Annotated in this window: 101 protein-coding genes; 45 read left to right on the forward strand and 56 right to left on the reverse strand. The window is 73.2% G+C overall.

The window, feature by feature from the left end; genetic code table 11:
* Positions 1-156: 156 nt before the first annotated feature.
* Positions 157-1497 (reverse strand): MFS transporter, encoded by a 1341-nt coding sequence (locus ABEA81_RS33275; RefSeq protein WP_345610678.1) that lies wholly within the window; start codon positions 1495-1497, stop codon positions 157-159.
* A gap of 98 nt (positions 1498-1595) precedes the next feature.
* On the reverse strand, positions 1596-2255 hold the full coding sequence (locus ABEA81_RS33280; RefSeq protein ID WP_345610680.1) for a TetR/AcrR family transcriptional regulator: 660 nt from the start codon (positions 2253-2255) through the stop codon (positions 1596-1598).
* Positions 2256-2344: 89 nt separating this feature from the next.
* On the opposite strand from ABEA81_RS33280, the gene ABEA81_RS33285 reads away from it, so the two are divergent.
* From ABEA81_RS33285 to ABEA81_RS33315, 7 genes are all read left to right on the forward strand, one after another.
* Entirely contained in the window at positions 2345-3241 is an 897-nt protein-coding gene (locus ABEA81_RS33285) for a shikimate dehydrogenase (RefSeq protein WP_345610681.1), read from the forward strand.
* A gap of 64 nt (positions 3242-3305) precedes the next feature.
* A complete protein-coding gene (locus ABEA81_RS33290; protein WP_345610682.1) occupies positions 3306-5129 on the forward strand; it encodes a bifunctional sugar phosphate isomerase/epimerase/4-hydroxyphenylpyruvate dioxygenase family protein in 1824 nt (607 codons plus the stop codon).
* Positions 5130-5223: 94 nt separating this feature from the next.
* Entirely contained in the window at positions 5224-6378 is a 1155-nt protein-coding gene (locus tag ABEA81_RS33295; RefSeq protein ID WP_345610684.1) for an ABC transporter substrate-binding protein, read from the forward strand.
* A gap of 74 nt (positions 6379-6452) precedes the next feature.
* On the forward strand, positions 6453-6668 hold the full coding sequence (locus ABEA81_RS33300; protein ID WP_345610685.1) for a DUF3311 domain-containing protein: 216 nt from the start codon (positions 6453-6455) through the stop codon (positions 6666-6668).
* Entirely contained in the window at positions 6665-8125 is a 1461-nt protein-coding gene (locus tag ABEA81_RS33305; protein WP_345610686.1) for a sodium:solute symporter family protein, read from the forward strand. The genes ABEA81_RS33300 and ABEA81_RS33305 overlap by 4 nt, the downstream gene beginning before the upstream one ends.
* Entirely contained in the window at positions 8115-8438 is a 324-nt protein-coding gene (locus ABEA81_RS33310; protein WP_345610688.1) for a TIGR04076 family protein, read from the forward strand. The genes ABEA81_RS33305 and ABEA81_RS33310 overlap by 11 nt, the downstream gene beginning before the upstream one ends.
* Positions 8435-9394 (forward strand): LLM class flavin-dependent oxidoreductase, encoded by a 960-nt coding sequence (locus ABEA81_RS33315; RefSeq protein ID WP_345610690.1) that lies wholly within the window; start codon positions 8435-8437, stop codon positions 9392-9394. Before ABEA81_RS33310 ends, ABEA81_RS33315 begins: the two co-directional genes overlap by 4 nt.
* 1 nt (position 9395) lies before the next feature.
* Here ABEA81_RS33315 and ABEA81_RS33320 read toward each other — a convergent pair whose 3' ends face one another.
* Both ABEA81_RS33320 and ABEA81_RS33325 read right to left on the reverse strand, forming a co-directional pair.
* The gene (locus ABEA81_RS33320; protein ID WP_345610692.1) at positions 9396-10043 is read right to left on the reverse strand and encodes a cytidylate kinase-like family protein; all 648 of its coding nucleotides are present in this window, start codon (positions 10041-10043) and stop codon (positions 9396-9398) included.
* Positions 10044-10137: 94 nt separating this feature from the next.
* Positions 10138-10932 (reverse strand): SDR family NAD(P)-dependent oxidoreductase, encoded by a 795-nt coding sequence (locus ABEA81_RS33325; protein ID WP_345610694.1) that lies wholly within the window; start codon positions 10930-10932, stop codon positions 10138-10140.
* Between the two features lie 130 nt (positions 10933-11062).
* Here ABEA81_RS33325 and ABEA81_RS33330 point away from each other — a divergent pair, with 130 nt between their 5' ends.
* The 6 genes from ABEA81_RS33330 (at position 11063) to ABEA81_RS33355 (ending at position 18409) form a co-directional block, all read left to right on the forward strand.
* Positions 11063-11851 (forward strand): PIG-L deacetylase family protein, encoded by a 789-nt coding sequence (locus ABEA81_RS33330; protein WP_345610695.1) that lies wholly within the window; start codon positions 11063-11065, stop codon positions 11849-11851.
* Positions 11848-12573: an AzlC family ABC transporter permease gene (locus ABEA81_RS33335; protein WP_345610697.1), complete on the forward strand. Its 726-nt coding sequence runs from the start codon at positions 11848-11850 to the stop codon at positions 12571-12573. The genes ABEA81_RS33330 and ABEA81_RS33335 overlap by 4 nt, the downstream gene beginning before the upstream one ends.
* Complete coding sequence (locus ABEA81_RS33340; protein WP_345610698.1) at positions 12566-12880, forward strand: AzlD domain-containing protein; 315 nt, start codon at positions 12566-12568, stop codon at positions 12878-12880. Before ABEA81_RS33335 ends, ABEA81_RS33340 begins: the two co-directional genes overlap by 8 nt.
* 103 nt (positions 12881-12983) lie before the next feature.
* Entirely contained in the window at positions 12984-16109 is a 3126-nt protein-coding gene (locus ABEA81_RS33345; protein WP_345610699.1) for an ATP-binding protein, read from the forward strand.
* Positions 16110-16172: 63 nt separating this feature from the next.
* A complete protein-coding gene (locus ABEA81_RS33350; RefSeq protein WP_425570782.1) occupies positions 16173-17570 on the forward strand; it encodes an FAD-binding oxidoreductase in 1398 nt (465 codons plus the stop codon).
* Positions 17571-17635: 65 nt separating this feature from the next.
* Positions 17636-18409 carry a polysaccharide lyase family 7 protein gene (locus tag ABEA81_RS33355; protein ID WP_345610702.1) on the forward strand — a complete coding sequence of 258 codons (774 nt, stop codon included), beginning with the start codon at positions 17636-17638 and terminating at the stop codon, positions 18407-18409.
* Here the strand turns inward: ABEA81_RS33355 and ABEA81_RS33360 are convergent.
* The 5 genes from ABEA81_RS33360 to ABEA81_RS33380 are packed head-to-tail and all read right to left on the reverse strand — an operon-like array spanning position 18388 to position 22681.
* Positions 18388-19323 carry a hydroxyacid dehydrogenase gene (locus ABEA81_RS33360; protein ID WP_345610704.1) on the reverse strand — a complete coding sequence of 312 codons (936 nt, stop codon included), beginning with the start codon at positions 19321-19323 and terminating at the stop codon, positions 18388-18390. The genes ABEA81_RS33355 and ABEA81_RS33360 overlap by 22 nt on opposite strands.
* A complete protein-coding gene (locus tag ABEA81_RS33365; protein WP_345610706.1) occupies positions 19320-19931 on the reverse strand; it encodes an RraA family protein in 612 nt (203 codons plus the stop codon). Before ABEA81_RS33365 ends, ABEA81_RS33360 begins: the two co-directional genes overlap by 4 nt.
* Positions 19924-20730, reverse strand: coding sequence for a citryl-CoA lyase (locus ABEA81_RS33370; RefSeq protein WP_345610707.1), 807 nt, complete (start codon positions 20728-20730; stop codon positions 19924-19926). Before ABEA81_RS33370 ends, ABEA81_RS33365 begins: the two co-directional genes overlap by 8 nt.
* Positions 20730-21935, reverse strand: coding sequence for a CaiB/BaiF CoA transferase family protein (locus ABEA81_RS33375; RefSeq protein ID WP_345610709.1), 1206 nt, complete (start codon positions 21933-21935; stop codon positions 20730-20732). Before ABEA81_RS33375 ends, ABEA81_RS33370 begins: the two co-directional genes overlap by 1 nt.
* Positions 21932-22681 carry an IclR family transcriptional regulator gene (locus ABEA81_RS33380; RefSeq protein ID WP_345610711.1) on the reverse strand — a complete coding sequence of 250 codons (750 nt, stop codon included), beginning with the start codon at positions 22679-22681 and terminating at the stop codon, positions 21932-21934. Before ABEA81_RS33380 ends, ABEA81_RS33375 begins: the two co-directional genes overlap by 4 nt.
* Positions 22682-22824: 143 nt before the next feature.
* Here ABEA81_RS33380 and ABEA81_RS33385 point away from each other — a divergent pair, with 143 nt between their 5' ends.
* From ABEA81_RS33385 to ABEA81_RS33395, 3 genes are read left to right on the forward strand one after another with little or no spacing between them, the layout of a single operon-like run.
* Entirely contained in the window at positions 22825-23835 is a 1011-nt protein-coding gene (locus tag ABEA81_RS33385; protein WP_345610712.1) for a Bug family tripartite tricarboxylate transporter substrate binding protein, read from the forward strand.
* On the forward strand, positions 23832-24326 hold the full coding sequence (locus tag ABEA81_RS33390) for a tripartite tricarboxylate transporter TctB family protein (protein WP_345610713.1): 495 nt from the start codon (positions 23832-23834) through the stop codon (positions 24324-24326). Before ABEA81_RS33385 ends, ABEA81_RS33390 begins: the two co-directional genes overlap by 4 nt.
* The gene (locus ABEA81_RS33395; protein WP_345610714.1) at positions 24323-25870 is read left to right on the forward strand and encodes a tripartite tricarboxylate transporter permease; all 1548 of its coding nucleotides are present in this window, start codon (positions 24323-24325) and stop codon (positions 25868-25870) included. Before ABEA81_RS33390 ends, ABEA81_RS33395 begins: the two co-directional genes overlap by 4 nt.
* Positions 25871-25874: 4 nt before the next feature.
* Here ABEA81_RS33395 and ABEA81_RS33400 read toward each other — a convergent pair whose 3' ends face one another.
* The 15 genes from ABEA81_RS33400 to ABEA81_RS33470 all read right to left on the reverse strand — a co-directional run bounded on the left by ABEA81_RS33400 (position 25875) and on the right by ABEA81_RS33470 (position 39210).
* On the reverse strand, positions 25875-26678 hold the full coding sequence (locus ABEA81_RS33400; protein ID WP_345610715.1) for a DUF2182 domain-containing protein: 804 nt from the start codon (positions 26676-26678) through the stop codon (positions 25875-25877).
* Positions 26679-27281: a DUF1326 domain-containing protein gene (locus ABEA81_RS33405; RefSeq protein ID WP_345610716.1), complete on the reverse strand. Its 603-nt coding sequence runs from the start codon at positions 27279-27281 to the stop codon at positions 26679-26681.
* 150 nt (positions 27282-27431) lie between these two features.
* Entirely contained in the window at positions 27432-28253 is an 822-nt protein-coding gene (locus ABEA81_RS33410) for an ABC transporter ATP-binding protein (protein WP_345610717.1), read from the reverse strand.
* The gene (locus tag ABEA81_RS33415; RefSeq protein ID WP_345610718.1) at positions 28250-29065 is read right to left on the reverse strand and encodes an ABC transporter ATP-binding protein; all 816 of its coding nucleotides are present in this window, start codon (positions 29063-29065) and stop codon (positions 28250-28252) included. The genes ABEA81_RS33410 and ABEA81_RS33415 overlap by 4 nt, the downstream gene beginning before the upstream one ends.
* Positions 29062-29910, reverse strand: coding sequence for an ABC transporter permease (locus tag ABEA81_RS33420; RefSeq protein ID WP_345610720.1), 849 nt, complete (start codon positions 29908-29910; stop codon positions 29062-29064). Before ABEA81_RS33420 ends, ABEA81_RS33415 begins: the two co-directional genes overlap by 4 nt.
* Positions 29907-30938 carry an ABC transporter permease gene (locus tag ABEA81_RS33425; protein WP_345610721.1) on the reverse strand — a complete coding sequence of 344 codons (1032 nt, stop codon included), beginning with the start codon at positions 30936-30938 and terminating at the stop codon, positions 29907-29909. Before ABEA81_RS33425 ends, ABEA81_RS33420 begins: the two co-directional genes overlap by 4 nt.
* Positions 30931-32523, reverse strand: coding sequence for an ABC transporter substrate-binding protein (locus ABEA81_RS33430; protein WP_345610722.1), 1593 nt, complete (start codon positions 32521-32523; stop codon positions 30931-30933). The genes ABEA81_RS33425 and ABEA81_RS33430 overlap by 8 nt, the downstream gene beginning before the upstream one ends.
* 41 nt (positions 32524-32564) lie before the next feature.
* The gene (locus ABEA81_RS33435) at positions 32565-33491 is read right to left on the reverse strand and encodes an AEC family transporter (protein WP_345610724.1); all 927 of its coding nucleotides are present in this window, start codon (positions 33489-33491) and stop codon (positions 32565-32567) included.
* 72 nt (positions 33492-33563) lie between these two features.
* Positions 33564-34253 (reverse strand): class II aldolase/adducin family protein, encoded by a 690-nt coding sequence (locus tag ABEA81_RS33440; RefSeq protein WP_345610725.1) that lies wholly within the window; start codon positions 34251-34253, stop codon positions 33564-33566.
* Complete coding sequence (locus ABEA81_RS33445) at positions 34250-35539, reverse strand: SLC13 family permease (protein WP_345610727.1); 1290 nt, start codon at positions 35537-35539, stop codon at positions 34250-34252. The genes ABEA81_RS33440 and ABEA81_RS33445 overlap by 4 nt, the downstream gene beginning before the upstream one ends.
* A 57-nt stretch (positions 35540-35596) precedes the next feature.
* On the reverse strand, positions 35597-36367 hold the full coding sequence (locus ABEA81_RS33450; protein WP_345610729.1) for a class II aldolase/adducin family protein: 771 nt from the start codon (positions 36365-36367) through the stop codon (positions 35597-35599).
* Positions 36364-37137, reverse strand: a complete 774-nt coding sequence (gene hcaB, locus ABEA81_RS33455) for a 3-(cis-5,6-dihydroxycyclohexa-1,3-dien-1-yl)propanoate dehydrogenase (RefSeq protein ID WP_345610731.1) — start codon at positions 37135-37137, stop codon at positions 36364-36366. The genes ABEA81_RS33450 and hcaB overlap by 4 nt, the downstream gene beginning before the upstream one ends.
* Positions 37134-37340, reverse strand: a complete 207-nt coding sequence (locus ABEA81_RS33460; protein ID WP_345610732.1) for a hypothetical protein — start codon at positions 37338-37340, stop codon at positions 37134-37136. The genes hcaB and ABEA81_RS33460 overlap by 4 nt, the downstream gene beginning before the upstream one ends.
* Positions 37341-37357: 17 nt before the next feature.
* The gene (locus ABEA81_RS33465; RefSeq protein ID WP_345610734.1) at positions 37358-37882 is read right to left on the reverse strand and encodes a 3-phenylpropionate/cinnamic acid dioxygenase subunit beta; all 525 of its coding nucleotides are present in this window, start codon (positions 37880-37882) and stop codon (positions 37358-37360) included.
* Positions 37879-39210 carry a Rieske 2Fe-2S domain-containing protein gene (locus tag ABEA81_RS33470; RefSeq protein WP_345610735.1) on the reverse strand — a complete coding sequence of 444 codons (1332 nt, stop codon included), beginning with the start codon at positions 39208-39210 and terminating at the stop codon, positions 37879-37881. Before ABEA81_RS33470 ends, ABEA81_RS33465 begins: the two co-directional genes overlap by 4 nt.
* A gap of 122 nt (positions 39211-39332) precedes the next feature.
* On the opposite strand from ABEA81_RS33470, the gene ABEA81_RS33475 reads away from it, so the two are divergent.
* Together ABEA81_RS33475 and ABEA81_RS33480 are read left to right on the forward strand one after the other, a co-directional pair.
* A complete protein-coding gene (locus tag ABEA81_RS33475) occupies positions 39333-40799 on the forward strand; it encodes an aldehyde dehydrogenase family protein (RefSeq protein ID WP_345610737.1) in 1467 nt (488 codons plus the stop codon).
* A complete protein-coding gene (locus ABEA81_RS33480) occupies positions 40792-42456 on the forward strand; it encodes a thiamine pyrophosphate-binding protein (protein ID WP_345610739.1) in 1665 nt (554 codons plus the stop codon). Before ABEA81_RS33475 ends, ABEA81_RS33480 begins: the two co-directional genes overlap by 8 nt.
* On the opposite strand, the gene ABEA81_RS33485 is transcribed toward ABEA81_RS33480, so the two are convergent.
* Positions 42457-43227 (reverse strand): IclR family transcriptional regulator, encoded by a 771-nt coding sequence (locus ABEA81_RS33485; protein ID WP_345610740.1) that lies wholly within the window; start codon positions 43225-43227, stop codon positions 42457-42459.
* Positions 43228-43402: 175 nt separating this feature from the next.
* Between ABEA81_RS33485 and ABEA81_RS33490 the strand changes: the two genes are divergently transcribed.
* From ABEA81_RS33490 to ABEA81_RS33505, 4 genes are all read left to right on the forward strand, one after another.
* Positions 43403-43984 carry an RNA polymerase sigma factor gene (locus ABEA81_RS33490; protein WP_345610741.1) on the forward strand — a complete coding sequence of 194 codons (582 nt, stop codon included), beginning with the start codon at positions 43403-43405 and terminating at the stop codon, positions 43982-43984.
* A 34-nt stretch (positions 43985-44018) separates the two neighbouring features.
* Complete coding sequence (locus ABEA81_RS33495) at positions 44019-44945, forward strand: hypothetical protein (protein WP_345610743.1); 927 nt, start codon at positions 44019-44021, stop codon at positions 44943-44945.
* 182 nt (positions 44946-45127) lie between these two features.
* Positions 45128-45724, forward strand: a complete 597-nt coding sequence (locus ABEA81_RS33500) for an RNA polymerase sigma factor (protein WP_345610744.1) — start codon at positions 45128-45130, stop codon at positions 45722-45724.
* Between the two features lie 34 nt (positions 45725-45758).
* Positions 45759-46613, forward strand: a complete 855-nt coding sequence (locus ABEA81_RS33505; RefSeq protein WP_345610746.1) for a hypothetical protein — start codon at positions 45759-45761, stop codon at positions 46611-46613.
* A 45-nt stretch (positions 46614-46658) separates the two neighbouring features.
* On the opposite strand, the gene ABEA81_RS33510 is transcribed toward ABEA81_RS33505, so the two are convergent.
* Positions 46659-47438 (reverse strand): helix-turn-helix domain-containing protein, encoded by a 780-nt coding sequence (locus ABEA81_RS33510; RefSeq protein ID WP_345610747.1) that lies wholly within the window; start codon positions 47436-47438, stop codon positions 46659-46661.
* Positions 47439-47524: 86 nt separating this feature from the next.
* On the opposite strand from ABEA81_RS33510, the gene ABEA81_RS33515 reads away from it, so the two are divergent.
* Positions 47525-48805, forward strand: coding sequence for an FAD-binding protein (locus ABEA81_RS33515; RefSeq protein WP_345610749.1), 1281 nt, complete (start codon positions 47525-47527; stop codon positions 48803-48805).
* 243 nt (positions 48806-49048) lie between these two features.
* Here ABEA81_RS33515 and ABEA81_RS33520 read toward each other — a convergent pair whose 3' ends face one another.
* From ABEA81_RS33520 to ABEA81_RS33560, 9 genes are read right to left on the reverse strand one after another with little or no spacing between them, the layout of a single operon-like run.
* Complete coding sequence (locus ABEA81_RS33520; protein ID WP_345610751.1) at positions 49049-49516, reverse strand: RidA family protein; 468 nt, start codon at positions 49514-49516, stop codon at positions 49049-49051.
* A complete protein-coding gene (locus tag ABEA81_RS33525) occupies positions 49516-50667 on the reverse strand; it encodes an aminotransferase class V-fold PLP-dependent enzyme (RefSeq protein WP_345610752.1) in 1152 nt (383 codons plus the stop codon). The genes ABEA81_RS33520 and ABEA81_RS33525 overlap by 1 nt, the downstream gene beginning before the upstream one ends.
* A complete protein-coding gene (locus ABEA81_RS33530; RefSeq protein ID WP_345610754.1) occupies positions 50664-51521 on the reverse strand; it encodes an acetylxylan esterase in 858 nt (285 codons plus the stop codon). Before ABEA81_RS33530 ends, ABEA81_RS33525 begins: the two co-directional genes overlap by 4 nt.
* Positions 51518-52432, reverse strand: a complete 915-nt coding sequence (locus tag ABEA81_RS33535; RefSeq protein WP_345610756.1) for an acetylxylan esterase — start codon at positions 52430-52432, stop codon at positions 51518-51520. Before ABEA81_RS33535 ends, ABEA81_RS33530 begins: the two co-directional genes overlap by 4 nt.
* A complete protein-coding gene (locus ABEA81_RS33540; RefSeq protein WP_345610757.1) occupies positions 52429-53550 on the reverse strand; it encodes an ABC transporter ATP-binding protein in 1122 nt (373 codons plus the stop codon). The genes ABEA81_RS33535 and ABEA81_RS33540 overlap by 4 nt, the downstream gene beginning before the upstream one ends.
* A gap of 3 nt (positions 53551-53553) precedes the next feature.
* On the reverse strand, positions 53554-54408 hold the full coding sequence (locus ABEA81_RS33545; RefSeq protein ID WP_345610759.1) for a carbohydrate ABC transporter permease: 855 nt from the start codon (positions 54406-54408) through the stop codon (positions 53554-53556).
* Positions 54405-55349: a carbohydrate ABC transporter permease gene (locus ABEA81_RS33550; RefSeq protein WP_345610761.1), complete on the reverse strand. Its 945-nt coding sequence runs from the start codon at positions 55347-55349 to the stop codon at positions 54405-54407. Before ABEA81_RS33550 ends, ABEA81_RS33545 begins: the two co-directional genes overlap by 4 nt.
* A complete protein-coding gene (locus ABEA81_RS33555) occupies positions 55346-56680 on the reverse strand; it encodes an ABC transporter substrate-binding protein (RefSeq protein ID WP_345610763.1) in 1335 nt (444 codons plus the stop codon). The genes ABEA81_RS33550 and ABEA81_RS33555 overlap by 4 nt, the downstream gene beginning before the upstream one ends.
* On the reverse strand, positions 56677-57987 hold the full coding sequence (locus ABEA81_RS33560; RefSeq protein ID WP_345610764.1) for a hypothetical protein: 1311 nt from the start codon (positions 57985-57987) through the stop codon (positions 56677-56679). Before ABEA81_RS33560 ends, ABEA81_RS33555 begins: the two co-directional genes overlap by 4 nt.
* Positions 57988-58104: 117 nt before the next feature.
* Between ABEA81_RS33560 and ABEA81_RS33565 the strand changes: the two genes are divergently transcribed.
* Positions 58105-59409 carry a glucarate dehydratase family protein gene (locus ABEA81_RS33565; RefSeq protein ID WP_345610765.1) on the forward strand — a complete coding sequence of 435 codons (1305 nt, stop codon included), beginning with the start codon at positions 58105-58107 and terminating at the stop codon, positions 59407-59409.
* Here ABEA81_RS33565 and ABEA81_RS33570 read toward each other — a convergent pair whose 3' ends face one another.
* Positions 59410-60096, reverse strand: coding sequence for an ABC transporter ATP-binding protein (locus ABEA81_RS33570; RefSeq protein ID WP_345610767.1), 687 nt, complete (start codon positions 60094-60096; stop codon positions 59410-59412).
* A 108-nt stretch (positions 60097-60204) separates the two neighbouring features.
* Here ABEA81_RS33570 and ABEA81_RS33575 point away from each other — a divergent pair, with 108 nt between their 5' ends.
* Complete coding sequence (locus ABEA81_RS33575; protein ID WP_345610769.1) at positions 60205-61011, forward strand: SAM-dependent methyltransferase; 807 nt, start codon at positions 60205-60207, stop codon at positions 61009-61011.
* Positions 61012-61027: 16 nt separating this feature from the next.
* On the opposite strand, the gene ABEA81_RS33580 is transcribed toward ABEA81_RS33575, so the two are convergent.
* The 4 genes from ABEA81_RS33580 to ABEA81_RS33595 all read right to left on the reverse strand — a co-directional run bounded on the left by ABEA81_RS33580 (position 61028) and on the right by ABEA81_RS33595 (position 64853).
* Positions 61028-61495: a cupin domain-containing protein gene (locus tag ABEA81_RS33580; protein WP_345610770.1), complete on the reverse strand. Its 468-nt coding sequence runs from the start codon at positions 61493-61495 to the stop codon at positions 61028-61030.
* Between the two features lie 33 nt (positions 61496-61528).
* On the reverse strand, positions 61529-62407 hold the full coding sequence (locus ABEA81_RS33585) for an NAD(P)-dependent oxidoreductase (RefSeq protein WP_345610772.1): 879 nt from the start codon (positions 62405-62407) through the stop codon (positions 61529-61531).
* Between the two features lie 216 nt (positions 62408-62623).
* Positions 62624-64330 (reverse strand): HNH endonuclease signature motif containing protein, encoded by a 1707-nt coding sequence (locus ABEA81_RS33590; RefSeq protein ID WP_345610774.1) that lies wholly within the window; start codon positions 64328-64330, stop codon positions 62624-62626.
* A gap of 64 nt (positions 64331-64394) precedes the next feature.
* A complete protein-coding gene (locus tag ABEA81_RS33595; protein WP_345610775.1) occupies positions 64395-64853 on the reverse strand; it encodes an Lrp/AsnC family transcriptional regulator in 459 nt (152 codons plus the stop codon).
* Between the two features lie 149 nt (positions 64854-65002).
* Between ABEA81_RS33595 and pdhA the strand changes: the two genes are divergently transcribed.
* From pdhA to ABEA81_RS33610, 3 genes are read left to right on the forward strand one after another with little or no spacing between them, the layout of a single operon-like run.
* Positions 65003-66058, forward strand: coding sequence for a pyruvate dehydrogenase (acetyl-transferring) E1 component subunit alpha (pdhA, locus tag ABEA81_RS33600; RefSeq protein WP_425570781.1), 1056 nt, complete (start codon positions 65003-65005; stop codon positions 66056-66058).
* The gene (locus ABEA81_RS33605; protein ID WP_345610777.1) at positions 66055-67035 is read left to right on the forward strand and encodes an alpha-ketoacid dehydrogenase subunit beta; all 981 of its coding nucleotides are present in this window, start codon (positions 66055-66057) and stop codon (positions 67033-67035) included. The genes pdhA and ABEA81_RS33605 overlap by 4 nt, the downstream gene beginning before the upstream one ends.
* Positions 67032-68213 carry a dihydrolipoamide acetyltransferase family protein gene (locus ABEA81_RS33610; RefSeq protein WP_345610778.1) on the forward strand — a complete coding sequence of 394 codons (1182 nt, stop codon included), beginning with the start codon at positions 67032-67034 and terminating at the stop codon, positions 68211-68213. The genes ABEA81_RS33605 and ABEA81_RS33610 overlap by 4 nt, the downstream gene beginning before the upstream one ends.
* Here ABEA81_RS33610 and ABEA81_RS33615 read toward each other — a convergent pair.
* Entirely contained in the window at positions 68210-68428 is a 219-nt protein-coding gene (locus ABEA81_RS33615) for a hypothetical protein (protein ID WP_345610779.1), read from the reverse strand. The two genes, ABEA81_RS33610 and ABEA81_RS33615, sit on opposite strands and share 4 nt — an antisense overlap.
* A 128-nt stretch (positions 68429-68556) precedes the next feature.
* Here ABEA81_RS33615 and ABEA81_RS33620 point away from each other — a divergent pair, with 128 nt between their 5' ends.
* From ABEA81_RS33620 to ABEA81_RS33630, 3 genes are read left to right on the forward strand one after another with little or no spacing between them, the layout of a single operon-like run.
* On the forward strand, positions 68557-68877 hold the full coding sequence (locus tag ABEA81_RS33620; protein ID WP_345610781.1) for a carboxymuconolactone decarboxylase family protein: 321 nt from the start codon (positions 68557-68559) through the stop codon (positions 68875-68877).
* A 24-nt stretch (positions 68878-68901) separates the two neighbouring features.
* Positions 68902-69414 carry a gamma carbonic anhydrase family protein gene (locus ABEA81_RS33625; protein ID WP_345610783.1) on the forward strand — a complete coding sequence of 171 codons (513 nt, stop codon included), beginning with the start codon at positions 68902-68904 and terminating at the stop codon, positions 69412-69414.
* A 41-nt stretch (positions 69415-69455) separates the two neighbouring features.
* Positions 69456-70472 (forward strand): endonuclease/exonuclease/phosphatase family protein, encoded by a 1017-nt coding sequence (locus ABEA81_RS33630; protein WP_345610785.1) that lies wholly within the window; start codon positions 69456-69458, stop codon positions 70470-70472.
* On the opposite strand, the gene ABEA81_RS33635 is transcribed toward ABEA81_RS33630, so the two are convergent.
* Genes ABEA81_RS33635 through kdpF form a run of 6 tightly spaced genes read right to left on the reverse strand, consistent with a single transcriptional unit; the run spans position 70435 to position 78063 of the window.
* Complete coding sequence (locus ABEA81_RS33635) at positions 70435-71109, reverse strand: response regulator (protein WP_345610786.1); 675 nt, start codon at positions 71107-71109, stop codon at positions 70435-70437. The genes ABEA81_RS33630 and ABEA81_RS33635 overlap by 38 nt on opposite strands.
* Positions 71106-73598: a sensor histidine kinase gene (locus tag ABEA81_RS33640; RefSeq protein ID WP_345610788.1), complete on the reverse strand. Its 2493-nt coding sequence runs from the start codon at positions 73596-73598 to the stop codon at positions 71106-71108. Before ABEA81_RS33640 ends, ABEA81_RS33635 begins: the two co-directional genes overlap by 4 nt.
* Before the next feature lie 7 nt (positions 73599-73605).
* Positions 73606-74223 carry a potassium-transporting ATPase subunit C gene (locus tag ABEA81_RS33645; RefSeq protein ID WP_345610789.1) on the reverse strand — a complete coding sequence of 206 codons (618 nt, stop codon included), beginning with the start codon at positions 74221-74223 and terminating at the stop codon, positions 73606-73608.
* 2 nt (positions 74224-74225) lie between these two features.
* A complete protein-coding gene (gene kdpB / locus ABEA81_RS33650; protein ID WP_345610791.1) occupies positions 74226-76313 on the reverse strand; it encodes a potassium-transporting ATPase subunit KdpB in 2088 nt (695 codons plus the stop codon).
* Positions 76310-77974: a potassium-transporting ATPase subunit KdpA gene (kdpA, locus tag ABEA81_RS33655; RefSeq protein ID WP_345610793.1), complete on the reverse strand. Its 1665-nt coding sequence runs from the start codon at positions 77972-77974 to the stop codon at positions 76310-76312. The genes kdpB and kdpA overlap by 4 nt, the downstream gene beginning before the upstream one ends.
* Positions 77974-78063: a K(+)-transporting ATPase subunit F gene (gene kdpF / locus ABEA81_RS33660; protein WP_345610795.1), complete on the reverse strand. Its 90-nt coding sequence runs from the start codon at positions 78061-78063 to the stop codon at positions 77974-77976. Before kdpF ends, kdpA begins: the two co-directional genes overlap by 1 nt.
* Before the next feature lie 386 nt (positions 78064-78449).
* Between kdpF and ABEA81_RS33665 the strand changes: the two genes are divergently transcribed.
* From ABEA81_RS33665 to ABEA81_RS33675, 3 genes are read left to right on the forward strand one after another with little or no spacing between them, the layout of a single operon-like run.
* Complete coding sequence (locus tag ABEA81_RS33665) at positions 78450-79712, forward strand: FAD-dependent oxidoreductase (protein WP_345610797.1); 1263 nt, start codon at positions 78450-78452, stop codon at positions 79710-79712.
* Complete coding sequence (locus tag ABEA81_RS33670) at positions 79709-80794, forward strand: cupin domain-containing protein (protein WP_345610799.1); 1086 nt, start codon at positions 79709-79711, stop codon at positions 80792-80794. The genes ABEA81_RS33665 and ABEA81_RS33670 overlap by 4 nt, the downstream gene beginning before the upstream one ends.
* Positions 80791-81660: a fumarylacetoacetate hydrolase family protein gene (locus ABEA81_RS33675; RefSeq protein WP_345610800.1), complete on the forward strand. Its 870-nt coding sequence runs from the start codon at positions 80791-80793 to the stop codon at positions 81658-81660. Before ABEA81_RS33670 ends, ABEA81_RS33675 begins: the two co-directional genes overlap by 4 nt.
* Here ABEA81_RS33675 and ABEA81_RS33680 read toward each other — a convergent pair.
* Positions 81623-82981 (reverse strand): MFS transporter, encoded by a 1359-nt coding sequence (locus ABEA81_RS33680; protein ID WP_345610802.1) that lies wholly within the window; start codon positions 82979-82981, stop codon positions 81623-81625. The genes ABEA81_RS33675 and ABEA81_RS33680 overlap by 38 nt on opposite strands.
* Before the next feature lie 64 nt (positions 82982-83045).
* Between ABEA81_RS33680 and ABEA81_RS33685 the strand changes: the two genes are divergently transcribed.
* Positions 83046-83804, forward strand: coding sequence for an ArsR/SmtB family transcription factor (locus tag ABEA81_RS33685; RefSeq protein WP_345610804.1), 759 nt, complete (start codon positions 83046-83048; stop codon positions 83802-83804).
* A gap of 4 nt (positions 83805-83808) precedes the next feature.
* Here ABEA81_RS33685 and ABEA81_RS33690 read toward each other — a convergent pair whose 3' ends face one another.
* From ABEA81_RS33690 to ABEA81_RS33700, 3 genes are all read right to left on the reverse strand, one after another.
* Positions 83809-84753: a hypothetical protein gene (locus ABEA81_RS33690; RefSeq protein WP_345610805.1), complete on the reverse strand. Its 945-nt coding sequence runs from the start codon at positions 84751-84753 to the stop codon at positions 83809-83811.
* Positions 84754-84907: 154 nt separating this feature from the next.
* Complete coding sequence (locus tag ABEA81_RS33695; protein ID WP_345610807.1) at positions 84908-85885, reverse strand: cation diffusion facilitator family transporter; 978 nt, start codon at positions 85883-85885, stop codon at positions 84908-84910.
* 65 nt (positions 85886-85950) lie between these two features.
* Entirely contained in the window at positions 85951-86592 is a 642-nt protein-coding gene (locus tag ABEA81_RS33700) for a TetR/AcrR family transcriptional regulator (protein WP_345610808.1), read from the reverse strand.
* 122 nt (positions 86593-86714) lie between these two features.
* Between ABEA81_RS33700 and ABEA81_RS33705 the strand changes: the two genes are divergently transcribed.
* On the forward strand, positions 86715-87050 hold the full coding sequence (locus ABEA81_RS33705; protein WP_345610834.1) for a YciI family protein: 336 nt from the start codon (positions 86715-86717) through the stop codon (positions 87048-87050).
* Positions 87051-87059: 9 nt separating this feature from the next.
* Positions 87060-88244, forward strand: a complete 1185-nt coding sequence (locus ABEA81_RS33710; RefSeq protein WP_345610809.1) for an RNA polymerase sigma factor — start codon at positions 87060-87062, stop codon at positions 88242-88244.
* A 7-nt stretch (positions 88245-88251) separates the two neighbouring features.
* Here ABEA81_RS33710 and ABEA81_RS33715 read toward each other — a convergent pair whose 3' ends face one another.
* Entirely contained in the window at positions 88252-88707 is a 456-nt protein-coding gene (locus ABEA81_RS33715) for a hypothetical protein (protein ID WP_345610811.1), read from the reverse strand.
* A 119-nt stretch (positions 88708-88826) separates the two neighbouring features.
* Between ABEA81_RS33715 and ABEA81_RS33720 the strand changes: the two genes are divergently transcribed.
* From ABEA81_RS33720 to ABEA81_RS33730, 3 genes are all read left to right on the forward strand, one after another.
* Positions 88827-89174, forward strand: a complete 348-nt coding sequence (locus ABEA81_RS33720) for an ArsR/SmtB family transcription factor (RefSeq protein ID WP_345610812.1) — start codon at positions 88827-88829, stop codon at positions 89172-89174.
* Positions 89174-89686 (forward strand): SRPBCC family protein, encoded by a 513-nt coding sequence (locus ABEA81_RS33725; RefSeq protein WP_345610813.1) that lies wholly within the window; start codon positions 89174-89176, stop codon positions 89684-89686. Before ABEA81_RS33720 ends, ABEA81_RS33725 begins: the two co-directional genes overlap by 1 nt.
* Positions 89687-89748: 62 nt before the next feature.
* A complete protein-coding gene (locus ABEA81_RS33730) occupies positions 89749-90630 on the forward strand; it encodes a formylglycine-generating enzyme family protein (protein WP_345610814.1) in 882 nt (293 codons plus the stop codon).
* Positions 90631-90646: 16 nt separating this feature from the next.
* On the opposite strand, the gene ABEA81_RS33735 is transcribed toward ABEA81_RS33730, so the two are convergent.
* The 3 genes from ABEA81_RS33735 to folP all read right to left on the reverse strand — a co-directional run bounded on the left by ABEA81_RS33735 (position 90647) and on the right by folP (position 92789).
* Positions 90647-90928, reverse strand: a complete 282-nt coding sequence (locus ABEA81_RS33735; RefSeq protein WP_345610816.1) for a YggT family protein — start codon at positions 90926-90928, stop codon at positions 90647-90649.
* Between the two features lie 251 nt (positions 90929-91179).
* Entirely contained in the window at positions 91180-91914 is a 735-nt protein-coding gene (locus ABEA81_RS33740; RefSeq protein WP_345610817.1) for a dihydrofolate reductase family protein, read from the reverse strand.
* The gene (gene folP / locus ABEA81_RS33745) at positions 91914-92789 is read right to left on the reverse strand and encodes a dihydropteroate synthase (RefSeq protein ID WP_345610818.1); all 876 of its coding nucleotides are present in this window, start codon (positions 92787-92789) and stop codon (positions 91914-91916) included. The genes ABEA81_RS33740 and folP overlap by 1 nt, the downstream gene beginning before the upstream one ends.
* A 233-nt stretch (positions 92790-93022) precedes the next feature.
* On the opposite strand from folP, the gene ABEA81_RS33750 reads away from it, so the two are divergent.
* From ABEA81_RS33750 to ABEA81_RS33770, 5 genes are all read left to right on the forward strand, one after another.
* Positions 93023-93409 carry an SCO5389 family protein gene (locus ABEA81_RS33750; protein ID WP_345610820.1) on the forward strand — a complete coding sequence of 129 codons (387 nt, stop codon included), beginning with the start codon at positions 93023-93025 and terminating at the stop codon, positions 93407-93409.
* Positions 93410-93489: 80 nt separating this feature from the next.
* Positions 93490-94494, forward strand: coding sequence for a 4-hydroxythreonine-4-phosphate dehydrogenase PdxA (locus ABEA81_RS33755; RefSeq protein WP_345610822.1), 1005 nt, complete (start codon positions 93490-93492; stop codon positions 94492-94494).
* A gap of 113 nt (positions 94495-94607) precedes the next feature.
* Positions 94608-95225: a hypothetical protein gene (locus ABEA81_RS33760; protein WP_345610824.1), complete on the forward strand. Its 618-nt coding sequence runs from the start codon at positions 94608-94610 to the stop codon at positions 95223-95225.
* Between the two features lie 23 nt (positions 95226-95248).
* A complete protein-coding gene (locus tag ABEA81_RS33765) occupies positions 95249-95983 on the forward strand; it encodes a B3/B4 domain-containing protein (RefSeq protein WP_345610826.1) in 735 nt (244 codons plus the stop codon).
* A gap of 30 nt (positions 95984-96013) precedes the next feature.
* Positions 96014-96484, forward strand: coding sequence for a hypothetical protein (locus tag ABEA81_RS33770; RefSeq protein ID WP_345610828.1), 471 nt, complete (start codon positions 96014-96016; stop codon positions 96482-96484).
* Between the two features lie 8 nt (positions 96485-96492).
* On the opposite strand, the gene ABEA81_RS33775 is transcribed toward ABEA81_RS33770, so the two are convergent.
* Positions 96493-97103, reverse strand: a 611-nt coding sequence (locus ABEA81_RS33775) for a glycosyl hydrolase family 65 protein (protein WP_345610831.1), incomplete at its 5' end; no start/stop codon positions are given.

Here is a 97103-nt window from a genome sequence, read left to right on the forward strand (position 1 = left end):
GCTCCCAGCTGTGGCTCTCCGGCCGCTACGACCGGTCCGTCTACGTGCTCTCGACGGACGACGGGCACCTCATCCAGAAGATCGCGGTCGGCAACGGCCCGCACGGGCTCTGCGTCTGGCCGCAGCCGGGGCGGTACTCCCTCGGCCACACCGGGATCACCCGGTAGCGGCCGCCTCCGGGGCCTGCTGCCCCAGCTTCGCCAGCGGCAGGCGGTGGGTCTCCCGCATGGTGAGGGCGGCGATCGTGGCGACGAGCGCGGCACCGGACCCCAGCATCGCCACCGGCACCCAGTCCTCGAGCTTCGGCCCGGCGAGGGCCGCGGCGATCGACGGGGCGAAGCCGCCGAGGGCGAACCCGAACTGCGTTCCGACCGCCACGCCGGACATCCGGACCCCGGTGTCGAACTGCTCGTTCCACAACGCGAACGCGGAGCCGCTGTAGGCGCTGTAGACGATCCCGGACTGCAGGATGCCGAACAGGAAGACCAGCGCGATGCTCTGCTGGCTGATCGCCCAGATGAAGGGCCAGATCAGGATCGCGGGGCCGAGGGAGCCGATGACGTACACCGGCTTGCGGCCGATCCGGTCGGCCAGGATCCCCCACAGCGGGATCGCGCCGAGCGCCACGACGTTGGCGAGGGCCACCATCCACAGCATGCTCGTGCGGGACAGGCCCATGGTGTTGACGCCGTAGGTCAGGGCGTAGATCGAGAAGAGCGTGCTGATCACCGACACGAGCGCCGCGAAGAGGACCTTGAGCACGTCCGGCGTGTAGTTGCGGAACAGCTCCGGCAGCGGCGCCCGGCGCGCCTCGTTGCGCTGCCTCTCCTCGACGAACGCCGGGCTCTCGCCGAGGCTCCGGCGGATCCACAGTCCGACGAGCATCACGATCGCGCTGAGCAGGAACGGGATGCGCCAGCCCCAGCTCAGCAGGGCGTCCTCCGGCAGCGCGCCGACCGGGATGAACACCACCGTGGCGAGGATGTTGCCGCCCTGCGTGCCCGCGAGGGTGAAGCTCGTGTAGTAGGCGCGCCGGTTCTCCGGGGCGTGCTCGAGGCTCGCCCCGCTCGCGCTCGACTGCTCGCCCGCCACCGCGAGGCCCTGCGCCACGCGCAGGACCAGCAGCAGGATCGGGGCGGCGATACCGATCTGTTCGTAGGTCGGCAGGACCCCGATCAGGAACGTCGCCAGACCCATCCCGACCAGCGTGATGACCAGGACGTTCTTGCGGCCGATGGTGTCGCCGAGGTGCCCGAGGACGAACGAGCCGACCGGCCGGGCCACGTAGGCCACGCCGAAGGTGGCGAGCGAGGCGATCGTGGCCGCGGCCGGGTTGCCGGTCGGGAAGAAGATCTTCGGGAAGACCAGCGCGGCGGCCGTGCCGTAGATGAAGAAGTCGTAGTACTCGAGGGCGCTGCCGATCCAGGAGCTGATCGCGGCCTTGCGGGGCGTCTTCACGCCGTGCTGCGTCTTCCCGTGGCCCACGGAGTCGTCCATGTCATCCCCTCTGATGACGTCGGCACGCCGAGCTAATGTACCGGATGGTTAGGTACCAGATGGTGAGTTAGGCCCCGGTCCCTGTCAAGGGAGGGCGGTCAGGCGCGGCCGACGTGCGCGGTCAGGTACTCCAGCACCAGGTCGCCGATCATGCGCCGGTGGTGGTCGGCGAACCGGGGATCGAGCATGTCCCGGCCGAAGATGGCCTGGAAGGTGTGCCGGTTCGCGATGCGGAAGACGCAGAACGAGCTGATGACCATGTGGACGTCGAGCGCGTCGACGTCGGCGCGGAAGAGGCCGGCCGCCCGCCCCCGCTCGAGGATGCGGCCGAGCACGTCGACGGCGGGCATCGCGAGGCTCGACAGCTGGGGCGAGGTCCGCAGGTGCTCGGCGTTGTGGATGTTCTCGATGCTCACCAGGCGGATGAACGCCGGGTGCGAGGCGTGGTGGTCGAGGGTGAGCTCGGCGAGCGCCCGCATCGCGCGCGCCGGGTCGAGGTGCTCGACGTCGAGCCGCTGCTCCAGCGAGCGGATCTGCGCGTACGCGCGCTCCAGCACGGCGACGTACAGCCCCTGCTTGCTGCCGAAGTAGTAGTAGATCATCCGCTTGGTCGTGCGGGTCTTCGCCGTGATCTCGTCGACCCTGGCCCCGGCGAACCCGCGCGCGGCGAACTCCTCGGTGGCGACGTCGAGGATCTCGGCGCGCGTGCGGTCGGCGTCCCGCTGCCGTTCCCGCGCTCCGTCCACCTGCGTCGCCACGCCGCCTCCTCCGATTCCCGCTCCGACACTAGTGCCCCGCGCTCGGTACGAGGTACAACTAACTATCCAGTTCGTCCGTCAGGAGCGCTGTGAGCAGCGACACCGCCGACCTCCTCGTGGGTCTCGTCGGGTCCGGGATCGGGCCCTCCCTGTCACCCGCCCTGCACATGCGCGAGGCGCGTGAGCTCGGCCTGCCATACCGCTACGTCCGGCTCGACCTCGACGCCCTGCGCCTCCCGGCGGAGGGGGTCGGCCACCTGCTCCGGCAGGCGCGCGTGGCGGGGTTCCGCGGGCTCAACGTCACGCACCCCTGCAAGCAGCTCGTGATCCCGCACCTGGACGCGCTCGACCCCGCCGCCGAGGCGATCGGCGCGGTCAACACCGTCGTCTTCGACGACGGCCGGGCGATCGGGCACAACACGGACTGGACCGGGTTCCGGGACGGTCTCCTGGACGGGCTCCCGCACGCCCGGCTCGACCGCGTCGTGCTGATCGGCGCGGGGGGCGCGGGCGCCGCCGCGAGCCACGCGCTGCTGACGATCGGCGCCGGCACGGTCGACGTCCTCGACGCCGACGCCGCGCGCGCATGCCGCCTCGCCACCGCGCTGGCCGGCCGCTTCGGGGCGGGCCGCGCGACGGGCGGTGCCATGGGTGAGCTCCCGGACCGGGCCCGGGCGGCGGACGGGGTGGTGCACGCGACGCCGACGGGCATGTCCGAGCACCCGGGGCTGCCGATCCCGGCGGCGCTCCTGCGCCCCGAGCTGTGGGTGGCCGAGATCGTCTACCGGCCGCTCGACACCGAGCTGCTCCGCGCGGCCCGCGCCGCGGGCTGCCCGACCCTCGACGGCGGCCGCATGGCGGTGCACCAGGCGGCGGAGGCCTTCCGGCTGTTCACCGGCGTCGACGCGGACGTCGGCCGGATGCGCGCGCACCTCACCGAGCTGGTGCGCGGCGAGGCGGGAGAGGGAGGGGACCGTGTCGCCTGAGTCGTCGCCTGAGTCGTCGCCTGAGTCGTCGCCGGGGTCGTCACCGCGGCGCTCGATCGCCACCGTGTGCCTGTCGGGCACGCTCGAGGACAAGGTCGCCGCGGCGGCCGCGGCCGGGTTCGACGGGATCGAGGTGTTCGAGCCCGACCTGATCGCCTCCCCGTGGTCGCCGGCCGAGCTCGCCGCCCGGTGCGCGGGCCTCGGCCTGACCATCGACCTGTACCAGCCCTTCCGCGACCTCGACTCGACCGATCCGGACCGCTTCGCGCGGAACCTCCGCCGGCTGGAGCGCAAGTTCGACGTCATGGCGCAGCTGGGGACGTCGACGGTGCTCGTGTGCTCCTCCGTCTCCCCCGACGCCGTCGACGATCCGGGACGGCTCGCGGAGCAGCTCGCCGTGGCCGCGGACCGGGCCGCCCGCCGCGGGCTGCGGATCGCGTACGAGGCGCTCGCGTGGGGCCGGCAGGTCAGCACGTGGGACGCGTCCTGGGACGCCGTCCGCCGCGCCGACCACCCGGCACTCGGGCTCTGCCTGGACAGCTTCCACGTGCTGTCGCGGGACGGCGACCCCGCCGGGTTCGCCGGCGTGGATCCGGGCAGGATCTTCTTCCTCCAGCTGGCCGACGCCCCGCACCTGCGGATGGACGTCCTGCAGTGGAGCCGCCACCACCGCCTCTTCCCCGGGCAGGGCGCCTTCGACCTCCCCGGCTTCCTCACGCACGTGCTCGACGCCGGGTACGCGGGCCCGCTCTCGCTCGAGGTCTTCAACGACGTGTTCCGGCAGGCCGACCCCGCACGCACGGCCGTCGACGCCATGCGCTCGCTGCTGTGGCTCGAGGAGCGGGCGGCCGCCGGCCGGCCCGACCTCGGCCTGCCGCGACGCCCGGCGGCGCCCCGGCTCACCGGGCACTCGTTCGCCGAGCTGGCCGTCGACGGCGTCTCGGGCCCGCGGGTCGGGGACGTCCTGGCCGGGCTGGGGTTCGCCCACACCGGGCAGCACCGCACCAAGCCGGTCCAGCTCTGGGAGCAGGGGGACGCCCGTGTGCTGGTGAACGCATCGGTCGTCCGGCCCGCGGAGACCGGCGTGGCCGAGGTGGCCGCGCTGGGCCTGGAGAGCGCGGACCCGGCGCGGTCGGCGCAACGCGCAGCGTCGCTGCTCGCGCCGGTGCTCCCCCGCACCCGCGGCGTCGCGGAGGCCGACCTCTCCGCCGTCGCCGCCCCCGACGGCACCCAGGTGTTCTTCACCCGCACCGTCCCCGACGGCTGGCCCGCCGACTTCCTCCCCACCGGTGTGCCCCGCGACGCGGGCGCCGGGATCACCGCGATCGACCACGTCGGGCTCACCCAGCCGTTCGACTCCTTCGACGAGGCGGCGCTGTTCTACCGGGAGGTCCTCGGGCTCGGCCCCGAGGCGCTCACCGAGATCCCCGCCCCGTTCGGCCTGGTCCGCGACCGCGCCGTGACGAACGCCGCGCGCTCGGTACGCCTGACCCTGACCGCCTCGCTGCTGCGCCGGGGGGAGTGGTCCCCCGGCGTCCCGGCTCCCCAGCACGTCGCCTTCCGCACCGGCGACATCGTGGCCACCGCGCACGCGCTGCGGGCGGCGGGCACGCCGCTGCTGGAGGTCCCCGCCAACTACCACGACGACCTCGACGCCCGCTTCGACCTCGACCCGGCCCGGCTCGCCGCGATGCGCGAACTCGGGCTGTTCTACGACGAGGCGGGCGACGGGGCGTACCTGCACCTCTACTCCGGGGTGCTCGGCGGGCGCGTCTTCTTCGAGGTCGTCCAGCGGATCGGCGGCTACGACGGGTACGGGGCGCCGAACGCGCCCGTTCGGATGGCCGCCCACCGCCGGGCCCGCCTCGCGGTGGCCCCGTTCGGCTGAATCCCCGGTCCGACCGGGTGGCCGGTCCGGCCGGGCCGCCGGCCCGCGACGTACGGTCCGCGCGCGGACAGGGTCGGCGGCGGAGGGATCGGCGATGACCACGTTCAGCAGGCGGCAGGTGCTCGGTGCGAGCGCCGCCGCCGTCGGGGCGGCGGCGTTCGGGGTGACAGCGCTGGCGGCGAGCCGCGAGACCGGGAGCGGAACGTCCGGGTCGCCCGCGGGTGTCCCGGAGGAGACGAGGTCCCTCGACCAGCTGTACGCCGCCGCGATGCGGGAGGGCGGCGCGCTCGTCGTGTACGCGGGCGGGGACACGGCGGGGCAGCAGAACGGCACGGAGCAGGCGTTCCGGTCCCGCTTCCCCGGCGTGGGGCTCACGACGGTGGTCGACTACAGCAAGTACCACGACGTCCGCGTCGACAGCCAGATCGCGAACGGCGCCCCGCTGCCGGACGTGGTGCAGCTGCAGACCCTCCACGATTTCCCGAGCTGGAAGGAGGAGGGGCTGCTGCTGCCGTACAAGCCCGCGGGCTTCTCCGCCCTCCACGACGGGTTCAAGGACCCCGACGGCACGTGGCTGGCGATCGCGGTGACCGCTTTCAGCTTCATGTACGACAGCAGGAGCACCGGCACCGCCGCCCCCAGGACGCCACCCGACCTCGTCGACGCCCGGTGGAAGGGGAGGATCGCGTCCTCGTACCCGCAGGACGACGACGCCGTCCTGTTCCTGTACCGGCAGTACGTGCACGAGTACGGGTGGGACTGGGCGGCGCGGCTCGCCACGCAGAACGTCCGGTTCGCCCGCGGGACCCACACGCCGGGCGCCGCCGTCGCCGCGGGGCAGAAGGCGATCGGCATCGGGGGCGCGGCGCCGCACCCGGGGCAGGCCGCCACGACCCGCTGGGTCGCGGGCGACGACATCCCGTTCCTGGGCTGGGGCCAGCGCGCCGCGATCCTCGCCGGTGCCGAGCACCCCGAGGCGGCGAAGCTCTACCTGAACTGGCTGCTCTCCACGGAGGTGCAGCACGGCGCGGCCAACGGCTGGTCCGTGCGCACCGACGTCCCCCCGGCCGACGGGCTGAGGCCGATCTGGGAGTACCCGAACGCCCACGTCGACCACTTCGCGCAGTTCATGGCCGACCGCGCCGAGGTCGAGCGCTGGCGCCAGACCTTCACGCTGTACTTCGGCGAGGTCCAGGGACCCCCGAGCACCGGGTGGCTCGGGATGCAACCGGGTGCGCCGCCCACCTGACGCCGGTGGCGTTCCAGTTGACCTTTAGTGTCGTTCCACCCGTGCAGTCGACAGTGCACACAGGTGGGGAGGCCATGGCTACGTCGCGCGCACACCGCTGGCTGCTCGTCCTGCCGTTCGTCTGGCAGGTCGGCCTCATCCCGGTGGTCAACGACGTCCCGTACGCGCCGTGGCACATCCCCTTCCCCATGCTGTGGCAGATGCTCGGCGTCGTGTTCACCAGCGTGGTGATCGCCGTGGTGTTCCACCTGGACAAGCGTGCGGGCGGCACGGAAGAGGACGCGTCGTGATCCTCGCGATCGCGCTCGTCATCGTCCTGGGCACGGCGGCGGGGGCGCTCGCGTTCGGGCGGCGCGCCACGGCGGACATGACGAGCTGGGCGGTCGGCGGCCGCCGGTTCGGCACGGTCATCTTCTGGTTCATGAACGCGGGCGAGGTGTACACGACCTTCGCCGTGCTCGGGATCTCCGGCTACGCGTGGGCGCTCGGCGCTCCCGCCTACCTCGCGTTCACGAGCGTCTCGCTGAGCTACGCGATCGGCTACTGGCTGATGCCCAAGATCTGGCAGGCGGGGCGGCGGCACGGGTTGATCACCCAGGCCGACTTCTTCGCCACCTGGTACTCCTCGCAGTGGCTCGGCGTGGTCACGGCGGTGGTCGGGATCGCGGCCCTCGTGGTGTACGTCCAGATCCAGCTGGTCAGCCTCAGCCTGGTCGTGCGGCTGACGTTGGGCAGCACGCTGTCCCCCGACCTGGCGGTGGTCATCGGCGCGGTCCTGATGCTGGCGTTCGTGATGCTGGCCGGGCTGCGGTCCGCCGCGTTCTCGGCGGGCGTCAAGGACGTGCTGATGGTGGTCGTGGTGGCGGTGCTGGCGGTCGCCGCAGCCGGCGCGGTGGGAGCGGCATCACCCCTCGACATCTTCCGCATCGCCGAGGAGCAGCACCCCGGGATCGGGAAGCTGCCCGGGCTCGACCCGACCTCCCCGACGACCTCGGTGTGGCTGATGACGTCGGCCCTGAACGTCGCGCTCGGGAACTGGGTGTTCCCCCACCTGTTCCAGGTCTCCTACTCGGCCGCGTCCGCCACGTCGATCCGGCGCAACGCGGTGTGGCAGCCGCTGTACTCGCTCGCCTACTTCTTCATCATCATGCTGGGGTTCGCGGCGCTGATCGCGAACACGCAGCCGGAGGACGGCAACCTCAACGCGGCGCTGCTGCAGTTCGTGGCCGACGAGTTCCCCGCCTGGCTGGTCGGGCTCGTCGCAGGCACGGCGTTCCTGCTGGCCCTCGCGCCCGGTTCGGTGCTGCTGCTCACGTCCGGGTCGCTCTTCGCGCGCAACGTCGTGCGGCCGTTCCGGCCGGGCCTGTCCGACCGGGCCACGCTGCGGGTGTCGCGGGTGTCCATGGTCTGCTTCGCCGCCGTGGCCGTCTGGCTGACGATCGGGCGGCAGGACTCGCTCGTGGACATCCTGCTGTCGGCCTACTCGGCGATCGGGATGCTCGCGCCGGGGGTGTTCCTCGCGTTCCTCTGGCGCCGGACGTCCGCCGTCGCCGTGCTGCTCGGCATCGTCGCCGGTTTCGTGGCCCTGCTCGCGCCGTTCGCGAAGGACTTCTGGGCGGACCGGATGCCGGAATGGGAGCCGGGGCTGATCGCGATGGCCGTCAACCTCGTCGTGGTGGTCGCGGCGAGCGCGGCGTCCCCGCGCCGGGAGTCGCCCGTGGCGGAGGAGGAAGCCGTTGCACGCTGAACCGCTCACCGAGCTCTACGACCTGCGCGTCTCGGTGGAACGCATCGAAGGCCGGTCCGTGTGCGGGATGGCCCCGGGTGACTACTTCGAGCTCGTGAACAGCTCCCAGCTGCGCATCCCGGAAGGCGGGCACTTCTGCGTCTACGCACTGCAGGCCGTGTTGCCGTTGCTGCCGGCCAAGCAGCGCGACCTGCCCGCAGGGGACTGGCTCGAGCGCGACAACCTGGTGTGCTGCCCGGACCCGGACGAACGGCTGATCATGCGGATCGAGCGGACCGGGCGGTGCGTCCTGCCCACCGAGGACCTCACGTGACGCAGCTCGGGCTGGGGTTCCAGAGCGACAAGCGGCCCGGCGACTACGCCCGGCTCGCGGCCGCCGCCGAGGGGTTCGGGTTCGACGTCCTGTCGGTGTTCGGCGACCTGACCTACCAGCCGCCGATCTTCCCGTTGCTGGAGATGGCCGGCGCCACGTCGAGGGTGCGGCTGGGCGCCGCCTGCTGGAACCCGTACACGCAGCACCCGTACGAGATCGCAGGCCAGGTCGCCGCGCTCGACATGGCGTCGCGCGGGCGCGCCTACCTCGGCCTCGCCCGCGGGAGCTGGCTCGCCGAGATCGGCCTCGACCAGCCGAGGCCGCTCGCGCGGCTGCGGGAGGCGGCGGCGTTCATCCGCGCCCTGCTCGCCGGCGAGCCCTACGCGGGTGAGATCTTCCGGCTCGCGCCGGCTGCGCGGTTGAGCTACCGGCCGGAGCGGACCGAGATCCCGCTGCTGGTCGGCACCTGGGGCGCCCGCACGGCGGCGCTCGCCGGGGAGATCGCCGACGAGGTCAAGATCGGCGGCACCGCGAACCCCGCCGTCGTGCGCGTGATGCGCGAGCGGATCGGCTCGCCTGATGTGGGGATCGTCGTCGGCGCGGTGACCGTCGTCGACGAGGACGGCGCCCGGGCGCGCGCACTCGCCCGCACCGAGGTGGCGATGTACCTGGCCGTGGTGGCGGGGCTCGACCCCACCCTGGACGTCCCCGACGACCTGTTGACCGCGGTGAAGGCCCGGCTGGCCGACGGCGACGTGGCCGGTGCGGGCGCGCTCATCCCCCCGGACCTGCTGTCGCTGTTCGCGTTCGCCGGCACGCCGGAGGACGTCGCCGAGCAGGCTCGGGCGTTGATCGACGCCGGGGCCGACCGCGTGGAGTTCGGCACACCGCACGGCGTGACGAACGACCACGGCGTCCACCTGCTGGGCAGCGAGGTCGTGCCGTTGCTGCGGTGAGTCACGCCGGCTCGGCGTGCACCCGCCCGCGCGCCTTCGCCGCCTTGACGATGATCTCGGCGCAGTCCTCCGTGGACATCCGCGTGCTGTCCAGCACGAGGTGGTAGTGCTCCGGGCTGGCGGGATCGGTGCGGTAGAAGTGCCGCACGTAGGCCGTGCGCGCGCTGTCGTTGCGGACCATCGCGTCCCGCGCCTCCCGCTCGCTGACCCCCAGCAGGATCATGGCCTGCCGGACCCTGCGCTCCGGGTCGCCGTCCAGCCGCACGTGCAGCGCCGTGTAGTGGTCGCGCAACACGATCGCGGCCCCCCGGCCGAGGATCACGCCACCGTGCTCCCGGATGCCCTCCCGGATCACGCGCTCGGTGCAGGCGTGGAAGTGGGCATCGGGCAGCAGCGCGCCGGGTGGCGGCGTGACGCCGATCATCCAGTCGGACGAGGCCGGGGCGGCGGCGGTGAGCATGCGCGTCAGCCAGCCCTGGACCTGCTCGTCCCGGGTCAGGGCGTCCTCGAGCGGGATGCCGAGCTCGTTGGCCACGGCCGTGGGTATCGCGCGGTCCAGGAAGGGCACCCCGAGCTTCTCGGCGACCGCCGGACCGATGAACGCGCCTCCGCAACCGTAGCTGGCGGAGATCGTGACGACGTGCCGCATGGCTGGCCCCCGTCCTGAGACCTGGTGCGACAACGTTAGATCAAACGGTGCCGGAAGGCAGTAGCAGGCGTCCCCCACTCGGACGAACCTCGGGTCAGGAGGGGAGGAAACCCTCCGGAGCGCCGGACCGGCGCCCCGCCTCGATGTCCGGCGACAGGTCGCGCTGGTGGGTCGGGGTGATCAGGAGCTCCTCGATCACGGCCCGCTGCGGCAACGACGCGGCGAGCAGCACGGCGGCGGCGACGTCCTCCGGGAGCAGCATGGTGGCGCGCTCCTGCGCCGGCGGGGGCAGCGGGCGGTTGTCCAGGATCGGGGTGTCGACCTCACCGGGCAGGATCGCGGTGGCCCGGACGCCGTCGTTGCGGTACGAGGCGTTGAGGTAGTTCATGAAGTTGACGACGCCCGCCTTCGCCGCGCCGTAGGCCGGGCCGCTGAGCAGGCCGGGCCGCAGCGCGGCGTTCGACGAGACGGTGATGACCGTGCCGGCGCCGCGGTCGAGCATGTCGGGCAGCACGGCACGGGTCAGGGTGAACACGCCGCTCAGGTTGACCCGCAGCACGGCGTCCCAGTCCTCGTCGGACATCCAGCGCGCGTTGCGCACCTTCGATGCCGAGCCGGCCACGTTGACCAGCACGTCCACCGGTCCGACGCGCTCGCGGACGCCGTCGACGAGGGCGGCCACCTGCTCCGGGTCGTCGACGGCTGCGGGCGCGACGTGCGCCGTGCCGCCCGCCTCGGCGATCGTGGCGGCGACCTCCTCGAGCAACCCCCGCCGCCGGCCGACGAGGACAGTGACCGCGCCCTCCGCGGCCAGCGCGACCGCGGTGGCCGTCCCGATACCGCTGCCGGCGCCGGTGACCAGGCAGACCTTGCTCTTCAACGCGCTCATGTTCAGCGAGTATCGCCGGGCGCTCGTCGTTCGCCGGCGGCAGGTCGTGAGGCGAACGCGTCCGGAACGGGCCGTTCCTAGCGTCCTCGCCGTGCGGTCGGCCGACCGCCGGGCCAACGAGGAGTCCGCCATGTCACTCATCCCCTTTCCCCACCGCCCCGTGACCGACGCCGCCCACCTCGGCACGGTGCTCGGCGTCTGGGCCCACCCCGACGACGAGGCGTTCCTGTCCGGCGGCTTGATGGCCGCCGCGCGGGACGCAGGCCGACGCGTGGTGTGCGTGACCGCGACGCTCGGCGAACGCGGCACCACGGACCCGCGGAGGTGGCCGCCCGACCGGCTGGGGCGCGTCCGCCGCCACGAGCTGGACGCGTCGCTGGCCGCGCTCGGTGTCGAGGAGCACCACCTGCTCGGCATCACCGACGGCACCTGCGCCACGCAGCCGCGCGACGCCGTCGTCGATCGGCTCGCCGGCATCATCGACGCCGTCGCGCCCGACACCATCGTCACGTTCGGCCCGGACGGGCTCACCGGCCACGAGGACCACCAGACCGTGTCCGCCTGGACCACGGCGGCCTGCTCCGCCGTCGCCCCGGACACGCGACTGCTCTACGCGACGACGACCGAGGAGTTCGTCGAGGGCTGGGAGCCCGCACGAGAGGCGTTCGACGTGTTCCTCGCGGACGGGTTGCCGTTGCGCACACCCGAGTCGGAGCTCGCGGTGCACCTGCGCCTGGACTCCACCGTCCTCGACCGGAAGGTCGTCGCGTTGCGCGCGCAGGCCACCCAGATGGCCGGGTTGATCGCGGCGGTCGGCGAGGACCGGGTCCGGCAGTGGTGGTCGACCGAGGCGTTCGTCTCCGCCGACTCCACGTCCACCGGCGCCCGTCCGTGGGGCACCTGGCGGGTGGCGGCATGAGCCCGCGTGCGGGCGGACCATCGGTCCGGATCCTCACGGCGCCCTCGCTGCACCGGGGTTCCCGCGACTCGGTCGCCGTGATCGTCGCCTACGTCCCGTTCGGGCTGGCCGTCGGCGCGGCGATGGCCGGCGCCGGCGTGCCGCCGCTCGTCGCGTGGTCGTCCTCGCCGCTCCTGTTCGGTGGCGCCGGGCAGCTGCTGGCCGTCGAACTGCTCGGCGCCGGCGCGAGCACGGCGGTCGTCGTGCTCGCCGCGCTCGTGGTCAACGCGCGGTTCCTGCTCTACAGCGCCGCTCTCGCACCGCACGTCGCCGACTGGCCGCGGCGTGCGCGGTGGGCCGGCTCCTACCTGCTCGCCGACCCGGTCTACGCGCTGGCGGCGGCCCGTTTCGCCGGGCCGGGGGGCGGCGGACGGTCGCAGGACCGGCTCGCCTACTACGTCGGCGTCGGCGTCACCCTGTGGAGCGCGTGGCTGCTGCTCACCGGCCTGGGGATGCTGCTCGCCGGCGTGCTGCCCGCGGGATTCCGGATCGACATGGCCGCTCCGCTGACGTTCCTGCTCCTGCTGCTGCCGATGCTCGGCGGCCGGGCGGCCGTGGTCGCGGCGGTCGCCGGAGGGGTCTCGGCCGCCGCGACGTCCGGGTTGCCGCTGGGTCTGAACGTGCTGGTGGGTGCCGCGTTCGGAGTGGCGGCCGGGACGCTGGCGGGTGGTCGCCGTGCGTGAGCTCGCCGTACTCGTCGTCATCGGCCTGGGCACCTACGCCATGCGGGCGGCCTTCCTGGTCACGGCCAGGCCGGAGCCGCCGGCATCGCTGGCGCGCACACTGCCGTACGTGGGGCCCGCCGTGCTGGCCGCGATCACGCTGCCCGCCCTGCTCGCCCCGCGCGGTGCGGTGACGATCGGCGACACCGTGCCTGCGCTGCTGGCGGCCGCCGTCACCGCGCTCCTGTGGTGGCGCACCCGCAGCCTGCCACTGGCGCTCTTCGCCGGACTCGGCGTGTCCGCTCTCGCCGAGATCGTGCTCCGGTGAGACCCGCTGGGCGCTCGACGGATCGACCCATCTGGCCCTGCCCATCGGCGCCCCGTCCCGGGACGCTGACGCAACGGCGGGAGTGCGCAGGAGGTGAGCGGCGATGGTGCAGGTCACCCTCCTCGGCGAACAGCTGCTCGCCGACGCGGACGGAACGGTCCGGCTGCGGTCCTCGCGCACGGTCGCGCTCATCGCGTTCCTCGTCGCCCACGGCGACGCGCCGCAGACGCGCCAGCGCATCGCCGCCGCGTTCTGGCCGGACTCGTCGGACGAGCAGGCGCTCACCAATCTCCGCCGGGAGCTGCACCACCTGCGCGGGGTGCTCGGTGCCGAACCCGCTCTCGTCGTCACGCCCCGCGACCTGAGCTGGCGCGACAGCCCGAGTTGTGTCGTCGACGTGCGGGCGTTCCGGGCCGAGCGCGCCGCCGCGCTCGCCGCCGATCGGGACGCGTTCCCCGCCCGCGCCGCGGCCGCCGTCGCGCACTACGGCGGCGAGTTCCTGCCCGGCAACGACGACGACTGGGCCCGCGACACGCGCGCCGAGCTGGAGCAGCAGTGCGTGGACCTGCTCGACCGGCTCGTCGCGGCGTACACCGCGATCGGCGCCCCGGCCCGGGCCGCCGACACCGCCCGCCGCCGCATCCAGCTCCGCCGGCTGGAGGAGGTCGGCTACCGCACGCTCATGGAGCTGCAGGGCGACCTGGGCGACCGGGCGGGCGCCGTCGGCACCTACCACCTCTGCGCGTCCGTCCTCGAGCGCGAGCTGGGCATCGAGCCCGACCCGCTCACCCGCGCCACCCTCAACCGCCTGCTGGCGCGGTCCGGTCCTGCTGCCACCGCGTCCCTGGATCCCGAGCCGCCGCCGGCGCGGACGGGACGCGCGGGCGGGGGGCTCGTCGGGCGCACCGCCGAGCTGCGCGTCCTGCGTGAGCGCTGGCGGGCCGCGACGATGGGCAGCCCCGGCCTCGTCCTGGTGCGAGGCGACGCCGGCGTCGGCAAGTCCCGGCTGATGACCGAGCTGGCCGACGAGGCCCGCCGCGCCGGCGCGGTCGTGACGGAGGCGCAGTGCTTCGGGACGTCCGGCAGGCTCGCGCTCGCGCCGGTGGCCGACTGGCTGCGCGCGCCGGCCGTCCGCGCGGCGCTACCGACGCTCGAACCGGTGTGGCGAGCCGAGGTGGAGCGGCTGGTGCCCTCGACGCGGTCCCGCCCCGAGCCGGACCGGCCCGGACCGCGCGCGATGGTCGACGCGTGGCAACGCCACCGGTTCTTCGAGGGACTCGCCCGTGCCCTGCTCGCGGTCGGCCGCCCCGTCCTGCTGACCGTCGACAACCTGCAGTGGTGCGATCAGGAGACGCTGGCGTTCCTCACGTTCTGCCTCGGGCTCGACGCCGACGCACCGGTCCTGGTGGTCGCGACGCTGCGCGACGAGCACGGCGACCACGACCCGGCCATCGGGGCGTGGATGACGCGGATGCGCGCCACGGGCCGGCTCAGCGAGGTGGTGCTCGACCCGTTCGAGATGGCCGAGACCGCCGCGCTCGCCGAGGCCGTCACCGGCCGCCCGCTGTCCGGGGCCGACGCGGCCCTGCTACAGGCGACGACCGGGGGCTTCCCCCTCTACGTCGTCGAGGCCGGCCGCGCGGACGTCGGGCCGGCCCCCGGCGGCAACCTCTCGGCGGTGCTGCGCGGCCGCCTGGCACAGGTCGGCGAGGAGGCGCGCGGCGTGGCCGGGCTCGCCGCCGCGGTCGGCCGCGACTTCACCCTCGACCTGCTCACCGAGGCGGCGGACGTCGCCGCCGACACCGTGGTCCGCGCCGTCGACGAGCTGTGGCGCAGCCGCATCCTGCGCGAGGTCGACGACGGCGTGCTGGTGGGTTACGACTTCTCCCACGACCTGGTCCGCGACGCCGCCTACGCGCAGGTGAGCCCGCCGCGGCGGTGGCTGTTGCACCGGCGGATCGCGCAGGGGCTCGAGCTGCTGCACGCCGACGACACGGACGCCGTGTCCGCTCAGCTCGCCGAGCAGTACGCCCGGGGCGGGCGAGGCGACCGAGCGGTGGCCTACTACCGGCGCGCCGCCGCCGTCGCGTCCCGCATGTTCGCCCACGACGAGTCGATCCGGCTGCACGAGGCCGCGCTGGCGATCGTGCAGGCGATGCCGGCCGGGCGGGACCGCACGTCGCGGGAGCTCGCCCTGCTGCAGTCGCTGGCGGCGCCGCTCACCGCGCGCCGGGGCTACGCCTCTCCCCTGGTCCGGGAGACCCTCGAACGCTCGATCCTCCTGGCCGACTCGCTCGGGCAGCGCGACTCGGTGCTCGACGCGCTCGTCGGGCTGTGGTCCTCCCAGTTCGTGCACGGCGACACCGCGGCCGCTCACCGCACGGCCACCCGGGCGCTCGAGCTGGTGGCGCCGGGATCCCCCCTGCAAGGGCCGGCGCACTTCGCCTTCGCCGGGTCCGCCGTCAGCCTGGGCAGGCCCGCCGAGGCGCTGCAGCACCTCGCGCTCGCCGCCGAGTACGGCGGCACCCACTCGTTGAGCATCGGCACGCGCGCCGACGTCCACGGCCGCGCGTACGCCGCTCACGCCCACTGGCTGCTCGGGCGAACCGAGGAGGCCCGGGCCAGCGCCGCCGACGCCATCGCGTTGGCGCGCACCACCGGCAACGCCTACAGTCTCGCGGTGGCGCTCGCCTACGGCGCCGTCACCCACCAGCTCTGCGGCGACCGGCCCGAGCTGCGGCGCACGGTCGACGAGCTCCGCGAGCTGTGCGAGCGCTACTCGTTCGCCTACTACCGCGAGTGGGCACTCGTCCTCGACGGCTGGAGCCGCGAGGACGGTTCCGGAGCGGCGCTGGTGCAGCGCGGCATCGACGCACTCACCGCCGATGGCGCGTTCGCGCGCATGCCCTACTGGCTCGCGCTCGCGGCGGACCTCGCGAGGCGGGAAGCGCGACCGGACGTCGCGCGCGCGACCCTCGACGCCGCGATCATGGCTGGGTGGGCCCGGGACGACGTCTGGTGGCTGCCCGAGGTGATGCGGATGCGAGCGGCCTACGACCACGGGCAGTCCGCCGTCGCCCGGCTGCGGGACGCGGCCGGACTCGCCGCGGCGCACGGCAGCGTCGCGCTGCTCACCCGGTGCGAGGCCGACCTCGCCGCGTTCGGCGTTCCTCCGCGACCCGACGTCCCCCGGCCGAGGGCGAACGCTGCGCAAACGCTGCCTTCCTAGCGTCGGGACGAGGCACCCCGAGCGGTTCGGGTGCACCGTCCGGAGGGACCCATCCCGATGACCATCACATCCCCCGCCCTGCCGTTCACGGATCTCGCGGTCCTCCTGCGCGGTGAGCTGATCACGCCGGGCGACGAGGCGTACGACGCGGCGCGCGCCGTCTACAACGGCATGATCGACAAGCGGCCGGCCGCCGTCGTCCGCTGCCGCGACGCCGCCGACGTCGTCGCCGCCGTCGCGTTCGGCCGGGCGCACGGGCTGGAGATCGCGGTCCGCGGCGGCGGGCACAACGCGGCCGGGTTCGGCACCTGGGACGGCGCCCTGGTGGTCGACCTGTCGCCCATGCACAGCACCACCGTCGACCCCGAGCGGCACACCGTGCGCGTCGACGCGGGCGCCACGTGGGGTGACGTCGACCACGCCACCGTCGCCTTCGGCATGGCGACGCCGTCGGGCTTCCTGGCGTCCACCGGGGTAGCCGGCCTGACGCTCGGCGGCGGCATCGGCTACCTGTCGCGCCGCTTCGGTCTCACCGTCGACAACCTGCTCGCCGCGGACGTCGTCCTCGCCGACGGCCGCTTCGTCACGGCGAGCGCGACGTCGCATCCGGACCTGTTCTGGGCGCTGCGCGGCGGTGGCGGCAACTTCGGCGTCGTCACCTCCTTCACCTTCCGCTGTCACGACATCGGCGAGCACGGCACCGTCATCGGTGGTCCGGTGCTCTACGACATCGCCGACGCCCCCGAGGTGATGCGCTGGTACCGCGAGCTGGTCCCCGCATTGCCCGAAGAACTGTCGGGATGGCTCGGGCTGATCACGATCCCGCCGGCGCCGCCGTTCCCGGAGGAGCTGTGGGGCCGCAAGGCATGCGCGATCGTCTGGTGCTACACGGGTCCGCACGACCGGGCCGACGAGGTGCTCGACCCCGTGCGCACGTTCGGGTCGCCGCTGGTGGTGGGGCTCGCGCCGATGCCGTTCACGGCGCTGCAGTCCGCGTTCGACCCGCTGTACCCGGCGGGTCTGCAGTGGTACTGGCGCGCCGACTTCTTCCGCGAGATCTCCGACACGGCCATCGACGTGCACCGGGACTTCGGGGACCGGCTGCCGACCGGCCACTCGACGATGCACCTGTACCCCATCGATGGAGCCGCGAGCCGCGTCGCCCCGGACGCCACGGCCTTCGCCTACCGCGACGGCGGCTGGGCGGGCGTCATCGTCGGGGTCGACCCCGATCCCGCGAACTCCGAGCTGATCTCGGGCTGGGCCAAGGACTACTGGGAGCGGCTGCACCCGACGTCGGCCGGCAGCGCCTACCTCAACTTCGTGATGGACGAGGGCGAGGACCGGGTGCGGGCGTCCTACCGCGACAACTACGAGCGCCTGGCCCGGATCAAGCACCGCTACGACCCGGACAACACCTTCCACATCAACCAGAACATCCGGCCGGTCGAACAGACGTGAGGCCACGCGGGCGGGCGTGCCGGTGCCGGCACGCCCGTCCCGGCGTACGCCCTACCCTCGGTTTCATGACCACAGCGAGCCAGCGTGTCCTGATCATCGCGGCGGTCGTCCTCGTGCTGGGTGGCGGACTGGTGTGGCTGCTGACGAGCGTGCTCCGACCGCAGTCGCCGGCCGGTGGTGGTGGCACCAGCGCCGTCGACCTGCAGGGCTGGAAGCTCACGCTCCCCGTCGAGGGCGACAAGGGCAACGCCGAGGAGGTCGAGCCGGCCGCCGTGACCGATCCGTGGCTGACCGCGGGCCCGGACGGCAGCCTCACGTTCTGGGCACCGGCCGCAGGCGCCACCACCAAGAACTCCAAGAGCCCCCGCACCGAGCTCATCAGCCTCACCGACTTCTCCGCCGGCACCGACCAGCGCAGCCTGACCGCGTCGCTCTCGGTGGCCCAGGTGCCGTCCGACTCGAAGGACATCATCATCGGCCAGATCCACGGCTCCGACGACATCAAGTCGGTGCCGTACGTGATGCTCCACTACCGGAACGGGGACATCGAGGCGGAGGTCAAGCAGAAGCAGAAGGGGGACGAGAAGCAGACGTTCCCGCTGCTGTCCGGGGTGCCGCTGAACGAGCGGTTCGACTTCACGATCAGCGACGACGGCAACGGCTCGATGACGCTCAGCGCGACCCACGCCGGCACCACCCAGCAGGCCACCGCCCAGGTGCCCGAGGAGTTCCGCGGGGAGACCGTCCGCTTCCAGGTGGGCGACTACCAGCAGGCCGAGTCGGCCCAGGGCGACGACGACGGCGGCCGCGTCACCTTCTACGCGATCAACGAGCGCTGATCCGGCGGTAGCCCGCGGGCGCAGGCCACCACCGAGTCGGCGGCCTGCAGGCCGACCCGGCGCATCGCCTCGACGGTCTGCCCGCCGCAGTGCGGGGTCAGCGTGACGTCGGCGCGCAGCAGCGGGCTGCCGGCGGCGAGCGGTTCCTCGTCGAACACGTCCAGGCCCGCACCCGAGAGGAGCCCGCGGTCCAGCGCGTCGGCCAGCGCCGCCTCGTCGACCAGGCCGCCCCGTGAGGTGTTCACGAGCACCGCGCCGGGACGCACGCCGGCCAGCGCCCGTGCGTCGATCAACCCGCACGTGGCGGGCAGCAGCGGGACGTGCAGGGAGACGACGTCCGACGCCGCGAGCAGCTCCGGCAGCGGGACCAGCCGGACGTCGAGCTCGCGCGCCGCCCCTGCGTCGGCGGCCGGGTCGGTGGCCAGGACCGTCATGTCGAACGCGGCGGCCATCCGCGCCACCCGGCGGCCGATCTTCCCGAACCCGACCAGGCCCAGCACCTTCCCGTCGAGCTCGAGGCCGACGGCCGCCCGGCGCGCCTCGTCCCAGCGGCCCGCCCGCACGGCGGCGTCGGCGGTCGCGACCCGGCGCACGACGGCGAGGACGAGCGCGAACGCGTGCTCGGCCACCGAGACCGCGTTGGCGTCGGCGGTGACCGTGACGGCGACGCCGCGTTCGCGGGCCGCTGCCAGGTCGACGGTGTCGTACCCGGCCCCGTGGCGGGCGATGATCCGGAGGCGGGGTGCGGCCTCGATCCGCGCCCGGTCCATCCGCGCGCTGCGCAGGAGCACGGCGTCGACGCGCCCGGCCACCTCCTCCCACGGCACCCCGAGCGCGACGTCCCCCACCTCACGCAGCCGCGCGTACGCCGCGTCGTCGATGGGGCGGGGCACCCAGGTCAGCCAGTCCGTCATCGGATCGGCACCGCGTTCGCGGCCCGCTTGGCGACCTCGCCCGCGGCGATCTCCTCGGCGCGGGCCAGCACCCCGGCCGCCCGGTCGCGCGGGACGACGACGACCCCGTCGCGGTCGGCGACGACCGCGTCACCGGGGTGGACCACGACCCCGCCGATCGCCACCGCGTCCAGCAGCTCGAACGGGCCGGTCTTGAACGGGCCCGCGGGCGTCTGCCCGCGGCTGAACACCGGCATGCCGAGCTCCTCGAGCTCGGCGACGTCCCGTGCGGCGCCGTCGATGACGAACCCGGCCAGCCCCCTGGCCTTCGCCTTGATCCCGATCATCTCGCCGATCAGCGCCCTGGTCGTGGCGCCCTGCCCGTCGACCACCAGCACGTCACCCGGCGCCGTCACCTCGAGCGCCTCGTGAACGGCGAGGTTGTCGCCCTCCCGCGTCCACACGGTGAAGGCGGGGCCGGCCAGCGCGGCTCCCGGCCACCGCGCCTGGAGCGAATGGCCGACGCAGCCGCGCCTGCCCATCGCGTCGCTCAGGACCGCGGCGCCGAACCGGGAGAGTCGGGCGACGAGCTCGGGGTCGATCCGGGGGAACGAGGAGATCTCAGCCACCGTGACCCACCCTCCGCTCCGGCTGCCCGGTGTAGGCGGGCAGGCTCGTGCGCGGGATCGGGCCCTTGTTGCGCAGGCCCGACCCGCTCTCCTCCCACGCGTGGGCGAGCGCGCCGACGGACCGGGACAGGACGAACAGGCCCCGCCCCAGCTCGGGCGTGAAGCCGAGCTCGCTGAAGATCACCGCGGTGGCGCCGTCGATGTTCATCGGGATCGGGGCCAGCTGCCGCTCGATCTCCGTCGCCACCCGGTACGCGCGCCCGGCGACGACGCCGTCGGACACCGCCCGCTCGACCGCGGCCATGAGCGGGTCGCGCCGCGGGTCGACCGGGTGGAACCGGTGCCCGAACCCGGGTACGTGGATCCCCCGCGCCTTCAGGTCGGCGAGCGCGGCACGGACCGCGTCAAGCGCGTCATCGGCGTCGATGCGGGCGAGCAGCTCCATCAGCTGCTGCCCGGCCCCGCCGTGGACGTCCCCGAGCACGTTCACGGCGCTCGCCATCGCGTTGTTGATGCCGACGCCGCAGGTGGCGGCCATCCGGGCGATCGCGATCGCGGGCGACTGCGGGCCGTGGTCCACCCCCGCGACGAGCGCCCGTTCGAGCAGCCGAGCCTGCGCGGGCGACGGCAGGTCGCCGCGGAGCAGCAGCCAGACGACCTGGGCGAACGAGGCGTCCTCGATGAGGTCTGCGACCGGGTAGCCGCGGAGGCGGATCACGCCGGGGCTGATGTCGCTGATCGCGGTGGCCCACCAGCGGGACGCCGGGTCCTCGTCGTCCCTGGTGGCCTGTCTCGACATCAGATGACCCCTTCCTCGCGCAGCCGCGCGATCTCGTCGCCCGCACAGCCCAGGCCGGCCAGTACCTCGTCCGTGTGCTCGCCGAGGCGCGGCGGGCGCCGGTCCGGGGCCGACGGCGCACCGTCGACGTGCACCGGGCCGCCGAGCAGGCGCACGGTGCCGTCGTCCGCCGCGGGCGACGGCAGCTCGGCGACCAGTCCTCTCGCCCGCACCTGCTCGTTCGCCAGCGCGTCGGCGACGGAGACGACCGGCGCGGCCGGCACGCCCGACCCGAGCAGCGCCGCGTCCCACTCCTGCGCGGTCCGCTCGCGCAGCGACTTCTCCAGCTCCGCCCGCAGCACATCCCGGTTGAGCTTGCGCAGCTCCCGCGTGCGGAAGCGCGGGTCGTCCACCAGCTCGTCGCGCCCGAGCACCGCGCAGAGCGACTCCCACTGCTCCTGCTTGTTCGCCGCGATGTTGAGGGCGCCGTCGGCCGTGGCGAAGGTGCCCGACGGCGCGGCGGTGCGGTTCTCGTTGGCCATCACCGTGGGCGCCACCCCGGCGACGAGCTGGTCGGAGACGACCCACCCCATGGACGTCATGGCGGTCTCGAGCATGGAGACGTCCAGGAAGGCACCCTCGCCGGTGCGGGCCCTGCGCACGAGCGCGGCGTTCACGGCCATCGCCGCCGCCAGCCCGCCCATGGAGTCGCAGATCGGCGCGCCCACCCGCAGCGGCGCCGTCTCCGGGGTGCCGGTGACGCTCATCAGGCCGGACAGCCCCTGGATGATCTGGTCGTAGGCGGGGCGGGCCCGCATCGGGCCGGTCTGCCCGAACCCGGAGATGGCGCAGTAGACGATGCCGGGGTTGATCGAGCGCAGCGCGTCCCAGCCGAACCCGAGCCGCTCCATCACGCCGGGCCGGAAGTTCTCCAGGACGACGTCGGCGTCCCGCACGAGCCGGGTGAAGATCTCCGCGCCCCTGGGCGCCTTCAGGTCGAGGGTGACGGACCGCTTCGCCGAGTTCTGCGCCAGGAACGACACCCCGAGCAGCTCGTCGCTGAGGTCCGGGTCGGCCCCCAGCCTGCGGGCCAGGTCGCCCCCGCGCGGGTTCTCGACCTTGATGACGTCGGCGCCGAGCAGGGCGAGCTGGTAGCCGGCGTACGGACCGGCGAGCACGTTGGTGAGGTCGAGGACGGTGACGCCGTCCAGCAGCCTTCCGCTCACAGGAGCGCCTCCACGCTGCCGATACCGCGCTCCGAGAGCCGCTCCGCGGCCGCCCGCAGGCTCTCCAGCCCGGCGGCCAGGACGTCGCCGGTGAACCGGGAGCTCGGACCGCTCATGTTCAACGCCGCGATGACGCGCCCGTCCCTCCCCCTGATCGGTGCCGCCACCGCCGCCGCTCCCACCTCACGCTCGCCGTCCGACCGGGCCCAGCCCCGCTCCTCGGCGGCCGCCACCTCGCGCAGCAGCCGTCCCCGCGCCTCCTCGTCGAGGGGCAACCGCTCGACGAGCTGCGGCTTGGCGGTGAGCAGGACCTTGCTCGCCGCACCGGCCCAGAGCGGCATCGGCGCTCCCACCTCGATCACGTTCCGCACGGTGTGCCGGCCCTCGTGCTGGGCGATGGCGATCCGGTTCAGGTCCTGCCGGACGTAGACGCACACGGTCTCGCCGTGCTCGCGCACCAGCCGCGCCATGACGGCGTGCGTCTCCTCGTCGACGCGCCACAGGCCCTCGGCCGCCCGCACCCACGACAGCATCGCGGCCCCGAGCGAGTACTCCCCGTCCCGGACCGCCACGACCACGGAGCGCCGCTGCAGGTCGGCCAGCAGGCGCACGACGGTGGTCTTGGGCAGCCCGGTCTCCTGCACGATCTCGCGGAGCGGCAGCACCGGGGGCCGGCGCGTCAGCAGGTCGAGGATCCCGAACGCCCGCCCCACGCTGCGCACCTGTGGCTCGGCGGCGACTGACATGGCGGGGACGGTAACACGAAAAACCACCTCACGGTTTCGCTGGACCGCAGGATGGTTCGCTGTCTACAGTGTCGCCGCACGTCGCCGCCGCACGTCGCCAACCGCACGTCGCCAGCCGCACGTCACTGACGAAGGAGACAGGTATGACGTCGATCCCCACCCGGCTCACCCGGGCGGCCATCACGCTCGGGCTGGTGATCGCGGCCACGGCATGCAGTCCTCCCGGCTCGCCGGGCACCGGCAGCCAGGACGCGGGCACCTACCCGGCCGGGCCGGTCACCCTCCTGGTGCCGGCGGCCCCGGGTGGCGGGTGGGACTCCACGGCCCGCTCCCTGCAGCAGGTCATCACCGAGGGCCACCTGACGGACCAGCCGGTCGAGGTCGTCAACCGCGAGGGCGGCGGCGGGGCCACCGGGCTCGCCCAGCTCACCGGCCAGGACAGCGGTGACCCGAACACGCTGATGCTCGGCGGGCTCGTCATGGTCGGCGCCCTCGTGCAGGCCGACTCCCCGCTGAAGGTCACCGACGCCACCACCATCGCGACGCTGACCTCGGAGACCGAGGCGTTCGTCGTCCGAAAGGACTCCCCCTTCACCTCCATCAAGCAGGTGGTCGACGAGTACGCGGCCGACCCGTCGTCGGTGATCTTCGGGGGCGGCTCGGCCGGCGGTTCCGACCACATCGCCGCCGGCCTGCTGCTGAAGGCGGCGGGCCAGCAGCCGGCGGGGATGAAGTACGTGGGCTACGCCGGCGGCGGCGAGGCGACCGCGGGCATCCTCTCCGGCGACGTCGAGGTGGGCATCTCGGGCCTCTCGGAGTTCGCCGGCCAGATCGAGTCCGGCGACATGCGGCTGCTGGCCGTCAGCTCGGACAGCGGCGACGTCGCGGGCCGGCCGGCGCCGACGCTCCAGAGCGCCGGGTACGACGTCGACTTCGTCAACTGGCGGGCGCTCTTCGCCCCGCCCGGCATCTCCGACGAGCAGAAGGCGGCGATCACGGACTTCGTGAAGAAGATCCACGACAGCCCGCAGTGGTCGGACATCCTCGCCAAGCGCGGCTGGACCGACGACTTCCGCACCGGCGACGAGGCCGCGCAGTTCGTCGCCGCGCAGTCCGACACGGTCACCGGCACCCTCCAGGAGCTGGGGCTGTGACGAGCCCCGACGTCGAGGAGGGCACCCGGCCCGCGGCGTCATGGGCGCAGCTGGTGTTCGCCGCGGTGATCCTCCTGCTCGGTGTCCTCGTCCTCACCCAGGGCCTGGGCGTCCGCGGTGACCTGAGCCCGCAGGGCCCGCGCTTCTTCCCCACGGCTCTCGGCGTGCTCTGGCTCGTCCTCGGCGTGCTGTACCTGGCGAGCCGGATCCGGGCGGTCGCGAGCGGCACGCCGGACGAGAGCACCGAGCGGCTCGCGCACGTCAAGCGGCTGGCGGTCCTCGCGGTGCTGCTCGTGGCCTACGTGTACGTGCTCTACCCGCTCGGCTACGTCCTCAGCACGGCCCTCTTCTTCGTCGGGGCCGCCGCCGCGCTCGGGTCCGGCCACCACCGGCGGGACGTGGTCGTCGGTGTGCTGCTCAGCCTGGCGGTGTACCTCGTGTTCTCCCGGATGCTCGGGATCTCGCTGCCGCCGGGGGTGCTCCCCCTGTGATCCTCGACGACCTGCTGGGCGGCTTCGTCACCGTCCTGACGCCGGCCAACCTGCTGTTCGCCGCGCTCGGCGTCACCCTCGGCACCCTGGTCGGCGTGCTGCCCGGGATCGGCCCCGCGGTGACGATCGCCCTCCTGCTGCCGGTGACCTTCCGGATGGACGAGCCGGCCGGCGCGTTCATCCTGTTCGCGGGCATCTACTACGGCGCGATGTACGGCGGCTCCACCACGTCGATCCTGCTCAACACCCCGGGCGAGTCGGCGTCCGTCGCGACGGCCATGGAGGGCCACCTCATGGCGAAGGCCGGGCGCGCCCGGCAGGCGCTCGCCACGGCGGCCATCGGCTCCTTCGTCGCCGGCACGATCTCCACCCTGCTGCTCACCGTCGTCGCGGTGCCCCTGGGCAGGCTGGCCAGCACCGTCACCGCCGCGGACTACGCCGCGCTCATGGTGCTCTCGCTGGTCTCCGTCACCGCCCTCGTCGGGCGCTCGATGGTGCGCGGGCTCCTGTCCCTCGCGCTGGGCATGACGATCGGGATCATCGGCCTCGACGCCCTGTCCGGGCAGCCGCGGCTCACGTTCGGCCAGCCCGTGCTCTTCGACGGCATCGACGAGGTCACGCTGATCATCGGCCTGTACGCCATCGGCGAGACGCTCTACGTCCTGGTCAAGGGCCGCACCCGGCCCGGCCGCCTCGCCGAGCTGCCACCACCGGAGAAGGGCAGCATCGGGTGGATGAGCCGCGCCGAATGGCGCCGCTCCTGGGCGCCGTGGCTGCGCGGCGCCTCGTTCGGGTTCCCCTTCGGCGTCCTGCCATCCGGCGGGGCGGAGCTGCCGACGTTCCTCAGCTACAGCTACGAGAAGCGGTACTCGCGCGGCCGGGACGAGTTCGGCAAGGGCGCGATCGAAGGGGTCGCGGGCCCGGAGGCCGCCAACAACGCATCGTTCTCCGGCGTGCTCGTCCCGCTCCTCACCCTCGGGCTCCCGACCTCCGCGACGGCCGCCGTCCTGATCGCGGCCTTCCAGATCTTCAACCTCCAGCCGGGGCCCCAGCTGTTCGACACGTCCAGCGACCTGGTCTGGGCCCTGATCGCCTCGCTCTACATCGGCAACGTCATGCTGCTGGCCCTGAACCTGCCGCTCATCCGCGTGTGGGTGAAGGTCCTGCAGATCCCGCGGCCGGTCCTCTACGCGGGGATCCTCGTCTTCGCCACCCTGGGCGTCTTCTCGGTGTCCGGCAACCCGATCGACATCCTCATCGCCTACGGCATCGGCGCGATCGGGCTGGCCCTGAGGATGTACGGCTTCCCGATCGCCCCGGTGATCCTCGGCGCGATCCTCGGCCCCAACCTGGAGAGCCAGCTCCGCCGCGCCCTCACCGCATCCAACGGCGACTGGTCGGTGTTCGTCACCCGGCCGCTCTCGGCGATCATCCTCGTGCTCGCGCTCGCCGCGTTCCTGCTGCCGCACCTGCCCTGGCTGCTGGCCCGGGCCCGTGGCAGGCGGACCGAGGTCACCCGGCTGGCGGTGGGGGACGAGGACTGACGGCTCAGCTCGTCATCTCCATCTCCGGCTGCTGCACGCCGTCCTGCGGTGCCGTCAAGCCCGGAACCCGTTCGGGAACGAGTGCCACCGCGAGGCCGAGCACCAGCAGTGCGACGGTCACCGTGGTCGTGGCGACCCGGCGCCACGGCAGCAGCTTCTCCGCCGCGATGAAGGCGGCGATCACGACCATCCACGGAATGCTCATGATCCCGAGCGCGAACAACGACGCCATCAACGCCCAGCAGCAGCCGATGCACCAGATCCCGTGGCGGACGCCCATCCGGGCGGCACCCAGCGGACCCGGGCGCCAGTGCTCGAGCAGGAAGCCGAAGGGGCCGCGGCAGTGGCGCAGGCAGACGTCCTTCAGGGGCGTCAGCTGGTACACAGCGGCGGCGACGATCACGCCACCCGCCACGATCGGGCCGGACCGGTCCCAGCTCAGCGCATCGATCTGCACAACCCGTCCCGCCTGGAGGATCGCGAAGCCGACGAGACCGGCGGCGGTCCACGCAGCCAGGTAGCCGGCCAGGAGCAGGCCCGACCCCATCGGCACCCCGGCCTCCCCGCGCTCGCGGCGCGCGGCCTCCAACCGCCGGTACACGAGCACCGTCGGCCAGACCGACGGGAGCATCATCGCGGCCATCATCAGGATCCACATGCCGACGAAGAAGCCGATGGTGCCCGGATCGCCGCCCCCGTGGGTGCCCATCTGCAGCACCACGAGGACCCAGCACACCGCGGCGAGGGCAAGCAGCACCGAGATCGTCGGAAGCCGGCCCGACCGGACCGGGATCCGCGCCGCACGCATCTAGCCGGACCAGGCGAAGGGCGCGGAGAACCCGGACGTGCCTCCCTGGCTCCACTCGAGGCCGAGTACCCCGACCCGCGATCCCCCCTTCGCCACCGTGAGCTCGCTGCCCGCGGGGTGGAAGACGTCGACGAGCCGCGCGGGCGTCCCGCTCTCGACCCCGAACGGGACGACGTCGTCGACCTCCACCTCGAGCGCGTCTCCGGCGGTCAGCCGGTGGTGCCCGTTCCCCTCGTCGAAGTCGATGCGCATCCGCTCCACGCCGAGCACCTCGCCGACCAGCGGCGCGAGCGCCTCCATCGGGCCACCCAGCTCACCGCCGAACACCGCACCCAGCTTCTGGAGCTGCTCGTCGCTGGCCCGTTCGTCCACCACGAGCGCGAGCTTCCAGTTGCCCTCGCTCATCACCTGCGGGGCGTCGGCCACGACGACCACGGTCACGTCACCGACGTCGACGCCCTCGACATCGCCGGAGTCCACGTGGAAGGCGAGCACCGCGTTGCACCGCTCCTTGTCCGCGCCCGCGTCGAGCGAGACGGTGCACGGGCACGGCATGTCGCACGAGCAGTTCTCGAAGTAGCGACCGCGAATGGACCAGGCCATGTCGGCCCCCTCTCGAACGGGGGCAGCAAGTCTGGTCCGGTGATGTTGACCGGTCAACCCGATCGCCGCGCACGATGCGCGGCGCCGCCAGGAGGCCTTGGGCCAGGAGCGGCCCCGACAGCGGCGGAGTTCATCCACTAGAAGGACCGCTCAGCGCAGCACCGGCTCCAGCGGGAACTCCACCCCGTCCACCGGCGGCTCGGGCATCGTCCCGGAGCCGTCGGGCAGGGGCACGGCGGCGAGGAGCGCCTGGGTGTAGGGGTGCCGCGGGTCCTCCCAGATGGTGCGTGCGGGCCCGGACTCGACGATCCGCCCGCGGTACATCACGGCCAGCCGGTCGGCGATCAGCCGCACGACGGTCAGGTCGTGCGAGATGAACAGCAGGCCCGCACCGGCGTCGACGGCGAGGTCGCGCATGAGCGCCGCGATGATCGCCTGGGTCGAGGCGTCGAGCGCCGAGATCGGCTCGTCGCCGATCAGCAGGTCGGGGCGGGCGGCCAGGGCCCTGGCGATCGCGATCCGCTGGCGCTGCCCGCCGGAGAACTCGTGCGGGTAACGGCGGGCCGCCGCGCGGTCCAGCCCGACGCGCTCCAGCCACCACCCCGGCTCGGACCCCTCCGCGCCACGGGCGATGGCCGCGCGCGCGCCGTCACCGATCTGGGTGCCGACCGGCCTGCGCGGGTGCAGCGAGCCGTACGGGTCCTGGAACACCATCTGGATGCGGGTCAGCTCCACCGGGCGGCGCCGCAGCCCGAGTGGCGCGACCGGACGGCCGTCGAACGTCACCGTGCCCGCGGCCGGCCGGACGAGGCCGCAGATCGCGCGCGCCACCGTCGACTTGCCGCACCCCGACTCGCCGACCAGCCCCAGCACCTCGCCCGCGCCCACGGCCAGGTCGATGCCGTCGACGGCGCGCACCGGCGGCCGGCCGCGGTAGACCACCTCCAGGCCGCTGACCTCGAGCAGGGTCACGACTCCTCCAGCGCGCGCACGTCGTCGAGGGAGCGGACGCCACTTGCCGCGCCGGGCAGGCTCGCGAGCAGCGACGCCGTGTAGGGGTGCGCGGGCGCGGTGAACACCTGGTGGCGCTCCCCGTTCTCCACGACCTCGCCGTCGCGCATCACGGCCACCCGGTCGGCCACCGCGCTCATCACGCCGAGGTCGTGCGTCACCAGCAGCACCGCCAGGCCCATCTCGCGGGCCAGGTCGCGCAGCAGGTGCAGCACGCCGGCCTGCACCGTGACGTCGAGCGCTGTGGTCGGCTCGTCGGCGATGAGCACGGACGGGGAGCAGGCCAGCGCGATGGCGATCGCGATGCGCTGGCGCTGCCCGCCGGAGAACTGGTGCGCGAAGCGGCGCAGGGCGTCCGCGGGGTCCGGGATCCGCACCCGTTCGAGCAGCTCGCCGGCGCGGGCGCGGGCCGCCGCCCGGTCGAGCCGCAGGTGGTGGCGCAGGTGGTCGGTGAGCTGCGCACCGATCGACAGCATCGGGTGCAGGCTCGTCGACGGGTCCTGGAACACCATCGCGATCTCGGTGCCGCGCAGACCGCCCAGCTGCCGCGGCGTGAGCCCGAGCAGGTCGCGGCCGCCGTACGTGATCGTGCCCCCGACCCGCGAACGCGCCGGCAGGAGGCCCATCACGGCCAGCCCGGTCATCGTCTTGCCCGAACCCGACTCGCCCGCGAGGCCCTGGATCCGGCCCGCCTCCAGGTCGAGGTCCACGCCGCGCAGGATCTCGGCGTCGCCGATGCGCAGCGTGAGTCCGCTGATCCGGAGGGCGCTCACCGCGTCTCCGCCTTGCCCAGCTCGCCCGCCGTGCGCGGGTCGAGGGCGTCGCGCAGCGCGTCGCCCAGGAAGTTGAACGCCATCACCACGGTCAGGATCGCGAGCCCGGGGAAGACGCCCAGCCACCACGAGTCGAAGTTCTGGATCGCCGTCGCCACCATGGACCCCCACTCCGCGGTGGGCGGTTTCGCGCCCAGCCCGAGGAACGACAGCCCGGCGAGCAGCAGCGTCGCCGTGCCGATGTCCAGGCTGGCGAGGATCAGCACCGGCCCGATGACCATCGGGACGATGTCGGTGCCCAGCGAGCGCAGCGGTGAGAAGCCGAGCAGCCGGTCGGCCAGCACGTAGTCGGCCTCCCGTATCCCGACCACCAGCCCCCGCGTGACGCGCGCGTACGCGGGCCACGACACGACGAGCGCCGCCAGCACCGCGTTGAGAAGGCTCGCGCCCAGCGACGCGGCGACGACCATCGCCAGGATGACGGTCGGGAACGCCATCACGAGGTCGGTCAGGCGCATCACGGTCTCGCCGACCCAGCGCCCGAAGAACCCGGCCGCGAGCCCGAGCACACCGCCGATCACCACGGACAGCCCGACGAGCAGGATCGCCAGTGGCATCGTCACGCGGGCGCCGGCCAGCACGCGGGTGAACACGTCCCGGCCGAGCTCGTCGGTGCCGAACCAGTGGGCGACGCCGGGCGCCTCCAGGCGCGGGAAGTCCTGGACCAACGGGTCGTACGGCCACAGCGCCGGACCCAGCACGGCGATCAGGACCCACACCAGCGCCACCGCAGCACCGGTGACGCCCAGCGGCGTGCGCCAGGCCTGCGGGATGCGGATCCTCATCGCACCCGCACCCGCGGGTCGATCGCCCCGTACAGCAGGTCGACGACCAGGTTGATCACCAGGTAGATGATCCCGACGAGCAGCCCGACGCCCATCACGGCCGGCAGGTCGAGGTGCGAGGCGGCCTGGTAGGCGTAGGACCCGAGCCCGGGCCACGCGAAGATCTCCTCCACCAGCACGGTGCCCGACAGCAGCGCGCCGAACGCCAGGCCGACGACGGTCAGGATCGGCACCATCGCCGCCCGGAGCACGTACCGGAAGAGCACGGTCCGGCCCGGCAGGCCCTTGGCGCGCGCCGACCGCACGTAGTCCTGCTCCAGCACCTCCAGCACGGCGGAGCGCGTGAACCGGGTGAGCAGGCCGACCGTGTAGAGCGTCAGCACCAGCGTGGGCAGCATCAGGTGGGCCAGCGCGTCGCCGAACGTCTCCCACTCCCCGGCCAGCAGGGAATCCAGCGTGTAGAGGCCGGTGACGTGCGGGGGCGCGGTGGTGGCGGGCGCGAGGCGGCCCGAGCCGGGCGCGAGGTCCAACTGGAACGAGAAGACGTAGAACGCGACCAGCGCGAGCCAGAACGTCGGCACCGAGATCCCGACCAGCGACACCACCCTCAGCGCGCTGTCGGCGAGCTGCCCGCGCCGCACGGCCGCGACCACGCCGAACCCGACGCCGATCAGCACCGACAGCACGATCGCCCCGATCGCGATCTCCAGCGTGGCCGGCACCGCCGACTGCAGGTCGGTGAGCACCGGCCGGTGCGTCTGCTGCGACTCCCCGAGATCGCCGCGCACCAGGTTGCCCAGGTAGGTCGCGTACTGGACGGGCAGCGGCCGGTCGAGCCCGTAGTGCGCCCGGTACGCCGCGACGGTCGCCGGGTTCTCCGCCGCGCGCTGCCCGAGGTTGGCCGCGACGGGGTCGCCGGGCACCAGGTTCGTCAGCAGGAACGTCACCAGCGTGACGCCGATGATCAGCAGCGCCGACACTCCGAGCCGCCGCAGCAGGTAACGGGCGAGCGGGCTACCCCTACGCACCACCGGCCGCACCGACGGCCCCGAGGTCCAGCGTCCAGATCGGGTTGTAGGCGGCACCGGTCACCGACTTGGCGGTGACGACGTTCGTGGCCGGCTGGACGAGCGGGATGAACGGCCCGCCCGCGTTCAGGCTGCGCTGGAACTCCTGGTACAGCCGGGCGCGCTCCGCCGGGTCGACGGCCGCGGCGGCGGCCTTCGCGGCCGCATCGATGTCGGGAGCGGCGCTCGCGGGCCAGTTCGCGCGCTTGCCGATCAGCCCGTCGGGGGCGAAGGCCAGGTAGTTGGACGGGTCCGGGAAGTCGGGCCCCCAGTACCAGAGCCCGATCTGCTCCTTGCCGCCCCGGTAGTTGTCCAGCTCGGTGGCGACGGGCGCGGGCGCCAGCTCGACGGTGATGCCCGCCGCGGCGAGCTGCGCCTGCAACCGCTCGGCAAGGGTCTGGAAGCTCAGCCCGAGGAGCGTGAAGTCGCTCGGGTAGGCGAGCTTCGGCGGCGGCCCGCCGACGCCGCTCGCGGCCAGCGCCGCGGTGGCGCCCGCGAGATCCTGCTGCGGGGCATCCTCCGCCGGGAGGGAGCCCGCGATCATCGTGGGGATCATGCCGGCCGGCTGCACCGACCCCGCGCCCGCGACCTGCAGCAGGCCCGCGTAGTCGATGGCCTTCCTCACGGCCGAGACGTACTGCGGGTTGCTCGTCGTGGCGGAGACGTCCGCGCCCTGGTTGAGGAACAGGAAGATCGTGTACGCCGACGCCCCGCTGGTGACGGTCAGCTCGCCCTCGTCGAGCCCCTCCACCTGGTCGCCGGAGAGGTCGAGCGCGACCTGCGAGTCGCCCTTCTGGACGTTCAGCACCTGGGTGGCGGCCTGCACGTTGCGGATCACGATGTTCTCGTAGGCGGGCTTCGCGGGCCCGTTGTACGCGGGGTTCCGCCTGAGCACCGCCTGGCTGGCGACGTCGAGCGACTCGAGCGTGTAGGGCCCGGACCCCGCGGACGTCGTGTTGAGGAACTTCTCGGCGCCGTCCTGGTCGTCGGTGGTGCCACCGTTCGCCGTCACGACCTTCGAGTTGACGACCGACAGCGCCGGGTTGGGCAGGATGAACGGGAGGGCCGCGTTCGGTCCGGCGCTGGTCAGCACCACGGTCGTCTCGTCCTTCTTCGCGACCGTCACGCCGTCGAGCAGGAAGGACGGGTTGCCCTTCATGCCGATCACCCGCTGCAGGGAGAACACCACGTCGTCGGCGGTGACCGGGCTGCCGTCGGAGAACACCCGGCCCGGGGCCAGCGTCAACGTCAGCGTCTTGGCATCGGGGGACAGCTCGTAGGAGGACGCGAGGCCGGGCGCCGGGGTGGCGAGGTCGTCGCCGGTGAACGTCAGCAGCGTCTCGTACATCCCGTGGGTGAGCATCTGCCCGGTGAGCTCGTACTCGCGACCGGGGTCGACGGTCTTCAGGTCGAACGTCGAGTCGATCACCAGCGTCGGTCCGGAGCCCGATCCGCCTCCCGACCCGCCCGACCCGCAGGCCGCCACCGCGAGCACGACCGCCGCCACGGCCGCGATGAGCGCCACGGAACGCCTCGCACCGAACATGTGCACCTCCCCGGTTCGGGCGTATCTTGCCCGGCCCGTCCTCACGCCAGCACGGCGACCACCGCGAACAGGACCGGCACGCTGACCACCGTCGTGCTCAGCGCCGCGTCCCGCCCGAGCACCTCGCCCTGCTCGAACCGCACCGCGTAGCCGAAGACGTTCTGCGCGGTCGGGAGCGCCGCGCAGACCACCACCGCGAGCAACGCGTGCCCCTGCAGCCCGAGCAGCAGGCCGACGAGCAGCGCCAGCACCGGGTGGACGATGCACTTGAGCAGCAGCACGGTGGCCAGCAAGGGCGCGGTGTCCCCCGCCCCCGGTCGCTTCGCGCCGCACAGCGAGATCCCGAACGCGAGCAGCATCCCGGGCACGGCGAGGTCCGAGATCAGTTCGATCGGGGCGATCAGCGGTGCCGGCGGGACCAGCCCCGTCGCCGACACGGCGATCCCCGCGCCCGTGGCGAGCGCGATCGGGTTGCGCAGCGGCGCGCTCACCATTCGCAGGAGCGACGGCCGGGCGCCGTCGGCCCGCTCCGACAGCACCCCGAGCACCGTGGTGAAGAACGGGGTCAGGACCGCCAGCTGGAACACCAGCACCGGGACGGCCTCGGTGACGTTCCCCAGTGCGTAGGTGGCGATCGGCAGCCCGAGGTTCCCCGCGTTCACGTAGCCGCTCGCCATCGCCCCCACTGCGGTCTCCCCCGCCGGCCGGCGGCGCAGCAGCCCGACCGGCAGGTACAGCAGGCACGCCAGCACGCTGGTCACGGCCGTGACGACCAGCCCCTCGGAGAACACGGCCGCCACGTCCGTGCGGGCGAGCGTGCTGAACAGCAGCGCGGGGGACGCGACGAAGAACGCCGCCCGCGACAGCACCTGGGTGGCGGCCGGCCCGAGCACCCCCGCCCGCCCGACGAGGTAGCCGACCGCGACGACGGCCCCGATCACGACGAATGCGTCGACTACCCCGTTCACGCCACAGTCACGTGTGACCAGGTTAGAGCTGTGACGCAGGCCGCATGGCTCCGCAGGGGCGTGCCGAGCGGCTCAGCTGGTCCTCTCCAGCTGCCGCACCAGGTACTCCCACACAGCCGCCACGGCCTTGTCGTGGTAGATGTGCTCCCGCTTGGCCACCGACTCCTCGCGATCCGACCAGGTCGGCCACCCGCCGGCCGTGTGGGTGAGGATCTGCTGCTCGCAGGCGCGTTCGAGCAGCACCGCCGCCACGGTGGCCTCCTCCAGCGTCTCCCCCACCGTGACGATGCCGTGGTTGACGAGGAACATCGCCCGGGCGTCGCCGAGGGTCCCGGCCACCGCGCGGCCCAGTTCGGGGGTGAGGACGAGGTCGGCGGTGGCGGTGAAGCGGGGCACCTCCGGCGGTACGAAGGCGTTGGCGGCGTGGCTGACCGGCCGCAGCGGCTGCCCGGTCGCCGCGAGCGCCACGGCGTGCGGCGGGTGGGTGTGCACGACGGCGCCGACGTCGGGGCGCGCGGCCATGATCTCGGTGTGGATCGGGTACTCGCTGTGGCGCACGCCCACGCCGCCGCGGACGACGCCGTCGGCGTCCACCAGGTGCACCCGCTCCGGCGTGACCTCGCCGAGGCCCCACTCGGCCGACTTGATCCACACGCCCACGCCGCCGGGGTCCCGCACGGAGGCGTGGCCCCAGATCAGGTCGTCGTGCCCGGCGGCCGCGAGGATCCGGGACGCGGTCGCGACGAGCTCCGACGGGCTCATGCGAGCCCGCTCGGCAGGATGAACAGCAGCCAGGTGAACACCGGCGCCGTGACGGCCATGCTCAGCCCCCAGGTCAGCATCGTGCGGAACAGCGCCGGGCGCTCGGCCTCCGGCGCGTTGGCCAGCGTCAGCGCGCCGACCGACGAGAACGGCGTCGAGTCGACCACCGTCGCCGAGATCGCCAACGCTGTGATCATGGCGCTCACCCCTATCTCACCCTGGACGAGGAACGGCACCGCGAGCGGGATGAGCACCCCGAGCAGCCCGGCGCTGGAGGCGAACGCGGAGGTGAACGCCCCCACCACGCAGAGCAGGAACCCGATCAGGAGCGGCGCGCCCAGCCCGGCGATGGCGCCACCGATCGCATCGATGGTGCCCCAGCGCTGCATCGCCCCGACGAGCGTGACGACACCGCAGATCAGCAGGACCACCGACCACACGATCTGCCGGTCGGCCTTCGCGAACCGCTCCGGGAACAGCAGGTGCAGCAGCGCGGCCGCGATCAGCGCCATGAACCCGATCTCGAAGTTGAACACGAGCGCGCCGATCGCCACCGCGACCATGACGACGAGCGTCGTCACCTGGTCGACCCGCAGCGGGGTGCGGGTGGACTCGCGCACGGCCACCCCGCCGCCACTGGTGGGAACCGCGTCCCCCTCGGGCACCTCGACGCCGCGCTCCCGCCACAGCTTCCGCCCGCCGAACAGCAGGAAGATCACGACGGCGAGCACGATGTTGTAGGCGGCGTTGCCGAAGAACAGCCCCGCGGCCGACACCGACAGGCCGTTGTGGGCCAGCGCCTGGCGCACGATCACCGCCAGGCCGTTGAGCGGCGAGAAGTTCCCGAGGCACGAGCCGTGCATCACCATCAGCGCGGACATGCGCCGGTCGATCCCGTAGCGCTCGCCGAGCCGCAGGCACAGCGGCGCGAGCATCGCGACCCCGGCCGGGCCCAGCGCGCCCGCGGTGGTCGGCACCGCCGAGAACACGAAGATCAGCCACGGCACGAGCACCGGACGGTCGCCGAGCAGCCCGACGGCGCGGTCGATGAGCCACTCGATCGTCCCGTTCACGGCCGCGAGGCCGAAGAGGTACGTCACGCCGACGAGCAGGACGAACAGGTCGGGCGGGAACCCCGAGAGCAGCTCCTTCACGCTCTCGCCCGCGACGAGCGTGCCGATCAGGAACGTGGCGATCAGCGCGAGCACGCCGATGCTGACCGGCCGCAGCGTGCCGATGACGAAGACGAGGACGAGGGCCACAACCCCGATGACGTGGATGGACACGGCAGCTCCCCTTCGAGCCTGCGGCGTGCTTTCTCTGCTTTGCGGAAGGACCTTCTTCTATTCACCCGGTCGTGTCAAGTCGTGGCCGGTCGTGTCCGTTTTGTCACCCGGCAGCCGCGCGAGCTCGTGCCGCCACGCCGTGGCGGTGGTGAACGCGGCCCCGAGGTCCGGCAGTTCCGCCATGTCGGCCTCCGGGAGGTCGGCGAGCGTGCCGCCCGCGCTCACGACCCGCAGCGCCAGCCGGGCCAGCCCGTCGACGGCGATGGCCTGCAGCACGGCCCGTTCGACGCCCGCCGCGGCGCTCGTGAGCCCGTGCGCGCGGAGCACGACCACCGGCCGCTCCCCCATCGACTCCACCATCTCCGCCGCGAGCCGCCGGTTCCGGATGAGCACCCCGCGCGGGTGGACTGGCACCCCGCCGGCCGCGAGGCGGGTGCCGGGGATGTCGAACGCGCCGACGATCGGGCGGATCGCGATCCCGGCGAGATCGGCGGCGACGACGTCCGGCGGGTGCGCGTGCACCACGGCGTCGACGTCCGGGCGGCGCCGCAGCACCTCGGTGTGCAGCGGGAGCTCGTTCGGCGGGGCGTACCCGCCGTCGAGCTCGCCCGGCGCGCCGGGCTGCCCGTCGAGGTCGACGAGGCGGACGTCGGCGACGGTGGTGAAGGCGAGGCCACGCTCGGCGGGCCCGCGGCAGCGGACGAGCAGGCGCCGCTCGTCGACGCGCAGGCTGACGTGGCCGAGGATGCCGTCGGACAGGCCCCGGGCGGCGAGCACCCGGCACGCCTGCGCGATCAACATCCGCAGTGGAGCGAGCTCTGCACTCATGCGACCGCGATCCCCCCGTCGGAGTGCACGACGCCGCCGGTGATGGCGCGCGAGCGGTCCGAGGCGAGGAACACGTAGCTCCAGGCGTGGTCGGCCCCGGACAGCGCGACCCGCAGCGGCACCCTGGCGGCCAGCTCGGCCTCCCGGTTCGGGGCCGCGCCCAGGCTGCGGGTGTCGAGGCCGAGGCTGCGCAGGCCGCGCAGGTCGGTGCCCACGGTGCCGCCGGGCGCGACGGCGTTGACCCGGATCCCGGGCGCCAGCTCGTGGGCGAGCGCGGTGACCAGGCCGCGCACCGCGAACTTGGACGACACGTACAGCACCCCGCCCCGGCCCGGGTGGTAGGCCGACGTGGACTCGGTGAGCACGACCGCGCCCCCGCTCTCCCGCAGTGCCGGCAGCGCCGCCTTCACCGCGTGCAGCTGGCTCTTCACGTTCACCGCGAACATCTCGTCGAACGCCTCGTCGAGACCATCGGCGGGGAGCTCGCCGAGGCCCCGGTAGAAGTCGAACACGCCCACGCAGTTGACCAGCACGTCCAGGCCGCCGAACGCCGACACCGCGGCAGCGACCGCTTCCTCGTTGGCGGCGCGCGTGGTCGCGTCGCCGCGGACGACCGGGATCTCCGCCCCGAGCGCGCGGCACTTCGCCTCGTCCCGCTCCAGCGCGGCGACCCGGGCGCCCTCGGCGCGGAACGCGTCGACCACGGCCCGCCCGATGCCGGACCCGGCGCCGACGACGAGCGCCCGGCGCCCGTCCAACCAGCCCGTCACTCGTCCTCCTCCGGGATCAGCGGCCCGTACGGATTGCCGATCATCGCCGAGAACGTCTGCGGGTTCTGCCAGGTCAACGCCTCGGCCTCCAGCGGGCAGAGCGTCACCCACTGCCCGGACTTCGGCGACTCGATGAGCAGCCGCGCGCCGTTGCGGGTCTCGACCCGCGACACCCGCACCTCGGCGAACTCGTTGGCGATCACGATCGCCTCCTGCCCGCTCACAGGAAGATCGCCAGGTTCTGGGTGCGCAGCACCGCGTCGTCCACCAGGATCGTGCGCCGCGCGAGCAGCCAGCCCGCGCCGTCGGGTGCGCGCCGCAGCAGGTCCTCGCGCCCGGCCGAGATCACCGCGGCCTCCCGGACGTCGCCCCGGCTGCGGTAGAGCAGCACCGCCGACTCCACGACGAGGTGGTCGGGATCCTCCGCGGCGAAGGTCCGCACGTTCGCCAGGTGGTGGCGCAGCCGCGACGGCGGGTCCTCGGTCCAGGCGTGCTCGGTGCGGAACCGGGCGACGCGGCGCGACAGCGAGTACTTGTCCTCGTCGAAGTGCGCCATGCCCGGCGAGGTGTCGAACCCGGCGCCGACGGCGGTGGTGACCCGCACCGGCATGACGTAACGGATGTCCTCGGTGAGCAGGTCGAGCCACTCGTCGTAGCGCTGGGCGTCGAGCAGGTAGGCCTCGTCCACGAGCCAGTGGTGGGCATCCTGGTGCCTGACGTCGGAGAACGGGAGCGACCGCCTCATACCTGGACCTCCAGGTGGTCGGCCCACCGGGCTAGCAGGTGGCGCTGGTTGTACTCGCCGTACCCGACGTGGGCCTCCCCCGGGCCGGCGAACTCGTCCGGCCCGAGCGCCGGGGCCACCGGCGTGTCGTCCTCGAGCAGCCCCATCCGGCTGTTCAGCAGGAGCCGCCGGGCCATCGAGCCGGCCGCCGTGCTGGTGAGCGACACCCAGTTCTCGACGTCGTCCTGCTCGAACATCCCGGTGGAGCCGAAGCACATCAGGTACGCCTTGTACGACAGCGCCTTGAACTCGTCGGGGGCCTCGGCGTCGACGGCGAACCAGGACAGCACCTCGGTCTCGTCCGGGCCGATCGGCTGCCAGGTCCGCAGCGAGATGAAGGGCAGGACCTCGTCGGAGTCGGCCACCTTGGGCCAGTTGTGCACCAGGGAGAGGTTCGGGAACACCGAGGCCGCGGAGATCATGAAGCCGTCCCGGCCGATGACGTCGAGCTGAGCCTGCGACCAGCGCTCCTCCATCTTCTCGATCATCACGTCCGGGTAGCCGACGTAGCGCAGCCGCTCCGCGACGGTTCCCGGTGGGAGCTTGTAGGTGGTGCCGCCGCCGTTGCCGGCCCAGTACGTGCAGCCGTCCTTGCGCTTCTCGGCCTTCGGCTCGCGGAAGAGCCCGATCTCCACGACGCTCGTGTGGGTGTGCGGCGTGTGGTACATGTCGCCCGCGAAGTTCTCGGCGCCGATCTTCCAGTTGGCCTTGATCCGCCAGCGCTGCGGCCCGCGCAGCTCGATCCCGCTCTCGGACTGGTCGACGTAGTAGTCGAGGTAGAACGCGAAGTCGCCCAGGTACTCCCGCAGCGGCGGCGCGTCGGGATCCAGGCTCACGAAGATCATCCCGTGGTAGGTGTCCAGCCGCGGGGCCGGCAGCAGCGTCTGCCCCTTGCGGCGGAACCCCTCCTCGCCGCCGTAGGCGTCGCGGTGGAACGGCAGCCCGACCAGCCGGCCGTCGTTGCGGTAGGACCAGCCGTGGTACGGGCAGCGGAAGTGCGACGCGTTGCCCAGCTCCGCCCGGCACACCTGCATCCCCCGGTGCAGGCACATGTTGAACAGCGCCCTGACCACGCCGTCCTCACCGCGCGCCACGATGAACGAGTCCTCCAGGATCCGGCGCACCACGTAGTCGCCCGCCTGCGGGATCTCCGAGGTGTGCCCGACGAACACCCAGGCGCGACCGAAGAGGCGTTCCCGTTCGAGGCGGAAGACCTCCTCGTCGTTGTAGATGTGCGCCGGGATCATCCCCCGCCTGACGTCCGCCAGCACGGAGCCCAGATCGCCCATCGGAGCCCTCCTTCTCTGGGTTGCAGAGCATTGCTCCTCGTTCCAGAATCGCCCTTCACTCCGCCGGATGTCAACGGCTAGCTTCTGACTCGCAGAGAGACGTTCCTATGTGCGGGAGAAGCATGTCGACGACGACGGACGCCGGGGTCGCGGACCGCGAGTGGCACCTCCACGTGGGAGGGGAGCCCCGGGAGGCGACCGGCGGCCGGACCTACGAGGTGGAGTGCCCGGCCACCGAGGCGCCCCTGGCCTCCGCGCCGGACGCGAGCCCCGAGGACGTCGACGCCGCCGTCCGCGCGGCCGCCGACGCCGCGTCGGCGTGGCGCTGGGTCGACGTGCGGGAGCGCGGGCGCCTGCTGCGCCGGTTGGCCGACGCGTTCCGCGCCCACGCCGACGAGCTCGCGCTGCTCGACGCGCTCGACTCGGGCAACCCGGTCACCGCGATGCGCGGCGACGTCGGGTGGGGCGCCGAGGTGCTGGAGCTCTTCGCCGACTACGCCTCGCACCTCGGCGGGAGCACGATCCCGGCCTCGGTGGAGAACCTGCACTTCACCCGGCGGGTCCCGTTCGGCGTGGTGGCCCGGATCGTGCCGTTCAACCACCCGGCCATGTTCGCCGCGGCGAAGGTGGCCGCGCCGCTGATGGCGGGGAACGCGGTGGTGCTCAAGCCGTCGGACATCACCCCGCTCTCCGCGCTCCGGTTCGCCGAGATCGCCGCCGACGTCCTGCCGCCCGGCGTGCTGTCGGTGATCACCGGCAACGGACCCGCCGCGTCGAGCGCGCTCGTGCGCCACCCGCTCGTCCGCCGGATCGGTTTCATCGGCAGCGACCGGGTGGGCCGGATCATCCAGCGCGACGCCGCCGAGGTCGGCGTCAAGGAGGTCAGCCTGGAGCTCGGCGGCAAGAACGCGCTGATCGTCTGCCCCGACGCCGACCTGGACGCGGCGGCCGCCGGCATCGTCGCCGGGATGAACTTCGCCTGGTCCGAGGGCCAGTCCTGCGGTTCCACCTCCCGGGTGCTGCTGCACGCCTCGGTCGCCGGCGAGGTGCTCGCGCGGGTGATCGAGCGGATCGGGGCGATCCGGATCGGCTCGCCGGTCGACCCGGACACCCAGATGGGGCCGCTCGCCTCCCGCGCGCAGTACGAGAAGTCGCGCCGCTACATCGACATCGCCGCGGCCGAGGGTGCGCAGCTGGCGCACGGCGGGGAGCGCCCCGCCGGGCTCGACCGGGGCTACTACCTGCAGCCGACGGTCTTCACCGGCGTGCGCCCGGACATGCGGATCGCCCAGGAGGAGGTGTTCGGGCCGGTGATGTCCGTGCTCACCTACACCGACCTCGACGAGGCGGTCCGGGTCGCCAACGGCGTCGACTACGGCCTGACCGCCAGCATCTGGACCCGCGACGTCTCCACCGCGCTCTCGCTCGCCGACCGGCTCGAGGCCGGCTACGTCTGGGTCAACGGCTCGTCGCGGCACTTCTGGGGCATGCCCTTCGGCGGCACCAAGTCCTCCGGCATCGGCCGGGAGGAGTGCGTCGAGGAACTGCTCGGCTACACCGAGATCAAGGCGGTGAACGTCCTTGTCTGAGCGGAGCGGGGCGGACCTCGTGGTCGACTGCCTCGCGGCCGAGGGCGTCACGCACGTGTTCGGGCTGCCCGGCACCACGATCATGGATGTGATCGACGCCCTGGCCCGGCAGGGCGCGATCCGCTACCTGTCCACGCGGCACGAGCAGGTCGCGGGGTTCATGGCCGACGGGTTCTCCCGAGGGGGCGGATCGCTCGGGGTCTGCCTGGCGTCCCGGGGCCCGGGCGCAGCGAACCTCGCGATCGCCGTGCAGAACGCCCACGACGAGTCGATTCCGATGCTCGCGCTGATCGGGCAGGTCCCGTCCTCGATCGTCGAGCGGCGTTCCTTCGAGGAGATGGACGTCGTCTCGACGTTCCGGCCGATGTGCAAGTGGGCCGTCGAGGTCCACCAGGCTGCGCGGATCCCGGAACTGCTGCAGCGGGCCGTCCGCACGGCCGTGACCGGGCGGCCGGGCCCGGTGGTCCTCTCGCTGCCGCTGGACGTGCTGCAGGCCCCCGCCACCGCCGTCCCGGGCCCGAAGGTGCGCTTCCACCCGCCCGCACCCGACCCCGCCGGGATCGCCGAGGCGGCATGGCTGCTCGCCGCCGCCGAGCGGCCCGCGATCATCGCGGGTGGTGGCGCCCGGGATCCCGCCGCGCTGCTCGACCTCGCGGAGGCCGCCGGGGCACCGGTCGTCAGCACCTGGCTGCGCAAGAACGCCGTGCCGAACGGCCACCCGGCCTACCTCGGCCCACTCGGCTACGGCGCGCACGAGGTGTCCGACCGGCTCGTGCGCGACGCCGACGTGATCGTCGCGCTCGGTTGCCGGTTCTCCGAGTTCACCACGAAGCGCTGGACCCTCGTGCCCGCCTCCGCGCAGCTGGTGCACGTCGACATCGACCCGGACGAGCTCGGCCGCGTGCACCCGCCGCGGGTCGGCCTCGTCTCCGACGCCACCGCGGCGGCCCGCGCCCTCGCCGCCGCGCTCGCCCCGCCGGCTGCCGCCGACCCCGGCCGTGCCGACCGGCGGCGGCAGCGCCGCGACGCCCTGCGCAAGGAGTTCGCCGACGCCGCGACCCTCCCGGAGGCCGCATCCTCCGCCGCGGGCGTCTCGTCGGCGGCGCTGGCCCACGCCGTCCAGGTGCTCGCCGACCGCGACGGCACCGTGCTCGTGCAGGACGTCCACACGTTCGGCCCGTGGATCGCGCGGCACGTCGGCTTCGACCGCACGGGCAGCTACCACGCCTCGGCGGGCGGGGCGATGGCGTGGGGCTTCCCGGCCGCGATGGGCCTGGCGCTCGCCCGGCCCGACCAGCGGGTGGTGTCGCTCAGCGGCGACGGCAGCTTCTGGATGGTGGCCCAGGACCTCGAGACCTGCGTGCGCGAACGCATTCCCGTGGTCAACGTCGTGGTGAACAACTACGCCTACGGCAACACCCGCGACCGCCAGCGGACCGCCCACGATGGCCGCTACCACGGCGTCTTCCTGGACAACCCCGACCTCGCGGCCTACGCCCGGCTCCTCGGCGCCCACGGCGCCCGCGTCACCACCGACGCAGAGGTCGGGCCGGCGATCGAGGAGGCACTCGCCCAGCCGGGGCCGGGCATCGTCGATGTCGTCCAGGACCGGATGGAGGGGCTCCCACCGGGCCTGGTGCCACCGGCGGCCAAGTGATCAGTGCAGTAGTTCCGCGGCCCGCTCCACCGTCGCGCGCATGAGCTCCGCGATCCGCTTGACGTCCGCGCGCTGCAGGCGGCCCACCGGCACGGCGGTGTTGAATGCCAGCCGCAGCGTCGAGCGCTCCACCGGGAACGCCACCGCGATCGAGGAGACCCCCTCCTCGCTCTCCTCCGAGCTGATCGAGTAGCCGCGCCGCCGGATGTTCCCGAGCTCCTTCTCCAGCGCGTCCCGGCTGCGGATCGACCGCGGCGTGAGCCCGGGCAGCTCGTCGGTCGGGTACAGCTGGTGCAGGGCCTCGGTGGAGAGCGTCGCGAGCATCGCCTTGCCGCTCGACGCGCAGTTCGCCGGCATCGACTGCCCGAGCCGCGAGGTCACCCGCACCGCCCGCGGGCTCTCGATCGCGTCGATGAACCGCACCGTGCCGCCGTCGAGCACGGCCATGTGGACGGTCTCCTTGGTCTCCTTGTTCAGCTCCTCCAGGAAGGGGTGCAGCGTCTGCCGGACGTCGAACCGCTGCAGGATCGAGAACGCGACGCCGGTCAGGGCCGTGCCGGGCAGGTAGGCCTTCGACCGCCGCTCCTGCCGGACGAACCCCCGGTACTGCAGCATCGCGAGCAGCCGGTGCGCGGTGGACGAGGCCACGCCCAGGTACTCGGCCACCTCCGTGAGCCGCAGCTCGCTCCGCTCGCCCAGCAGCAGCAAGATCTTCAGGGCGTTGTCGACCGATTCGATCGGGTACTGCGGCCGGGCACTGGATTTCTCCATAGCAGAAACAGTAGCTGACAGACGCACTCTGAACGTCTGCACCCGCGCGGCCGTGTAATGGTCCGGCGGCGCCCGGCGCTGCCTGTCCGGACGGATCCGGGCGGCGCTCCCCCTCGCTCCCGCCCACCGTCGGAGGAAAGGACGTGGAGGACGTGTGCGCGCAGCCGCAGGCGAAGTGATCCCACCGCGAACCGAGAACGAGCTGGCTGAGGCTCTGCGGGCCGCGTCCCGCGGCGACGAGGAAGGGTTCGTCGCCCTGTACCGCGACCTGCAACCCCGCCTGCTGCGGTACGCGACGGCGCTGATCGGGGCCGAGGCCGAGGACGTCACGGCCGAGACGTGGCTGCAGGTGGCCCGGGATCTGCGGGGCTTCGCGGGCGACCTGGACGGGTTCCGGGGTTGGGTCAGCGCGATCTGCCGCAACCGCGCGATGGACTGGGCCCGCACCCGGACGCGCCGGCCCGCCGACCCGACCGAGATGAGCACGCTCGCGGAGCACCCGGACGTCACCGACGCGCACGGCTCGGCCGTGGAGCGGATGTCGACCCGGTGGGCGATGGCCCACATCCTCGCGCTGCCGCGGACCGAGGCAGAGGCAGTCCTCCTGCGCGCGGTCGTCGGGCTCGACGGCCCGACCGCGGCCAAGGTGCTCGGCAAGCGCCCCGGCGCGGTGCGGGTGGCCGCCCACCGCGGCCTGAAGAAGCTGGCAGCGGCGATCAGCGACGACTGTTGGACCGAGGGTGAGAGGCATGCGTAACGGTTCGCGCGGGTGCGACGCTGGACGGCCCGAGATGCGCACCTCGACCCCGGACCGCCTGACCGCGGCCACCATCGAGCAACTGCTCGACGGTGGCTCCGGCCCAGCCGGTCTGACCCTGCTCCTCGCCGCCGCCGCGGGCCCCGGCACGGCGAGCGAGCTCGCCGGCGAGGCGGCCGCCGTTGCCGCCTTCGTCGACGCGCCCCGAACGAACCCGCTCCCCAGCGCACCAGTCCGGAGACCCTCGATGCTCAGCACCGCACTCTCGAAGATCCTCGCGGCGAAGGCCCTCGCCGCCGTCGTCCTGCTGGCCGGCGCCGGCGGCGGCGTGGCGCTCGCCGCGAACGCGTCCCATGCGCCGTCGTCCCCGACCGACGAGACCTCGGCGACCTCCGGGACGACCGCCGACCCCGAACCGGCCGCCGACGACGCCGATCCGGCCCCTGGCTCCCACGGGAGCGCCGCCGGCGGGCCGGGCTCCACCAGTGGCCCCTCCCCCGAGCCGTCGATCGCCGGCCTCTGCACGGCGTGGGCCGCCGGCGCCACCGACAACCCCGGCAAGGCCGCGGCGAACCCCGCCTTCCGCTCGCTCGTCGAGGCGGCGGGCTCCGAGGAGGACGTCGCCGGCTTCTGCTCCGGCCAGGAGGGCACCGACCCGCCCGGCAGGTCCGCCACGGCGCCGGGTCACACCGGCGATGCCCTGCACGACGCCGACGACGCGGACGACGAGGCCGCCGGCGAGCCCGGGAGCCGTGGCACCCCGCCCACCGCCGCCCCGGGCAAGCCCGACCACCCCGCCGGGCGCGCGACGCGAAGCGGTGCCGTCGAGGACGCCGACCACAGCGACGACGACAGCGACGACGACGAGGGCTCCGAGGACGGCTCCCGGGGCGGGAATGACCACGCCGAGGAGGCACGCCAGGGCGGTGGGGCGTCGGGCGACCGCCGCCCGGCCGGCTGATCCGCCCCGACCGACCGGCCCCGGCCCGCCCCCTCGGGCCGGGGCCCCTCACCCGAAGCGACCAGAAGTGGAGGTGGGAGGCATCGTGTAACGGTTCGGCGGTGTGCAGCGCTGTCGGCGCGGATGTTCCGGGCGGTGCTCCCTCACGCTCCCGCCCGGCCCCGACAGGACGTGGAGGACGAGTGCGCGCTGCCCCGGGCGACGTGGTCCCGCCACGGGCCGAGGCCGCCCTGGACGCGGCGCTCCGCGCCGCCTCCCGCGGCGACGAGGCGGGGTTCGTCGCCCTCTACCGCGACCTGCAGCCCCGCCTGCTCCGATACGCGACCGCGCTCGTCGGCGCCGAGGCCGAGGACGTCACGGCCGAGACCTGGCTCCACGTGGCGCGCGACCTGCGGGACTTCGAGGGCGACCTCGACGGGTTCCGCGGCTGGGTCAGCACGATCTGCCGCAACCGCGCGATGGACTGGGCCCGCACCCGCTCCCGGCGGCCCGCCGAACCGGCCGAGACGCACACGCTCGCCGAGCACCCGGACCCCACCGACACCCACGGATCCGCCGTCGAAGGCATGTCGACCCGATGGGCGATGGCCCAGATCCTCGCGCTGCCGCGGACCGAAGCCGAAGCGGTCCTCCTGCGCGCCGTCGTCGGCCTCGACGCCCCGACCGCGGCGAAGGTGCTCGGCAAGCGCCCCGGCGCGGTACGGGTGGCCGCCCACCGCGGCCTGAAGCGGCTGGCCCGGACCATCCGGGATGACGGGCCGGGTGAGGGGCATGTGTAACGATCTGCCCCGGCCCGGCGCTGGAGGGCCCGAGATGCGCACCTCGACCCCGGACCGCCTGACCCGCGCCGCCGCCGAGCAGCTGCTCGACGGCGGGGTCGGGCCCGCCGGTCTCCACCGGCTCCTCGCCGCCGCCGCGGGTCCCGGCACGGCGGGCGAGCTGGTGGGCGAGCCGGCCGCCGTGGCCGCGTTCGCCGAGGCGCAACGGGCGTCGCCGTCCTCCCGCGCCCCCTCCCGGAGACCCTCCCTGCTCAGCACCGCCGTCTCGAAGATCCTCGCGGCGAAGGCGGTCGCCGCGGTCGTCCTGCTGGCCGGTGCCGGCGGCGGCGTGGCGCTCGCGACGAGCGTGGCCGGCGCGCCACCGTCCCCGCCCGCGGACCGGCCCGTCGCGACCCTCACCTCGACGGCCGCGCCGCCGCCCTCGCGCTCGACGTCGGATGGACCGGCCCCCGTCCCGGAACGGACCGGGGACAACGAGCCGGGTGCCCCGGCATCCGGATCCGCCCCCGAGGGGGACGGCGAGCATCCGGATGCACCACCCGCCGACGAGTCGGGCACCGCCCCGGGCCGAGGCGTCCCGGCCACCGCCGCTCCGGGCGATCCCGACCGCCCCGCCGGACCCCCCGCCGACCGCGCGGGGCGGGACGACGCCGAGCAGGACGGCGACGCACGGGGCAGCGGTAAGCAGAACGACAAGCAACAGAACGACAGGCAACAGGGCGCCGAGAAAGAGAACGACCAGAAGCAGAACGACGAGCAGGACGCCCTCGAGCCGAAGAGCGAGACGAAGGACGAGGGCAACCGCTCCACGTCGGATGACCAGGGTCGCAGCGACGACTCCGAAGCTGGCCGGCACGCCGGGGAGCCCCAGAGGCGTGCCGGCCGATAGAGCGGGTCCCGGCCTCTCACCCCCCGTGGGGCCGGGATCCGCTCGTCACCGTCGGTGCGCGTACGCGGTGGGCGTCCCGCCGGTGAACGCGCGGAACTCCCGCACGAGGTGCGACTGGTCCGCATAGCCTGCTTCCGCCGCGATCCGCTCCCAGCCCGGCGCGCCCGGCCGCTCGAGCCTGCGCAGGACGCGGTCGAAGCGCGCGAGCCGGGCCGCGGCCTTCGGGGTGAGGCCGACCTGTTGCGTGAACCGGGTGATCAGGTGCTTGTGGCTCCAGCCGACCTCGCGGGCGAGCCGGCCTATCCGGGCGGCTCCACCCGTCGCGGCGATGAGCTGCAGGACCCGGACGACCTCGGGCGATGGGCGCGGCCCGCCGTCGAGACGCGCCAGCAGTAGCTCGTCGAGGATCTCGAACCGCCGGGGCCAGGTGCGCGCCTCGCGCAGCCGCTCGGCGAGCGGGCGGGCGTCGGCACCGAGCAGGTCCCGCAGGTCGACCGTCCGGCCGCGCAGCGCGTTCAGCGGAACGCCCAGCAGCGTGTAGCCGGCGAGCGGGCCCAGCCGCACCTCGACGTAGGAGGCCGCGCACTCGCCCTCCGGCTGGAGGTAGGCGTGGTGCGGGCCCGCCACGAACGCGTCCGGGCGGTGCGCGGAGTCGCGCAGCTTCACGACCACCGACACCGTGGCCGAGGCCGGGATCACGAGGTGGCGTGGCCGCGTCCGCTCCACGAACCCGGTGTGGCGCCGGGCGAGGTGCGGCGCGAGCAGCGGGTGCGGCGCGCCGAGGACACGCGGGGACCGCGACCGTTCCGGCTCGGCAGTCCTCATCGCCACGCTCCCGCGAGGTGAACTTGGTTCAAGGAGGTGAACTTCGTTCAAGACAGCCTGCCAGGCCCGTCGCTACCGTGCTCGGGGTGCTGACCGGACCGGACACCCTGGTGACCGCCGCCGACGACTTCGGGCACCTCGTGCACCGGGTGCCGCACGCCGTGCTGCGCCCCACCTCCCCAGGAGACGTGGCCGAGGCCGTGCGCCGGGCCGCCCGCCAGGGCCGCCGCTTCGCCCCGCAGGGGCGGCGGCACTCGGTGTTCGGCCGGTCCCAGGCCGCGGACGGGCTCGTCGCCGACATGACGGGGCTGCGGACCGTCCACCCCGTCGCGGACGACCGCGTGACCGTCGACGCCGGCGCCACCTGGCGCGACGTGCTGGCCGCGACCTTGCCGCGCGGCCTGGTCCCCGCCGGGCTGCCGGACTACCTGGACCTGACGGTCGGCGGCACCCTCGCGGTCGGGGGCGTGGGCGCGCAGGTGTCCCGGACCGGGGTGCTCGCCGACAACGTCCTCGGCGTCGAGGTCGTGACCGGCCGGGGCGAGATCATCGCGTGCTCATCGGGCGAGCTGTTCGACGCGGTGCGGGGCGGGCTCGGTCAGGTCGGCGTCGTCACCCGCGCGACGCTCGCCCTCGTCCCGGCCGCCCCGCGCGTACGGCGCCACCTGCTCGTCTACCCGGACCTCCCCACGATGCTCGCCGACCAGCGCCTGCTGGCACGCGAGGACCGGTTCGCCGCCGTCCAGGGCGCCGTGCTCACCGGCCCGGCAGGCGGGTGGGTCTTCCGGCTCGACGCCGTCACCGACGGCGACCCGGCGGCCGACCCGCTCGCCGGCCTGTCCGACGACCGGCGGCAGGCCCAGGTCACCACGATGACGCAGCTGGACCACCTCGACCGGCTGGCCCAGCTCGAGCGGGCGCTGCGCGCCAACGGCCAGTGGTCGCTCCCCCACCCGTGGCTCACGACGTTCGTGGGGGACGCGGCGGCCGGGTCCGTCGTCGCCGCCGAGCTGGACCGGCTCGTGCCTGCCGACCTGGGCCCCTTCGGCCAGGTCGGGGTGTCCGCGTTCCGCGGGCGCTCGATCACCAGCCCGATGCTGCGTCTTCCCGCCGACGAGCTCTGCTTCACGTTCAACCTGATCCGCATCCCGGCGACGGCCGACCCGGCCGACCGGCTCGTCGCCGACAACCGGGCGGTGTACGACCGGGTCCGGGCGGCCGGCGGCACGCTCTACCCGGCGAGCGCCCTGCCGATGTCCCCGGAGGACTGGCGCGAGCACTTCGGGCCCGCCTTCGAGCGGCTCCGGGCGGCCAAGGAGGCGTTCGACCCGGACCACGTCCTCACGCCGGGTTACGAGGTCTTCTGAGAGAGCCTGCGGTCGGCGAGCACGGCCGGGATCGTGGCCAGGGCCAGTACGCCCCCATCCACGGGATGGATCCGATGCTGAAGGCGAGCAGGTGGACCGCCAGTGGCAGCCGGCCGCGGCCCGGCGCCTGGGGCGAGGTTCGAACACTCATGGCGCACAGGCTCGGCCCCGCGGACGGCCCGCCCCCAACATTCGTTGCCGGAACAGGGACGGCGAGATCCAGCGCCGGGATCCCAGCAGAGATCAGCTGCGCACCGCGACGATCAGCTCGATCTCCACCGGCTGGTTGAGGGGGAGGTTGCTCGTGCCGATCGCCGAGCGGGCATGCCTCCCGCGCTCGCCGAAGATCTCGACCATCAGGTCCGAGAAGCCGTGGACGACCGCGGGCTGGTCGTGGAAGTCGTCGTCGCTGTTGACGAACGCCAGCGCCTTGACGATGCGCTCGACCCGGTCCAGGTCGCCGAGGTGGTCGCGGATGCTGCGCAGCAGCTGCACCCCGGTGGCGCGGGCGGCGTCGTAGGCCTGTTCGAGGCTGACCTCCCGGCCGACCCGCCCCTTGTAGAGCAGGTTCCCGTCGTTGTCGGCCGGGCCGTGGCCGGAGACGAACAGCAGGTCGCCGTGCTGCACGCACGGCACGAGGCCTGCGCCGCGCGCCACCTTGGTCGGCAGCTCGATCCCGGCGGCCTTCAGCCTGTCGTCGATGTCGCCCACTACGCGTCCTCCTTGGTCCTCATTCTCAGAAGCCGTTGAAGTTCGGCGAGGACGAGGACGTCCTCGCCGGGCTGCAGGGTCTGCGGGTTGAGTGCGATGGCGCGCGGGCCGTCCGGGGCCACCGCGATCGCGGGGTCGTTGCGCCAGAGCGCCCCGATGAGCTCGTCGCGGCTCCACCCGGAGTCGGGGCCGATCTCGACGATGGCCCGGCCGTGGGGCTGGCCCGCCTCGCTCGGGAAGCCCCGGCTGACGGTGATCCCGTCCAGCCCGGACAGCCCGACGATCCACTTCTCGACCGACGCCTCGTAGGCCGCGATCAGCGCCGGCTCGTCCTGCTGGAGGGTCCACTCGACCGCCGCCAGCAGCCCGAGCAGCTCCTCCTTGCCGACCTTCATCCCGCGGCCGAGGGAGTGGTTCGGCGCCCCGTTGGCCCGGGCCGCCGCGATCAGCCACTCCTTGCCGACCATGAGGCCGGTCGACTGCGGGCCGCGCAGGCCCTTGCCGCCGCTGAAGATCGCCCCGTCGGCGCCGACCTCGGTGGTGAAGTGCCACAGCGACGACACGGGCGGGATCTGGGCCGCGGCGTCGACGAGCACCGGGACCCCGGCCTTGTGGGCGATCTCCACGACCTGCTCGATCGGCAGCGCACCGGCGGCGAAGTGCGCGCCCGCGAACCACAGCACGCACGCCGTGCGGCGGTCGATCGCCGCCTCCAGCTCGGCGGGCTCGGGCCCGACCTCGACGATCCGCACGCCGACCTGGCGGACCGCGTAGTCGTACGGGTTGCGCTGGTCCCGGTACATGACGACCGTCTTCTCGCCGGTCCGGTCGAGGTAGGGCAGATCCTCGACCAGGCCACCGCCCTTCGACCGGGCGATGCACGCGGTCACGCCGAGCGTGAGCAACGCGGCCGCGCCGTTCGAGACGTACGCCGCCTCGTTGCGGGTGGCCTTCGCCAGCCGGCGTCCCACTGCACGGCCCAGGTCGACGACGTCGACGAAGTTCCGGGCGGCCGCGGCCATCGCGGGCAGCACCGGCGGCGCCACCAGCGAGCCGCCGAGCCGGGTCAGGGTGGCGGCGGCGTTCACGACCGGTCGCACGCCCAGCTCGGCGTAGACCTCGTTCTCGTACCGGTTCTCGATGACGGTCACGACGCCGCCCGGCTGAAGCGGGACATCGCGGGCACGCCGAAGCGGGCGGCGAGCCACGCGTCCGCCGCGTCGTTGTCGGCCTGCCCGTGGCGGGTGAGGGTGTAGCGCTCGGCGCCGAGCCGCTCCGCGAGCGTCGTGGGTACGCCCGGGATCTCGACGCGGGCGGCGGCGGTCACCGCCGCCGCGTGCCGGCCCGCGTCGAAGAACGCCAGCGTCCGGCGCACCGCGTCGGCGTCGCCGGGGTGGGCCCGGAGGTGGTCGCCGAACTCGGCCGCCGGGTAGTCCGCGTCGGCCTGCTCCGCACCCCGCTGCAGCAGGGTGCCGGTGAGCTGCAGTGCCGCGAACACCGGGCGCCGGGCCGCCGTGATCAGCGCCAGGTCGTCCCCGACGACCGCCACCCGGGAGGCGTCCACCTCGGGCAGGGCGGCCAGGTACTCCGCCGCACGCAGGCAGTCGGCGACGATCCCGCGGTACACGTAGCCCGCCGGGTCGGCGATCCCGTCGGTCAGCAGGCCCGGGTACGCGGCGGCGTACGGCGAGTCGGCGGTGCGCTGGCCGCGGTGGGCGATCGTCAGCGTGACGTAGCGGAGCCGGTCGTTGTAGTGCGGCGGGTTGTTCACGCTGCCGTACCGCGGGGTCGTGAGCAGCGCCGGGAACGGCCCCTCGCCCGTCGGCACGCTGAGGTAGCCGAAGATCCGGTACGGGCCGATGCTCGTGAGCCGCACCTCGTAGCCGGTGAAGTCGGCGGTGCACCGGCGCGGGATGCGGTCGCGCACCGGCCGCGCCGGCAGCGCGGCGAGCTCGGCGTCGACGGCGTTCCAGTACTCGTCGAGCTCGGAGTCGGTGACGGTCACCGGGCCACCCCCAGGTGCCCGGCGAGGAACGCCTCGACCTTCTCCATCGCCCAGTGGTTGCCGGCGTCGTGGCCGCAGCGCTCGTAGGTGAGCAACTCCTTCTCGCACTTCATCGCCTCGTGCACCGCGAACCCCGTCTCCGGTGGGCAGACGTCGTCCTCGAGGCCGATGTACACCAGCATCGGGGCCTGGATGTTCGGTGCGAAGTTGATGCCGTCGTAGTAGCCGACGGTCTCGGCGACCCGCTGCTCATGGTCGGGATGATCTCGCAGGTACTCGTTGATCTCCTCGTACGGGTAGGAGTGCGTGAGCTTGGCCGAGTCCATGAAGCCGCACAGGTAGGGCGCTCCGGCCGCGCCGCAGGTCACGACGTCGGGCAGGAGCGCGGCGGTGGTGATGGTGAGCGCCCCGCCCTGGCTGGACCCGTGCACGCCGACGCGGTCGGCGTCGACCTCGGGCCGGGTGAGCACCGCGTCCACCGCGCGCACCGCGTCGACGTAGAACCCGCGGTACGCGTAGGTGTTCGGGTCGGCGATGTTGTCCACCAGCAGGCCCGGGTAGCCCGGGTTGAACCGCTGGTTCGACCGGAGCTTGCCGCGCGGGGCCACCGCGAACGCCGCGTAGCCCTTCCTCGCCCAGCTCCGCGGGATGACCGGCTCGGAGATGTAGCCCGGAACCAGCATGAGCGCCGGGTGCGGCCCGGCCTCGCGCGGCACGGCGTACCAGCCCGAGATCCGCACGCCGTCCCAGCTGTCGTAGTGCACGTCGAAGACGGCCACGTCGTCGGTCGAACGCTCCGTCACGTACTCGAACGACGGCCGCAGGGGGACCTTCGCCACCCGCTTCAGCGTCGAATCCCAGAAATCGTCGAAATCGTCGGGTCGGAACACGTTCACGTCCACCTGGGTCACAGGCTCTCCTGCCGTTCCAGAACACTTGCCGACCGCGCGGCCAGCACCGCCCGCCCGTCGGACGGGTCGAAGAGGTGCACCTTGTCCGGGGCGAGGACGACCGAGACCGCCTCGTTGACGCGGCCGTCGTACGGTGCCGGTACCCGCACCTTGACGAGCTCCTCCCCCAGCCGCACGGTGACGAGCACGTCCGCGCCGAGCAGCTCGGCCACGAAGACCTGCGCTGGAATGCCGCCCTGATCTGCCAGCCGGACGTCCTCGGGCCGGATGCCCAGCACGGCGTCCCGGCCGGACAGCCCGTCGACCCCCGGGCCCGCGTGCTCGGGCAGCTCGACGGTGACCTCGCCGTGCCGGAAGAGCAGCCGCCCGCCGTCGCGCTGGACCTCGCCCGAGAGGAAGTTCATCGGCGGGCTCCCCATGAAGGACGCGACGAACAGGTTGGCCGGGCGGGCGTAGATCTCCTCCGGCGACGCGCACTGCTGCACGAGGCCGTCCTTCATCACCGCGATCCGGTCCGACATCGTCATCGCCTCGACCTGGTCGTGCGTGACGTAGATGAACGTCCGGCGCAGGTCGGCGTGGAGGCGCTTCAGCTCCGCGCGCATGGAGCCGCGCAGCTGGGCGTCGAGGTTCGACAGCGGCTCGTCGAGCAGGTACGCGCCCGCGTCGCGGATCACCGCGCGCCCGAGCGCGACCCGCTGCCGCTGGCCGCCCGACAGCTCCTTCGGCTTGCGTTCGAGGAGGCTCTCGATGCCCAGCGACGCGGCCACCTCGTCCACCCGCGTAGCGATCTCCGCCTTCGGCACCCGCAGGTTGCGCAGCGCGAACCCCAGGTTCTGCGCCACGGTCTTGTGCGGGTAGAGCGCGTAGCTCTGGAACACCATCGCCACGTCGCGCTTGTTCGCCGGCAGGTGGGCCACCGGCACGTCGTCGAAGAACACCGCCCCGGCGGACATGCGCTCCAGCCCGCAGATCATCCGCAGCGTGGTGGACTTCCCGCAGCCGGACGGCCCCACCAACGTCAGGAACTCGCGGTCGGCAACGGTCAACGAGACGTCCTCGACGGCGACGACGCCGCCGAACTCCTTGCGCACGTTCTCCAGCCTGACTTCGGCCATCGTCTACCCCTTCACCGATCCGGCCGCCATCCCCTGCACGATCAACCGCTGGCAGATCAGCACCAGCACCAGCGGCGGCACCACCGCCAGCACTCCCGCCGCCGCCATCAGCGTGACCTGCGTGTTCAGGTCGGTGGCGAAGTTGGCGGCGATCACCGGGATGGTCTGCGAGCTGATGCTGCTGGTCATGAACAGCGCGAACATGAACTCGTTCCACGCCGTCATGAACGAGAAGATCGCCGCCGCCACGAGCCCCGGCGCGGAGATCGGGAGGAACACCGTCCACATCATGCGGAACCACCCGCACCGGTCGACGCGCGCGGCGTCCTCCAGTTCGCGCGGCACCGTGCGGAAGTAGTCCTTGAGGATCCAGATCGTGATCGGCAGCGCGAACGTCGTGTACGAGAGGATCAGCGCACCATAGGTGTCGAGCAGGTCGAGCGTGCGCATCACGAGGTAGAACGGGATGATGATCGCGATGCCCGGCACCATGCGCGTCAGCAGGTAGACGATCAGCAGCAGCTGACTCCCGCGGAACTGGATCCGGGAGAACGAGTAGGCGGCGAACGTGCCGAGCACGAGGTTCACCACCGCCGTCGAGAACGCCACCACGAGGCTGTTCAGCAGCGCGTACGGGGTGTCGCCCACGGCGTTCGACCCGACGAGGGCCTGGTCGGTGCTCGGGTTCACGAACCCGAGGTAGTTCGCGGGCGTGGGGTTGTCGGGGAGGAAGTGCGGCGGCACCGACGCGGCGTCCACCTCGTGCATGAAGCTGAGGTTGACGATCCAGTAGAACGGCACCACGAGGTACAGCGCGAAACCGATCGCCAGTACGTGGAGCACGACCTTCTTGGTCATACCTCGATCCGCCCCCTCTGGTAGAGCGTCGAGATGTAGCCGATCGAGATCACGAGCGTGACGATCGTGATCACCCAGGAGTACGCGCTGCCGAGCCCGAAGTCGGTGTACGTCAGCACGGTGCGGACGTTGAGCACGGCGATCACGTTCGTGGCGTCGCCCGGCCCGCCGCCGGTGAGCACGTAGATCGTGTCGAACGCGCGGAACGCGTTCATCGTCTCCAGGATCAGCACGATCAGCAGCGGGTGCAGCAGCCAGGGCAGCGTGACCTGCGTGAACCGCTGCACGACCCCGGCCCGGTCGACCTTGGCCGCGTCGTACTGCTCGCTCGGGATCGTGGACAGCCCGGCGAGCAGGATGATCACGGTGAACGGGAGCGTGTTCCAGACCTGCGCGAACGCGGTGATGAGGAACGCGCCGGTGGGCGAGGTCAGCCAGGCCTGGTAGGAGTCGATCAGGCCCAGCTGCAGCAGCAGCCCGTTGAGCGCGCCGGTCTTCGCGTCGAAGATCGTGCGCCACATCAGGCCGTTCACCACGCCGGGCATCGCCCACGGCAGTAGCACGAGGCTGCGCAGCACGCCGCGCCCGAGGAACGTCTCGTTCAGCACGAGCGCCAGCGCCGTCCCCAGGATCACGGTCAGCCCGAGCACCACCACCACGAACGCGACGGTGACCCGCAGCGAGCTCAGGAAGGCCGGGTCGCCGATCAGCGAGAGGTAGTTCTGGAACCACACGAACCGTTCCAGCGCAGGCAGCTTCAGGTTGTACCGGTGCAGCGAGAGCCAGAACGAGTAGCCGATCGGGTAGGCGACCAGCAGCCCGATGACGATCATCGCGGGCGCGTTCAGCAGGTAGGCGCGCGCGGTGTCGCCCATCGTCCGCCGCGGACGCTGCTCCGTCCCGGAGCGCGGCTTCCCGGTGTCGACCGCGGTGATCGTCACGAGTACTTCTGCTTGAGCGACGTCACGGTGGCGGACAGCCCCTTGACGGCGTCGTCCGGCGAGGTCTGGTTGGACAGCAGCTGCTGCACCGCCTTCTGCTGCTCGTTCTCGTACTCGCTGTACCAGGGCTGCTTGATCGCGGTGCGCGGCCGGGCGATGCCGGCCAGCCCGGAGTAGATCGCCGGGTCGGCGAAGGTGGCGAGGGTGGACTGCACCTCCTGGTCCTCCTCCAACTTCTTGAAGGGGAAGCCCAGGCCCTTCTTCTGGAACCAGTACTTCGCCGTGTACGGCACGCCGTCGGTGAAGCCGCCCAGGTAGGTGAGCAGCTTGAACGCCTTCTCCTGGACCTCGGTGTCCTTGCTCAGCGCGTACATGCGGGTGTTGCTGACGGTGCCGGCCACGTTGCCGTCGAGGCTCGGGACGTAGGCGATCTTCAGCTTGCCCGCGGCCTTCGAGCGGGACGGGTCGTTGTAGTCGCGCAGCGCGTACCGTGCGCCGACCGTGAACGCGTACCGCTCGGCCTTCATCGCGTCGTCGAGCGGCACGGGCAACAGCTGGAGCACGGCGGGATCGATCACCTTGCTGACCGTGGCCGCGCGCTGCAGCCACGCGAAGACGTTGCGCGCCGTCGGGTCGGCGCCGTCCATGACCGGGTTGCCCGCCTCGTCGAACATGTCGCCGCCGCTGGCGAAGACGAGGCCCCACACCCAGGCCCACCAGGTGTCCTGCAGCTGGGCGGTGAGGCCGATCGGGAACTCGAGCAGCCCGGCGTCCTTGATCCGCTGCGACTGCTGCTCCAGCTCGTCGAGGGACGTGGGCGGGGCGGAGATCCCGGCCTTGGCGAGGATGGCCTCGTTGTAGATCAGGCACTGCGAGTCGGTGTAGTACGGCAGCCCGTACCGCTTGCCGTCGATCGTCATCGCCTCGGCGTTGGACGGGTAGATCCCGGCGTAGACCTCGTCCACTCCCGGCATTCCGTCGAGTGGCTGCAGGTACTCGGCGGCCACCCAGCCGGCCAGGGAGTCGTCGTAGACGTAGAGGGCGTCCGGCCCGCCGCCCGCGGTGAACTCCGCGACCGTCTTCTGCACGTACTGCGCGCTGGTGATCGGTGTGTACTCGACCGGGACGTCGGGGTTGAGCTGCACGAAGCGGTCCACGTTCTGCTGGACGAGGGCGGACTCGTAGTCCCAGCCGGAGAACTTCACGGCGCCGGAGCTGGCGCCGCCACCGCCGCCGCAGGCCGCCAGGACCGAACCGATCGCGGGCAGGCTCGCGGTGAGGGCCCCGAGCTGCAGCACCCGGCGACGGCTGAAGGAGGTTTGCGGCGTCATTGCACGTCCTCTCCGATCGCCGCGGCGATCGTCAGCTGGTAGAGGTTGGTCGGTCTTCCCCTGCGGTTGGCCTGGGCGCTGCCCTGGGGCACCGCCAGTCCGCTCGCGGTCAACTTGCGGATCAGCCGGCGCCCGCTCGGGTCGGTGATGTGCAGCGCGTCGGCGAGGTCGCCGGGCGACAGCGGCCGCCCGGCGAGGGTGCGGTCGAGCGCCGCGAGCCGGGAGATCGTGGCGGCGGACAGGCCCGCCCGGCGGGCCAGCCGCTCGAGATCGGGCCCGTGCTCGCGGTACGTGTAGCGCAGCGGCGTGGACCCGGGGCGCAAGGGCCCCACCATCAGGCCGTCCTCGTCCATCAGGTAGCCGCACGGGGCACCGGTCTGCTCGGCCTGCGCCACCGCCTTCTCGGCGAGCACGACGCACGTGCGGGCCGAGGACCCGAACCCGAAGCCCGCCGCCACGCTGATCCCGAGGCTCTCCCGCGCCGTGCCGATCACCGGGAGCGAGGACCAGTTGCCCGTGACCTCGTTGAAGAGCGCCCGGTGGGCCAGCACGGCCACCCCCCGGCTCCCCCGGGTGTCGACCCACGCGTCGGCGAACTCCGGGGTGTTCAGCAGCATGTTCAACAGCCCGACGCGGGCCCGGTCGAGGTTGGAGTCCCTCTCGAAGTCGACCACCGAGAAGATGCCCGCCGCGAACGACAGCTCCGTGGCGCGCTGGGACTGGATCCGCAGCACCAGCTCGTGCAGCTCCGACCGCACCGTGGATTCCAGCGGCGCGACGTTGAGCATCCGCACCCGGCTCCCCAGCGCCCGCGTGACCTCGCTGCGGACCGTGATGACGAAGCCGTCCGGGTGCTCGGCGAGGAACCTCTCGTGGAAGTCGATGATCTGCTCGTAGGAGATGCCCGCCGCGTACGGGAGGCAGCTCACCTGTTCCGGGTCCATGCCGAGCGCCGCGGTGACGTCGTCGACGACCGACCGGTCGAACGTGTCGATGCTGACCGGAGCGGGCGCCCACCCCTGGCGCAGCGCGCGGCCGAGGGTGAGCGTGAGCTCGAGCGCCGTGTAGCGGTTGACCAGCAGCGGCAGGTCCGGCGGCAGCAGGTCCCGGCAGGCGTCGTACGGCACGCGGCCGAGCAGCATCCCGTCCAGCTGGACGCGGCCCAGCAGCGCCTCGACCTTCGGCCGGATCTCGCGCTCCTGCTCGTAGACCACCAGCTCCAGCTGGACGCCCATGAGCGTCCCGCTCGCCACCGCCAGGCGGGCCTGGTGGGAGGTGTGCAGGACGAGCCCGAGAACCATTCGCATGCGACCCCAAATACGATCCAGGTTCGTAAATAGTTCGTTAGATCGGTTCCCGGTAACGTGCCACGGCTCACAAGGGCGGTCAAGGCCGCCCGGTTACGAGCCTGTTTCGATGAACGGGTGACCGCACACCGCATCGCCGCAGTCGAGCTCACGCCCGTCGCCTTCAAGGACCTGCCGCTGCTCAACGCCGTCGGCGTCCACGAGCCGTACGCGATCCGCACGATCGTCGAGATCCGCACCGACGAGGGCCTCACCGGGCTCGGCGAGACCTACGCCGACAGCGCCCACCTCGGCAGGCTGCGCCGCGCCGCCGACCGGATCGTCGGCCTGGACGTCTGGGACATCAACGGGCTGGCCCGTGCCGTCGCGGCGTCCCTCTCCGGCGACACGGCCCTCTCCGGCGACACAGCCCTCTCCGGCGACGCGACGGGCGGCAGCGGCACCGCCGGGATGATCGCCACCGCGAGCACGGCGGACCGGGTCCTCTCGCCGTTCGAGGTCGCCTGCCTCGACGTGCAGGGCAAGGCGACCGGTCTGCCCGTCGCCACGCTGCTGGGCGGTGCGGTGCGCGACCGCGTCGACTTCTCCGCCTACCTCTTCTACAAGTGGGCCGGCCACCCCGGCTCCGAGCCCGACCGGTGGGGCGCCGCGCTGGACCCGGACGGGATCGTCGCGCAGGCCCGCCGGATGATCGACGAGTACGGGTTCTCCGCGATCAAGCTGAAGGGCGGCGTCTTCGAGCCCGACGAGGAGATCGAGGCGATCAAGGCACTGCGGGCCGCGTTCCCGGACCACCCGCTGCGCCTCGACCCGAACGCCGCATGGTCCGTGCCCACCTCCATCCGCGTCGGGAAGGAGCTCGACGGGCTCGTCGAGTACCTGGAGGACCCGACCGCAGGCATCGAGGGCATGGCCGAGGTCGCACGCGAGGTGTCGATGCCGCTGGCCACGAACATGTGCGTCGTCAGCTTCGCCGACCTCGACCCGGGCATCCGGCAGAACGCGGTGCAGGTCGTCCTCTCCGACCACCACTTCTGGGGTGGCCTGCGCCGCTCGACGCTCCTCGCCGGGATCTGCGCCACCTTCGGCACGGGGCTGTCCATGCACTCCAACAGCCACCTCGGCATCAGCCTCGCCGCGATGACCCACCTCGCGGCCGCAACGCCCAACCTGACCTACGCCTGTGACACCCACTGGCCGTGGAAGGACCCCGCGGAGGACGTGATCGAGCCGGGCGCACTCGCCTTCGCGGACGGCGCGGTCGCGGTGCCCACCGCACCCGGGCTCGGCGTGGAGCTCGACCGGGACGCCCTCGGCACGCTCCACGAGCAGTACCTCGCCTGCGGCATCACCGACCGCGACGACACCGGCTACATGCGCCGGTTCGACCCGGCGTACGAGAGGCGCACCCCGCGCTGGTGATCAGCCCACGAGCGCGCCACCCATCGGTGTGTCGCTCACGATCCGGCCGTCCTCCAGCACGACCACCCGCCTGGCGAGGGCCGCGACGCCGCGCTCGTGGGTGATCAGCACGACGGTGTGCCCCTCGTGGTTGAGCTCGCAGAACAGATCCATGACCTCGGTCGTCGCGTACGAGTCGAGGTTGCCGGTCGGCTCGTCGGCGAGGATCATCCGCGGGTCGGTGACGAGTGCCCGTGCGATCGCCACGCGCTGCTGCTCGCCACCCGAGAGCGCGTTGGGCATGTGGTGCATCCGGCCGCCGAGCGACACCCGTTCCAGGGCGGCCCGCGCCCGGCTCCTGCGCGCGGACCCGCCCGAGTAGACGAGCGGCAGCTCGACGTTCGCCAGCGCGTCGGTGCGCGCCACGAGGTTGAAGGACTGGAACACGAACCCGATCCGCGTGTTGCGGATCCGGGCGAGCTGGTTCTCGCCGAGCGTCCCGACATCGGTCCCGTCGAGCCGGTAGACACCGGACGACGGCGCGTCGAGGCAGCCGAGGATGTTCATCATCGTGGTCTTGCCCGACCCGGACGCGCCCATGATCGCGACGAACTCACCCTCGTCGATCGACAGGTCCACGGCGTCGAGCGCCCGCACGTCGGCTGGGCCGGAACGGTAGACCTTGGACACGGAGTCGAGCTCGATCATCAGCTTTCTCCTCATCGAGAAAGTGCGATGCCCCATCGTCCGACCCGGCGACGGGGACGTCAATCACGGCCTTCCGCCGGGCGTTGGGAAAGCCCTATCCGCGCCGGCATGCCCAGCACCCCGATCAGGCTTCCCGCGGAATACCTGCAGACACCGAGTTCGGCACGCGTGTGGAACTACTGGTTGGGCGGCAAGGACAACTACGAGGTCGATCGGGCCGCGGGCGATGCCGTGGCCGCGTCCTACCCGCAGATCGTCACATTGGCCCGCCAGTCCCGCCAGTTCCTCGCCCGCGCCGTGCGGGTGCTCGCCGGGGCGTTGGGGGTGCACCAATTCCTCGACGTCGGCACTGGCCTGCCGACCATGCTGAACACCCACGAGGTGGCCCAGGCGGTCCTGCCCGACGCCCGCGTGGTCTACGTCGACAACGACCCGATCGTGCTGGCCCACGCCCGGAGCCTGCTCACGAATACGACCCCGGAAGGCGTCACCGCCTACATCGACGCCGACGTCCACGATCCCGAGACGATCATCGCGGACGCGCGGAACATCCTGAACTTCGACGAGCCGATCGCCGTGATGTTCCTCGGCATCCTCGGCTACGTGCCGGACCTCGGCGAGGCCAAGTCGATCGTCACGCGGGTGCTCGACGCGGTCGCTCCCGGCAGCTACCTCCTGGTGCGCGACAACACCGACAGCGGCGACTCGGTGCGCGAAGCGGCCGATCGGTACGCGGAGAGCGGCGTGGACCCGTACCACCTGCGCACCGTGGAACAGCTGCACGAGTTCTTCACCGGCCTCGAGATGGTCGAGCCGGGTCTGGTGCCCGTGGAACGCTGGCGCCCGGACGGGACCGACGTGGGCACGGTCGCCGAGCACACCGGCGACCACGGCGGGCTGGGCCGCAAGCCGTGAGCCGCGCTCCCGGCCGTCACGTCGCCGGCAGCGGGCCCAGCGCCTCGAGGCCGTAGCGGCCGCCGAGGTCGCGCAGCACATCCGGCGTGAGCTCGCCCGCCTCGAGGGCCGCGTGGACGTCCCGGAAGAACCCCTCCGGGCCACCCGGGACGAGCAGCGTGAGCTTGCGCCCGGCCGACGTGCACCGCAGTCCGTGCGCCACGCCCGCGGGCACGTACACGAAGCCGCCCGGTCCCACCTCGAACCAGCGGCCGCCGACGTAGTAGCGGTACTCGCCGTCCAGCACGTACCAGGCCTCGGCGACGTCGTGGCGGTGCACGATCGTCGAGAACCCGGCCCGGTCGATCCCCTCCAGCAGGCCGAAGAGCCCGCCCGTCCCGGCGCTGCACGCCTTGACCAGCATCTCGCTGCCCTCCGGCGCGCTCGCGGGTGCCCCCTCCCCCGCCGCCAGCACGTACGGCCCCCCAGCAGACGTCCCCACCACGCCGCCCATCGTGACAGGTGCTGATAGCGGGGATCAGCGTGCCGGCCGCGTGATCACCTCGTACAGGCTCGTCCAGTTGTCGCCGCCGTGCCCGGCCGCGATGGCGCGGTCGTAGAGGGACTTCACCACCTCGGGCAGCGCCGTGTCGAGGCCGGCGTCCCTGCTGGCCGTGACGATGTGGTCCGCCGTGGCGCCCATCATCGTGACCGTGCTGAGGTCACCGGGGTACGAGCGCTCGTCGACGTGGCGGGCCGTCTCGTCCGCGAACAGGGCAGCCAGGTTCAGGGTGTCCTTCACGTGGGGCGCGAGCTCCTTCGCGGGCACGCCGGCCGCCCCGACGAGTGCGGCCGCCTGCAGCTCGCCCGCGAGCGCGGTGAGGAACACCGCGAGCAACGCCTGGTAGAACAGCTGCGCCAGCGCGGGGTCCTCGCCCCGGTAGTCCGGCCGGCCCAGCACGCGCAGCGTGGGCGCGTGGGCGTCGAACACCGCGCGCGGACCGCTGTAGAAGACGTACGCGCCCTCCTCCCCCACCATCGGCGCGGGCACCATCACCCCGCCCGCCAGCAGCTGCGCGCCGCGCTCGGCGAGCCACGCGGCAGCCTCCCGGGTCCGCTGCGGGCTGTCCGAGCTGAGGTTCGCGACGACGCGGCCGGCGAGCGCCTGTTCGGCGCGGCCGAGGATGTCGTACATCGCCCGGTAGTCGGTGAGGGACAGGATGATCAGCTCGCTCGCCGCCACGGCATCGGCGGGCGACGCCGCCCTCGCGGCGCCGTCCTCCACCAGCGCGTCCGCCCGGCTCGGCGTCCGGTTCCAGACGGTCGTCGGATGCCCGGCCGCCAGCAGCTTGCGCGCCATCGCCCGGCCCATGGGTCCGAGACCGATCACGGTCACCGGCTTCTCGTTCGTGGTCATGGGGCCAGCATCGGCGCCGGTACGCACGGTTCTCCGACGGTCCACGCACGCTGCACGTTCGTATAGCTTGCTGGCCGGGGCCTGCCCGACGGGCGCGCGGCGCCGCCACGAGGCGGGCCCACCTGGCCGGGGCCGCAACCGGGGCCCAGCGCAGCGATCAAGGGCATCGGGATGGACGGTTCGACGCAGCCGTGCCTTGTCCGGCCGCGCCACGTGTCAGAAGGGTGGCTGGTCGACGTCGTCGTCGCACGGGACGGCCTCGCCGTTCCAGAGCGCCGTGGTGCGGCGGTCGCGTTCGAGCCGTTCCAGCCGGCCCGCCAGATCCTTCGCCACGTCCCGCTCGGCCGGGGCCTTGTCGGGCGGCAGGTCGTCATCTGGTCGGTAGTCGTACGGATCGCTGTGGTAGCGGTGCCCGGTCGGGGTGATCCACTGGATCCGTCCGTCGTCCAGCGCACGGACGGCCCAGCCGGGGGCGTGTTTCATCCGGTGTTCGTGCCCGCAGCATCCGTGCAGGTTCTTGTCGTTGGTGGGCCCGTGCGGGTACGGGGTGATGTGGTCGAGGTGGCCGTCCAGAGCGCGGCGGCGGCAGATCGGGCCGCGGCAGTACACATCCCGGGCTCGCACGAAATCAGCGAGCCCGGCCGGGGGTCGGTAGGTGCTGCGCCCGTAGTCGAGCACGGTGCCGGAGAGCGGGTCGTAGACCAGGCGTCGCAGCGTGGCGTCGGTGGCGATCTCGCGGGCCAGGTCGGCCGGGATCGGGCCGTGCCCGACCAGCTCGCACGACTTGTCATCGGCACCGATCAAGGTGCTGAACGGCATCAGGACCTGGACGAGGGGTTTACCGGGATTCACCGGGCGCGGCACCGGTGCGGGTGCGCCCGCACCGCTTTCGCCGGCTGGTGATGTCTGTGTCTCGGGCGCCGGGCCGCCGCAGCCCTCATCGCCGGCATCCCGGTCAGCGCCCTTGTCGGTGTCGGTGTCGGCGTCGGCGTCGGCGTCGCTCTCGGTGTCGCTCTCGGGGGCGGCGTGGGTGAGTCGACCGGACAGCAGCGCCGCGGCGAGATCGGCCCGACGGGCATCCATCCCACGCGGATCATCTCTGCCGCAGCCCAGGGCGAGGCGGGTGAGCCACTGGAAGCTGGCCTGGGCGTCGGGCGCGGACATCAACGCCCACAGGGACGCCATCCCGTCCTGTTCCTCGCTGATCGACACCCGCCGGTCACGCCGCGCCGCCCGGTGCCGCTCCGCGGCCCCTTCCGGGTCGACCGCGATGACGGCGCGTTTCAGCGCGGCCTTCAGCTGGCCGACCGTGAGGTCGGGGGCCCGGTCCAGGACACGCTGCTGTACCGCCCGCGCCTTCTCGACGCTCAGGTAGTGGGTGGCCTCGCAGATCGCGGCCACCCGCCGTTCATCGAGGCGCCCCTGCGACCACAGGGTGAGGGTTTCGGGCAGCACCTGCCGCAGCTGCACCGACCGGCCCAATCGGGCCTTCGCGGTCATCCGGGCCAGTTTCAGCGCCAACCCGACCTCGTCGGGGGCGAACCGGCCCATCGTGCACGGCTTGTCGGTGGCCATCAGGGCCGGGTCGTCACCGGAGCGACGGCGGGCGAACTCGGCCAACAGTCGCGCTTGGCGGGCTTCGGCCCACCCGGTGACCCGTTCGAACCCGACGACCGCATCGATCAACTGCGCATCCGACAGACCGGCCTCGTCGCACGTGTCCGAGTCGATCTCCAACGCGAACAGCCCGGACGGGACGGTGTTGCCCCAGGTGCGGTCCTCGTCGTCGCGGCGCAGTTCGCGTTCGATGCACGCCCAGTCGAACGCGTCTTCGAGCCGGGGGTCGCCGGGCTCGGCGACCACCTCCTCGCACAGCTGATCGAACACATGTTCGATTCTAGGCGCGTTCCGGTGGGCCCGCAAGGTCGCTCACCATGCGGGTGTACGGCCGGGAGCCGTACACCCCCGGACGGCCGGGAGCAGGTGTTCATCGCCCGGCGGTGACGCCGACGTTCTCGACGTCCTCGAACACCAGTGAGGTACGGGTGGCGATCACCTCGGGGATGGCCTGCAGCTCGTTCAGCACGACCTCGCGGAGGGCCGCGTTGTCGGCGGCCCGCACCAGCAGGATCACGTCGAACTCGCCGCCGACGAGCGCCATGTGGCGCACCTCGGGGATGGCCTGCAGCCGCGCCTTCAGCTCGCGCCACGAGTTCTGCCGCACCGTGAGCGTGACGTAGGCGGAGGTGCCGAGGCCGATCGCGGCCGGGTCGACGGTGGCGGTGAAGCCGGTGATCGCACCGGAGGAGGTCAGCCGCTCGAGGCGGGTGTAGGCGTTGGCGCGGGAGATGCGGACCTCTTCGGCGAGCGCGCGGACCGACAGCCTGCCGTCGCGGCGGAGCGCGTCGATGACGCGGCGGTCGATGTCGTCGAGCTGCACGGCCACCTGTCTCGCCACCCCCGCGGGAAAGGGCCGATCCCGGTCGATCGGTCCGTTGCGGCCAAGGATATCGGCAGTTCGTCTCGATCTTCGTCACTCAACTGGTGATCTGTAGCCGCTGAACCGGACACTTTGATCCGAATGTCTTCCGGGAGGTGGTCGGCGTGATTCGGCTGATCGACGAGACGGGCGCGGTCGTCGGGGACAGAGGCACGCTGCCGGCCCAGGAGGTGCTGCTCGACGGGTACCGGGCGCTCGTGCTCGCCCGTCGCCTCAACGAGCAGGCGGGGGCGCTCGTGCGGCAGGGCCGCCTCGCCGTGTACCCGTCCTCGCACGGGCAGGAGGCCTGCCAGGTGGCCGCTGCGGGGGTGCTGGCGGAAACGGACTGGCTCTTCCCCACCTACCGCGACGTCGCCGCGATCGCGGCGCGCGGCGTGGACCCCGTCGACGTGCTGGTGATGCTGCGCGGCGACTGGCACTGCGGCTACGACCCGATCGCCACCCGCGTGGCCCCGCAGGCCACGCCGCTCGCCACCCAGTTGCCGCACGCCGTGGGGGTGGGGCACGCGGCCCGGCTCAAGGGCGAGGACACGGTGGTCATGGCGCTCTGCGGGGACGGTGCCACGAGCGAGGGCGACTTCCACGAGGCGCTCAACTTCGCGGCGGTGTTCGCGGCGCCCGTGGTGTTCCTGGTCCAGAACAACAAGTACGCGATCTCGGTGCCGCTCTCGCGGCAGTCGGCGGCGGAGTCGCTCGCCGCGAAGGGTGTCGGCTACGGCGTACCGGGCGTCCGGGTGGACGGCAACGACCTCGCTGCGCTCACCGTGGTGCTCACCGAGGCCGTGGCCCGCGCCCGCCGCGGCGACGGGCCCACGCTGGTCGAGGCCGACACCTACCGGATCCAGGCGCACACCAACGCCGACGACCCCAGCCGCTACCGCGCCGACGACGAGGTCGAGCAGTGGCGACCGCGTGACCCGCTGCTTCGCCTCCGAGCGCACCTCACGGCCACCGGGGTGCTCACGCCCGAGCGGGAGGCCGAGTTCGCCGGGGCCGCCGAGGAGATGGCCGCCCACGTCCGCGCGGGGATGGACGGGGAGAGCGCGCTCGACCCGGCGGAGCTGTTCGCCCACGTCTACTCCGCGCCAACGCCGCAGCTGCGTGAGCAGGCGGCGCTGCTCGCGGCCGAGCTGAGTGGAGTCCGGTCATGAGCGAGAAGCCGACGATGATCCAGGCGCTGAACCGGGCGCTGCGCGACGCGATGGCCGCCGACGGGTCGGTGGTGGTCTTCGGCGAGGACGTCGGCCCGCTCGGCGGAGTCTTCCGGGTCACCGACGGGCTCAGCGCCGAGTTCGGCGAGAAGCGCTGCTTCGACACCCCGCTCGCGGAGTCGGGGATCGTCGGCATGGCCGTCGGGATGGCCATGAACGGGATGCGACCGGTCGTCGAGATGCAGTTCGACGCGTTCGCCTTCCCGGCCTTCGAGCAGATCGTCAGCCACGTCGCCAAGTTCGCCAACCGCACGCGCGGGCGGGTGCGGCTGCCGATGGTGATCCGCGTGCCGTACGGCGGCGGGATCGGCGGGGTCGAGCACCACTGCGACAGCTCGGAGGCCTACTACGCGCACACCCCGGGCCTGCTCGTGGTCACGCCCGCCACGAACGCCGACGCCTACGGGCTGCTGCGGGCCGCGATCGAGCACCCGGACCCGGTGGTGTTCCTGGAGCCGAAGCGCCAGTACTTCACGAGGGAGGAGCTCGACGCGCAGGCCGTGCCGCCCATCGGGCGGGCGGCGGTGCGCCGGCCGGGCCGGGACGCCACGTTGATCGCCTACGGCCCGTCGGTGCCGGTCGCGCTCGCCGCCGCCGAGCACGCCGCCGCCGAGGGCCGGGACCTCGGGGTGGTCGACCTCCGCTCGATCGTCCCGTTCGACGACGAGACGGTCACCGCGGAGGTGCGGCGCACCGGCCGGGCGGTCGTGGTGGCCGAGGCTCCCGGGTTCGCGTCCGTCGCCTCCGAGATCGCGGCGCGGGTGGCGGAGCGTTGCTTCCACCACCTGGAGGCCCCGGTCCGCCGGGTCACCGGGTTCGACGTGCCCTACCCGCCGCCGCGGCTCGAGCAGCACCACCTGCCCGGGGTGGACCGGATCCTCGATGCCGTCGACGACCTGCAGTGGGAGGACGCGTGACCGACAGCGTGTTCACCCTGCCCGACCTGGGCGAGGGGCTCGCCGAGGCCGAGCTCGTGAAGTGGCTGGTGCACCCCGGTGACACGGTCGCCGTCGACGCGCCGGTGGCCGAGGTCGAGACCGCCAAGGCGACGGTGGAGGTGCCCTCCCCGTTCGCCGGGGTCGTCGCGGAGCTGCACGGGGCCGAGGGGTCGACGATCCGGGTGGGGGCCCCGTTGATCACCTTCCGGTCGCGGGGCGGGTCGGGCAACGTGCTCGTCGGCTACGGCACCGGCGAAGGGCCCGGCAGGCGGCGCCGGCAACCCCCACCGGAGCGGCCCAAGATCGTGTCGCCGGTCGTGCGGCAGCTGGCCCGCCGGGCCGGTCTCGACCCGGCGACGCTGGTCGGCACCGGACGCGACGGCCTGATCACCCGGGCCGACGTCGAGCGTGCGATCGAGGCCCGTCGGACGCCCGACGCCGAGGGCGTCGACCGGCGGACCGGGCTTCCGGTTCGCCGGCGCGAGCCGCTCACCGGCGTCCGCGGCCAGGTCGCCCGCAACGTCGCCCGCAGCCGCGCCGAGATCCCCGAGGCCACCACGTGGGTCGATGTCGACGCCACCGCCCTGCTCGCGCTGCGGGAGGACATGCGGCGCGGCGACTGGAAGCCCGGGCTCCTCGCCCTGCTCGCCCGGTTCGTCGTGGCCGGGTTGCGCGAGTTCCCCGCGCTGAACTCGCGGGTGGACGTCGAGCGGGAGGAGGTGGTCCACCTCGACGGGGTCAACCTCGGCGTGGCCGCGCAGACCGAGCTTGGGCTCGTCGTACCGGCCGTGCGCGGCGCCGACCGGCTGAGCATCCGCGGCCTGGACGCCGAGATCCGCCGGCTCACCGCGGCCGCCCGCGAGGGCACCGCGACCGCGGCCGAGCTCTCCTGCGGCTCGTTCACCCTGAACAACTACGGCGTGTTCGGCGTGGACGGCAGCGCCGCGATCATCAACCACCCGGAGGCCGCGATCCTCGGCATCGGGCGGGTCCACCCGCGGCCGTGGGTCGTCGGCGGCGAGGTCGTGCCCCGGCGGATCGGGCAGCTGTCGCTCGTGTTCGACCACCGCGTCTGCGACGGCGGGGTCGCGGGCGGCTTCCTGCGCTACGTCGCCGACGCGATGGAGGCTCCGCTGCGAGCTGTGGCGGATCTCTAGACGCCGACGAGCTTGGCGAGGAACCGGTCGACCTGCTCGACGGCCGGCGGCCACGGTAGATCGGGCTCGTTGATGCGCTGTGCCAGCATGCCGTTCACGGCCGTGCGGAGGTCGATCGCGACCGTGGTGGCGTCGTCGACCGGCGCCAGCCCGGCGTCCATGCACCGCTGCACACCCGCGACGGTGCGCTCGACCAGCACCTTCTTGAAGGGCATGCCGAGCCGGCCATGGACCTTGACTGCAGCCAGCCGTCGGAGGTCGTCGACATCGCCTGCCCCGCGCGGAGATCGAGCCGCTGGCCGCCGACCTGCTGCTGACCGGGCCCGATGCGGCCCCGAGCCCGTTGCCCGCCGCGGTCCGCGCCCAGCTCGACGAGCTGGACCCGCACTTCGCCGAGCATTTCCACCTGCAGTCCCGGATGCGTTCCGGGTCCGGTCCCCACTCGTTGACGGAGCGGGAACGCGGCTTCGCGAGCATGAGCATCGACGTGCACTACCAGACTCTGGAGGAGACGTTCGATGCCCACATCGGGCGGGCACTGCGTGGCGGCGCCGGTGTCGAGGACGTCCGCGCCGTGCTGCGCTTCAACGCCCAGTTCGGGGTCACGCGGGCGTGGCAGGCGTGGAAGGCGCTCAACGGCTACCTCGCCCGTGAACGCCCCTGACCCGGCCTGGGGGATCATCACCGGATGCCTGTCATCCCCCTCGGCGATCGGGTGCCCCGTGTCGACCCCTCGGCCTGGATCGCGGACACCGCCACCGTCGTCGGCGACGTCACCGTCGGCCCCGGCACCGGCATCTTCTACAGCGCCGTGCTGCGCGCCGACCTGGAGTCGGTGAGCATCGGCACCGACAGCAACGTCCAGGACGGTGCCGTCCTGCACGCCGACCCGGGTTTCCCGGCCCGGATCGGCGACGAGGTCAGCATCGGCCACGGTGCGGTGCTGCACGGCTGCACAGTGGAGGGCGGCTGCCTGATCGGCATGAACGCCACGGTCCTCAACGGTGCGGTCATCGGCGCCGGGTCCCTCGTCGCGGCGAACGCGCTCGTGCCCGAGGGCACGGTGGTGCCGCCGCGGTCGCTGGTGGCCGGCGTGCCGGGCAAGGTGCGCCGCGAGCTCACCGACGCCGAGGTGGAGCGCTGCCGCGCCAACGCGGCCGTCTACCGGCAGCTCGCCGAGACGCACAGCCGCGGGAGCTGAGCGCTCAGCCTGCCCTCAGCCGGGTTGGGAAGGATCGGGGCGTGACGCACGATCGGCCGCACCGCCGGCTGGGATCCCGCTGGTTGGCGCTGCCCGTCGTGGCCGCCGTGGCCCTGCTGACGCTGCCGGACCTGGTCGGGCTCGACCGGTACACGCCGCTCGCGCAGCTCGTCTCGCTCCGCCCGTACCTGCTCGCCGGGCTGGTCGTCCTCGGGGTGGTCCTGCTGGTGCTCGCGCGCTGGGTGCGCGGCGCCGTGCTCGCGGCCGCCGGCGTGGTCGTCGTGTTGGTGGTCGCCGCCGGCATGGTGGCCCCGCGCACGGTCGCCACGCCTGTCCCGGCGGGCGGCCGGACGCTGACGGTGGCCGCGTTCAACACCTACAGCGGGCACGCGGACGTGGCCGGGGTCGCGGCCCTCATCCGCGACGAGCGCCCGGACCTGGTGTCCCTCGTCGAGGCCGGCACCACGTTCGGTGCGAAGCTGGCCCCGCTGGTCGAGCCGCTGGGCTACCACCTCGTCACCGCGGTCGGCGAGCCGCGCGGCGACCTCGGCGGCGTCACGGCGGTCGTCGCCGACAGCCTCGGCGACGTGCGCAGCAGCACCTACACCGCGACGCCGTTCCCGCGCGTCGAGCTGGACGGTGGCGGCCTGGGCCAGCTGCGGTTCGTCGCGTTCCACACCCTCGCCCCGCGGCGCGGTGACGTGCCGCAGTGGCACTCGGACGTCAGCCTGGTGTCGCAGTGGTGCTCCGGCCCGCAGCCCGCGATCGTCGCCGGGGACTTCAACGCCACGCTGGACCACTCGGTGTTCCGCTCGGCGACCGCCGGGTGCGGGGACGCCGCGGCGCAGCGCGGGGACGGCCTGATCCCGACCTGGCCGACGTGGCTGCCGAGCTGGCTCGGCCCGCAGATCGACCACGTGCTCGCCACCGACCCGATCGCGGCCGAGACGTTCGAGGTGCGGGACATCGCCGGGAGCGACCACCGGGCCGTGCTCGCGCGGCTGCGGATCCCGGACGGCCTCATGCCCGGAACCGGTAACCCATCCCCGCCTCAGTGATGAGGTGCTCGGGGTGCGCCGGGTCCCGTTCCAGCTTGCGCCGCAGCTGCGCCATGTACACCCGCAGGTAGCTGGTCTCCTTCCGCTCGACCGGCCCCCAGATCTCGCGCAGCAGCTGCTTGCGGCCGACCAGCCGCCCCCGGTTGCGCACGAGCAGGTCGAGCAGGCTCCACTCGGTGGGCGTCAGGTGCACCTCATCGCCCGACCGGCGCACGATCTTCGCGGCCAGGTCGATGGAGAGCTCCCCGGCGTCGATCGCGCCGTTCTCGGGGGTGGTGGCCGCGCGGCGGACCGCAGCGCGCAGGCGGGCCATCAGCTCGTCGACGCCGAACGGCTTGATCACGTAGTCGTCGGCGCCGCGGTCGAGCGCGCGCACCTTGTCGCCCGAGTCGGCGCGGGCGGACAGCACGATGATCGGCACGGTGGTGAACGCGCGCAGCGCCGTGATCACCTCGGTGCCGTCGAGGTCGGGGAGGCCGAGGTCGAGCACCACGACGTCGATCTCGTGCTCCTCCGCCGCCCGCACCGCGGCCTTCCCGGTGACGGCGGTGTGCACCTCGTAGCCGCGGGCGGCGAGGTGGATCCGCAGGGCGCGCAGCAGCTGGGTGTCGTCGTCGACGACCAGCACGGCCGTCACGACCCCACCGCCGCCGGCAGGCCGACCACGACGGTGAGCCCGCCGCCGGGCGTGTCCTCCGCGGTGAGCGTGCCGCCCATGGCCTCGGTGAAGCCGCGCGCGACGGACAGACCGAGGCCGAGCCCGTTGTGGGCGCGGTCGCCGAGCCGCTGGAACGGGGCGAAGAGCTTCTCGGCGTCCGCGACGGACACCCCCGGCCCGGAGTCGACCACGCGCAGCTCGACGACGTCGGCGTGCGTGCTCGCGCGCAGGGCGACGGGCGCGCCCCGCCCGTGGCGCAGCGCGTTGTCGACGACGTTCGCGACGACCCGCTCGAGCAACCCGGGGTCCGCGAGGACCTCGGGAAGGTGCTCGTCGATCTCCAGCCGGACGCGACCGGCCCCGTCCAGGCCCCGCACGGCCAGCACGGCGACCTCGTCGTAGCCGACCGGCCGCCGGTCGGGGGTCACGGCGCCGGTGGCGAGGCGCGAGGAGTCGAGCAGGTTGTTCACCAGCCCGGTGAGGCGGTCGGCGGACTCCTCGATGGTGGCGGCCAGCTCACCGCGGTCCTCGCGCGAGAGCCGGATGTCGCCGTCGCGCAGGCTGCCGGCCGCCGCCTTGATGGAGGTCAGCGGCGTGCGCAGGTCGTGCCCGACGGCCGAGAGCAACGCGCTGCGCAGCTCGACCGCGTCGGCCCGCCTGCGCGCCTCGGCGGCCTGGTCGGCGATCTGCCGGTTGCGCAGCGCGATGAGCGCCTGGCCGGCCACCGCCTCGAGCAACCGCCGGTCCGCGGCCGGCAGCGCGCGCCCCCGCGCGACCAGGTGCACGTCCGGCTCTACCGCCACGTCGACGTCGGCCTGCTCGGGCTTCCCGCAGTCGGGTGGCCCGGAACACGCGGAGATCACCCACTGGTCGTCGAGGCGTTCCAGGATCGCCACGGTGGACATCCCGAACGCCTCGCGCACCCGGTCGAGCAGCCGCGGGAGGGGCTCGGGCCGGGTCAGCACGGTCCGGGAGAACGACGCCAGCAGCGCCGCCTCCGCCCCGGCCGCCGCGGCCTGCTGGGCGCGCCGTGCGGCACGGTCGACGACGAGGGCGACCAGCACGGCGGTGAGCACCATCGCGACGAGCATGATCACGTTCTCGCGCTCGGCGATCGTCAGCGTGTAGAGCGGCGGGGTCAGGAAGAAGTTGAGCAGCGTCGCACCCGCGAGCGCGGCGAGCAGGGCGGGGCCGAGGCCACCGACCAGCGCGACCACGACGGTCGCGAGGAAGAACAGCACGACGTCGGTGGAGAGGGCGAAGAGCTCGCGGCCGATCACCCCGAGCACCGTTGCGAGCACCGGGAGCACGACGCCCAGCACCCAGCCGACCGCCCGGCGCGTGACGGGCACTGCGCTGAATCGCCGCGGCAGCCGCAGGCCGCGCCCCGCCTCGGCGTGGGTGACCATGTGCACGTCGATCGGCCCCGACTCCTGTACCACGCGCGAACCGATGCCCTCGTCGACGGCGCGGGCGAACCGGGAGCGCCGCGAGGTGCCGATCACCAGCTGGGTGGCGTCCACCCCGCGGGCGAAGTCGAGGAGGGCGGCCGGCACGTCCTCCCCGACGACGGTGTGGAACGAGGCGCCGACGTCCTCGGCGAGCCGCCGCAGCTTGACCAGCGCCGCCGCGGTGGCGCCGGCCAGCCCGTCGCCGCGCAGCACGTGCAGGGCGAACAGCTCCGCGGAGCCGGAGCGCTTCGCGATGCGGGCCGCGCGGCGCAGCACCGTCTCGCTCTCGCGGCCACCGGTCAGGGCGACGACGACCCGCTCGCGCGTCTCCCAGATGTCGGTGGTGCGCTGGTCGGCGCGGTGGCGCTGCAAGGCCACCTCGACCTGGTCGGCCACCCACAGCAGCGCCAGCTCCCGCAACGCGGTGAGGTTGCGCGGCTGGAAGTAGTTCGCCATCGCCGCGTCGACCTTCTCCGGCGCGTAGACGTTGCCGTGCGCGAGGCGCCGCCGTAGCGCCTCCGGGGTGATGTCGACCAGCTCGACCTGCTCGGCCTTGCGCACCACCTCGTCGGGCACCGTCTCCTGCTGCCGGCTGCCGGTGATCTTCTCGATGACGTCGTTGAGCGACTCGAGGTGCTGCACGTTCAGCGTGGTCAGCACGGTGATCCCGGCGTCGAGCAGCTCCTCGACGTCCTGCCAGCGCTTGGGGTTGGGGGAACCGGGGGCGTTGGTGTGGGCGAGCTCGTCGACCAGCACGACCTGCGGCTTGCGGGCGAGCACGGCGTCGGTGTCGAGCTCGGTGAGGGTCACCCCCCGGTGCGCGACCTCCCGCCGGGGGACGACCTCCAACCCGTCGAGCAGCGCGGTGGTCTTGCTGCGGCCGTGGGTCTCGACGAGGCCCACGACCACGTCCGTGCCGCGCCCCATCCGGCGCCGGGCCTCGCCGAGCATGGCGTAGGTCTTGCCCACGCCGGGTGCCGCGCCGAGGTAGATCCTCAGCTCGCCACGCTTGCCCATACCGCAATCATCCGCCCTGCCGCGCGACCGCGAGGTTCAGCTCCGTCACGTTCACGCCGTCGGCACCGAAGATCCCCAGCACGGCGTGCTGGGTGCTCGCCGCGACGAGCTCCCACACCCGTTCCTCGGTCAGGCCCGTCACCCGGGCCACCCGCGGCACCTGCAGCTGCGCGTACTCCGGGGAGATGTGCGGGTCGACACCGGAGGCCGAGGCGGTGACGGCGTCGGGCGGCACCTGGTCGGGAGCCACGCCCTCGCGCTGCGCGATGGCGTCGCGGCGCTGCTGGACGGCCGCGATGAGGTCCTCGTCGAACCCGCCCTTGTTCGAGCCGCCAGATGTGGACGGGTCACCGGGCCCCAGTACGTCCTCGGCGGACGCCGAGGGCCGGGTGTGGAAGTACGGGTCGTGCGCCGGGTCGGCCGGCACGGGGTCGATCCCGATGAGCGAGGACCCGGCGGGCGTGCCGTCGGCGGCGTGGATGACCGAGCCCTCGGCCCGGGGGGCCAGGCCGGGCGCGTGCGCCACGGCCCACACGGCCAGCGGGTAGGCCAGTCCGAGCGCGACGGTCGCCACGAGGAGCATGCGCAGGGCCGCCCCCGCCTGACGGGTGAACAGGGTCAGCATCTTCAGATCCCGGGGATGAGTCGGACGAGCAGGTCGATGAGGAAGATCCCGGCGAACGGGGTGACCACGCCGCCGAGGCCGTAGATCAGCAGGTTGCGCCGCAGCAGCTGGGCCGCCGTCGATGGCCGGTACCGCACGCCGCGCAGGGCGAGGGGGATCAGCGCGACGATGATCAGCGCGTTGAAGACGACCGCGGACAGGATCGCCGACTGCGGCGTGGCCAGCCGCATGATGTTGAGCGCGTCGAGCTGCGGGTAGAGGGCCACGAACATCGCCGGCAGGATCGCGAAGTACTTCGCCAGGTCGTTGGCGATGCTGAACGTCGTCAGCGCGCCCCGCGTGATCAGCAACTGCTTGCCGATCTCGACGATGTCGATCAGCTTCGTCGGGTCCGAGTCGAGGTCGACCATGTTCCCGGCTTCCTTGGCCGCCGCCGTGCCGGTGTTCATCGCGACGCCCACGTCGGCCTGCGCGAGCGCCGGCGCGTCGTTCGTGCCGTCGCCGGTCATGGCGACCAGGCGGCCGCCCTCCTGCTCCTTGCGGATCAGGGCCATCTTGTCCTCGGGCGTGGCCTCGGCGAGGTGGTCGTCGACGCCTGCCTCCTCCGCGATCGCGCGTGCCGTGAGCGGGTTGTCCCCCGTGATCATCACGGTGCGGATGCCCATTGCACGCAGCTCGGCGAACCGCTCGCGCATGCCCGGCTTCACCACGTCGGACAGCTGGACCACGCCGAGCACCCGGGCCGCGTCGCCCACCCGCTCCGCGACGACGAGCGGCGTGCCGCCGTCGGCGCTGATCCGGTCGACGGTGGCGGCGACCTCGGGCGGCAGCGCGGCCTCGGTCCACCGGGCCACCGCCGAGCTCGCCCCCTTGCGGATGCTGCGGCCGTCCAGGTCCAGCCCGGACATGCGGGTCTGCGCGGTGAACGGGACGAACTCGCCTACCTCCTCCACCGGGGGCAGGCCGTGCTCCTTCTCGCACAGCTCGACGATGCTGCGGCCCTCGGGGGTCTCGTCGGCGAGGCTGGACAACCGGGCGGCTTCGGCCAGCTCGGCCGCGCTCGTACCCGGGGCCGGGTGCAGCGCCGCCGCCCGCCGGTTGCCGAAGGTGATCGTGCCGGTCTTGTCGAGCAGCAGCGTGTCGACGTCCCCCGCGGCCTCCACGGCGCGTCCCGAGGTGGCGAGCACGTTGCGCTGGACGAGCCGGTCCATGCCGGCGATGCCGATCGCGGACAGCAGCGCACCGATCGTCGTCGGGATCAGGCACACCAGCAGCGCCGTCAGCACGACCAGCGACTGCTCGGCGCCGGAGTAGCCGGCCATCGGCTGCAGCGCCACCACGGCGAGCAGGAAGATGATCGTCAGCGTCGACAGCAGGATCGTCAGCGCGATCTCGTTGGGCGTCTTCTGCCGCTCCGCGCCCTCGACGAGCGCGATCATGCGGTCCACGAAGGACTCGCCGGGCGCCGTCGTGATCCGCACGACGATCCGGTCGGACAGCACGGTCGTCCCGCCGGTCACGGAGGACCGGTCGCCGCCGGACTCGCGGATCACGGGGGCCGACTCGCCGGTGATCGCCGACTCGTCGACCGTGGCGATGCCCTCCACCACGTCGCCGTCACCCGGGATCACCTCGCCCGCCTCCACGACGACCCGGTCGCCGATGCGCAGGGTGGGCGCGGGAACGTGCTCCTCGGCCCCGTCGGCCGCGAGCCTGCGGGCGACGGTCTCGGTGCGCGTGCGGCGCAGGCTCTCGGCCTGCGCCTTGCCGCGGCCCTCGGCGACGGCCTCGGCCAGGTTGGCGAACAGCACGGTGAGCCAGAGCCAGCCGGCGATCACCCAGGCGAACACGCTCGGCTCGCCGTTGGCCGTTCCGGCGATCGCGAGCCCGGTGACGAGCACCGAGCCCACCCAGACGACGAACATGACGGGGTTGCGCAGCTGCGTCCGCGGGTCGAGCTTGCGCAGCGCCTCCGGCACGGACCGCCAGAGCTGGCGCGGGGAGAACGCGCCTGCCGTCACGGTGCGGCCGGTCCGCTGCGCGTGCAGCTCCCGGCGCTCGACGATGGTGCGTTCCTCGGTCGTCGTCATGCGAGAGCCTCCGCAAGGGGCCCGAGGGCCAGAGCAGGGAAGAAGGTGAGGGCGGCGACCAGGACGACCGTGCCGCCGACGAGCACGCCGAAGAGCGGCCCGGTGGTGGGGAGCGTCCCGGCGCCGGGGACGACGCGCTTCTGCGCGGCGAGCGAGCCGGCCAGCGCGAGCACGGCCAGGATCGGGACGAACCGGCCGAAGAGCATGGCGAGCGCGAGCGTGGACTGGAAGAACGGGCCCGTCACCGTCAGCCCGGCGAAGGCGCTGCCGTTGTTGTTGCCCGTCGAGGCGTAGGCGTAGAGCACCTCGGACAGCCCGTGCTCACCGGTGTTGGCCAGCGCGGACCCGAGCTCGCCCGGCTGCGCGAGGGCGGCCCCCGTGCCGAACAGGACGACCGTGGGCATCGCGAGGATCGCGATCGCCGCGGCAGTCACCTGCGCGCGGCCGAGCTTCTTGCCCAGGTACTCCGGGGTGCGCCCGACCATCAGCCCGGCCAGGAACACGGCGATGACCGCGAGCACGAGGATCCCGTAGAGGCCCGCGCCGACGCCGCCCGGTGCGACCTCGCCGAGCAGCATGTTCAGCAGCACGACGCCACCGCCGAGGCCGGTGTAGCTGTCGTGCATCGAGTTCACCGCGCCCGTCGAGGTGCCGGTCGTGGAGACCGCGAAGAGCACCGACGACGGGATGCCGAAGCGGACCTCCTTGCCCTCCGTCGCCGCCCCGGCCAGCAGGGTCGCTGGGCCGTTGGGGTGGGTCTCGGCCCACCAGGCGACGGCCAGCAGGCCACCCCACAGCACGCCCATCACCGCGAGCAGGACGCCGCCCTGCCGGGTGTCGCGCACCATCACGCCGAACGCGCGGGTGAGGCACACCGGGATCACCAGGATCAGGAAGATCTCCAGGATGTTCGAGATCCCGTTCGGGTTCTCGAAGGGGTGCGCGGAGTTGGCGTTGAAGATCCCGCCGCCGTTCGTGCCCAGCTCCTTGATCACCTCCTGGGAGGCGGTCGGCGCCAGCGCGATCGTGCTCTGCGAGCCGTCCACGCCGGTGACGTCGACACCGGCACGCAGGCTCATCGTGACGCCGAGCGCCACCAGGACGATCGCCGCGGCGAACGAGATCGGCAGCAGCACCCGGACGGTGCCGCGGACCAGGTCGACCCAAAAGTTGCCGATCCGGTCGCTCGACGCGCGGACGAACCCGCGCACCAGCGCCACCGCCACCCCCATGCCGACCGCCGCCGACACGAAGTTCTGCACGGTCAGGCCGGCCATCTGCACGAGGTGGCCCATCACGGTCTCGGGCACGTAGGACTGCCAGTTCGTGTTGGTCACGAACGACACCGCGGTGTTGAACGCGACCCCGGGGTCGACCGGCCCGCGGTCCAGGCTCAGCGGGAGCAGCCCCTGCAGCCGCTGCAGCAGGTAGAGCAGCACGATCGACAGGAACGAGAACGCCAGCAGCGCGCTGGCGTACCCGGTCCAGCGCTGCTCGGCGTCGGGGTCCACGCCGACCACCCGGTAGACGGCCTTCTCGACCCGCCAGTGCCTTCCGCTCGTGTAGACGGCCGCCAGGTAGTTCCCGAACGGCACGTACACCACGGCGAGGAGCACGAGCAGAACGCCGAGCTGTACCAGCCCGGCCGTCGTCGCGGACATCAGAACCTCTCCGGCCGGACGAGCGCGACGACCAGGTAGACGATCAGCGCGGCCGCGAGCAGCCCGCCGATCACGTTCTCGACGATCACAGTCGCTGCAACCCCCGCATCATCAGAAGCAGGAGCGCGAAGCCGCCGGTCAGCAGCAGCGCGTAGGCCAGGTCGGCCATCGGGGTCCTCCTCTGCCGCGTCCCCTGTGGTCGCGGCGGCCGCAAGGATGCGACCCCCGATCGGGCGTTTCCAGGCACCTTCACGGCTTCCTAACGGCGATGTGCCGCGGGTCATCCGAGGCTTCGTCCGGCCCCGCATGATCGGGTCGACGTCATGGGTCTCGCGAGGCTGGGCTGGGACGCATGGGGTCGACCTGACCACGGAACCTCACCCGGGGGACCATGGCCCCCGACATTCGTTCGGCATGGCGGAACTCCATCCGACGGGCTTCTCCGCCAGTGGAATTCGCCTCTAGCCTCGGTCCCATGACCTGGCACTCCGCCACCGCCGCGCCGGTGAGCCGGGACCGGCCGGTCGCCGTGATCGGCGCCGGCCCCGTCGGCATGACGGCCGCGGCCGTGCTGGCAGCGGCCGACCTGCCGGTCGTCCTCGTCGAGCTCTCGCCGAGCCCGCGGCCGGACTGGCGGGCGAGCACGTTCCACGCCGCCACGCTGGAGCTGCTCGAGACGATCGGGATCACCGACCGGATGCACGCCGAGGGCCTGGTCGTCCCCACCTTCCAGTTCCGGGACCGACGCGACGGGTTGATCGCGGAGTTCGACTTCGGGCTGCTCGCCGACGAGACGCGCTTCCCGTACCGGCTGCAGCTCAACCAGCAGCACCTCGTCCGGATGCTCGCCGAGCGGCTCGCCGGTGACGACCGGGTGCGGATGCGGTTCGGCACCCGCCTGACCGGCCTGGAGATCGACGGCGACGGGGCCCGCCTCGCGGTGAGCGGCCCGGACGGCGCGGACGAGATCCGCGCGTCCTACGTCATCGGCGCGGACGGGCCGCGCAGCACGGTGCGCTCGGCCCTCGGCGTGGCGTTCGACGGGTTCACCTACCCGGAGCGGTTCGCGATCACCAGCACGCCGGTGGACCTGCAGGAGCTCCTGCCGGACCTCGGACACGTCAACTACGTCGCCGATCCCGAGGAGTGGCTGTTCATCCTGCGCACGCCCGAATCGTGGCGCGTGCTGTGGCCGGTGCCCGCCGGCTGCTCCGCGGACGAGGCGAGCGACCCCGAGCGGCTGCAGCTGGAGCTGCAGGGCGTCGCGCCCTACGGTCCCGGCTACCCCGTGATCGACCACCAGGTCTACGGCGTGCACCAGCGGGTCGCGGCGGCGTTCCGCGTGGGCCCGGTGCTGCTCGCCGGCGACGCCGCGCACATCAACTCCCCGATCGGCGGTGTCGGGCTCAACTCGGGCATCCACGACGCGATGGACGCCGCCCGCCGCCTCGCGCGCATCGCCACCGACCCCGCCACCGGCGTCGAGGCCGAGCTGGCGGCGTACGACGAGGTGCGCCGCACGGTGGCGGTGGAGTACGTCCAGGCCGACACTCAACGCAACACCGACCGGCTGCGCGAGACCGACGACGCCGTGCGCCGCCGGAACCGGGACGAGATGCGGGCGATCGCCGCCGACCCGGTGCGGGCACGGGCCTACATCAGGCGCGTGTCGCTGCTGGAGAGCGTGCGGCGCTTCGGGATCGGCACGCCACCGCTGGAGATGGAGGGAGCGAGATGACCACACAGGTGGAGACCGAGCTGGAGGAGCTGTACCGCGACCTCGACGCCGTCGACCTCCAGCCGCTCTGGACGATCACCGAGCAGCTGCTCACCCCGACCCCGCGGCCGCGGTCCGTGCCGTGGCTGTGGTCGGCCGCCACGATGAAGCCACTCGCCCGCCGCGCGATCCGGCTCGTGCCGGTGGAGCGCGGCGGTGAGCGGCGGGTGCTCAGCCTGCGCAACCCCGGCCTCGACGGCCTGCCCTACGCCGTCGGCACGCTGTGGGGCGCGCTGCAGTGCCTCGGCCCGCGCGAGACCGCGCCCGCCCACCGCCACTCCCCCGGCGCCATCCGGTTCGTGCTGGAGGGCGAGGGCGTCCACACCACCGTCGACGGCGACGCGTGCGACATGCACCCGGGCGACCTCGTGCTCACGCCGTCGATGAACTGGCACGACCACGTCAACAGCGGCGACGGGGAGATGTTCTGGTTCGACGGGCTCGACCTGCCGATGGTCGCCGCGCTCGACAGCATCTTCTTCGAGCCCTACCCCGGGCCCGGGGAGAACCAGCCGGAGCCCGCCGAGCACAACGCGTCCGAACGCACCTACGCAGGCGGCACCCGCTACGCCGACGGCGCCGTGACCGGCGCACTCAGCCCGGCCCACTCGAAGCTGATGGTGTACCGCTGGGCCGACACCACCGCACAGCTCGACCGGCTGGCGGCGGCGACGGACGAGCCGCTGCTGTCGGTCGAGTACGCCGACCCGGAGACCGGTGCGAGCGTCATGCCCACCCTCGCGTGCTCGGCGCAGCGGATCCGTGGGCGCAGCCTGCCGGTGCGGCACACGGGCAACGCCGTGCACGTCGTGTTCGCGGGCCACGGCTCGTCCGTGATCGAGGGGCAGCGCTTCGACTGGGGTCCCGGTGACATGTTCTCCGTGCCGTCGTGGGCGGCCGCCGAGCACGCGTCGGACGGGCAGGCGGAGCTCTTCGTGCTCTCCGACGCGCCCGTGCTGCGCGCGCTCGGCCTCTACCGGGAGGAGACGCTCCCGGCCGCCCAGCCCGTCCCGTCCGTGTTCACGCCCCGGGAGCTGCCGTGAAGCTCGCCCTGTTCGACGACAACCGGCTCGGCGTCGTGACCGCGGAGGACGCGATCGTCGACGTCACCGACGCCCTGCCCGGCCCGCACGACCCCGACCCGCTCACCGCGGGCTGGTGGCGCGGCATGTGCCGGGACTTCGCGACGCTGTCCGGAGCCCTCCGCGCGGCGGCCGGGACCGGCCCGGCGCGGCCGGTGGCCGACGTCGCCCTGCGCGCCCCGGTGCTCGGGCCGTCGAAGGTGGTGGCCGCGGCGATGAACTACGGCGAGCACGTCAGCGAGATGCACGAGGTCCAGGAGCGCACGCTCGGCGGCGTCGAGGCCTGGATGATGAACTTCGACGTGTTCCTCAAGTCGCCGTCGTCGATCGTCGGCCCCGGCGCCGTCGTCACGCTCCCGCCCGACGCCGTGGCCGCCGGGCACGAGGTGCACCACGAGTCCGAGCTGGTCGTGGTGATCGGCAGCGGCGGGAAGGACATCCCGGTCGAGAAGGCCATGGACGCCGTGCTCGGCTTCACCGCCGGCCTGGACATCACCGTCCGGAGCGCGGCCGACCGCTCCCGCCGCAAGAGCTACGACGGGTTCAGCCCGCTCGGACCGTGGCTCGTCACCACCGACGAGATCGGCGACGGGTCCGACCTGGACATCCGCCTGACGTGCGGCGGGGCCGTGCGGCAGGAGGTGAACACCCGCGACATGATCACGCCGGTGCCCGCGATCGTCGCGTACGCGTCGTCGGTGATGCCGCTCCTGCCGGGCGACGTGCTGTTCACCGGCGCCCCGCCCGGCGTCGGGCCGATCGCCTCGGGCGAGCGGCTGGACATGACGATCAGCCGGATCGGGTCGATGTCGGTGACGATCGCCTGACCGACCCGGCGACCAGCACGGCCACCGCGAGCCAGACGGCCGCACCGAGCCCGGCCAGGACGTGCACGCCGTGCACGAAGTCCCCGGGCACAGCAGGCGCACCCGCCACCGCGCCGAAGACGGCCACGCCGAGCGCCGTGCCCGTCTGCCGGGCGGTGTTGTTGATCCCGCTGGCCAGCCCGGACCGCTCCCCCGGCACGGCCGACATCGCGGCCGTCACCACCGGGGCGGTGAACAGGCCCGCGCCGATGCCGATCCCGGCCAACGCCGGCAGCAGCGCCAGGTAGCCGCTCTCCGGCTCCACCAGCGCGAACCCGGCCGCGCCGACCGCGGCGACCAGCGCCCCGCCGATCAGCGGCGGGCGGGGACCGAACCGGGCGGCCAGCCGCCCGGCCACCGGCGCGAGGAACGCCAGCGGCACGAACATCGGCAGCAGCGCGACGCCCGCGGCGACCGGCCCGCGGTGCTGCACGCCCTGCAGGAACAGCGTCGTGACGAAGAGCAGCCCGTTGACCACGAGGTTCATCCCGCCCGCCGCGATGTTCGGCCCGACGAACGCGGGTCGGCGCAGCAGGTCCAGCGGGAGCATCGGCGCGCTCGCGTGCCGCTCCCGCACCACGAACGCGGCCACGCAGACCAGCGCCACGACCAGGCCCACGACCGTCAGCGGCCGGAGCCCGTGCTCGCCCGCGTCGATGACGGTGAACACGGCGGCGGCCAGGCCGACAGCGGCCAGCACGGTGCCCGGGCCATCACCGCGGCGATCGGGGCGGGCGGTGCCGGCGGGCACCAGCCGGGGGACGGCGACCAGCGCCGCGAGCACCACGGGGACGTTCACCAGGAAGACCAGCCGCCACCCGCCGGACGCCACCAGGAACCCGCCGAGCAACGGTCCGGCGGGCAACGCCAGCGACGAGACGCCCGCCCAGATCCCGAGCGCCCTGGCCCGGGCGGCACGGTCCGGGAAGGCCTCGGTGATGACGGCGAGGCTGCCGGGCAGCAGCAGGGCCGCACCGATCCCCTGCACGGCGCGGGCCCCGATCAGCATGCCCGGCCCGGTCGCCAGACCGCACGCCGCGGACGCCGCACCGAAGACCCCGAGCCCGGCGAGCACCACGCGGCGGTGCCCGATCCGGTCGCCGACGGTGCCGCCTGCCAGTAGCAGGCCGGCGATGGCCACGGCGTAGGCGTCGACGATCCACTGCGTGGCGGCGGGGTCGGCGCCCAGGGCAGCCGCGATGGACGGGAGCGCGACGTTGACGACGGTGACGTCGAGCAGCACCAGGAACATGCCGACGCACATCACTGTGAGCACAGCCATGGGCCCAGGGTCACCCGCCGACACTTCGGCGGCACCCGAAGTGTCCCCGCGCCACACTGGTGGCATGACCCAGACCCGCGGTGAGCGCGACGTCGCGGCGGTCGCACGGCTCTTCGGCGATCCCGCACGGGCGCGCATCCTCATGGCGCTGGCCGACGGCCGGTCGCTCGCCGCGTCCGTGCTCGCGGACGAGGCGGGGGTGTCGCCGTCGGCGACCAGCGGCCACCTCGCCCAGCTGCGCGAGGCGGACCTCGTCACGGTCGAGCGGTCCGGCAGGCACCGCTACCACCGCCTCGCCCGCAGCGAGGTGGCCGAGGCGCTCGAGGCGCTCGCCACCCTCGCCCCGGCGCAGCCGATCCGGTCCCTGCGCCAGCACACCCGCGCCGCGGCCCTGCGCCAGGCCCGCACGTGCTACGACCACCTCGCGGGCCGCACCGGCGTCGAGGTGACGGCGGCGCTCGTCTCCCGCGGCGCCCTCGCGACCACCGACGGCGTACCCGACACCCGCCGCCGTGACGCCGACGCCCTCTCCAAGCCGCTGCCCACCCACCCCTACCGGCTCGGCCCGGAGGCGGCACCCGTGCTGGGCGCGCTCGGCGTCGATCTCGTCGAGCTGCGGGCCCGGCCGTCCCGGCGCCCGCTGCTGCGTTTCTGCCTCGACTGGAGCGAGCAGCGCCACCACCTCGGCGGGCGGCTCGGCGCGGCCCTGCTCACCGTGTTCGTCGACCGCGGATGGGTCACCACGACGCGCAGGCGCCGGGTCCTGGACGTCACCGAGGACGGCGCCCGCGCACTTCACGACACGCTGGGGATCACGGTCTGATCGCTCAGCCTGCGTGCACGAGCTGCCGCGCGTGCCGGCCCCGGGACGGGGCACCGCGGCGGGCTGCCGCGATCGTCAGCGCCGCCAGCAGTGCGGTGACGGCCGCCGTCGCGCCGAACGCGGTCCACGTGGCGGCGTCGGGGTGCACGAGCGACTGGCCGCGCAGGGCCTGCCACGCCGTCGTGGCGAAGATCCCGGTGTACCCCAGGATGACGACGCCGGTCAGCTGCGCGCGCACCCGCTCGCTGCGCAACCACGTGACCCGCGTGGCGAGGGCGGTGAGCACCAGCACGGCGAGCACGAAGACCTGGATGGCGTGCAGGCCGATGAAGTGCGGGACGCGCAGGTCGCCGCCGGTGGCGCTCCAGTTCGTGATCGGCATGCCACCGCCGTCGGGCACCCCGACGCCGTGCGCCCCCGTCAGCGTCACCGGGCGCCCGTAGGCGTCCTCGACGGTGCGGGCGCCTTCGCTCGAGCCCGCGATGAAGAACGCGACGCCCATGCCGATGGCGGCCAGCCCGATCCCCGCGCGCAGGGCCCAGGTGAGCGCCCGCTCGCCGACCCGCTGGAACAGCAGCATGACGGCGATCACCACGCTCGCCCCGAACAGCCCGATCACCCCGGACGCGAAGACCTGCTGGCCTATCGCGTTGAACGGGTCGGTGTCGGCGTTGAAGTGGCTGTACGTGCCCCGGGCCGCCTGGACCGCGATGAACCCGACGTCGACGATGCCGGTGACTGCGAAGAGGGTGCCGAGGGTCCACATCGTGCGCCGCGCCCTGCGCAGCTTCGGCAGCATCCAGGCGAGCGTCGCGCCGTAGAGGACGAACGAGACGCCGAACTTGAACGGCTTCGCCCAGATCGACTCGTCGATGAGCTGGCGGTCGTCGACGACGAGGCCGACGCCCGCGACGACGACCAGGCACGCCATGGCGGCGACCATGATCATGAGTGGCCGATGCCAGTGCCGGACCTCTGAGACGGTGATGGACAAGGGATCCCCCCAGCTGGAGCGGGCCGTGTGCGACGCCACCAATGCTGGTTCGGCCCAGCGGGAAGATCACTGGAGCGCACCGGCCTCCCGCAGGTGGGGAGAACCCCACTCAGCGTGCGACGGCGCCCGGTTCCAGCGCGCCGGGGTGGTGCGCGAGCGCGGTGTGGTGGTCGCCGTGCGGGCCGACGTGCACGGTGGCGGCGACGAGCTTGGGCACGTCGTGCAGCAGCCGGTGCTGGACGGCGGTGGCGATGTCGTGCGCGGCCACGACGTCGAGTCCCGCGTCGACACCGATCCCGACCTCGGCACGCACCCGGTGTCCCGACCAGCGCAGCCGCAGCTCCTCGACGGCCACCACGCCGGGGACCGCGCGGACGGCGGCCTCGGCGGTGTCGACCAGATGGGGGTCGACCGCGTCCATGAGCCGGCGGAAGACGTCGACGGCCGCCCCGCGCAGCACCACCAGGATCGCGACGGTGATCAACAACCCGACGACCGGGTCGGCGAGCGGGAACCCGGCGAGCACGCCCAGCGCGGCCCCGACCACGGCGAGCGAGGTGAACCCGTCGGTGCGGGCGTGCACGCCGTCGGCCACCAGCGCCGCCGACCCGATGCGCCGTCCCACCCGGATGCGGTGCACCGCGACGAACTCGTTGCCGACGAACCCGATCAGGCCCGCGGCGAGCACGGCGCCGACGTTCTCCACCGGCCGCGGCTCCACGAGCCGTAGGATCGACTCGTAACCCGCGACGACGGCGGACAGGGCGATCATCGCGACGACGAACACCCCGGCGAGGTCCTCGGCACGCCCGTAGCCGTAGGTGTAGCGGCGGGTGGCCGCGCGGCGGCCGAGCACGAACGCGACCCACAGCGGCACCGCCGTCAACGCGTCCGAGAAGTTGTGGATCGTGTCGGCCAGCAGCGCCGTGGAGCCCGACACCAGCACGACCAGCAGCTGCGCCAGTGCCGTGGCCGCCAGCACGATCAGGCTCGTCCTCAGCGCGCGTACGCCGTCGGCGCTCGCCACGAGTGCTGCGTCGATCGAGTCGGCGTGCCCGTGTCCGTGTCCGTGTCCGTGCGATTCCACGACCCGAATCTCCAGGAGCCGGTGACGATTCGCAAGAAAACGGCGGAAATGCAAGAACCTTGCACTCAGGCCTTTTCCGCAGGTGCACTTCCGGTGTTTCCGAGATTGGTGATCAGCAGCGCGAGCTGCTCGGCGTAGCGCTCCACCAGATCGGGTGTGTCGGCCTCGACCCCGAACAGGCCGCGAGCCAGGTGCGGGTAGACGACGAGTGCGTTGGCCGCGCTCAGGGCGATGAGGTGCAGTGCGGCCGGGTCGAAGCGGTCGTCGACCTCGCCGGCCCGCTGGCGCTCCCGGATCGCCTCGACCTCGTGGCGCAGGCGGGCGTTGCGCTCCCGCGTCTCCTCGTCGTCCTCGCCGGTGTCGGCGAGACCCTCCCAGGCCAACAACCGCCCGCCCCGGTGCACGCTCGACCGCACGTACCGCTTGATCATCTCGGCAAGGGGGGTGTCGTCGGGGATCGCCTCGGCCTCGTAGGCCCGCCACCGCCGGCCCATCTCGCGGTACAGGCCTTCCTTGCCGTCGAAGTAGTACGCGATGAGCTGCTGGTTCACCCCGGCGCGTGCGGCGATCTCGGACACCCGGGCCCCGGCGAACCCCTTCGCCGCGAACTCCGCGGTGGCGGCCTCGAGGATGCGCGCCTTCGTGCGCTCGGGGTCGCGCTGCCGCTCGTGCGGCGCCGGAGCCCGTCGCCCCCTGCTCGTGGTCACCTAGGGCATTCTGCCGAAGAAAGTTCTCCGCGACGTGTCGAGTGGGGGCGGTCCCGTTCGTAGCCCAGGTGAGAGACCGGCACGGGCCGGTCGGCTCCGCAACTCGTGAAGGAGTGATCGTGATGCAGTACCTGCTCAACGTGCACATCGTCGAAGGCGAACCGGCGCCGTCCCCCGAAGGCGCCGTCGAGCGCGTCAACACCGAGATGCGCGACGCCGGGGTGTGGGTCTTCGGTGGTGGCCTGCTCCCGTCGGACAGCGCCACGGTCGTCCGCTCCGAGGGCGGCGCGATCACCACGACCGACGGGCCGTTCGTCGAGACGAAGGAACAGGTCGGCGGCTTCTGGATCATCCGCTGCGCCACCCGGGACGACGCGCTGGCCTGGGCGGAGAAGTGCACGCAGGCGTGCGGGGTGCCGATCGAGGTGCGGCCGTTCGACGACGAGTCCGGGGAGTGACCCACTTCCATGGACATGGCGAGCGTCTACCGGGCGGAGTACGGCCGGTGCGTGGCCACGCTGACCCGCCTCCTCGGTGACATCGGCCTCGCCGAGGAGGCGGTCCAGGACGCGTTCGCCGTGGCGGTGGAGCGGTGGGACCCCCCACCGCCCAACCCCGGCGCATGGATCGTCACGACCGCCCGCAACCGGGCCATCGACCGGCTCCGGCGGGAGTCGACCCGTGAGGCCCGCCACGCCCAGGCGCTGCTGCTGCACCAACCCGACGAGCCGGAGGAGGTGGGACCGGTGCGCGACGACCAGCTCCGCATGATCTTCACCTGCTGCCACCCCGCGCTCTCGCCCCTCGCGCAGACCGCGCTCACCCTGCGCCTGCTCGGCGGGCTCGAGGTGCCCGAGATCGCCCGGGCGTACCTCGTGCCGGAGGCGACCGTCGCCCAGCGGATCGTCCGCGCCAAGAAGAAGATCCGCGACGCCGCCATCCCCTACCGCGTGCCGGAGGAGAGCGAGCTGCCCGACCGGCTCCCCCCGGTGCTGACCGTGCTCTACCTGATCTTCAACGAGGGCTACGCGTCGACGTCCGGCGCGCTGGTGCGCACCGACCTGTGCCTGGAGGCCCTCCGACTCGCCAGATCGCTCGCCGCCCTGATGCCCGACGAGCCGGAGGTGCTCGGGCTGCTCGCGCTGATGCTGCTCACCGAGGCCCGCCGCCCCGCGCGGGTGGGCCCCTCCGGTGAGCTCGTGCCGCTCGCCGAGCAGGACCGGTCGCTGTGGAACCACGAGCTGATCGCCGAGGGCCACGACCTCGTGCGCCGGTGCCTGCGCCGGGACCGGCCCGGCCCCTACCAGCTGCAGGCCGCCATCAACGCGGTGCACACCGACGGGCCGGCCACCGACTGGGCCCAGGTGCTCGCGCTGTACGACCAGCTCCTGCACCACACGCCGACCCCCGTCGTGGCGCTCAACCGCGCGGTGGCGGTCGCCGAGGTGCACGGCCCCGCGGCGGCGCTGGCCGTCGTCGAGGACCTGGACCTGCCGGGCTACCACCTGCTCCCCGCCACCCGGGCCGACCTGCTGGCTCGCATCGGGCGGAACGCCGAGGCGCGCGCCGCGTACGACGAGGCCATCGCGCTCGCCACCAACGACACGGAGCGGGCGTTCCTGCAGGAGCGCCGCTCCCGACTCGACTCGTGACCAGGGTTCAGGGGCGGGACGAGACGGCGAGCGCGGCACCGACCTGGTCGGCCAGCGCGGAGGCGACACGGAACTGCTCCCGGGACGGCCGGACCAGGCGGGTCGCCGCGACGAGCAGGAAGCGGCCCCGCGCCACACCACCGCTGCGGACCGCGAGCGCGATCTCCGTGCCGGTGGGCAGGCCCTGCCGGTCCACGTCGAACGGCCGACCGTCGTAGCTGACGACGCCGTCGCCGTCGAGGGTGGCGAGCACCGGTCCGTCGCCGGGATCGAACGCGCAGGAGTCGAGCTGCAGGACGTCGGCGATCTGCTCGCCCACGTGCCGGATGAGCGACTCCGTCGACGTACGCCCGGCCCCGACGGTCGCGGCGGTGCTCACGACGCCGTCCAGGTAACCCTGCTCCCGGCTGGCCCTGGCCTGCCGGCGGCGCCGCCAGATCGCGATCTCGGCGACGAGGTCCACCCGGCCATCGAACCCCGGCGGGCCGGCCCGCGGGGGCTCCGGGCGTCAGGAACGCGTCAGGATCTCGCCTCCCCATATTTTCCTTGACAAGTATATACGTGAAGAGGCATGCTCAGGCCATGAGGGAGGCGGCCTGGTCGGCACTCGTCGACCCGCACCGCCGGGCGATCCTCGAGATGCTCAGGGAACGCCCGCGTGCGGTGGGCGACCTGGCCGACGGGCTCGGGTTCAGCCAGCCGATGACGTCGAAGCACCTCCGCGTGCTGCGCGACTCCGGCCTCGTGTCGGTCCGAGCGGAGGCGCAGCGGCGCATCTACGCGATCGACCCCGACGGACTGGCCGAGCTGGACGCGTGGCTCGCGCCGTACCGACGGCTGTGGAACGACCGGCTCGACGCTCTGGGGCGCCACCTCGACACCGACAGCGACAGCGACACCGACACCGACACCGACACCAAGGAGAAGTGATGGATCGGGGCACCTTCGTCGATCTCGACGGCCGGCCGGCGGTGCGGTTCGAACGCACCTACTCGCATCCGCCCGAGCGCGTCTGGTCGGCGATCACGGAACCGGCCGAGCTCGCACACTGGTTTCCGGCGACGGTGTCGCTGGAGCACCGGGTCGGAGGAACGATCGAGTTCACCGGTGACCCCAACATCGACCCGGGGTCGGGCACGGTACTGGAGTTCGACCCGCCCCGCCGGCTCGCCTACACGTGGGGCCGCGACGAGCTGCACTTCCGGCTGGAGCCCACCGACGACGGCGGGTGCACTGTGACGTTCTTCGACGTGCTGGAGGCGCGCGACGCGGCGGCGCGCAACGCCGCCGGTTGGACGGTCTGCCTCGTCGAGCTCGGCAAGCACGTCTCCGGCGCGGTCGCCGACGGACCGCACAGCGCCACGGCCGAGCCGTGGCAGCCGCAGTACGACGACTACGTGGCCGCCGGCATGCCGGCCGGCGCTCCGATCCCGGGTCGCTGATGTCCCACGACCAGGACGCCACGTTCCGCGCGACGACGAGAGCCGGCACGTAGGCTTTCCGCGTGTCCTCGTGTTGCCCACCGGGCCGCTCCGGTGCCGAGCCGCTCGACCGGGGCCCGGTCGCCGTCGGCGCCACCCGGCTCGACGGCATGGTCGAGCTGCCGGGCGGCACGTTCCGCATGGGCACCGACGACCCGGACGGCTTCCCCCAGGACCACGAGGGGCCGGTCCGGGAGGTCTCGGTGGGGCCCTTCGCGATCGCAGCGCACTGCGTCACGAACGAACGGTTCGCCGAGTTCGTCGACGCCACCGGCTACGAGACCGACGCCGAGCGGTTCGGCTGGTCGTACGTGTTCGCGAAGTTCCTGCCCAAGGAGCTGCGGCGGGCCTCCCCGCGCCTGGACGGGACGCCGTGGTGGTGCGGGGTGGCGGGGGCGCAGTGGCGGCGTCCCGAAGGGCCGGGGAGCGACCTCGACGGCCGTGGGAACCACCCGGTCGTGCACGTGTCCTGGCACGACGCGGCGGCGTTCTGCACGTGGGCGGGTGCGCGGCTCCCGACGGAGGCGGAGTGGGAGTACGCGGCGCGGGGTGGGCTGGACCAGGCCCGCTACCCGTGGGGCGACGAGCTCACGCCGGGCGGCGAGCACCGGTGCAACATCTGGCAGGGGCGGTTCCCGGTGCAGAACAGCGAGGAGGACGGCTTCTCGGGCACCGCGCCGGTGGACGCGTTCGCGCCGAACGGCTTCGGCCTGTACAACGTGGCGGGCAACGTGTGGGAGTGGTGTGCCGACTGGTTCGACGGGGCCGAGCAGGCCCGCGCGATGCGCGGGGGTTCCTACCTGTGCCACGAGTCGTACTGCAACCGCTACCGGGTGGCCGCCCGCACCGCCAACACCCCGGACAGCTCGGTCGGCAACCTCGGGTTCCGCGTCGTGACCTCCTGAGCTCGCCGCTCGGGGGTCAGAGCCAGACGACGACCTGGCGCAGCAGGATCGCGGCGACGAAGACCACGATGAACGCCAGGTCGATCCCCACGGAGCCGAACCGGACCGGTGGGAGGACCCGGCGGACCGGGGCGAGCACCGGCTCGGTGACGGCGTGCGTGACGCGGCGGGCGCTGCGGCGCCACTCGGGTTCTGGCCCCGACGACAGCACCGCGATCCAGTCGACTGCCATCCGCGCCAGCAGCACGAGCTGGAAGAGCAGCAGCACCGTGCCGAGCAGCGCACCGATCGCGGACATCCCGGTCTCCTCCCGTTGTCTGCCCGGACAACGCGGGAGGGGCCGGCAAAGTGTCCGGATCGTCCCGGCTCACCGGAACTCGGTGCGCTGCGCCGGCGCCCACTCCTCGGTCCCCGGCTCGGCCACGCTGCTCCGCAGCGCCCTCCACCTGGCGTTCGATCGCAATCCGGCACCGGGACGTGCCGTTCGAGACCCGGGCGCCGGTCAGCCGCCGTGCGGGAACCGTCCCGGCGGGCGCTCCAGGTCGAGGGTCAGTGCAGCACGCCGTAGCGGACCAGCAGCGTGTCGCTCTCCGCCACCACCGAGAGCAGCTCCAGCCGCGCCGGGTCGATGTCGACGCCGGTGGCGATCCGGCCGGCGCCGCCGGAGACGAGCACGGGCGAGACGGTGAGCCGCAGCTCGTCGACGACCCCCGCCGCGAGCAGCGAGCCGAAGAGCTGCGCCCCGCCCTCGGAGTCGACGTGCTCGAGACCGTCCGCGGCGAGCCGGGCCACGGCCAGGCGCAGGTCGACCTCCCGCTCCCCGGCGATCACGACGGTGGCACCTGCGGCGGCCCAGGCATCGCGCTTGCGGTCCGGCACCATCGCGGTGGTGATCACGTAGGTGGGCACCAGCGCCTCGGTGACGACCGGCGCGTCCTCCGGCAGCCCGCCGGTCGTGACCACGGCCGTCGGGGGGACCGGGGCGAGGCCGTGGCGCTCGCGGCGGGCGGCGGTCTCCGGGTCCGGGTGCACGCCGCGGAACTCCTCGACCATCGCGGTCGTGGCGCCCACCAGCAGCACGTCGGCGAGGTCGCTGCCCAGCCGCAGAACCCGCCGGTCGGGCTCGTTGGACAGCTCCCGCGCCCGGCCGTGCAGCGCGACCGCGCCGTCGGCGCTCGCCACGAAGTTCACGCAGAGCCATCGCCGCCCGGGATACGCGTAGAGCCGTTCGAGCTGCTCGTCGTCGAGCACGCCCACGTCCTGGGGTGGCCAGATCTGGCGCATCAGGCGATCCACTCCGAGGCCCGCGCCGGCGGCCTGCCGTCGAAGACGCTGGCGACGATCTCCAGGGCGTGCCGGGTCGGCTCCACCTCGTGGGCGCGGAACACGCGGGCGCCCGCCTGCGCGGCGATGGTGGTGGCCGCGAGCGTGCCGGCGAGGCGCTCGCCGAGCCCGACCCCGAGCGTCTCGCCGACGAACGTCTTGTTGGACAGCGCCATCAGCACCGGCCACCCGGTGGCCACGAACCGCGGCACCGCGCGCAGCAGCTGCAGGTGGTCGGCCGTGTTCTTGCCGAAGCCGGTGGCGTCGATCAGGATGCCCTCCCGCGGCACGCCCCTGGCCTCGGCCAGCTCGGCGAGCCCCACGGTGTGGTCCAGTACCGCCGCGACGACGTCGTCGTAGTCGGGGCGGACCGGCGCGGAGCGCGGCTCCCGCCCGCCGGTGTGCGTGCACACGTACCCGGCGCCGTACTCCGCAGCGACGTCGATCAGCTTCGGGTCGAAGCCCGCCCAGGCGTCGTTGAGCAGGTCGGCGCCCGCCCGGCACGCAGCGGCGCCGACCTCGTGCCGCCAGGTGTCGATGCTGATGATGATGTCCGGGTGCCGCTCCCGGATGTACTCGACGGTGGGCACGACCCGGCGGATCTCCTCGTCGGCGTCCACGTCGTCGCCGGGGCTCGCGGCCACGCCACCGATGTCGATCATGTCGGCGCCCTCGGCGACGGCCCGCTCGATCGCGGCCTTCGCGGGCTCGTCGGTGAACGTGGCGCCGCGGTCGTAGAACGAGTCCGGGGTGCGGTTGACGATCGCCATGACCAGCGCGCGGTCGCGCACCGGACGGCGCCCGCGTATCACCAGATCGCCCGCCGCCTCAGCCATGCGCACCGCTCCCGCTCTCCGCGCCGTCCCCGACGCACCTGGCCGGGACTCTACGTCTCGACCGTGCCGGCCAGCACGACCGGCAGGATCGTCGAACGGATCTGGGAAGCCCTGAACAATCCCACGTGCGAATTCATGCATGCGAGAAGAGCTCCCCTGATCGGGTGTTTTCATGCTGTGCCGGACGCCGTAGCGTTCGCGGGCGTCCAGTTCGCACGAGCTCGGGAGGTTCGGTGTCACTGACGGTTCCGGCGGCCCTGTTGGAGAAGGCCCAGGAAGGGACAGTCGAAGACGAAGAATTCGTCGCCTGCATCCGCGATTCGCTTCCGTACGCGTGGTCGATGGTGGAGCGGCTGGCGAAGGAACTGGAGGCGAGCGGAGCGCCGTCCGCGCAGAACCTGGAGGTCCCGCCGGACGAGCGTTCGTGGGGCGAGGTATTCCGGCTGGTCGGGAGCGACTCGATGCGTGGCGCCGTGCAGCGGCACTTCGGGGTGCGGCTGGCATTCCAGAACTGCTGCCGCGTCGGATTGTTCCGCCCGGACGCCACCGCGGAGTACGAGGAATTCGTCTCACCCCGCGCGCAGCTGCTCAACCAGAAACCGGAGCTGCTCAACTGCTGAGGTGACGCGCTCTGCGTGTGGTCTTCGCAGGGCCCACGGGCTCTGCGAAGGCCGCACCCGGCGCGCGTAACCTTTTGCCCATGACCATCAGCCAGTCCGGCAAGCCCCGAATCGCTGTCACCCTCGGCGACCCCGCCGGGATCGGCCCGGAGCTGGTCGCCCGGCTGTTGGCCGACGAGGGCACCGCGGAGGCGGCCGACATCGTGCTGATCTCCGACGAGCGTGAGCTCGCCGACGCGCAGTCCGACGCCGGCGTGACGTTCGCCCTCGGCGGGCCGGGCGGGCCCCGGCTGCACGACAACGGGGCGGCGCGGCCCGGCACGTTCGAACGCAAGGCCGCCACCGAGGCGGGCGGGCGCTGGGCGATGAGCAACCTGCGCGTCGCGCTGGAGATGGCCGACGCGGGCGAGGTCGACGCGATCCTGTTCGCGCCGCTGAACAAGTCCTCGCTGCACATGGCCGGCATGCGGGAGAAGGACGAGCTGCGCTGGTTCGAGACGATCCTCGGCGCCGAGTCGTTCACCTGCGAGCTGAACGTGCTGCCGACCATCTGGACCGCGCGGGTCACGTCGCACGTGTCGATCGCCGAGGTCGCGGAGGGCATCACCCGCGAGAACGTGCTCGGCGCAGGGCGGCTGCTGCACACGGTGCTGCGCGACTCCGGCATCGCGGCGCCCCGCATCGGAGTCTGCGCGCTCAACCCGCACGCGGGCGAGAGCGGCCGCTTCGGCCGCCACGAGATCGACGTCATCGCGCCGGCCGTGGCCGAGCTGGGGGCCGAGGGCGTGGACGCGGCCGGCCCGTTCCCGTCCGACACGATCTTCCTGCGCCGGGAGGAGTTCGACGGGATCCTGACCATGTACCACGACCAGGGGCAGATCGCGATGAAGCTGATCGGCTTCGACGGCGGGGTGACGATGGCGGGCGGGCTACGGGTGCCCATCTGCACGCCGGCCCACGGCACGGCGTTCGACCTGGTGGGGCGCCGGGCGGCCAACACCGGTTCGATCCGCAACGCGTTCGACCTCGCCACCCGGATCGGCGCGCGCCGCCGCTCCGACAGCACGCTCGGCCGTTCGGTCTAATCCACTCAGCGCCGATCGACCCAGCGCAGCGTACTCGTCACGGATCGGAACTCGTCTCACAGGCAAGTGCACGTGCGAGTAATATGCGCGTCACTGTGAGTCAGGAGCTGAGCATGGCGGAGCGCGGTGCGGATCGCGTTGCCGTGCGCGTGCTGGAGGGGCTCGGCAAGCGGCTGTGGGGCTTCCCGCCCCGGCTGATGGCCCCGATCGTGTCCCAGCTGGGGGCCGTGCAGGCGCTCGGCTGGTTCGTGCGCAACATGCCGCGCTACGAACGCACCCTCCGGAGCCTCGGCCCGCTGCGCACCCATCTGGTCTGCACGCTCATCTCGCTCTACAACGGATGCCGCTACTGCTCGTTCGGGCACCTGTACGCGGTGGAGCTGATCTACCTCGACCAACGCGGCCGGCTCTTCCCCGTCGACGCGCGGTCGGTGGAGGACTGGATCGGGCTGAGCCCGCCCGAGCTGCGCCGCCGGATGGTCGATGTGCTGCAGCAGGCCGATCTCCACGGTGAGGTGCTGTGGGTCGACTCCGCGCTGGCGCTGGCCAGCGGGTCCCAGCGGCCCGTCGACGCGCAGGAGGCCCGCATCGCCCACCTCGCCTCGATGTTCCGCGTCCTCAACGACGTCGGCATCGCGCGCCGCGTCGAGCCCGACGAGGCGCACGACCCGCTGAACAAGAACGCCCGGCTCAAGGAGCGCCACCGCGAGCTGCGGGCCTCACCGGCGTAGATCCCTCCCGGTAGCGTCGGCACGTGCCCACCACCCTCACCGTGCACGCGGACGTCCGGGCGCGGTTCCCGCAGCTGCGCGTCGAACTGGTCGTCGCCACCGGGCTGGACAACACCGGTCACTGGCCCGACGCGGAGTCCGCGCTGGCCGCGGCCGAGGCGGACGCCGCCACCGGGGCGCTCACCTGGTCGGAGGACGACCCCGCGATCGCCTCGTGGCACGCGGCCTACCGCGCGTTCGGCACCAACCCGCGCCGCACGCGGCCCAGCGTGGACGCGCTACTGCGGCGCCTGGTGCGGCAGGGCAGGCTTCCCCGGGTCAACGGCGCGGTGGACGCCTACAACGCGACCTCCGTGCGCTTCGCCGTGCCGGCCGGCGCGTTCGACCTCGACCGGCTGGGCGCGAACGTCCAGATCCGGCCCGCCACCGCCGACGACCGCTTCACGCCCCTCGGAGAGCCCGACGAGGTGGAGACGCCTGGTGCCGGGGAGGTCGTGTACGCGCAGGGCACCGAGGTGCTCACCCGGCACTGGAACCACCGCGACGCCCACCTCACGCGGGTCCAGGAGGCCACGACGTCCGCGGTCTTCATGCTGGAACGCGTGAGCGCCGACGTTCCGGCCGAGCGGCTCGCCGGCGCCGCGGCGCACCTGGCGACGCTGCTCACCCCGCACGCCGCGGCCGTGACCTCGACGACGCTCACGGCGGAGGCGACCGGGGTGCGCCTCGACACGGCCGCAGGGCACGCCCTGCCGTAGCCCGGAGGCGGATGCGGCACCCTGTCTCCCGTGCCACGCCGCTCCGCCTCGACGCCCAGCCTGTCCCGCTACTGGAACGGCTACGTCGACCACTGCGCGGGTTCGGTGGCCCGCTTCCGCCGGATCACCTACGCGCTCCCGGCCGGGCCGGCACGCACCTGGCTCGGCGAGATCGCACAGCGGCTCGACGTCGAGCTCGATGCCGTGCGCAGGCTGGCGATCGTCGGGGACTCGATCGAGCCCAGGTGGTTCCGGGTGCGCGAGGCGCCGGCCAAGCGCATCGCCCAGCGCCTCGAGGCCGCGCGCACCGCGTTCGCCGACGCGGTGTCGCAGGCCGCGGAGGTGGCCGAGCAGGTCGCCCTCGACCCGGCCCACAGCGACGTGCGCGCGAACCTGGAGGTGCTGAGCCGGCAGGCGTCGCAGCTGGCCCTGACGCCCGCCCCGCCGGAGCCGGAACCGGAGCAGCCACGGCGCCGCCGGCGCCGCCGCGAGCGCGCCTGAGCCTGAGGTCAGCCCGTCCGGCGCAGGGGTTCCTGGACGCCGGCTGCCGGGATCGGGATGACGCCGCGGCCGGAGTTGCCGGGGTACCGGGAGCGGGGTGCCCGACCGTGTGGCTGCTCCACCGGCTCCACCGGGTCCGGTGGCGGGATCGGCACCACCTGCGGCTCGTCGTCGAGGGCGATGGCCTCGTCGTGGTGGCGCAGGCGCATCGGCGGCCCCGAGACCAGCCGGTACTCGGCCTCCTCCGGGCGGATCTCCACCCGCAGCTGCCTGCCCTGCCACCTCAACCCGAACGAGATCCGCGACAGCGCCGGGGGCAGCCGCGGCGCGAACCCGATCCCCGACTCGTCCATCCGCATGCCGCCGAACCCGGCCACCACGGCGGTCCAGGTGCCGGCCATCGACGCGATGTGCACGCCGTGGTCGGAGTTGCCCGCCAGGTCCTCGATGTCCACCAGCGCGGCCTCGGCGAGGTAGTCGTAGGCGAGCTCGAGGTGCCCGGTCCAGGCCGCCACCACCGCCTGCGTGCACGCCGACAGCGACGAGTCGCGCACCGTCAACGCCTCGTAGTAGGCGAAGTTGCGCCGCATCTGCTCCGGCGTGAAGGCGTCCGGCCGCA

Source organism: Pseudonocardia adelaidensis (assembly GCF_039543345.1).
Classification (GTDB): domain Bacteria; phylum Actinomycetota; class Actinomycetes; order Mycobacteriales; family Pseudonocardiaceae; genus Pseudonocardia; species Pseudonocardia adelaidensis.

Bases quoted from the DNA above. Each gene is read 5' to 3' on its own strand.
- ABEA81_RS33275 (WP_345610678.1), bottom strand. From the start codon at position 1,497: ATGGACGACTCCGTGGGCCACGGGAAGACGCAGCACGGCGTGAAGACG.
- ABEA81_RS33295 (WP_345610684.1), top strand. From the start codon at position 5,224: ATGACCACGTTCAGCAGGCGGCAGGTGCTCGGTGCGAGCGCCGCCGCC.
- ABEA81_RS33300 (WP_345610685.1), top strand. From the start codon at position 6,453: ATGGCTACGTCGCGCGCACACCGCTGGCTGCTCGTCCTGCCGTTCGTC.
- ABEA81_RS33320 (WP_345610692.1), bottom strand. From the start codon at position 10,043: ATGCGGCACGTCGTCACGATCTCCGCCAGCTACGGTTGCGGAGGCGCG.
- ABEA81_RS33325 (WP_345610694.1), bottom strand. From the start codon at position 10,932: ATGAGCGCGTTGAAGAGCAAGGTCTGCCTGGTCACCGGCGCCGGCAGC.
- ABEA81_RS33330 (WP_345610695.1), top strand. From the start codon at position 11,063: ATGTCACTCATCCCCTTTCCCCACCGCCCCGTGACCGACGCCGCCCAC.
- ABEA81_RS33335 (WP_345610697.1), top strand. From the start codon at position 11,848: ATGAGCCCGCGTGCGGGCGGACCATCGGTCCGGATCCTCACGGCGCCC.
- ABEA81_RS33345 (WP_345610699.1), top strand. From the start codon at position 12,984: ATGGTGCAGGTCACCCTCCTCGGCGAACAGCTGCTCGCCGACGCGGAC.
- ABEA81_RS33355 (WP_345610702.1), top strand. From the start codon at position 17,636: ATGACCACAGCGAGCCAGCGTGTCCTGATCATCGCGGCGGTCGTCCTC.
- ABEA81_RS33360 (WP_345610704.1), bottom strand. From the start codon at position 19,323: ATGACGGACTGGCTGACCTGGGTGCCCCGCCCCATCGACGACGCGGCG.
- ABEA81_RS33370 (WP_345610707.1), bottom strand. From the start codon at position 20,730: ATGTCGAGACAGGCCACCAGGGACGACGAGGACCCGGCGTCCCGCTGG.
- ABEA81_RS33380 (WP_345610711.1), bottom strand. From the start codon at position 22,681: ATGTCAGTCGCCGCCGAGCCACAGGTGCGCAGCGTGGGGCGGGCGTTC.
- ABEA81_RS33385 (WP_345610712.1), top strand. From the start codon at position 22,825: ATGACGTCGATCCCCACCCGGCTCACCCGGGCGGCCATCACGCTCGGG.
- ABEA81_RS33400 (WP_345610715.1), bottom strand. From the start codon at position 26,678: ATGCGTGCGGCGCGGATCCCGGTCCGGTCGGGCCGGCTTCCGACGATC.
- ABEA81_RS33405 (WP_345610716.1), bottom strand. From the start codon at position 27,281: ATGGCCTGGTCCATTCGCGGTCGCTACTTCGAGAACTGCTCGTGCGAC.
- ABEA81_RS33420 (WP_345610720.1), bottom strand. From the start codon at position 29,910: ATGAGGATCCGCATCCCGCAGGCCTGGCGCACGCCGCTGGGCGTCACC.
- ABEA81_RS33430 (WP_345610722.1), bottom strand. From the start codon at position 32,523: ATGTTCGGTGCGAGGCGTTCCGTGGCGCTCATCGCGGCCGTGGCGGCG.
- ABEA81_RS33440 (WP_345610725.1), bottom strand. From the start codon at position 34,253: ATGAGCCCGTCGGAGCTCGTCGCGACCGCGTCCCGGATCCTCGCGGCC.
- ABEA81_RS33450 (WP_345610729.1), bottom strand. From the start codon at position 36,367: ATGAGTGCAGAGCTCGCTCCACTGCGGATGTTGATCGCGCAGGCGTGC.
- ABEA81_RS33465 (WP_345610734.1), bottom strand. From the start codon at position 37,882: ATGAGGCGGTCGCTCCCGTTCTCCGACGTCAGGCACCAGGATGCCCAC.
- ABEA81_RS33470 (WP_345610735.1), bottom strand. From the start codon at position 39,210: ATGGGCGATCTGGGCTCCGTGCTGGCGGACGTCAGGCGGGGGATGATC.
- ABEA81_RS33475 (WP_345610737.1), top strand. From the start codon at position 39,333: ATGTCGACGACGACGGACGCCGGGGTCGCGGACCGCGAGTGGCACCTC.
- ABEA81_RS33485 (WP_345610740.1), bottom strand. From the start codon at position 43,227: ATGGAGAAATCCAGTGCCCGGCCGCAGTACCCGATCGAATCGGTCGAC.
- ABEA81_RS33495 (WP_345610743.1), top strand. From the start codon at position 44,019: ATGCGCACCTCGACCCCGGACCGCCTGACCGCGGCCACCATCGAGCAA.
- ABEA81_RS33505 (WP_345610746.1), top strand. From the start codon at position 45,759: ATGCGCACCTCGACCCCGGACCGCCTGACCCGCGCCGCCGCCGAGCAG.
- ABEA81_RS33510 (WP_345610747.1), bottom strand. From the start codon at position 47,438: ATGAGGACTGCCGAGCCGGAACGGTCGCGGTCCCCGCGTGTCCTCGGC.
- ABEA81_RS33540 (WP_345610757.1), bottom strand. From the start codon at position 53,550: ATGGCCGAAGTCAGGCTGGAGAACGTGCGCAAGGAGTTCGGCGGCGTC.
- ABEA81_RS33545 (WP_345610759.1), bottom strand. From the start codon at position 54,408: ATGACCAAGAAGGTCGTGCTCCACGTACTGGCGATCGGTTTCGCGCTG.
- ABEA81_RS33555 (WP_345610763.1), bottom strand. From the start codon at position 56,680: ATGACGCCGCAAACCTCCTTCAGCCGTCGCCGGGTGCTGCAGCTCGGG.
- ABEA81_RS33560 (WP_345610764.1), bottom strand. From the start codon at position 57,987: ATGCGAATGGTTCTCGGGCTCGTCCTGCACACCTCCCACCAGGCCCGC.
- ABEA81_RS33570 (WP_345610767.1), bottom strand. From the start codon at position 60,096: ATGATCGAGCTCGACTCCGTGTCCAAGGTCTACCGTTCCGGCCCAGCC.
- ABEA81_RS33575 (WP_345610769.1), top strand. From the start codon at position 60,205: ATGCCCAGCACCCCGATCAGGCTTCCCGCGGAATACCTGCAGACACCG.
- ABEA81_RS33585 (WP_345610772.1), bottom strand. From the start codon at position 62,407: ATGACCACGAACGAGAAGCCGGTGACCGTGATCGGTCTCGGACCCATG.
- ABEA81_RS33605 (WP_345610777.1), top strand. From the start codon at position 66,055: ATGAGCGAGAAGCCGACGATGATCCAGGCGCTGAACCGGGCGCTGCGC.
- ABEA81_RS33615 (WP_345610779.1), bottom strand. From the start codon at position 68,428: ATGCCCTTCAAGAAGGTGCTGGTCGAGCGCACCGTCGCGGGTGTGCAG.
- ABEA81_RS33625 (WP_345610783.1), top strand. From the start codon at position 68,902: ATGCCTGTCATCCCCCTCGGCGATCGGGTGCCCCGTGTCGACCCCTCG.
- ABEA81_RS33640 (WP_345610788.1), bottom strand. From the start codon at position 73,598: ATGGGCAAGCGTGGCGAGCTGAGGATCTACCTCGGCGCGGCACCCGGC.
- ABEA81_RS33645 (WP_345610789.1), bottom strand. From the start codon at position 74,223: ATGCTGACCCTGTTCACCCGTCAGGCGGGGGCGGCCCTGCGCATGCTC.
- kdpB (WP_345610791.1), bottom strand. From the start codon at position 76,313: ATGACGACGACCGAGGAACGCACCATCGTCGAGCGCCGGGAGCTGCAC.
- kdpA (WP_345610793.1), bottom strand. From the start codon at position 77,974: ATGTCCGCGACGACGGCCGGGCTGGTACAGCTCGGCGTTCTGCTCGTG.
- ABEA81_RS33665 (WP_345610797.1), top strand. From the start codon at position 78,450: ATGACCTGGCACTCCGCCACCGCCGCGCCGGTGAGCCGGGACCGGCCG.
- ABEA81_RS33670 (WP_345610799.1), top strand. From the start codon at position 79,709: ATGACCACACAGGTGGAGACCGAGCTGGAGGAGCTGTACCGCGACCTC.
- ABEA81_RS33680 (WP_345610802.1), bottom strand. From the start codon at position 82,981: ATGGCTGTGCTCACAGTGATGTGCGTCGGCATGTTCCTGGTGCTGCTC.
- ABEA81_RS33685 (WP_345610804.1), top strand. From the start codon at position 83,046: ATGACCCAGACCCGCGGTGAGCGCGACGTCGCGGCGGTCGCACGGCTC.
- ABEA81_RS33690 (WP_345610805.1), bottom strand. From the start codon at position 84,753: ATGATCATGGTCGCCGCCATGGCGTGCCTGGTCGTCGTCGCGGGCGTC.
- ABEA81_RS33705 (WP_345610834.1), top strand. From the start codon at position 86,715: ATGCAGTACCTGCTCAACGTGCACATCGTCGAAGGCGAACCGGCGCCG.
- ABEA81_RS33710 (WP_345610809.1), top strand. From the start codon at position 87,060: ATGGACATGGCGAGCGTCTACCGGGCGGAGTACGGCCGGTGCGTGGCC.
- ABEA81_RS33720 (WP_345610812.1), top strand. From the start codon at position 88,827: ATGAGGGAGGCGGCCTGGTCGGCACTCGTCGACCCGCACCGCCGGGCG.
- ABEA81_RS33725 (WP_345610813.1), top strand. From the start codon at position 89,174: ATGGATCGGGGCACCTTCGTCGATCTCGACGGCCGGCCGGCGGTGCGG.
- ABEA81_RS33735 (WP_345610816.1), bottom strand. From the start codon at position 90,928: ATGTCCGCGATCGGTGCGCTGCTCGGCACGGTGCTGCTGCTCTTCCAG.
- ABEA81_RS33740 (WP_345610817.1), bottom strand. From the start codon at position 91,914: ATGCGCCAGATCTGGCCACCCCAGGACGTGGGCGTGCTCGACGACGAG.
- folP (WP_345610818.1), bottom strand. From the start codon at position 92,789: ATGGCTGAGGCGGCGGGCGATCTGGTGATACGCGGGCGCCGTCCGGTG.
- ABEA81_RS33755 (WP_345610822.1), top strand. From the start codon at position 93,490: ATGACCATCAGCCAGTCCGGCAAGCCCCGAATCGCTGTCACCCTCGGC.
- ABEA81_RS33760 (WP_345610824.1), top strand. From the start codon at position 94,608: ATGGCGGAGCGCGGTGCGGATCGCGTTGCCGTGCGCGTGCTGGAGGGG.